This is a genomic window from Bradyrhizobium embrapense, from assembly GCF_001189235.2.
Lineage (GTDB): Bacteria > Pseudomonadota > Alphaproteobacteria > Rhizobiales > Xanthobacteraceae > Bradyrhizobium > Bradyrhizobium embrapense.
In genome coordinates this window covers 115,344-230,686 of the sequence record NZ_LFIP02000007.1, presented here as the reverse complement: position 1 = coordinate 230,686, position 115,343 = coordinate 115,344, and the positions used below count along the sequence as shown (strand labels likewise).

The window sequence follows — 115,343 nt, the reverse complement described above, 5'->3', positions numbered from 1 at the left end:
CTGAACGGACATCCTACCAGAGTAAGCTTTCGAAAAGCTGACGAAGCCCCCTCGGCATGGTGTCGAGCCGAGCGCGCCTAAGCGACTTTGGATCATCGATATTCTGAAGGTGAGCCGCGTGACGCCTCCAGATGGTCAGCAGTGCCTGCCTTCCGGCCAGCAGTAGGTGGGCAATCACCGTAGTTTCCCGGAATCCAACAATGTTGTTGTAAACTCTAATGTCGCCTTGCCGGGGCTAGATTTCAGCACGGACCGATATTCAAACCGGCAAGGGGCCGCTCGCGTGAGGCGGCCCCTTTCGATTCCGCTGGCCTGTTTTGTTCCCGCAAGTGGCCTATTTCGGCCAGTACCGGATAGGGGGCTGCCGGTGCTGCCGAGCAGCAGCATCAGCACGCCGATCGGGACAAGAGGGCACCGCAGGGGGCGAGCGGGCCTCGTCGACATGTCGACGAAGCCGCTATCACGGCTTAGGTTTGACGCACGCAAGAAGACCATTGTCTGCCAGGTCGCCGTTGAGTTGGCCGCTTCAACCGACGGCATTCCCGTCAGGCGGCAGCGAACCATTTAGTCCGGAGCGTTCGCCGATCATCGGTAGCAGCAGCACTGAGAAGACCGCTGTGATCATGATCAGCATCGTGCCGCCGAAGTAGAGCAGCACCCGCTCAGGGTAATGCCGATGGTGCATCACGGTCCCGGTTCCGTCTTCCGGCTGCGGCTCATCGGACGGCGGACTGCAGTCGGGCTCGACCATCCGCCCAATAGGTTTTCATTTGTTGCTTCTTTTAGGGTATTAAATACCCCAATTTATGCACTGAAGTGATGTCGAACTACAGAATGCCGAATTTGGGGTACTATGTACCCCAAGGAGCACGCCGGGATGATAGGGTAAAAAGGTAAAGTTGAGAGGTTCCTATCCTCGCACCCGGTCTTCACTCGGACCGAGTTCCGCGAAACCGTGTCTCCGGGCCAGCCGCTTTCGTCCTCGGACTCGCTGCTCAGATACCATGCCGCCTCTGGACGGATACGCCATGTCGCGCCGGGTGTGTACGCCTCCGTGCCGCCGCACCTTGACCCGGCGAGCTTCCATCCCGACCGGATACTGGTCGCATCGCGCATACGCGCCGATGGCGTCGTTGCCTACCACACCGCTCTTGAACTGCACGGACTCGCCTATTCGGAAACCTCTCAGACCCAACTCCTCAGCGGAGGTCGCCCGGGCGAGGTGAATACGCTCATCGGGCCCGTTCGGTTCGTCCGCAACCCGCCTCGTTGCGCCGTCGCTCCGAGGAAATGTCCGGCACGGTCACGACGGACCGCCGTGGCCTCGACGTTCTCGCGACCGGCGTCGAGCGGACGCTCGTCGACTGCATCGAGCGACCGGACCTGACCGGTGGCGTCGAGGAACTCGCAAACGCACTCCACAGCGTCAAAGCGTTCGACGTCGGCAAATTCGCTGAGTTCGCGCTCGGTCGCGACAACCGGACGCTCGTCGGCGTGTGCGGCGCCTGGCTCGAGAGCCGGAAAGACGATCTCTTCGTCGACAAGCAAGTACTAAGCGAACTGAAGCGCGCAGCCCCGCCGGTGCCGCGACCCGCTCTGGGAAGCGACGGCAAAGGCCAAGCGAAGGAAGGCTGGAACGTCGTCTTGCCTTCGGATTTCCTGAATCCGTCCTTTGAAGGGATGTCGCCGGAGATGATGCCATGATCTCGGTCGAACGCCTCGAAAAGATCGCGACCGACGTCAAATTCCAACCGGCCTCGGTCGAGCGCGTCATCCGGTTGATCGACGTGCTCCACCAGATCGCGAACGACAGTGGCGCGCGGGCAATTGGTTACCGGTCAGGTCGGCGGCGAGGGAATTTCCTGATGGATCGGCATCAAACGCGGGATTGGACGATGAAACGAACGATCATTTATTGCCGCTTAGGAGATGCTGGGCGTTTTCCGGATTCTCGAGGTTTATTCGCCAAAACGTGTTGCGAGAAATGACCGACGTCTGATGTCCTGATCAAGAGCGAACCTGGTTCCTCGACGGGAGCCGACGGGGATTTGGCGCGTGCGATCGCCTCAATCCTCGACCTGTTCTTGAGGAAAGCTTCGAGCCGGCCCTCTTGCCCAGGCCCGTCGCTGCCGAAATGATCATCCAGGGCCTCGCGGCTGATCGCGCAATTGACTGAACTCCCAAGGGCCTTGCCGACGAAGGTCACGATGTCGCGGCTAAAATCGTAGCGAGCGGGAGGATTGTCGAAGGACAAGTCGATGCCGGGAAGGATCGAACGGGGCGCGCCGATGTTATCGAACACGACATATCGAGCCAAAGGCTCAAGCAAGCCCAGTCCTTCGATCATCGGCTGGCGCCATTTGGGGCCGCGCTCGTAGGCTTCCTCCCAGGCGGACTTCAGATCATGGGGGCGCTTCTCGGCGAGTGCTGCAAGAAGCACCTCGGCCTGATGCAGGTCCTTGTCGCGCTTTGCAAACCCCTCGGGGCGTCGACGTGAGATGATCAGCTTGTGGACGGCGTAGCGGGCGGGCGCGGGCACATGCACGTAGATGCCAGCGCCATGCAGGACGACTGCAGGCTCGGGATCTCGGATCAGGAAATCGAGAAAATGCAAAGGCTGGGCGTCCGTTTGAAGCGCCAGCAGCTTTCGTGGGCGCCCCGTTTCCGTGTGGTCATCGGGTGTTAGGAAATCGACCCGTAAACCGCCCGTCGCCGAATAGCTTGTTGCGCGACGACCGTCGACGACATTGGAGACCGGGCGAAAGCTCTTGTTGACCTTCTTGAGGACCTCGAGCACCGGAGCAGTGCGGTCACCAATGGTAATCGAAACGTTGGTGAACTGGGCGATGTCGATGTCCATGGTGATCGTGCTGGCGGACGGCAGGCGGAGGCCAAGCATCGCGGCGTAAGTCTGATAGGCGATAGTTCCGACGAGGACGCCGCGAAGACGGAAGACGCCGGCGCGAGCCAGAGCTGCAATGATCTCGCCGATCTCGGCGGCGGGACGAGGCAGGCCGACGAGCGGACAAGAGTAGAGACAAGCGTCCGACGCTCGCGTTCGTCTTCGCGAATTCCTTGTGTCGCTCGATCTTTTCCAGAAGTTCGGGCGTCTCGGGCCCAACATAACGTTGGGACCGCTCGGAGCCAGTGCCGGTCTGAAAGTACCAGTACTTGCGCTGATTGACAGTCTTGGAGGTGAAGGCGCCGTCTTCCGCGAATGTTTCCTGGTAGGCCGCGTTGGCGGTGCGCTCGAGAAGCTCGGCATAGGTCGTCTGGGAAACCAGGGAAGGGGCCGGCATGGTCGTCTGCCAGAATTATACTCAGTCTGCGGAGTGAGTATAAGAGGCATGGAACTCACTTCCAGCGATTTATACTCACGTTGCAGAATGAGTATAAACCGTGGTTCCGCGTGCAGTTCGGGCCAGCCTGACTCGCCGGCGGCAAGTGCTCGCCCCGAAGCGCACGGCGCACTTCGCGATGACAAGGGAGAGTCTTGGTGCCCTCGGCGCGCGACCGACCGTGCTCGTCGGCATGATGGGAGCAGGGAAATCCAGTCTTGGCCGTGCGCTCGCCAGGCGATTGGAGTCGAGGTTTATCGATTCCGATAAGCAGATCGAGGCAAAGACCGGCAAGTCTACAATCCGAATCTTCGCTGAGGTCCGCGAGGCGCATTTCAGGAATCTTGAGGCGAATGAGATCAAGCGCGCGCTCGAGCGAGGCCCGCCGTACTCGGGTGGCGGAGCATTCATGATCGATGACGTCCGGCATCATAGCGGCCGGAAAGCGATTTCGATCTGGCTCAATACCAACGAGGACGTGATCAGGCCGAACCTGAAGCACAACATCAAGTGTCCCAAGCTGCGAACCTCCGATCAAGACCGGACCATCTCGGACCTGATGCAGGCGCACAATTCTATCTATCGGCTTACCTATCTCACGATCGCCCCGCAGCACCGGCGGGATCTCAAGAGTGCGGATGCTTGCATGACGGCGCTACACGCCTATCTGTGCGACACAGGGCAGGGGACTGGGCAGGCCGGCTTATTCCAGGAGCTTCCTGATGCGCCGGGCTCTCAAAATGCGGAGCCCCGAGGCTCCGGTTGATCTGCCCTCCACATCGCACCTATTGCATGATGCGACTTTATCGCCGCCCTCGACCAAAGTTCCGGATGCTCGCAGGCAGGCCTTGGAGTCCACGGCCTCGCTGCGGGGACGTAGGCTCGTGCTCGGCACCGAGGAATGGCTGGGCGGCGACGAGCATATACCGCGGATTATGCGTTGCTGGAGCAAGAACTGCAGAGGGCGAACCTTGGTCCGGCAACGCAGATCCGGCTCGTGCCGCCGACGCCAGCTCAACTGTTGCGGTTGGCGGGGAACAGGAACGACGTCGAAGAAACGCTCGGGGGGAATCGTCCGGGACCACAATGGTAACGAGGCGAATTTTTTGTAGCTGCCGGTGAACGATGGCGAAGCTGGTCAGGAAGGCTCCCATTGGTCCCGATCTGCGTCGCTGCGGTCAGTCAGTCGCCTTGTCGTTCTTCAGGCCGTCAAGGTCGAAATCCTTGGGTAAGCGATGCGATTTCGAGCGTCGGGCTCGATTCACCGGTGGAGCTATGGCGAGGGCATTGAGACGTTGCGCTGGGCGAACTCCCTGGGAGCGCGGCCCCAGTTCACGTGCTGCCCATGATATTCGTCAATATACGTGCGCCAGCGAGCCGCCTCTCGGAAGGGGAGGCCGTGCAATCTTATGAAGGCGCCATGCATGGCTGCTCTGACCGACCTGTCAGGCTCTGCGAAGAAACACCTCCTGCTCCAGGCCTGGCGGTCCAATGCTGGCTATGTAGTCCAATTCGCGGATGGTCAATGTTGTCTCCGGCCGAATTTCGTTCGGGAGCACACCATGCAGCCGCATTCCTTCCTTAAAATCTTCGCTCGCCCACTGCTCACCATGCTCCCATCCTTGCGGAAGATACAACTCGAGTGTTGGCACCATAGGTTGCGATTGCGCCGGCTGGAACGCCGCGTCGGCCGTTGAATTCGCAAGATCCCATGACGACATCGAACTTAGCTGATTAACGCTGTCCGCCGGCGAATGGCCAGCGAACGCGAACATCTGCAGAAGCTCGGCAGTATCCAGGCTTTGGGTCGGCAGCCGCCCGGCTTGCTCGGCCTCGAGCCAAATGCTGTCGGGATCGACGTTCTGGTGCAGCGAGGGAACGGTCGCGTCGGGCTGATCGACGCTGTCCGTCGGCGAATGGCCGCCTGAAGCGATCATCTCCAGGAGCTTCGCCGTATCCAGACTCTCAGTGGGCAACAAGCCAGCCTGCTCCGCGCCCGACCAGATGTCCCCAGGATCGACAGCGTCCGACAGCCGGGGACCAACCGGATCCGGCTGAGTGACTTCGTCTTCTGGCGAATGGCCAGGAGAGGCGAGCATCCCCATAAGCTCTGCGGTATCGAGACTTTCGGTTGGCAGCTGATCAACCGGAGCCATACCGTCCTGACGCTCCGCCAAATTGTCGATCGTCTGCGAGAATGTCGGTTCGTCATCCAGGAGCCGCCGAAGCTCCTCCGGGTCGACACTTAAGATCGGCGAGCAGGCCAGAACATCATCTGCCAGCGCAGCTCCGTCCGTACCGGAAGTGCGCTCGGCATTGCGATATTCACGGATCATGCCGAGCCCGCGGATGAGGCTTTTATTGCTGGGAAACAGCTTATTTGCAAGCTCGAGAAGTGCGATGTGGTCTAGCTGATCAATCTCGAGGCTGCGGGCGGCGAGGGCCCCTGCAAACTTGACGAGATTCTTGACGGAGGCTTCGACGGCTTTCCTGGGGCGTTTACTGACGGCAGCCGCGTCCTCGATGAGACTCTTGTCTTTCGCGGAGGGAGGATAATCGAGTGGGGTGCGCCTTTCCAGGATAGCTGGGTCACGATACTCGAGAAGCACCTCAAGCGCGGAGCTTATCTGCTTGTCGCCCTCGTGTGCTGCCTTGGCATGCGCAAGAAGCGCATGATGATCCAGCGCTGCAATTGTCAGTCCGCGGGCTTTTAGAGATTTCGCCAGCCTGTGAAAAGCCTTGTAATATATCTCGATTCTGTTGGGTATCCACGTCCGACGCGCGGCAGCTGCCTGGACGGCGCCGTCGATCAGGCTTTCATCCTCTTCGGAGAGAAAGTCTTGCCGCACGTGATCAGGATCACGATACTTTCGCAGCGCGCTCAATGCCGAAAGCAAACTCGGGGGCTCACCAAGAGACACTCTCGCGTGCGAGACCAAGGCCTCGTGATCGAGCCCGCCAATTGTCTTGCCCTGAGTGCCGAGATCATTTCCCAGGATACGAAGCGATCGGCCGTATTCGTAGATGGTACTTTTCTGCAGACCACCGCCGACAAAGCGGGTGAAGTTGTCGATGAGAGTACGGTCGGTCTCGGACAGGTGCGGATAGATATCCGCCGAAGGCACGGCGGCGTTGACGGGAGAAGGCTCTTTTACGGAGGGAACAACATAGCGCCGGCGCGGGCCGTCAGGTGCATTGGTATTTAGGTGCCTATGGAGCGCTGTTAACGCAGGTCCCATTGCTTTGTCACGCGCCATGAACTTGGCAGCGTGCGCTACCAGAGCGTCGTGGTCCAGTGCAGCAATCGTTTTGCCACGAGACCTCAGATCTTTTTGCAGTTTGAAAAGTGCCTCAGTATATCCCCGCGCAGTGCGTTGGCTTAGATTCCGGCGCGTCCGCTCTGCCTGGACCGCGCGCTCTATGACGCTTTGGATATTCTCAGGCGGCTCGGGAGGCGGGGTCTGGCGTACAGCCTCGGTCGCCTCGTGAGGCTCGCCGGCATTTGCCAATTGCCGCTCGAAGGCCTCCTGCGACGCCTCGCCTTCCTCACGATGTTCCGCGGCGGCCTGTTGTACCTGCATCAAAGCTGCCGGACTGGATGGGAAAGGATTATCCACGCTCACCTCACTCCGCAGATGGTGGCAGAACAGCTACGCCGGCAAGCTTGCGAGAAGCTGACGGCGCCTTCTGCCCGGCCACAAAAAGTGGCGTACCGATCCTTGTACTTGGTTTTCGTGGACGGGGTGCTGCAATCACCAGCGCCAGCACATTAGATCGCGCGATCTGCGGCCCGGGTGTCCTCAATGCCGCGGAGGCAGCGGCGCATCGTATTCGCCGCGGATGGATTTTCGTCGACCGCAAGCGCCTGCCGAGAAACCCACTATCTGCTTTGCTGCACGTGAACCGTTGTAGAGTTGTCACAACTAAACTTAGGTTGGCATGGTAAAAGTGTCGTGGGAGGTTATCTTGATCAAAGATCCGCAGAGCGACGACGCTTGAAACGATGAGCGCCTCAGTGAAGAAAAAGCGAAATCATGTGAGGCAAACAATATCGCTGCAGGACCGCCTGGCTGCGTTTGCAAGGAATCTTGTGGAGATGGCGGCGAGCATGCCAGAAGGCGCGGAGCGGGATAGTCTGCTGAGGCGAGCCCGCACCGCGGAAATTGCAGCTGACATTGACGATTGGGTCTCCTCGGCTGGGCTTCAGCCGCCGACGCAATAGGGTCCGGAGCCTCTCCTCCCTCGAGGTCCTCGAGGGCCCTGTGTCCAGCTCGGGCTCCTCCACGTCAGGCGCAACGTTTGCTGGGCTCTGATCCCTGAAGCCAACTTGACCGAAGGGCAGGGTGAGAGCCAGCTGCCCGTATCCGACGAGAATGAGGAACCGCCCCATGGCGCTCCCCAGATTGCAGAGCCTGTTCTTCACGCGCATCTTCCGGTCGCGCTGGAACTTCGGCTCATGGTTGGCCCACCGCTCGAGCTGAAGCCTGGCTCATGGCTGCTACGGGAGGTCTGTTCGCCAAAAGACGCAAGCGTATCACGAGGAGGGCTGCGTAAACGGCTTTGCCGATGGACAAGCCGATCCAGATACCGACGGCACCGAGGCCAGTTTTCAAGCCGAGCACGTAGCTGACGGAAAGACCGATCAGCCAGTAAGCGATGCCTGCGAAAAACAGCGGCACGCGCGTGTCCCCTAAGCCGCGCAGGCCACCGGCTGCAATGCTCTGAAGTGCATCAGTAATGAGGAAGCTCGCTCCGACGAGGATGAGAGCTGCAGTCAGCTTGATCGTGGCGTCCGCATTGCTGGCCGACTGGTCGACGAACAGCTCGGCGACTTCAAAGCGCGTGCCGACCACCGCAATCGTAGCGATCGCCGCGATCAGGACTCCAAGCACCATGGCGGCGAAACCAGCCTCTCTGATACCTGATACATCGTTGCGGCCGAGTGCGTGTCCGATGCGCACGCTCACCGCCATTCCGATGCAAAACGGGATCATGAACAGGGCGGCTACAACTTGGAATGCGATCTGATGGGCGGCAACCGCTGTGGTGCTGATCGCACCCATCAGGAGCGCCGTCGCAGAGAAAAGGCCCGATTCCATGAAAATCGTGACCGAAATCGGCGTGCCGACCACAAGGAACTCGCGCATCAATTGCCAATCGAACCGCCAAAGATATCGGAGCACCTGGTAGTCGCGAAAAGGACGACAGCATGCAACGAACCAAATACCGGCCAGAAAGGTCCCACTGTTCACCAGGCTCGTCGCAAGGCCGGCTCCGAACAAGTCAAGCTGCGGCAAGCCGAATTTGCCGGTGATCAACAGATAGGCCAGCAGTGCGTTGGTCGGAATGGCCGCGAGCGTGATCCACAAGGCCGGTGCCGGGCGATCGACCGCTGCCATGAAACTGCGGATCGCCAAAAACCACAGCGCCGGCAAGATACCCCAGGTGAGCCCAAGCAGATATTGCTGAGCTAAGCGCGCGATAGCTGGCTCGTGGCCAAGCGCAAGCACGATTTGTTCGCCTCGCACCGGCAAAATCACGATCGGCGCCCATAGAACGAGTGCAATCCATAGCCCCATGCGCAGCGATCTCCGTACTAGGGCTGGGTTTGCCGCGCCACGTGCTTGCGCCGCGAGCGGCCCTACTGCCGAGATCACGCCGGCTGCGAACGTCAGGCCAACCGATAAGATCATACCGGCGAGCGCGGCAGCCGCGAGCGCCTCGGTGCCGATGTGGCCGATCCAGGCCAGATCCGTCGCCATCATCGCGATCTGTGCAAGCTGCGTGAGTGCGATCGGGGTCGCGAGTGTCGCTGTTGCGGCGAGTTCGCCACTGAGGTGGTGGCAAGCCTCCCATTTGGCCAATCTGTGAGCCCAGGACGATCGGTGCGTGGCGTCCCCAGTCTTTCTCATCGAATGCCGCCGCTCCGGATTGCGCGCTTCAGCCAATCGACCCGCTGATGCGAAATTCGCGCGATCACGGCCGCGTCATCGGCACTCTCATTGTTGATAGCATATTCTCAATCGATGACGCCCCGCTCAAAAATGGTGAGAGCATTTTGGCCAGGAAGGCAGTCGCTGTTCTGAGCGCTGTGCTTGCGGCGTCGACTGTCTCGCTTCAGACGCCGCTTGTTTCAACCGCAACGACAGAACGTTTGCAGCGAGTGAATGCCGCGAGATGCGCGTCATTCCCCAATAGAAAACTGTCAAGCGGATTTGGCATGTGGGTTGCTTGGAAGATGCGAGAAGATCATGCGGCCATGATGTTTCTCGAGCAACACATTCGGGTTTTCAGATGAATCGGTTAGTGTCAGAAGTCTCTGCAGGTGCGCTCTACAGCGCGCGCTCCTGCATGGCGACGTTTGTTACCTTCAGGTCGCGTTCCGAACGGTCACCATCCACCCCCTCCAATGAGCCCGGCTTGAGCTCTTCTATCGGTCATCTCGGGCGAGCAGCCGTTCACTTGAAGCTGAGCGACAACGACACATCGCGGCTTGCGCTGGCAGATGATTGAGCTGATGCAGGATAATTGGGATCCTGAGCAATTATTCAGGCAACGGGACGAGCTCAGGGTCAAGTTGCTTCGTGCCCAATCGGTCATAGCCGAATGTAAGGCAGAATTGGCGGAGCTTGAGCGGAGGCTTGACTGTCTATCAGTGTCGGCGCCAACCGATGAACGCCAGCAGAGATCTGCGGCAGACACTGCGGCGCGTAAGGCGCGGCCGCGCAAATCTTGGAGCGTCAATGATCCTGTCGACCCGCTGGCTGCCACGTTCACGAGTCGATCCTGGGACCGTTAAATGCAACGGACGTTCGTGAACCCGGAGGCTCAAAGCCTCCAATATCTATCGTGTTGCGAACCGACTGCCGAATGGATGTCAAGATGCGGATCTTCTGTCGGCTTCGCTTTTTGTTGTTCGCGGTGCTTTGGCCGGCGGACGCGCTTTTGATTGGTCACGCTGACAGAGGACGTATCGTCCGCGGTTCCGATGGGACACCATATTTCCGGATAGGGCGCTCACGCGGAGGTGTTCAATCTCTTTGTTAGAGAGCTAAAGCCAGAGTGCTTAATCGGCCGTGATCGCTCGCCAAGATCAAGGCACGTCACGCCCCCGTGATCGGGGAAGCGACCAGCCTCATTTGGCTCCGCCTGGATGTTGATGAGAGTTGTTTGGACAATGTTCCTCAGGGTTCTTGAGCGGGGGCTGATAATGGCAATTACCTGAACTCGCGGATGCTAAAAAGAGGGGTCGAGGAACGTCGGAAGCCATATGCGGACAGCTATTTCGTCAGCTTCTCGAAAGCTTGTACGAATACGAACTAACGTGGATAGGCTGCGAGGTGAGGTTTGTGCATGGACTCGCATGATTTCGACGCTCTGGTTCTGCAGTTTCAGCACCGATACAGAACGCCGATCTGGAAGAGCAGCAAGCTCGGGCCGAACAAGACGCGTTTGAGCAACAGCTGGATGCAGCGCGGATGGCCGATAGCGGCCGCCTTCACCGGCATCCCGGCCGCAAACCGTCGGCCAATGTGTCTGGTACGGATCGCGATTACATTTGGGCCATGATGGAGGGCGTCAGCAAGCGCCGAAAGCTGTCACACGCGTCGACTGAGAAGCATACTCAGATGCTCTACAAGGTGGCAGCTTACCCGGGCGAGAGAGGCCAATCGCTCGAAAGAAGTGATAACAAGACGTTGAGTGAGCTTTCTGAGAGGGTGTTCAAGAAGAACAAGCATGTAGGTGTTGCAGTGCGGGCTCTCCAGGAGCCGCGCGGCGGGGTTGGAAAGCGTAAACGTGGCCCGCCTGCTGGGCGCATACGTTGCGCGTCTTCGGCAACCGCCGGGCGTAGACCTGTTGCCCCTACCGAGGCTGATGCTCCGCTTATCGAAAGAATTATAGAAGAAGTTGTCAATACAAAGCATTGGGCGTCGCCTACCGTCCTGCACCATCGCACGATGCTTCGCAAACTGTCGAACAGTCTGAGGGTCCGCGGCAGACCATTGCTGGAACGAGCGATGCCGCCTTGTCCAAATTTATCGAACAAGTCCTTCCGAAGAACTGGAGGAGCTTTAGATGAGGATGCATTTGTAGCGCAGAGTATGTTCCCTCTCGGCACATGAACAGCTCTCAGTTCATGACCGAAAACGTCGATGGCGGATTGCAGGCTGATTTTTTTGTAAGTCTTCCTACCTAGGTCGCAGGTGTGACCCGCGCGCAAGCCTCTGTCAGCTATGAGCTGATCGGCGAAATCGCGTGCCCTTGCAGGGCCGTTCATCGCTCCTTGCAGCAATGCTGCTGCGAGCAGCTCTGCAGCCTCTGCGTCTTACAAATGTCATCTTACGCGGCGAGTGAGGCGAGCCGCGGCGGATCGGTTCGCGTGCGCAAGTGTTAGGCCGCATCGTTCCACGCGGCAAAGAGACGAGGTCGATGAAACAGCCTTTTCGAGCATGCAGTCTGTTATCCATCATTGCCTGCATCATTCTCTGTCCGGCCGCCAACGCGCAAGATCGTCGCGCCGTTACCGAACCTATTGCACCACAGACGGTGTGCGACCGGCCCGTGCCGTCCGGCAAGCAAGATACGGTCACCTTGCAAGATGCCATCGACCAATGTCCGTCGGGGGCCGCCGTATATTTAGGGCGGGGCGAGTTCCGGTCGGGTCCGCTCGAAATGAAATCGGGCGTGACGTTATGGATCGGACGAGGCGCCAAGCTCATCGCCATCCCCCAACCAGCTGCTTACGATAAGGGCCGCGGACAGTGTGGTCGCATCTCCGGCAAGGGCGATGGTTGCCGGCCGTTCATTAGCTTTTCCAAAACCCGTGGCGGCGGTATCTACGGGGATGGCATCATCGATGGTCAAGGCGGTGCAACGATGGTCGGGAGCGGCGAAACCTGGTGGCAACTGGCCCGCCGCGCCCAAGTCGAGGGCGGCAACCAAAATGCCCCGCGCTTGATCCAGATCGATCATGCGCAAGACATCACGTTCACGGGTGTCACCTTGCGCAATGCACCCAATTTTCATATCGCGATGAACCGGGTCGAAGGTGCCACTTTTTGGGGCCTCACGATCGATGCCCCAGCGGACGCCCGCAATACCGACGGTATCGACCCTGGCGCGAGCCAGGATGTGACCATCACCCGCAGCTTCATCCGAACGGGAGACGACAACGTCGCTATCAAGGCTGGCGATAATGGCTCAAGCAGCCATATCTCCATCATTGATAACTATTTCGGCTGGGGGCACGGCATGTCGATCGGCAGCGAGGTGAATTCCGGGGCCAGCGACATACTGGTGCGTAATCTGACGCTGGATGGAACGACGTCTGGTCTGCGCATCAAGAGCGATGTCAGTCGAGGTGGCTTGGTCGAGCGCGTGACTTATGAAAACGTGTGCCTGAGGGGCAACCGGTGGCCGCTGGCGTTCGATGCGAAATACGATCCGCGCGCGCAGGGCTCGAGGATTCCGGTCTATCGGCAGATTGTTCTGCGCCATGTGCGTGGCGACGATGGCGCACTGGTGATGCGCGGCGTAGACGAGCGGCATGTCCTTGACGTGAAACTCGAGGATGTCCGATTTGCCAGTTCCGCGATCTGGCAGCTCGAACATGCAAAGGTGACCGCCGATCACTCTGACGTGTCGCCGCCGCTGCCGGGGCAAGCTGCAGAGACGTTGTCGCGCGGATCGGACACTTGTTCTAGGGCATTCCGAGACGCTAACCGCTAGGCGCTACGAGTCCGGCGCCGGCAGGGGAGAGCCCGCATCGATAGGCTCGAACTGGCGAGATTGCGGAAGGTGAGCCTGATGGCCCGCGCCCGTTGCGCGATTGGTTTGCAAGGGCTGACATCGCCAGAGTTACGCACAGGTTCTGGTTCGGCGAGGAAAGTATCGACCATCCGCGAGGCTATAGCGCGGCGGTGCGTTACATCGACTGCATCGGACGCGCCGCAAACGCCACCAAGGGGAAGATCAAATGCGAATGTTCCTGACGTCTGCCGCGCTTCTGGCTGGATGTTTCTGCATCCCGGCAGCATACGCCGAGGCAATATCGGTGTCGCATGCCGCAAACGCGGACTATCGCTCCGTGCAGGAAGCCGTCGACGCGTTGCCGGCGCAAGGCGGGGAAATTCGGATCGCGCCGGGGACCTATCGCGAAAAGGTCAAAACCTCCAAATCCGGTATTCATATCGTAGGGACTGGCGGCAAACCGGAGGATACGGTCATTGTGTATGGCGACGGCGCAATCAATGCGGGAGGAACCGCGCGTTCGGCTACACTGAATGCCGCTGGCGATGACGTCCGGATCGAAAATCTGACCATCCAGAACGACTACGCGCTCAATCCAACCAATCCTCCATCGCAAGGAGTAGCGCTGTCCGTTACGGGAGACAGGGACGTCATTACGCGCGTCCGCCTGCTCGGCGCTCAGGACACGCTGTTTGCCGGCAAGGGGCCGAACGGCCGAATGTCACGACAATACTTCTCGGAGTGCTACATCGAGGGGCATGTCGATTTCATATTCGGCAACGCCAAGGCCTACTTCCGGAACTGTGAGTTGCATGGCATCGCCAATCAGGCCGTCGTGTATACTGCCCAGAGCAAAGAGGCGCCGGAGGAGGACAGTGCTTACGTCTTCGATCATTGCAGGCTGACTGCCGAGCCCACTGCGCGCTACGTTGCGCTTGGCCGGCCTTGGCGTCCGTATGCCACTGTGGTCTTCCTGTCGACGAAGATAGATGTACCCATCATCGCGGAAGGCTGGCGTGAATGGGATCCGGGCAAGACCAACGCGTTGAGGACGAGCTATTATGCTGAATACAAATCCTCAGGAATCGGGGCCAATCCCTCTGGCCGCGAGCCTCACTCCCATCAACTGACGGATCGCGAAGCTGTGAGATGGTCATTGAAGGTGTTCTTCGGGGGTGCCACAGATTGGCTGCCGAGCGAGCCGTCGGAATGAAACAGAAGTCGAGCAACGCCGATATCTGGATCGGCGCTCCGCCATCTGGTTCTACGCTTGCCGCGCAAGGCTCTCGGCCGATGACCGACGCCATCAGGCAGGAATTAAGCCTACTGCAGCCAAAGCCCGCTTCACAGCTTCAGGCCGTGGTCGTTGAGCACCTTGTCTCTCAGGGCGCCCTTGATCTCGCGGGCAATTTCCTTGCGAACCGCGGCACCCAACTCTACCTTCGCGTCCTCGACAAGGTCCGATCCGACCCCGATCAAACCTTTGGCGGTGAGCTGTTGCTGCAGCCGGCTGGCGAACTCCGTCCCCATTGCAGCAATGAGCTCGTCGTGCGCCGTGGCATGGTCTTTGGGTGCGATGTGACGCACAACGTCGTCCCAAGGTTGCCAGTCCACCGCCAAATAGTCGGCGAATTCCGCCGCCTCCTTGTCCCGCACGGATGTCTCTGCGCTATCAACGTCAGCGTCGGTGACGCCGGAGACTTCAAAGAAGCGCATGTCCGGCGCGACGTGTTGCAATCCCAGCCGCTCGCGGAGTTTATTTTGGTAAGCAAGAAAAACCTCAATGGCGTCGATGCCTTCGGCGTTGTTGCCCGAGCTTAGCGAGCGAACCTTCTCGCGCGCAATTTTCTCCAGCGCGTCCAGGCGGAACATGACCCGCCCCAGATCGATGAGATCGGGAAGCCGGGCCTTGTTGTTATAGGCGCCGTTCTCGACGTCAGCGATGAGGCGTGCGGTCTGCATGCCGTTCCAGGTCAAAGTTCTGCGATCCTCGCAGCTCTGGTTGGCGTCCAGGGCCAGTTGAAAATAGCGCTTGCACAATTGCGGGTTTAACGCCGCCTGCCGCAGATCATTGGCGACCGACTGGCGGAATTCGTCATTGTCAGAGTTGACGGATCCTCGCAGCTTGTCGAGGAAAAGCGCATATTCCCGGGCGCCCGGCTCTTCTTCAAAAGTCTGCCAGGCCGCCAGCACCTCATTGTCGCCCTCCTTCGGATTGCCCCTGAGCCAGCCCGCGACTGTTTCAGTGAGAGCTTCGACCTGCTCGTCGTCTGTTCCGGACAGTTCACTTACGTCCTCGCGCGAAAGCTGGACGGTCGGACCGCCGTAATCATCAGCGCCCAAAATTGTATCTAAATTCGTCAGCACTTGCTCAGGAAGGGGATTGTCAATCAGAACGATACTGGCATCAGCGCCCAATCGCGTCAGCAGATCCTCGGGCAGACTCGTCAACTGGTTGTCGCTGGCGTCGAGAAATCGGAGCGTAGCAGGGAGGGCCTCCGGCAGACCCGTCAATCGGTTGTCGCTGACATCGAGAAAATGGAGCAAAGCTGGAAGGACCTCCGGTAGGCTCGTCAGCTGATTGTGGCCGATGTCGAGAAATCCCAGCGGCGCAGGGAGGAGTTCGGGCAGGTTTGTCAATTGATTGTAGCTGCCGTCGAGAAACTGCAGCGCAGCAGGTAGCACCTCAGGCAGGCTTGTCAGCCGGTTAGAGCTCGCGTCGAGCCCTGTGAGCTCGGTTGGAAGCGCAGGGAGGCTGGTCAGTTGATTGGCACTGACGTTGAGACGCCGGAGCGAAGCAGGGAGGTCATCGGGCAGACCCGTAAGCCGGTTGAAGGGAATATCGAGCACGACGATATCATCCGGAAGCCTGGGCAAACCAGTCAGGAAAAGCGATTCGAGATCCAGTGTGGGGGCCTCACCCCGAGCATTCACTCGCCTGACCGCTTCTTCGCGATCCTCAAGCGGTCCCACCTCAGGTTCAGCAGCCCAATTCTCAAGCGCCTGATCCTCGTTAGCCTCCGCATGATCTGAATCTGCAGCTGCGTAGCCCGCCGCTATTCCCCGCCACTGCGCCGCGGTCTCGTTTTGCTGGCCCTCTTGTTCGGAAGATGCGGAAGGCATGCCGCCGTGGCGTTGAACCTGTCCTGCCTCAAAAGGATCCATCCTACTCCCCCTAAAGACTGAGCAGACTCAGTCCACGACTACGCATTTGAGAGCCTAGGGCATTTAGCTTTCGATAAGCTGACATAGCCTGTCGACGCTGACAACGATGGCAACGCAGCTGCCGCACCATCGTCGCTACAACGATTGGAACGTTGGCGGATAGGCAAGGCGGTAGCGGCTTCGCTATAGAGCGCAACGACGACCAGCAGAGCCGTTTCGGTCGAGTAGCGAGAAATGAAGGACGGCAGGCGGTCCGAAGCGCCGAGTTCACGCCCGACATTCTCAGATGCCTAGGCAGTGCTGCCGAACTGGTCATTGCGAAGCTCGAGCGGTTCACCCGTAAGCTGGATTGCTTTGCTCACCCCGTGGCAAACGAGCGACCCTGAGGGTTGCAGCGATACTCGTCAGCTAATCGACAGGTAAGCCTGCTCACGGGAAAACGTTGCCCGCAAAAAAGTCCTGCCGGACTTATCTGGTCAACCAAATGACCGCAAAACTCGCAGCCGTATCGATCGATTTGCCGCGCTAGGGCTTGTACGAACCCGTGCCTACTTAAGTCGGACGGGGACGCAGCGCACGTATAGCGGTGATCGAGTGACATTCGCGCTGTGCAACCGCCTGTTTCGCAATCTTGAGAGTATTCTTGATTCTGGAATGGAGAAATTGAGGGACGCGGGGCAGGCACAGTGGAGTGCAGGTCCTTCCTCGGGGCTTTCCGAAGGGGCGGACCAGGAAAGCTACCTCGGCGGCTTCAACCGCGCCGTGGCGAATTTGGTCGAAACCGTGACGGGCTATCGGACCGCGGCTTCCGCGCGCGCGCAGATGCTGGACAATTGGGTTGTTGACGAGGGGCAGGGCGAAGCCGAGAATCGGCGGCAGGGGCGCACACGAATCAGGAATACGGAGAACACAGGCTCACGCTTGCTCGACTTATCGTGGCTCTCGCTGACCACTCTGCCCAGCGCCCTTCCGCCAAGGTTGCTGGAACTGCGCGCCCGGCACAACGAGCTAAGCAGCCTGCCCGCTATGTTGACGCCCGGTCTCCAGCGTCTTCTCATCAGCCATAATCGCTTGACCAGTTTGCCGGATGGTCTTCCGGCGACCCTCTCTGAGCTGGAAGTCGCTGACAATAGATTGTCCAGCCTGCCGGTAAATCTTCCGGTTGGGCTCGAGATCCTGAATGCGAACGACAACCAGCTAACCAGCCTGCCGGACACTCTCCCGAGCGGGCTCACCTCGCTCGCGCTCGGTCGCAATCAGTTGACCGATCTGCCCGAGTCCCTCCCGTCGCGGCTCATTGAACTCAATGTGAGCAGCAATCAATTGGCCAACCTGCCTGATCCACTTCCGAGCACACTCCAAAGTGCTCGCAGAGCGCGGCCTCGAACTGTAAGTCCCAAGCGGCCGACAGATTTGTCATTGCTCCGTGGCATTACAACGCTCGTCCATGGCTTTTCAAGGTGCTTTGCCAACGAAAGCTGAGAATCCCGGAAAAGAGAACCGTTCAATGCGGTGGAGGGCAGCTTGAGCCGCGCGAAGGTGACAGCAGAACGACGCTTGCCATAATCAGAAGAATACCAGCGTAGACAGCAGCAGATTGAGGGCGTGCTCCGTCTGAAGCGTATGCGTGACGCTTGTCGGGTTGTGGATGTATGACAGTCCTGCGCTCGCATAGATACCCGGAGCGAGATGAGCAGTATATGTGCCCGTGATCGCTAGGGTATCGCGATGCGCAAGCTGACCTTTAGCCAAGGCCGCATCCACGGCGAATTTGCTCCAGGTCGTGTTGCTGGCGACAAGAGCAATCAGATCCTGGGGGCGACAATCAAACGGCCCTTTCGTATAAAGACGAAGCTCGTAATACTGGCTGATTCTGTTGAGGTCAGGCGGAGCTCCCATGATAGAGAATCCGCCATAGAGTCCGCGAGACGGCGACCTGACGGCATCAGCTTGCCAGAATTGCCGGTCCGCAGCGATGTAATGGAAATTGTTGCCGCTCACTCGCTGTTGATTCGGGTCCGCCAAATTCTTGTAGCGGCTGGTGTTGAAACCAGCGCCGGCCCGCAGCCATGTGTCGGGCGATCCAGGAGCGGCCTTGCTCCTGTAGCCGATTTCATCGATGAGAAGCGTGCCCGCATTGGCCGTGCTCCAGTCCACGCCTGCGGGATTCTGTCTTATCTCGGCATAGGGACCGTCCGGGCTGATCGAACGCTGCACTGAAATCTTGTTGTAGAAACGATCGTCAAAATTGTACTTCAGGTTGACCGCCGGCGTGGGCGTAGCATTGGTACTCACCCCTGCCTGGATCAAGGCGAACATGTTCGATCCGGTCATCCCTCCGAACAATGTGCCGGTAAACTCATTCTGGTTTCTCAGGTAACCAAATTTGAGTTCGAGCTTCCTGCCGAGAAAAGTCTGGTAATAGGCGAGCGTGTTGAGCCCCACTCTGTCAGGCCCCGGGCGATCCCACGTCCAGTATTGCTGCTCGGCTCCGACGACAATCTGGCCATCGGGAATGCCAAACCGGGTGAGATCGTACGTGACGATCAAGAAGTTCGCCGAAGCGAAGGTCGGGTTCTGCCCCATGTAAAGCTGGTTTGCGATTGGGCTTCTCGCTGCATTTGGCAGCTGATTGTCTACAAACGTGTTATGTGTCCAGCCGATATAACCAATGCCGACATCAGCCAGCGCGGATCTAACGCCGCCATTCTCCTGATCAATCGTATCTGCAGGACCAGGTATCGCGAGCCACAGTCCTTTTTCACGTAGATTGTCGTACCTGGCGAAGGGGCCGATTGGTTTTTGCGTTCGCGTATGAGCAGATCTATCCACATTGTTGCGCCTTTCGGCAGGCATGTCGGCACGTACAGCTGACCGTGGATGCCGAGGCTGGACGACTTGACGTATCACACCGGTCCGCGACTTTGTCGCCGGACTGGAAGCTCGTTTTATTTTGCTGGCCTGATCCACAGTGTCGTTTCCGGAATCGAACTCGTCACCGGTTTGCGCCAACGCGGAGTTGCCGAACAGGCAAGCCGCCAGCGAAACTGCGATATATCGTTTGCCGGTTGGCCGAAACGGGAAAGCAGATGCCAAGGCGGCCGAAGACGTTAGAAACGATGTCGCCGCAAGAAACCAATCACGCATGCGCTCTTCAGATCCGTGTCAGCCAGTCATGATTGGAAAGAACGCCGGCCTGATTGGCCGAGAGTGGCATCTCAACATTCTCGTTCCCGAGGAGGGAGCAGATGAGCTGCTCCGCGATTGACTTGCGCATCAGGCCGGGGCACCGCAAAAGAGCAGCGCGTTTTGGTGTGGCGAAAGGCTGAGACCCTCGGTCTCACCTTCTGACAACAGCCTCGCTGCTCGCCATGCGACAGATTGGGCTGGCGTTGGGGGGACCTTGCTGGAAGAACCCTTTGACTGACGATGTGGCAGGCGCCAGCAAGCAAATCTCGTGAGCCTCGAGGCATGGCTCATGGCGTTTTGTGATGTCGTTGGGCCAGACAATCGACAGGATATGGAACTCGCCGTCCCTGGAATGTATGCGCTCGCAGATCGCACGACGACGCCCGTCATGGACGTCCCAAGTGAATGGACGAAACAACCTTCGAACCACTTTGGTGGCGGCGGGCGCGCAACAGCTCCATTGAAATAGTTGGGGCGTCCAAATCTGTCTTGCATTGCGGGTCCTTCACTTGCGCGACCTTCGTTGGTCCCGCTTGGCATGTGCCCGTGATCTCGATCAACCTGCTGAGATTGGTAGTTGATCATGCGCAATAACTGCCCTCCGAATGAGGGATTGCGGCTCAGCCGTCGCTCTTAAGCGGCCCGTCTTGAGTAAAGCTGCGCGTCAGGCGGCTCTAGTCAAACACGCTTTCGGAAACGAGTTGCTGTTTGCATTCGGCAGGCACCAAGAAAGGGAAATCAGAAGGGTTGTTATGGATGAGGGCAAAATACTGCACGATCGGCGGCGAAGACGAGGACCGATGTTCGCCGCCAGCGCTATGATACAGGAGCCCGGCACAAGGCCACTCGGTGGGCACACGGGCGCCTCGCAGGGAGCAGACGGGCGAGCGGACGAGGAGGTCCGCGAAGTATGACATTATCGGCAGTCGAGATCGCTGGAGCGCGCGGACACCGCAAGCGCTCGGATCGACGAAGCGAGCCGGCCGAAAGAAGGATGCTGGACGAGGGGCGATGTTGATGATTGACGATGCGGTCGCTTCGGATTTGCAACCGCTGTTGCGAGGGCGGTCTCGACGCATTGTCCGGGTTTTGGTGCTTCTCCTTGTCCTCGTCGGTTCCAGTGCTGCTGTCGCCTGGTTTTGGGCTGACCTCGGGGAGTTTGTCGTGACGCCGGAAGCTCACCAAGTCACTTCAATCATGAGGTCGTCACTGGATGACAAAGCTTCCTTGTCCGAGGTAAAGTGGGCACAGCTGAAGGCTAGCGATGAGATCGCAGAACTGAACCGCAGGGTCGATGCCGCGCGGAATGACCTCAAAGGGATCCTGGACCAGATCAGCGTGCTGACTGCGCAGATCGAGTCGCTGCGGAATTCAATGCCTGGCGCCTCTACGCCCTCCATTTCTGCCCAACCATCGGCCCAAGCTGCTTCGAGCCGAGCCAAGAAACGCCTTGGGCAATCCACACCACAAGGACCTGTTTCCGTTGGGGGCGCGCCAGTGATCGCAGCACCTACGGCAAGCGCACCTTGATGTCTCGATCGGCTACAGGCTTGGCCATAACCCCAACCGTGCCCACGGTTTGCACCCGCATTTGCGATGCAGCTTGCAGACCTAAGGGCCGCGACGGCGCCGGGCTTTCCGGAGGCCAGGGTTCGCTTCCTTGAGGTATTATTGCCAGGTGGGCAGAGTGCGTCTCGCATAGCGGTCCTGAACGGCAAATCCGCGGGACAAGTGTTTGTAGTCAGATCATTGCCGTTGACGCACTGTCTGAAGTGATGGTGATCGCGCTCCGATGCCCCTTCGAGAGCCGCACAAGATGAGGCCGATGTACTACTGAAGCGCTCCGCAGAACCGCGCAATCTGCGTCTCTCGTCAACTCGGGTGCCGCTTCCAGTAGGCCTAAACAGAAGCCGTCAAGCTCCACAACAGGACTATTTCTCTAGGAAGAATATCATACTCGTCGCTTGAGGTCGTCCCGACAAGGGGGCGACTCGAGTTTGCGGCCTCAGTTTGGAATTGATTGCTACGCCTCATAATGACTATCTCGCCTGGCTGCCACAGGCGCTCCGCCGATTGCTCCTTGGCCATTCGCGTTGATATTGTGGATCTGCTCACATACGTAGCTTGTTAATAGGGTATGCGGTCGAGGTGAGCGTCGAACGCGGCAGCAACGGCGCGAATGACAAAACGGTGCTTCTGCTTGACCCGGATAAAACCCTGTTGGATGTCCAGTATCCCGTCTTCGGCAAGCGCTTCCAGGCGGTCGGCTGAATCAAGAAAAGGAATTGGATCAAATCCGTGGGCGACGCAGATTGCCGCCACATCGGCCTGCAAGTCGCACATCAGCCGCTCGATGATTTCGGCCCGAAGGCGATCTTCGGCGGTGAGGCAGTGGCCCTTTAAGGTTGCCAGATGGCCAGTACTAATCTGCCGGCAATAGGAACTTGTTGCCGTCTCGTTCTGGACGTAACCGTCACGCAGACGGCCGATGGCTGACGGACCAAGGCCGATCACCGTTTTACACGTATCGGCCGAATAGCCCAGCGAGTTGCGGCGCAGCCGGCCGGTTTTCTGCGCGTGCGCGAGTTCGTCGTCCGGGAGGGCGAAATGGTCGAGCCCGATTTGGCGATATCCGGCGGAGACCAGCGTATCTGCCATGGCTGCAGCTTGCTCGGCGCGCGCAACATTGTCGGGCAGCGCCGCCTCGTCGATCTGGCGCTGACGTTTCATGTAAGAGGGAACATGGGCATAGCCGAACACCGCAAGGCGGTCGGGCCGCATAGTCAAAGCCGTCTGCGCTGAGTTCACGCAGGATTGCACGGTCTGATGCGGCAATCCGAAGAGCAGGTCGAAATTAATACGGCTTATTTCATGCTGGCGAAGGCGTTCGACGACAAAAGCGACCTGCGCTTCGCTTTGGAGACGGTTGACCGCCCTTTGAACTACGGGATCGAAGCTTTGTACGCCGATGCTCGCGCGGCTGACGCCCGCTACTCCCAAGGTTTCCGCCATCTCGGCCGTGAACGTGCGTGGGTCGATCTCGACGGCGAGCGCGGTCGATTTGCTGAACGCGAAGCAGCGGCGCAAAAGCTCCATCAGAGCCAAGAAATCGGCCGGTGGGATGGTAGTCGGCGTGCCGCCGCCAAAATGCAGGTCGCTCATTGGAAGACCGTGAGGCGTTTGCTCTGTGACCAGACGAATTTCCTCACGTACCGTCAGCAGGTAATTGCGAATCGACCGCTCGCTGTGAGTGAGGCTTGTTGGGAAGCCGCAATACCAGCAGATCGACCGGCAGAACGGAACGTGAAGGTAGACCGATACGGATTCGTCTGGCGGCAGCCGCCGCAACCACGCCTCACAGGTCGTGGCGCCGACCGCAGCAGAGAAATCCGCTACCGTTGGGTAGATGGTGTACCAGGGCAGGCGAGCATCGCAATACTTGTTCAAGAGTGAGGTCTGCAACGCTTACCTTTCCGCGCTGATACGCTATCAGGCTGACGGATATCCTCTGCTCTGTCTTTGCTTTAAGTCAAAAAACACTGCCCTGATTCCTGAAGCTCGAGACCCTTCTTTGATGTAGCTGCCAGGACAGCCTGCGAACTGGGAGCGGTGAGAAAGTCAGGCGCCAGCCATCATTTGCACCCGGTAAGAGAACAAATGGCTCACATGAGCTCGGCCGCCCGAGCTCGATCCGCCCAATCATTGTGCGCAGGAACAATCATTCATCGGAGCGCACATTGTCTGCATTCTCCAACGCAGGGGCTTTTGTACGTTGCCGGCGGCGAACCAGTCGACCTCAACCTTTCAAGGTGTTTTCGGTGGAAAAGCTGATGTGGATGCCCCAGGCGTTCGATCGAGTCAGGAAATCACGCTAAATCCGGTTGGTAGTCCGCGCCACGCTGGGCCGGCAGCACAGGGCCAATTGGCCAGGAGGGCTCATGAACCTGAAAGCACCCGCGGCGGGCGCCGCGCATCAGCCTATTCTCAATTGCCCGAACTGCAATCATGAGATTCACCTCACCGAATCTCTTGCTGCTCCCCTGATCGAGGAAACTCGCCAACATTTTCAGCGACAATTGGCGGACAAGGATGCCGAGGTCGCCCGCAAGGCCGAGGCCTTGCGCCATGAGCAGGAGCAACTGGCGAGACAACGCGAACAGATCGAGGATCAGGTGGCCGCGCGCCTGGCGGCCGAGCGCACCGAACTCGTCGCCATGGAAGCGAAGAAGGCTCGGCAGGCCGCGGCGGCCGAGCTGCTGGCAAAAGCTGCCGAAGCGGCCGAGCTTCGTCAAAGCCTGGAGGCCAACAATGCCAAACTTGCTGAGGCGCAGCAGGCGCAGGCCGAACTGATCCGCAGGCAACGTGCCCTTGACGAAGAGAAACGTGAACTCGATCTGACCATCGAAAAGCGCGTGCAGGCCTCAATCGCGGATATCCGGGCCAAAGCCAGGCATGAAGCGGACGAAGCCGCCCGCTTTCGAGTGCTCGAGAAGGATCAAACGATCGAATCCATGGCGCGGACGATCGAAGAGTTGAAGCGCAAGGCTGAGCAGGGCTCGCAGCAATCTCAGGGCGAAGTGCTTGAGCTCGAGCTCGAAGAGCTGCTTCGCAGCCGTTTTCCCACTGATACAATCGAGCCGATCGGCAAGGGAGAGCTGGGTGCGGACGTGGTCCAGCAGGTCAACGGTTCAATCGGTCATCCTGCGGGCCTCATCCTTTGGGAAACCAAGCGTACGAAGGCATGGAGCGACGGCTGGCTCGGGAAACTGCGCGACGACCAAAGGCGGTGTGGCGCAGATGTGGCTCTCATCATTTCACAGGCGCTGCCGAAGCACGTCGAATTTTTCGATCTGATCGACGGAATATGGGTTGCTCATCCCCGCTGTGCTGTTGCGGTCGCGATCGCGCTCCGTCAGGGGCTGATTGATTTGAGCAGTTCGCGCCTGGTGCAGCAAGGCCAGCAAACCAAAATGGAGCAGGTGTACCGGTATCTGACCGGCACCAGGTTCCGCCAGCGGGTAGAAGCTGTCGTTGAAAAATTCAACGACATGCGAGAAGATCTCGACAAGGAGCGCAAGTTCATGGGCCGCCAATGGGCCAAGCGCGAGACGCAAATCCTCTCTGTCATCGAATCTACCGTTGGCATGGTTGGTGACCTTCAGGCGATCGCCGGCAAGGCGATGCCGGAAATCCCGAGCCTCGATGCACCGCTGCTGGAATGCTCGGCCCAATCGGAACGCAAAGCTTCATAATCAAAAGCGACGCGGAGTTGGCTCCTTTCAGCTTGATTTCCCGCATCCCGTTCGAACTGACAGGTGGGCGTGCTACCGCCGCTGGGCTCGCGCAATAGCTTCTTCCACACGCTTGCACGTATTGGTGGAGAAAGCGCCAGCGGGTCTCGGCGTCGATGTTGTTTTCTTGCGGCAGAAAGGCTCGTCGAGGAGCGATAGTCGTCGCTTCTCGCCGCGGTTATGCCTGCCATTGAAGCTAGACAATCTGCCGCATCTTTGTCGGTCAGGCCTGTTCAACTTGCGCAGACGGGATCTGAACCCATTTGCAATGGTTTCCGCGACTTGGGCGGGAATTACTTTCGGAAGCGATACAGTGTTCCGAGTTGCCTAGTCGTGCAGGATAAAATGGTACACGCGAACGAGGACCGGGAAAGAATTTGGCGCGGCGCCTCCGCGAAGATGCATCGAGCAGAAAGCTCTTCTGGCTGGGATTTCAGACAAGGAGTCCCGGTTGATGAAACTCAGGGTGCGAGATCGTACAACGTGACGCAGCGTGAGGTTCAAGAGCCGTCGAACCGGCGTGAAAAATATTTTGCACTCCACGTCATAAGTATGGATGAGCCTCAATTACGCCACGCCGCTTGTCTCATTGCGCCAAGCATCGTCACGGATGTACTGATGATGTTGGGGCTGCCCCGGCGCACTTCCAACCCCGGCAGGTGCGTCGGGGCGCTTTAATTCGGTCCCGCCGTTGTGAGCGCTGCGAGTTCACCAATTCCCAACCAGGCTGCAGGCTGTGCCGGAATCGCAAAGAGCGGGCATTGTCACCCTCCGCGCTCGCTGGCGCGTCCAGGTCCGACGATACGCATCTGTTCTGCTTCAGGGCATTAGGTCGACGTTTTGGAACCGTTCCGGCTGTCGTCATGAGCCCTGATGATCGCAACGAAAGCCCCCAGCAAAGGCAGATCGAACAGCTTTTAGGTGCGAACCAACTGCACGCCGGCAATGAGAAGAACCGCCACGAGCATCAACCTGATAGCTGTTTCGCTCAGCCATTTCAGGCCGACAACCGTTCCTGCGACGGCTCCTCCTAGTGCAGCGATTGCGTAAGTAGCCGAATCCGAACACGGAAGCTGGCCTGTGAGAAGAACTCCGACGAAGCCCACTGTGGAGTTCGCTAGGATGAACGGAGGCGACAGCAGGGTGACTTGCCTGGCTGACGCCCACTTCAATGTCATGAGCGCGGGCGCCAGGAATACTCCGCCGCCCACGCCGGTCAGACCAGAAACCAACCCGATGATCGCCCCAATGCTTACGCTTCCCCAGAGCGGAGTTTCGCAAACACGATGGGCAACGCTCCCACGCCGAACAATCATCACAGCGCTCGCCAAAATGAGCACAAGACCGGTCAACGTCCTGTAAACGTGCTCCCCGAGCACCAGCAAGCTGCCGGCAAGTGCTGCCGGCATTGATGACAATAGAAGCGGCCGGAGCGTTATCCAGTCGATGACTTTGTTGCGGTTTAAGAACCACGTGGAATAACTCGCGACAACAATGTTGAGGCCAAGCGCCGTCGGGCGCATCTCTGTAGAAGGCAAGCCGGAAAACGCCATGAGCGCTAGGAACGCGGTTCCACCCGCCTGACCAACCATTGCATAGAGGAGCGAGATAATTGCGAAGAACAGAGAAAGCATACTTCATCTACCCTGCGAAAAGTTCTTCGCCTGCCTTGCACCTAGCTCCATGGAGTTCGAATTTGTCTTTCCACGAGGGAAGAAGTCCAAGCGAGCGCTTAATCGGAGGCCGCGCCGCACCTGGCACCGGCTAAGGTTGCCAGACGATTGCCATTTGTGGGTCGGCTTCTTCAATTGCCAGCCTTGGTACTTGACCAGGATGTGAAAGTGGTACGCCAGCGCCTGGCTGTTTGAAAGGCGCTTGGGGGGGGGCGCCGCGCCGAGCGGCACTCTTTCCAGGCCGCGGGAGGGTTGCGCAAGTGGCGCTGTCGCGTTTCCTCCAGATGTCGCTATTGCTCCAAGCGCGCGTGCGCCGAACGGCTCTTGTCTTGAATTTCTTGTTTTGATTCGGAGAGGTCTCCAGTTGGTACAACACTTGCTGATGCGCTGCTAGGTCCTCTCCCTTATGGAGATGCGTATGCAAGGCGTCCTCTGCAGCCGGCAGGTCTCGTTTCGGCGCGTATCTCCAGTTGCTCGCCTGGCGCGCGGATCATCTGTGCCTTCAATTCAGGTGCGCTGGACCTCTCTAACGCCCCTGATCAGGCGAGGGGCCGTTATATCACGCGGTCACCTGCTGGCTCGGCTCTTCCGTGTTGGTCGCCGATTGCGCTTCCGACGCCGTCGAAGGACGAAGGATCCGCGAAGAATCCGCGACAGAAATTCGCAGGATGGGGAAGAAAATATGACCTTTCCGTCGGGAGGAAGCAGAAAGCCGATGTCGGAACTGCGAAGGTCGATCCCGGCGCCGTCAAGTTGGCCAACGTGCTCCATTTCGCCCAAATCGCGAAGCTCAACGTTCCGGATATCATCGTGCTCGATCTTGAGGCAAAGCCACGCGTCTTTCGGGCAGCACAGTCGCTCCTTGGATAGAGACAATCTTGTTATTCATAGCTTGTTGGTGTCGCCAGCTGGATATCAAGGGTCATCGGGGTTGCCATGGCCGTCGTATCAAAAGCGATTCAGCATTGGGGCAGCGTCCAGGGCACAGACCATCGACACGAACAACAATGCGGTAATCGCCTGCTTAGCCTTCTGGTCATCGGCGAGCGAAATCAATCGGATGGAATTCGACGACGCTTCGGTCGTGGCGTGCCGTCCGATGTCCGACGAGGATAGCGGCCGGACCCCGGCGCATGACAGGATAATTATCGCGCCCCAGTTGGCGGAAGGCGACAAATTCGGGAATGGCGTCTGACGCAGCGCGCGCTCCAGCCTCACGAGTTCAGCTCATGGAACGGAATTTGGATCCGCCGGAAACAAACGCAAGCGAACGCAGCGATGGCGAGCCGGACCGGCGTGCCGAAGCGCCCATCGTGGATCTTTTTAGCTTCACCGAGTGCGCAAACAAGACGCATTCGCTGAGAGCGTTGTTCGATCTTCTTGTAAACCGTGCCACCGAGGAAGGATTCAGTGAAGTTGCATACGGCGCCATCAACTTCGTCGAGCCGCTTCGGTTGGCTGAGTATCCGCCGCCGACTGTCGCTGTGAATTGGCCGCCAGCCTGGTGCGATCGATACTTCAAACGCAAGTACCACACCATCGATCCGGTGGTCCGGCGGACGCCGATGCATTCGCGTCCGTTTCTGTGGGACCAACTGGCTGATCATTATCAGCTTCAACCGGACGAGAGACGTGTACTGGATGAGGCCAGGGAGGCTGGCCTGAAGCATGGCATGAGCGTGCCCCTATTTGGCCCGTTGGGCCAAGTATCTGTGGTGTCGTTTGCGTCTCCGTCCGACGATGCTGATCCTCAGGATCGCATCGGTCATCTCAACGCCCTGGCTTCGCTCTTTCACAGCGCCTGTGGCGAGATAGCTCGATCCACCAATGGCGGCTGTGGGAAAAAAATTGCATTATCGCAACGGGAGATCAGTTGCATGCGGTGGGTTGCAGAAGGGAAATCTTCCTGGGAAATCGGCATGATCCTAGGAATCAGCGTTAATACGGTCAATTTCCATATCAAGAATGCGATGCGAAAACTGGGTGCGACCACCCGGATCCAGGCGACAGCTATCGCCATTCGCCTCAATATTCTTTGAGATCCCATCCTCACTGCCAGGAAGTGCGATTGACGCCAAGCCCTGGCAAGGCTCATGTCATTCGAACATTGCTTCGTTGAGACAGGCGACGTGAAACTCACGTTGCGTGAGGTTCTGGAGTTCGACGACGCATGTAAAGCCGACTGGTTTGGTGCCCTCGGGTGTGCCTGCGGTTTGCTCTGCCAGCCAGTGATCTAAGCCTAGGCGAGCTCGAGCCGGTTGCGCTGGCTGGTTGCGAGGCGGTAGAGCATCTCGAGAAAGAACCCCGACCGTTAGTCGGGGTTCTCGATTTAACGCTTGCGCGCGTGGGGTTCGCTATTTTGCCAACGTCGGACCGAACCTGTAGTTGAGCCGCGCCGTGACAAGATCGATGTCCTGGTGAACGCGATCGAAGCCAATAGCCGTGGGGAAGCTTACGTTGCTGCCCTGCATGAACAAGTGATCATACTCAAGGCCAACCGACCAGTTCGGCGTCAGGCTGACTTCCGCACCAGCGCCGAGCGCGCCACCCCAGCGCACATCGTTATTCCTGCCAAGCTCGGTGCCATTGGCCACTGAGTTGACGTGATAGGTGTTGCTGGTCACCGCCGCACCGCCCTTGGCGTAAAGCAGCACGGCATTGAACGCGTAGCCGACGTGGCCCGTGAGCAATCCAAATGCATCTGTCTTGGTGCTAATGGTGTCCGCTGGGAAGGCACTGCTGACATTGGAGCCGCTGAAGTTGGCCCAGTTTCCCTGACCTTCGATGCCGTACACCGTTCTGAAGATCTGCCAGCGATAGCCGATCTGTCCGCCGACGGTGCCGCCGGTCGAATTATGGCAGCCCTCGGAAGTACCGCCGTTGAAATCCCAGCAATTGTGACTCGATCCCCAGCCGCCGTTGAGACCGATATAGTAGCCGCTCCAGTCGTTGATCGGGGCTACCACCGGAAATGGGGGGGCCTTGATGTTGACAGGCTGCCCGGCGAGGTCTGCGCCGAATGCGGGAGCTGCAGCGCCGAGTGCGATGCTTGCGATCAGAATCAGCAATCTCTTCATTCCAGTGTCATTCCTTTTGATGGCCCCCGGCGCCGTGCGTCTTAACAACATGATTGCGAATTGCTGTAACTGAGGCACAACATTCCTCCGCAAGAAATGGGTCGAAACGCACGGTGCGTCAGGTTTTGAGGCGCCTAACTTGCGACGCTCGACGAAAATGCAGCAACATTCGTGGCGCCTTTACCTGAAGGCGATGCGATCGTGATGGCACTGCGCGGCGCAATGCTGCGAGCGCATTTGCTGAAGCACCGCCACAACCAGGTTCCTGGCGATACATCCGGCTGAGCGTCGTTCAGCGGGTTTCGTCATGAGCCGCACAGATGAAGGCGTCCCTATCGGGATGAGAGTTGAATTTATCCTGAGTCAGGAGTCGTGTGGCGACTTAAGATTGTGGTAACGTCGGAAATGATCCATCAGAGGCATTGATCGATCCAAATTCGGCCATCCTCAAGATCCGGAGCGGCATCGGGCGCGCTGTAACTGCTCTTGCTGCGCCAGGAAAGCCAATCGAGCTGGTGCGCCGCCAAGATCATTTGCCGCAGAATGTTCGTCACCGCGCTGGGTGAAGCCCGCATCGAAATTGCCGAGACGCGCGCCAAGCTACAAGATACGGTGCGCATTGTGTCAAGCCGGGACAGCGCGTGCTTGTCGCGCCTTCGTTGTCGGTGTGCTCCCGCTTCTATCCTACTGATGTGGGGACCACGAGAGCTGCACAAGCAGGGCTCCTTGATGCTGTCATCGACGTAGAAGATGAGCAGGGAAAACTCAGATCGACCACGACCTGCCCCTTCGGAGTTGACGATACGGTCTCGTTCCTGCCGATAACAAGGGTACCGGCCAGCTGGAGCGACGAACCTCTACTGTTTACTCGGCGACGCCAGCTCCGCTCGTAAATTGCGTATCGCTTCGTTTGCCAGATGCAGGGTATTCCGTTCGCCGGTCCTGATCGAGCACTCCAGTAATGCTCGCAAGCGGCGGTGAAGGAACGTCTTGAGATGATGCGCAAGAACTGGGTCCTTCTCGACAAAGCGCCACGCTTTTTCAAATGCGATGCTTTCGATAATCTCCGGCGTTTGCACCTGGCCGGATATGACCTGATCCATCTCAAAACTCCTCGACTCCTGGTACAAGGTAAAAGTTTCGTCCGGAGCGTGCCGACGAGCTGCGGCCTGTCTTGAGCGGCAAGAAGTCGGAGCCACAGCCAAAATGTGTGTCGATCCTACAGCGACCTTTATAGTGCCGCTTGTTGAAGTCCGGATGACCCAATGTCGAAGTGCCAGGGAAAGTCGGACGCTTCTGAATTGGCAACAAGATGCGAGGCACAAAGAGGCAAATGTCAACGCAGGGTCTCTTAGGCCCGGCACGAGCTATCGCGACAATTGCGTTGATCTGCCAGGAATCGTTCTGGCGACGAAATATCAGGTGGCCCGCAAATTTAGAACAATGCGGCCGCGATCAGGGAGCTAGCTTATGCTGCCAAGATCCGAATATCGGAAGGCGCGGTCAACTGTGCGGCGCCTCGCGCGAATATCGCGGATCGCGCGTCCCCCTATCTGCCCTGGAGCAAACTGCGAGCGTGTAACATGCCATGATCAAGCGTTTGAAGTGTAGTGCAGCGAAAATCGGATGAATGTCTCGCTCCTCGAGGCGAAATGATCAGCACGTGGAAGCAGCTCACTCACCTAGCGGTGAGCCACGGTCTCGAAGTGGCCTTATCCGTGGGCAGGAGAGCACCGCCACGGTCAGCCCAGCAATGAAGCTTTCACTGAGCGGCCGTCGATCGCCGAGGAGCGAAGCGGCCTCAGCCCGCCGCACGTGCCAGAATCAATCTGGCAATCCGCGTCTGGTTGGCCGGAGTGCGCAGTGCAGGCGGTAAGGCGGCCACTGCCTGATCTAGAAGGCGCCCCAAGATTTGAAGCTCTTCTGGATCGTAAACGCCATGGTCCCGTCTCATTCGCGCTGCTCGCCCGTCGCCAGGAAGGCCACCGGTGCTCGTATCGCCGAGCTGGCCGAGCGCCAGTTCCGCTGATATCATTTCGTTCGTGAGTGCGTTGAGCAGCTGGATTGCCTCGAGCTCGTTGCTTCCTTCGCGTACGAGAGTGGCCACGATATCGAGTTGCAGGTCGATGCGATCCTCAAGGTCCTGCATACGTGAATTCGAAGGGTCAAGTTCCACAGTGTTGCTCCAGATTAATTAGACGAAATTGGCATGTAGTTTTGTGTGCGTTCCGATTTGCGAGGCAGCCGATGCGGTGAGCGACAAAAGTTCCGCTGCACAAGACAACTCGCGCATGTGCAACCAAAGAAAGGGACGGGCTGGCCTCGCAGAAAGACCTGAAGAAGGTATGGTCGCTATAGAGCGCTGTGCGCTGCCTGATAGAACGCCCGTCTTTGATTGAGCTATCGAGCCGGCGTACTCCACGCTGGCCGACCTCGCAGGAGCGCCGTTGGCATAGGCGGAACACACCAAACAGCGTGGAGTGGATGGGCGGCATGAGAGCCCCGCGAGCAAAGGGCGTAAGTGGGCGGCTAGTGTTGTCGCATGGCCTTTCGCGTCGCCGAAATCGAAGTCAGTATGCGCCGCTGATACCAGCGCGTCCTTTTTGTGTTTGAGAAGGTCAGATGGCTGACGTTGCATTGCTTGAGAATCGCAACATCGCGAAAGTAACGGGGCTGTCCGCCTGGTCAGGCCGACAAGCCTTGCCGAGGCTGACGCAAGAGCCGGTGCGACTGCCTGGCTTCTATGCGACGCACGCATGCAACCCGACCAATGCGCGTGAGAAGCACCTAATTTTCGGCGACGCCTTCAGGATGACGAAATTGCTGTCGGCTACTTCGAATGAGGGCAATACGGTTCGGCGAGCCATCCGGCTGAAGCTGGACCGCTGGTGGCGCGGTTTCAAAGGTCGAGGGATATCGTTGGTGATGTGGGCGCGAAAGGCTTGAGCCGGCCTGCGACTTGGCAGAAAGCAAAGGGGGTCCATGGTCACACGAGCTTCGTCAAAGATGCTTTCCGGAAATCGGTGAGCGACTATGGTGCATTTGGCTGAAATCCGTAAAATCGAAAGTTTTGATGGGATGCATCCAGTCCGCGGATAGCGCGCGCCACTATCCTTGACCTGCTCTGGACGACGCATAAGACAAGCTCGCATACGGGTTGAGCCACTTTGTGATGCCAACGCTATTCAACGTCTCATGTCGCTGCCGACGACATCGGCTGCGCGGCCGGCAACGTGATGCTTGAGGTCGCGCCTATATCCTTATGAGTTTGGGATCTCCCGTCGAGCAAGAAAGAACGCCTTGATCGTACGTCAATGGGCACGTACGGCATGCCAAGAAGGGGCCGGGCGTCCCACAGTAGCGAAGTTGAATAGACATTGTCAGCCAAAGCTATCGATGACTTCGGCTCTGATCGCGCTCGCGGTGTATAGTGAAGTGTCGAGCGGAAGGCTCCCGAATGCAAGCTGGCAGAGTAGGTAGTTGGTACCTGCCTCTTCCATCTGGTTAAGAAGCTGCTGTCGGGCGGAAGCTGGCGTCCCGACGACGCACAATTGGCTCTCCAGCGCTGCATCGAACGACAGCGGCAGAGCCGGCGGCGTCGGAGTGGCGTTTAGCTCGTAAAGGAACTTAAAGCTATCCAGCCATTGTCCATAAGCGGCTTCGGCAGCCGCATGAGCTTCTCCGTCAGATGTCGCAATCACGATCATACGAGCCAACCCCAGGAACAGCTCTCGATCGTCCGCGGCTGTGCAGCGCGCCCGACGGCAACGAAAAGCATCCGTAATGCTTCGGACAGCAGAGGCGGGGCCGACACACGCCAGATTTGCACCATTTGCCGCGGCCCATTCCGCTGATTCGGGCCGATTGCTGGCGATCCAGGTCGGTGGAGAAGGTCGCTGATGAGGCCTCAAAGTTAAGGGTACACTGTTCAGCTCAAAATGGCTTCCTTGGTAGGATAACGTATCGCCCTTCAGCGCAACATTTAAGATTTCGCTGGCTTCCATATAGCGGCTTGGCGCCGCGCCTGCGCTGATGCCGAAATAGCCCCATTCGATCGGCTGGGAGCCGCGACCGATACCGAGTTCGAGCCTGCCGCCGCTCAATTGATCAAGCATGCAGATCTCTTCGAACACGCGCAACGGATGATAGAGGTTGAGCAGCAGAACAAGCGGACCAAAGCGGAGCCTGCGGGTGCGCTGCGCAAGACTTGCTAGAAACAGGTTCGGCGAGGGCCCTCTGCCATGAGGGGTGCAGTGGTGCTCCGCTAGGTGATAAGCGTAAAAGCCCAGAGAATCACACGCCTCCGCCAGCTTGAGACGATCTTCATACTGTCGCGCAATATCGCGACCGTCGTCGTCCAAGTGGTCAAAGATTGCGCATTTCAGTCTTGAGGGAAGGCCGCTTTTCACTCGATCATCTCCGATTTTGGAATGGGAGTCCTGGTTGCTTTGTGCCTTCGGCCTCAAGGACGTGGAACGCATCACTTGGCCGATCTGGCTATTCTGCGGGAGCTAACGCTCTGGGCTTGCGCCATGCAGCGTGGGCGTGAGAACCTGCATATTCGTCGCGACTACTTTGATAGGAGTTCGCGAAGTGCATCCACGCCAAGCATGTGCTCGACCAGAAGCTTCTTTAGGTTCGCGTTTTCCTCTTCCAGCGCGTTCAACAGCTTGGCGGCCGAAACGTCCATGCCGCCGAACTTGGCCTTCCAATCGTAGATTGTCGCTTCAGAGATCTCGTGTCTGTGAGCTAGATCAGCCGGTTTCGCACCAGCCCCATGCTCGTTCAGTATCGCGATAATTTGCTCTTCTGTGAATCTCGGTCGTTCCATTTGTCCGTTCCGTCTTGCACAGCACTTGCACTCGAAGTGCAGACAATATGCAATGTGACATCATCTGGCGCCTTTACGAGCTTGGCTCAAAACACGCACTAAATATTCCGAATATCCGCGATGTCAGATGGCGCGTTCCATCCTTCATGCCAAATGGATCGGCGGCTGTGCCCGAAAGTAGGACAACGTCCAGGGATGCGCATTCCGATAGGAGAGCTGATCGAAGTCATGTCGATAATATTCTCAATGTTGTAACTCTGCCCGATTGTCGTGGCGTCACGCCTGTTGCCGCCTGCTGGAAGCAATGTGAGCTTGTTATCGACAATTCGCTTCACAACGAGCGGTGTCGCATCAAGCTGGCCAGTGGTGGGATCGAGTTCGCACAGACTTTAAGTCTGACATAAGTCGCTTGGGAGCGGTCGAGGCGCTGGCAGAATTGACGAGGAACGCGCTGGCGAAACAGCGATTGGATAGCAATCGCGTTTCGCGCAATGTGGGGTAGCCGGAAGTTGCGAAGTACAGTTGCATTTGTCAGCATGCGCGGTCGACGGAGAGATTGCCGTGGCGGTTTGGTTGTCATGGCTGTTGTCGCATGAGCGGAACGGCCGGAACTGCGCAGCATTCCCGATCAGACTGTTGCGGATGTCTGCAGTGAAGCGTCGCAAGAACTGGCCTTAATCGGAATGCTATTTGTCTACCATCGGACGTAGCTCCTCCTGTACGTCGACGTCTGGTAATTCCGCGAGCGCTGCAGCGAAGGCGATAAGCGCTCCGAAAGCCGCGAGCACAAGAGAGCTCGCGAGTATAACGGCAGCAAGGTCCTGATGTCGTTTCATCATCTGTGTCGTGGCTGTGTTGGCGGAGAACGGCTGTGGATCGCGTCGATCAGTTCTGGTCGAGCACTTCAACACGCCCGTCGAGCCAGCGGTAAACCACAAAGCCTGGGCCTGCATTGTCTCCCTTGGTATTGAACCTGACCGGACCAACGGCTGTTTCGATCGGCCGTGAACGGAGTTCGGTTGCGACCCGCGCAGCATTGAGGGAACCGGCCCGCTTCACCGCCTCCGCCCACGCCTGAACTGCGGCATAGGCGTAAAGTGTGTAGCCTTCGGACGACAGCCCGGAAGCCTTGAGTGAGGCCACGGCGTCAGCCGCATTGGCATTTGTTGCTATGTCGGGCATGAAGGTAAATAGCGTACCGTTTCCCGCGCTGCTGGTGATGCCCCAGAATTCGGAGGTCATCAACGGGTCGTTGGCCATGACGGTAAGACCGGCCTCTGCTTCTGATGCCTGACGGATGATCAGCCCAATCTCGGTGTGATAACCGCCGATATAGGCGAGGCGTACCCCGTCCCTCTTCAATCTAGAGATCAGCGCCGTATAATCCTTTTCCCCGGCTATATAGCTCTGCCGAATGACGGGTTCGCCGAATCCCTGAAGCTGTGCCTCAACCGCGTCGGCGATACCTTTGCCGGCGGTGCTCTTGTCGTCGAGCACTGCGATCTTGACGCTGTGGTAATGTCGGTGAATGTATTCAGCCGCAACGGTGCTCTGCTGGTCGTCGCGGCCGCAGATCCGAAACACGGTCTGGATGTTGCGTTCCGTTAGCTGAGGATTTGTCGAACCAGGTGATAATTGGATGATACCTGCTTCGGCATAGACGTCGGAGGCTGGGATGGACGAAGACGAGCAAAAATGGCCGACGACCAGACGCACCTGAGCCATTGCGAGCTTATTTGCAACGGCGACCGCTTGCTTCGGGTCGCAGGCGTCATCAGCGACACTCAGTATCACCTTGGTGTTGGGAAGCTGGCCCGAAGCGTTCAACGCCTCGACAGCCGCGGCGGCGCCGTTGCGCATCTGCGCGCCGAACGCCGCGCTGCTTCCGCTCATTGGGCCGGCCACGGCAATATGAACGTCCGAAGCCCGCGCAGTCGAGGCGAGGGCACAGAAAAGGAAGGCTGCACCTGCAGCTGGAGTGTAAAACCTATTCAACACTGCAGATCTCCTAGTGCTCAGCTCGATCTAAAGTCCAACTGTCTGCGGCCAGCACGGGCCCGCGCTTAAGGATCGCCAAGCGAAGCATGTGTCAGCTCGGGCAACGACCATGGCGGAGCCTACAATTTGACGTTACGTACGATTCAAGTCTTTCTTGAACGGGAGCTTCGCTCAATGCATCAGAGAAAGCGGCGGATCGCCGAGACCCTCGCAGAAAATCTGACCGGTGATTGGTAAAGCTGCCGCCGGGCATCAAAGCCGGCGGTTCACGCTGAACCGCCATGACGATCGAGCTGGCCAAGCGGGCTGGTCAAGCCGTCCGAAGCCGCCTTAGTGATCTCAGTATGGCTGATCCTCTAGGCCGGAGAGGGCAAGATCGAGATATTGCATGAGGCAGGGATCCCAACCAGCCAAACTGCGTGGGGCGCTTAGGCGTGCGAGGACCTTCAGGATCGTCGAAACCCGGGAATCCGCTCCAGCGATTTCGCCGATCAGCAGGCGCGCGGCAATCGCGACGGCTTTCGCGCGCTCGCCGCAAGGGTGTTCGCCGCGATCCATACAATCGCGGAGGTCGTCCCGGATGCGTCGCCATCGCTCCTCGCGTTCTGCAGCCAATTTGCATGTGCATCGGGATGTTTGACTACGCGTCTCAATCCGCGACATGGCGTCCAAGGTGGCAGGCAGCTCATCTACGCTGACCTGAACGTCACTGTCGGTCGTCATGTTGCGCAATCGATCTCGCAACAGCGTTGCTCGAGCAACTTGAAGCTCTATTCGCTCCAAATGCTTGCGCAATAGGTCGGTCAGCGAAGTCGTGCGCTCCATAGCTTTACGGATCTCGTAAAGGGAGAAGCCAAGCTCACGTAGCGCCCGGATCTGATGGACCCGCTGGATGCTCTCGCGGTCGTACATCCGATGGCCGCCGTCCGTGCGCTCTGAAGCGGCTAACAGGCCGGTGTGTTCATAATGATGCAGCGTGCGTACCGTCACTCCGGTCGCTTCCGCAAGTTCGCCAATGCGCCATCGACGCCGTCTTGGTGTAGCTTTGCTCATGTTGTTCAATTTCAAAGCCTACAACCTGACGTCACGTTGGATTCAAGTCATTTCAAAGCTCTAGCTGGATCGTCTTCCATTCCAGCGCAGGAGTGGTGACTATCCTTAGAACGGCGCGCGATCAACCCTGAGGGGAAATGGTGATCAACAGGTTCGTTAAGCATGCCAGCTGAGCGTCGCTGGCCGCTGTACGCTCCAGGATGAGTTTGGCGATCGCCGTCCGATTTTCCGAAGTTCGCATTGATGGCGGCAGCGCGGAGACTGCCCTGTCAAAAAGACTTCCTAAGACAGAAAGCTCTTCGGGATCGAATACTCCACTGTATTGCTCCAACGTACGGCTCCTTGTTCGTCATTGCGTCGGCATAGCGCACCTCGTCAAGACGTTTGGCCGCGGTACGGCCAAAAGAAGTCAGACCGGGGGCGCAGAGAGACGAAGAAGCGATGCGCACTCGGGTGATGCGACAGAGCAACACGCGCGTGCGATGCCTTGCTTGGACGGAGCGAGTCCAACATTCATATGCACAATCAATCAGCACCGCGTTCGTTGTGGTGCTGGATCTCCGACAAGTCCGGATCGTCCGCTCATCGCGAGCGCCACGACCGATTCGCCGCCTTGATGTGATTAGCCGCCGAGCCGATTCGGCCCTCTCGAGATCGACGCGGCCGCAAGCCGGGCTTGCAATGCCAGCGTAGCTTTGGCGCGAGCACGTAGCGACCTCTCTGCCTCTCAAAGCTGGGCCAATGCTCGAGCGACCGCTTTACGTCGAGCCCTCGCCGGTGCGAGAAGGACGGCCTTGGGCTTGTGACGGTCGCCAACTATGAGGGGCTTTGACGAGAGACAATCAGTTCGAGCGAGACGAGCCGAAATTGCACGTTGGGACACGGTCCGGGCGGCGGGTTCGCTGACCTCTGCTAAAGTCCTTACGCTAACGGCGAGACCGATCGTGCGAAGGGGCCGGCATCATCCGCTTGTTCCGAAGCGCTAATGCTGAATGCCTCTTCACGCGCAGTTGCTATGCGAGCTGCCTCCTGCAGCAATATCTCTCTCAGCCAGATGCTCTCTGGATTGCTGTTATTAAGGACTGGCCATTGGACTGCCTCAGTGAAGGTGGGGAATGGCTGGGGAAGCGTGGCAATCTGAAGCGGCGCGGTTTTTTGAAAATGCTTTGCGAGCCTAAAGGGTATGGTCCCTATGCGGCCTGTGCCCACTAGCAGGGGTGGAATCATGCTGAAGCTCTGCACAAGAATATCGATGCGCCGATTGAGGCCGAGATCGAGTAACAAGGAATCCTCGACGAAGGTCTTGCGTGCGCCTCCGAGCTTGACCGCAACGTGGCCCATCGACATATACCGATCAAATGTCAACCGCCTCAGTAAGTGACTATTCGTGTGGCAGCCTACACAAGCGAAACTCTCCTCGAACAAGGCCGCTCTGGGGTGTGTACCGGACATGAATAGTTCCGGCAGGATGACAAAATCGACCTCGCCGCGCCGAAGTAGCTCATCGTGTTCATCGTTGAGCGTCACCAGCTCGAACCTGACATTGGGTGCTTCTCGCGCGACGCGCTCCACGACATGGCGGAAGAATACGACGGTTATGAAATCTGACAGGCAGATCCTGAACCGCCGGTCCGATCGGGCAGGATCGAAGGCCTCACGTGCGATAATCGAGTGCTGAATGTGCATCAACGCCTCACGAACCGGAGCGGCGAGTCCCTCCGCGCGTGCGGTCAGGACAAGTTCTCGTCCTCTCATTACAAACAACTCGTCACCAAAATAGGAGCGCAGTCGGGCGACAGCTGCACTCATGGCGGGCTGGCTAAGGCTGATCTTACGTGCCGCTGCAGTCAGGCTGCGCTCAGTCATTAGAGCATCGAGCGCGACGAGAAGATTAAGATCCAGTCCTTTGAAGCGCATATCTTCTTGTCCGGCGCAAACGTGCTTGCGGTGTTAAACGACCGGCCGCGGCCACGTCTGAGGCGGTCTCACCGGCTGGTCCGAATCGGTTTCGTCCGACCTTGCTCTCGCGAGAGGAAGGTCGCGGAATCACCGCAACAGTGGACGGTTCGGCCGTTGGCGGACATCAGAGGCTGGAAGCCGTTACCAGCCCGTAATAGGCTCGCCGCTCCCGCGCGCCTCGTAACAAGACCCGGTCTTAACTATTGGCACCAGTCCAAGTTGTTCCGCCAAAGCCGTGAGTTCGGCTGTGCGCCCGGTCGACCGCCGCTTAAGGCAGCGCGAGCCAAGGCGCGCAGCCTACAACCTCACGCAGCGTGGGATTCAAGCGAATAATTGAACGTGCCTGACATTTGCACACCAATGCGGATTATGTCCCGCAACAACGTTGGGTGTCCGTCGACCTCGGCGGAGAATTATGGCGTGCCGCAATACTCGAGACACGGCCGGAATGGCCTTATGCTGAACTTAGCATCGCCTACGAGTAGATGTCTCGAGATGGCCCGATGCGATGTTGGACGCCTCTTCCAACAATATTCGCCTCATCCAAACACTCGCCGGGTCGGTATTGTGGAACGCAGGCCATTGCAATGCTTCAGTGAATGTGGGCAGAGGCAAGGGTGGTGCGACAATCCGCACGGGCATCCGCTTTTCGAAGTGCCTAGCGAGTCGCAAAGGCATCGTGCCGATACGGCGGGTGTCCAATATTATGGGTGGGATAAGGCTAAAGCCTTGCACCACCACCTCGATCCGTCTCTTTAGGCCGTGTTCAAGCAAAAACCATTCTTCCAGATTGGGCCTCAGCGCCCGTCCGAATTTGGCCGTAACGTGACCCATCGAAAGGTATTTTTCGAATGTCAGTTGTCGTGACAGCTGCTTGTTCGTGCGGCATCCCACGCATACGAGAGTCTCGTCGAACAGCGTCGCCTTGGGATGAGAGCTCGACATAAACAACTCCGGCAGAATGAGAAAGTCGACCTCACCCCGGCGGAGCAACTCGTCGGGCTCATCCGAAAAGGGCAGCAATTCAAAGCGCACAGCCGGGGCTTCCTGTGCGATACGGTCCATAATTCGTCGAAAAAAAACGATTGTCATGAAATCGGAGAGAATGACCCTGAAGCGACGGCTGGACTGAGCAGGGTCGAACGAATCTCGCGAAATAATCGAAATTTGAATGTGCAAGAGGGCCTCGCGAACGGGACCCGCGAGCTCTTCCGCGCCCGGTGTCGGGACGAGCTCTCGACCGCGCATCGTGAAAAGTTCATCGCTGAAGTAGGTGCGCAGCCGCGCGATTGCCGCGCTCATAGCGGGTTGGCTCAGGTTAATTTTACGCGCCGCGGCGGTGAGGTTGCGCTCGGTCATCAGAGCATCGAGCGCAACGAGCAGGTTTAGATCGAGTCCTTTGAATCGCATCTTTTGAGTCTATCCATCGTGTGGATGCTTTCTATCGAAACAATCGATTTTACCAAACTGCGGGATGTTGGATAGCAAACATCAGTTTGGAAAATGGTCGGAACACCAGAATGGCTGTCGGTCGTGCGTGGACTCTGGACAAACCTTGAACGCAAGCGGCTGCTGTCGGATCCTTGGGTGGTCATTCAAGGCGAAGGCGTACGAGTGGCGTCGGTCTTGGCCGGCACAATTCGCGTATCCGTTGCAACGCGAAGCGTTCGGTAAACCTTCGTATGTGTATTCCAACCCTTTCCATATCGGCGGTTTACCCGCGTACACTTGAGGGCCGGATCAGCATCGCCCTAGTGTCGCGATACAGCGGCAGGCGCAAATCGCGGATGCCAAATAGATCTGGCGACAGTCTATCGGCTCGACTGTCAATCGCATTCGGGGCGTGTCGAAGATGCATGAGAATCAAGTTGATCTGGTGTCACTGCGACGCTCCGTCAACGAGGTGGTCCACATCGATGATCAGCTCACTAGCGGCAAAGCGCCGATAGCCGCAATAGATGAGGCAGAAGGGCTTCATACTGCAGATAACACCTGCACGATTAAATGGCCCCGTCCGTACGCCTTCGGCACAGCATTCGGTCGGAATGACAAGCCTCAATGGAGCGATCATCTGATCGCACACAAAGGTGACACCCCAAGCAATCTGCTCCGGCACCGGGCGCGCAAAGAAGAACCGGCATCCAACAAAACGCGACGGCGCATTTCTCGATCGATCTGCGTCCGGTGAGTGAGTTTGTGTGACAGACCCCCCTCTAGAGATTACTCGCGTAGGTAAGCCTGCCATGAACATTGTCGCATCTCGGGCCACGCAATCTCCTTCCGCGCGTACTCAAGTTCATTGGAGCATTCGCTGGGAAAACGAGCTGCGGCTAACCGAGCATGCCGAGCTCGCCGAATTTTTTCGCAAAAGTTACGGGCCGACCGGTGCTTTCAATGCGCAGCCATTTGAAGGCAACAGAAGTTGGGCCGGCGCTAGGCCTGAGGTCCGCGTGATTGGTCGCGACGCCCATGGCGTAGCTGCTCACGTCGGACTACTGCGCCGCTTCATCAAGATCGGTGAGGTCGATCTACTCGTGGGAGAACTTGGGCTGTATGCCGTGCGGCCGGATCTCGAGGGACTGGGAATCAGCCACGCGATGCGGGTGATGTATCCCAAACTGCACGAACTTGGAGTCCCGTTTGGCTTCGGGACGGTCCGGCCCGCGCTTGAGAAGCATCTTACTCGACTGGTGCAGAGACAGGGCCTCGCGACCCTCATGTCGGGCCTTCGCGTCCGCTCCACGCATCCGGATGTCTATCCCAATTTGTCGCCGATCCGCATCGAAGAGGTGATCGTGGTGGTGTTCCCGGTTCAAAGCGCGATCAGCGAGTGGCCCGCTGGCGCAATGATCGATCGGAACGGGCCCGAGCTGTGAAGGAGCTTATCCCCGTGTCTACCGTTCCTTGCGACTACGCTGATGTGAGCGGAAGCTTCCCCGTCTATTTGACCTTCGACGACGGGCCAAATCCATTCTGCACGCCAGAGGTTCTCGATGTGTTGACGCAACATCGGGTGCCAGCGACGTTCTTTGTGATCGGTACCTACGCAGCCGAGCAGCCCGAACTCATTCGGCGGATGATCGCGCAAGGCCACGAGGTGGCGAACCACACGATGACGCATCCGGATCTGTCCAGATGCGGGCCGGTTCAGGTGCGCGGTGAGGTGCTAATGGCCAGCGAGGCGATTCGTTCGGCGTGTCGGCAGGCCGCGCCCAGGCACATGCGGGCCCCCTACGGTAAATGGACCGAAGAGGTGCTCGCTACATCGGCGCAGGCTGGCCTTACGGCTGTGCACTGGTCGGTCGATCCGAGAGATTGGTCCCAGCCCGGGGTGGACAGAATTGTGACTTCGGTACTCGGAGCCGTTCGACCGGGTTCGATTGTTCTCCTGCACGACGGATATCCTCCTGATGAGGACGCGACGTGCGCTGACGCAACTCGGCGAGATCAGACGGTTAGAGCGCTCTCTTACCTGGTTCCAGCACTACAACGCCGCGGCTTCGTGATCCGCCCGCTCCCTCAGCTTCACTGAACAACAACTGGCACCCTATGGACCTGCTCGCTACAACCAGCGCCGTCGCGGTTTCGTCTTACGCGCTGCTCTCGACCATCTACAAAAGCGCGCAAGCGCTGTACGCGCAGCGGGAGAATACCCCATCGTTCCGGAACGATTTAGGACAATCTGCGCTGGCTCTGCCAAGTGTGGATATTATCGTGCCTTGCTTCAACGAGAAGCCGGGCACGCTCGCCCAGTGTTTGGATTCGCTCGCCAGGCAAGACTACGAAGGAGAGCTGCGGGTCTATGTGGTCGACGATGGCTCGGCAAATCGCGACGTTGTGGGGCCTGTACATAAGATCTATGCCAACGATGCGCGCTTCAGCATCATCTTGCTTGCCAGGAATGTTGGCAAGCGCAAAGCGCAGATCGCCGCAATACGCGGCTCGTCCGGTGACTTGGTGCTTAACGTGGATTCGGACACGATACTGGCCGCTGACGTGGTCACCAAGCTTGCGGCGAAGATGCGGGACCCCGACATTGGTGCCGCAATGGGCCAGTTGGTAGCGAGCAATCGCAACGATACATGGCTGACCAGTCTGATCGACATGGAATACTGGTTGGCGTGCAACGAAGAGCGCGCGGCGCAAGCTCGCTTCGGTGCGGTCATGTGCTGCTGCGGTCCATGTGCGATGTATCGTCGCTCTGCGCTTGCCCTGCTGCTTGATCAGTACGAAACGCAATTCTTTCGCGGAAAGCCGAGTGATTTTGGCGAAGATCGCCATCTGACGATTCTCATGCTCAAGGCGGGATTTCGAACCGAGTATGTTCCGGACGCGATTGCGGCAACAGTTGTCCCTGACACTCTCGGGCCATACCTTCGTCAGCAGCTGCGCTGGGCGCGCAGCACCTTTCGCGATACGTTTCTCGCATTGCGTCTGCTGCCGGAACTCGATGGCTACCTCACATTGGACGTTGTCGGGCAGAATCTTGGCCCACTGCTACTCGCTCTTTCAGCACTGGCTGCGCTTGCCGAGCTCGCAGTCGGCGGGTCTGTACCTTGGTGGACGGGCCTGACCATCGCGGTGATGACGATGGTTCGGTGCAGTGTAGCTGCACTGCGGGCGGGGGAATTGCGGTTTCTCGGCTTCTCGCTCCACACACCGATAAACATCTTTCTTTTACTGCCGCTCAAAGCGTATGCCCTTTGTACATTGAGCAACAGCGATTGGCTGTCGCGCACGATCGTCAGCGAGCCGACTGAAGGAGATGAGCGGGCGGTTCTGCAGGCGCCGAACAGTGCAGCTGGTCCTGTGGCTACAGGGCTGGCTTCTGGCACAATTCCGAAGCCGGTGGTTCCTCACCGTCCATCGCGCTTGGCGGCGCCGGAGAGTATTTGCGGTCGGAAACAATCGAGCGGGTATAAGTAGGTCGATCGGGCATGACTGTGTACAAGAACCATCAATTACTGGAACGCGAGCTCGCTGGGGATGATCCATGGCATCTCGACAGCAGTGCGTTCGAGCAGGAACGGTACGCGCAAATACTCCGGATGTCGTCTTGCAATGGGGGTGTCGAGCATGCCCTCGAGGTCGGATGCGCAGCCGGGGCATTCACGGAAATGCTTGCACCGCGTTGCCAACGCCTAACGGTGGTCGATGTCATGCCGCAGGCGATCGAACGGGCGCGCCTGCGGACCGGGCATCGGTCACATATAAATTGGATAACGTGCAATATTCAGCAGTTTTCGACCACAGAGAAGTTCGATCTGATCGTCGTCGCCGAGGTTCTCTACTATCTCAATGACGTTTCCGAGATGCACGCGGCGGTCCGCAACCTGGTGAGCATGCTTGCCCCAGACGGCGCTCTGGTGTTCGGGTCCGCGCGTGATGCCACTTGTCGACACTGGGGTCATGCCGCTGGTGCCGAGACGGTGATCTCTCTCTTCAAGGAGAGCTTGTTGGAGGTGGAGCGTCTGCACTGCCAAACCACGTCGGTCAACGAAGACTGCTTGCTCGTCCTGTTCCGGAAGTCGGGGCAGTCGTTAAAACACTCGATTGTCGGTCATTAGATCAGGGGGTCCTATGCGCATCTGCGGCATCAAATTAACACATGACGGCGCAATTGCTCTCGTCGAGGACGGGCGGCTCGTCTTTTGCACCGAGCAGGAAAAGCGCGGTAACAACGCACGCTATCAATCCATCGACAACCTCGATGATGTCGTGCGTGTGTTGGCGGAGCATGGTCTTGATCCGCGAGACATTGATCAGTTCGTCATCGATGGCTGGGACGGAGAGATCGAGTCGCGGTTCCAGGTCCTTAGTGGGGCGGTGCCGATCACGCTGAAAGGGGGGCCATATGTCGAGCGTCATGCTGAGGGCCTTCTTGATTCCGTCGAAGGCTTTGGCCTGATCCTCGGCGACAAGGTTTTTCCTTATAAAAGTTACTCGCACGTCACGGGCCACGTTGCGTCAGCCTATAGCACCAGCCCCTTTGCCAGTACCGGAAAACCGGCGTTCTGTCTGGTATGGGACGGCTCCATTTTTCCCCGCCTTTACTATGTCGAACCTCGCGGCGCGCGGCTCGTGGGATCCCTGTTTCCCATGATTGGTCAGGCCTATGCTGCCGCCGGCCTTCACTTCGGGCCTTACAGGCAGCCGAGCCGCACCAGTTGGGATTTGGGCATCGCCGGCAAGCTGATGGCGTACATCGCTCTTGGCTCTGTCGACGAAGGCATTGTCGCAGTGTTTCAAGAACTCTACGAGAAGCGCTTTGCCGCGGACACGGAGCAGACTCGTCGCTACCGCGCAGACATCCACAATCCGGAGGCCTTACTTTCGGCCACGCACGGGTTTTTCGAGGCAAGCGCATTGCGCCTTACGGGCAAACGAGCGGAGGACATCCTTGCCTCGTTCCATATGTTCCTGGAACGTCTTCTGGTTCGGGAAATCGCGATGGTTATGTTGCAGCACTCCTCTCTTCCGGGCGCGCGAAATCTATGTGTGGCAGGAGGGTGCGGTCTCAACATCAAGTGGAATAGTGCGCTTCGCGCGACGGGCCTGTTCGATGAGGTGTGGGTACCGCCTTTCCCGAATGACAGCGGCTCGGCAATAGGTGCTGCTTGCGCGGCGATGGCGGCGCGAAATGGGTTTGGACCGTTGGAATGGTCTGTTTACAGCGGTCCGGCTCTGCAGGCCACCGAGGGGGTGTCGGAATGGGAGGCCGAGCCGTGCAGTCTGCGTGAGCTTGCCGCCATTCTCGCCGACAACAAGCCGGTAGTGTTCCTGTCCGGGCGCGCCGAGCTGGGACCGCGAGCGTTGGGCGGCAGAAGTATTCTGGCGGCTCCGACGTCACTGGCTATGAAGGATCATCTCAACGACATCAAGTGTCGTGAGCACTTCCGACCGGTGGCGCCGATCTGCTTGGAGGATCGCGCGCCAGACATATTCGACCCAGGTATGCCGGACCCCTACATGCTGTTCGATCATCAGACCAGGGCGGAATGGTGCGACAAGATTCCCGCTGTCATCCATCTGGACGGTTCGGCACGACTGCAGACAATCTCCCGCAGCTCTCCACACAAAGTCGCTGAGCTTCTCGTCGAATTCGAGCGCCTTACGGGGCTCCCGTTGCTCTGCAACACGAGCGCGAACTTGAACGGGCGTGGATTCTTTCCGGATGCCGCGGCGGCCTGTCAATGGGGGCGCGTTGAGCATGTGTGGTGTGACGGCCAGCTTTGGACTAAGCCGGTCATGAGGAAGCAACCGCCGGCCAAACATCTCCAATCGGCCTAAGATGAGCATGTCCACGGTAGCAATCGACCTTGCCGGCGTCAGAAAGTCATTTGGCGGCAGAACTATCGTCGATGAACTGTCGTTCTCGGTTGCCCGGGGAGAGTGTTTTGGTCTGCTCGGGCCAAATGGAGCCGGCAAGAGCACGATCGCCCGTATGCTCCTTGGCATGATCTCGCCGGACGCAGGCAAGATCATGGTACTCAATGAACCTGTACCGGCGCGCGCTCGTGTCGCACGCATGCGGATCGGTGTCGTACCGCAGTTCGACAACCTTGAGCTTGAGTTTACCGTACGCGAGAATCTGCTGGTGTTTGGTCGCTATTTTGGCATGAGCGCCCGCAAGATCGAGGCCGTCCTACCGTCGCTGCTCGAGTTCGCGCGGCTCGAAACCAAGGCGGACGCACGGGTCTCAGAACTGTCGGGTGGCATGAAGCGGCGACTGACCTTGGCACGCGCGCTAATAAATGACCCGCATCTGCTCGTGATGGACGAGCCGACGACCGGTTTGGATCCGCACGCCCGCCACCTGATCTGGGAGCGTCTGCGAGTTCTACTGGCGCGGGGCAAGACGATTCTCTTGACCACTCACTTTATGGAAGAGGCCGAACGCCTGTGCGATCGGCTGTGTGTCCTCGAGGGTGGACGCAAGATCGCCGAAGGCAAGCCAGATGTGCTAATCGACGAGCATATTGGCTGCAACGTGGTCGAAATCTATGGAGGTGATCCACATCAGCTCCGCGAGCTGATCAGGCCCCATGCGCGGCACATCGAAGTGAGTGGAGAGACGCTCTTCTGTTATGCGCCATATCCGGAGCAGGTCCGCGTGCAACTGCGGGGGCAAGCGGGACTTCGTGTTCTGCAGCGACCTCCAAATCTCGAAGACGTGTTTTTGCGGTTGACCGGGCGCGAGATGGAGAAGTGAGTGATGGGTGAAAGTTATGCGGCGGTGATGCCCACTAACGCGTACAACTGGATCGCGGTATGGCGTCGTAACTTCCTAGCATGGAAGAAAGTGGCGCTTGCATCGATTCTCGGCAACCTCGCGGATCCCTTGACCAATCTGTTTGGCCTCGGCTTTGGCCTTGGGCTGATCGTGGGGCGCGTTGAGGGGACGTCGTACATCGCGTTCCTGGCGGCAGGCATGGTCGCGACCAGTGCCATGACGTCCGCGACCTTTGAAACCATGTATGCAGCCTTTGCACGCATGGACGCCAAGCGTACCTGGGAAGCAATCCTCTCCACTGAGCTCACGCTTGGCGATATCGTTTTGGGTGAACTGGTGTGGGCGGCCAGTAAGTCCGTTCTGGCCGGAACAGCGATCGGGATCGTCGCGGTCACGCTAGGTTATGCATCATGGCTATCCATTCTATATGCGATGCCAACAATCGCCCTTACTGGCCTTGTCTTCGCCAGCCTGGCCATGGTCGTCATATCTCTTGCGCCAAGTTACGATTACTTCGTGTTTTACCAAACACTTGTTCTTAGTCCTATGGTGTTCTTGTGTGGCGTGGTCTTTCCGACGAGCCAACTGCCCGGCTCATTTCAGCATTTCGTCGGCTTGTTACCTCTCGCACATTCGGTCGACCTTATTCGCCCAGCGATGCTTGAACGCGGTGTCGACGGTGCTGTCCTGCATGTCGCTGCGCTTTGCGTTTACACGGTCTTTTCCTTTTTTGCGTCGATAGCAGTATTTCGGCGCCGTCTGCTGCGTTGACGTGAGTTCAGCGAGAATGGAGAAAGTCACAGTCAGATGCGTCGTGCGGTAGCTCGGAATGACTTGGTCTATCGCAGCGGTCGCTACAATGGATTTGAGAGGCCGCGATCGAGCAAGGTCTCTGGCCGTTTGTTTAGTCGATCGGTGCCGACGGCTGCACCGCTACATTCTGACCGCCTGTCGCGAAGCGCCAAGACGGATTTGCAAATTTGTATGGTGTTGTCTGGCTCGCGAGCCCGACGGAGCGTGACCGCACAGATTGGATAGGTGGAACGCAGTTGTCGTTCCGCCATGATCAAATGGAGAGCTGGATGTTGTGCCTAGGAATAAGTGGTGGTCTTGACAGAATCTATGAAAGCTCGCCGGAGCTGCCGGGTACATTTCTTCACGATGGTGCTGCGGTTCTTGTGCAGGATGGCCGCGTGATTGCTGCCGTCGAAGAGGAGCGGCTCAACCGCGTCAAGCACTCCAACAAGTTGCCGAGTAACTCCATCCGATACTGCCTTTCTACCGCAGGAGTTGAGCTCGGCGAGATTGACCGTATCGCGTTCTACGCGACTGAAGCCTACTGCAATACAATGCTCGAGCGTCTTTCTGTTTCCAAGCCCGTGCCGCTGGACGCCAAACTGTTGATGCGCCAGCTGCTGGCACGGGAGTTCGACGCCGATATCGATCCGACGCGGCTTTCCTTCGTAAATCACCACGAAGCCCATGCCGTGAGCGCGTTTGCCATGTCGGGGTTCGAACAAAGTCTCATTTTCGCGGTCGACGGTAGTGGCGATTTCCTCTCCGGCTTATTGGCGGTGGGGTCTGGCATCGAAATTGCGCAGCTTGCAAGCTTCCCGGAACGTAACTCCCTGGGGCTGTTCTATCTCGAGACAATCCGATATCTCGGCTACGGGTTGTTCGACGAGTACAAAGTGATGGGGCTTGCCCCGTATGGCGATCCCGCTCCCTATCGCGAACTCTTCGCGCAGTTCTACGAGTTGTTGGACAAGGGTGGCTATCGCGTTCACCTGGATCGTATCGCGCCGGCCCTGGTCCGCCACATCGAGGTTCGGCGAAAAGGAATGCCATTCACCCAACAACATCGAGATGTCAGCGCTTCGCTGCAGGAGGCGCTGGAGCGGATCGTGTTTCACATCCTGCGGCACCATCGTGAAGCGACAGGCATAGCACGCTTGTGCCTGGCTGGAGGGGTAGCCCATAATTGCACGCTGAACGGTAAACTGCTTTATTCCGGGCTGTTTGACGACATCTTTGTTCAACCTGCGGCGCACGACGCCGGTTGCGCGCTCGGCGCTGCATTGATCGTGTCAAATGAGCTGGGCAGGCCGGCGCCGCGCGAGCGACTGCCGGACGTCTATTGGGGGCCCGATCTCGGCAATGAGCAAGCCGTGGAGCGTGAGCTCAACGCATGGTCAGGCCACCTCGACATTCAACGAAGTGATGACATAGCATCCAGTGCGGCAGACTGGATGGCAAATGGCGCTGTAATCGGCTGGGTTCAGGGCCGCTCTGAGTTCGGCCCACGTGCGCTTGGTAACCGCAGCATTCTTGCGGACCCGCGCCCAGCCGATAACAAGAGCCGAATTAACGAGATGGTCAAAAAGCGCGAGAGTTATCGTCCATTTGCGCCGTCTGTACTGGTTGAGCATGCGAGCGAGTTCTTCGAGCTTCCAAGCGGCACGAGGGAGCTGCCGTTCATGAACTTTGTGGTTCGCGTGCGTGAAGCCCAGCGCAGCGTGCTCGGTGCGATCACGCACGTTGACGGGACCGCTCGTCTGCAAACGGTGTCGCGCGAGACGAACCCTGCTTATTGGGATTTGATCAACGAGTTCAAAAAGCGAACTGGAATACCGATTCTTCTAAACACGTCGTTTAACAACAATGCCGAGCCCATCGTTGATTCGGTGTCAGACGCGATTGTTGCGTTCTTGACGACCGATTTGGACGGACTTGTGGTCGGGCCGTTCTTGGTCAAGAAGCGGACGGCAACATTGCAGGATTGGAGCGCATTAGGCGTTTCATTGCCACCCTACGCATCGCTTCATCGTGTCCGCTCGCACGTAGCGGTAGATCGTCAGGAGACGGTCTGCGAGATCCGCACGGGACATTCCGCCCACGATAGTATGCGCATCTCGCATGAGCTGTTCGAGATGTTGATGCGGATCGAGGGCGAGGCGTCGCTCGGCTGGCTGCTCGACGCAACCATGCTGGGCCAGGCCAAGCGTGAAGATTTCGTGAAGGAATTGCGGCTCGTGTGGGAGCGGCGAGGCATTCGTCTGCTTCCGCCGCGCGCGGCCCGGGACCGCAATAAAGTGTAAAGCAAAACATAGCCGTAACTCATGAGCATGGCCATGCCTATGCCTGCATGTGAGAAGGCCAGGCCGTCCGACGCACGGAGCGGGCATCGGGCATTTGGCTGAAATCGGCACGTCGCTGCAACACCGCTCAAGAAAAGACGGAACGTGTTGCGAGATATCGGCGCATCACGGATAGCACTGATATGAAGTTCTACCGACGCAGCTCGCCGCCACCGCAATTTCAGACCGCGACATCGGACGAGATGATACATGAGATGTCTGCAATGGCGTCTTTCGTCCAACCAGGAGCCCGGGAGGAGGCCATGCAGAGCGGTTCGAAGAATGATAGGTTCGTAGTGTCCCGACGACGTACGGGATTCGGCGACTGCCTGTGGTCGCTGGCGGCTGCTTGGCGTTTTGCACAGCGGACCGGGCGTAACCTGGTCATCGATTGGCGGGGGTCTTGTTATCTCGACCAACCCTTCGTCAATGCCTTTCCAGTGTTCTTTGAACCAGTTCAGGACATTGCCGGCGTACGGGTGATTTGCGACGACCAGATCAATCAGCGCTCGTTGCCAGGACCATTCTTCCCGAGTTGGTGGAATAAGCCATCGATCGACTGCGTCTATCGGCCGGACGAGCAAATTTTCCGAGAGCGCGACGAACTCGATCAACTATTTCAAGGCCAGCAAGACAGCGATGCGAACACTGTCGTTTGTGACGCCTGCCTGATGTGGCGCTGCGATCAAGAAGCAGAACGGGAAATCTTTCGGAGCATCAAACCACGCCCTGAGAGTCAGGCCCGGATTGATGCCATTTATCGCGAGCACTTTGAGCCATACAGTATGATCGGCATTCATGTTCGACACGGCAACGGCGAGGACATTATGGGGCATGCTCCCTATTGGACCGATCCGGAGCGCGCCCTGCGACAGGTCTGTAATGCCATCGAAAGGGCCAAGGCGTTGCCGCACACAAAACCAGTGAGGGCGTTCCTGTGCACGGACAGCGCGCGCGTCCTTGAGCAGGTTTCGGCAATATTTCCCGATGTTTTCACGATTCCCAAGCGCTTCAAGCCCCCTCAGGCCGGACCGTTGCACAGCGGGGCGCTCGGAGTCGAGGGCGGGTTTGCCGCCCTTACCGAAATGTATCTCCTTGCGCGGTGCGACACTGCAATTCGTTTTCCTCCGACAAGCGCTTTCACACGCTATGCACGCCTGTGTGCGCCACGCGTCATAGAGTTCGACCTAAACGATCCGAGCCGACTAATCTTGATTGAAGAAGCTTCCCAAGAGGTCGTGAGGACATGAACGTCGAGCTTACCATCACTGATTTGATGGCCGCTCTTTGCATCAAAAAGTGCTATCACGTGTCTTCCCGGCGTAGAATCGTTGGCGAAGTGGCCGCTGGCAGCGAGGTTATCCTGGAGGACGTTAACCCTCGGAAGTGCGAAGCCCGACGTCGATCAACAATTGCCTCGCCGCGCTAAAAAGGTGCGCGCCTATCTCCGTCTTCGCCTCGCGCGAACCTTGGGAATTTGGTTGGTCCTGACGTCGGGCAAGGACAAGGCTGCACTCTCATATCACCGCGGCCGACGTTAGACGGGATGGTATGCATTGATGTCCTTGGGAGGTCGAGCAGCGCCTTGCACTGAAAAATGAGCCAACAGTGCCTCCTTTGCAGAACCTCGAAGGCGCGGGTGCGACAGTCTGATGCCAGGAGCTTTCCGCCGTTAGCAGCTGAAGTGTAGGACGTACAAGGTGCTGGACCCGCTGAGCGCGCATCTTCGTCTTCCGCTGTCGCCGCAGCGATCTTGTGAAGGTGTCTGGCACGCCTGGCAGGGAGTATACTTATTCACCAAAAGGCTAGGGAGAAGAAAGAATCATCGGGACATCGGTCGCGGGTGATCCGGAAACGATCTCTCCGGCGTAGCTGGACTATCTGTTGGCCAGGATCGATTGGCGCAACAGTCCTCAAGGCCGTCTGCCGCTCGCTCGCCCAACTGACGCAGGCGCGACCGGGGACCCGTTCAAACAATCAGCGAACCGGTTCACGATACGCGAAAGGAATTCGCGGCGATATGCGACCGTCAAACGGGCCTGTGCGTGACAGGTCGGGCAGCTGTAGGGAAATCGGACGTGCCAGGATGATAACGTCAGTTTCGGATCGCTGAACGGCGCGGCTTAACAGGCCTGATCCTACCGACCGATCGTTGCTCCGCGACAAATGCTGCCCAGCTGTCGCTTTCGCGGATTGCGCAAACAGAAAAGGGCGCGCCGCTTCCAGGCCCGTATTCATTTAGGCGAGCGCGCGGTTCCGACGTTTTTGTTGCTAACATGCCATTGTTGTCGCAAAGCGAATGCGCCGTTGCGAACCTGCCAAGCGTTCTGCGACACCAGGCCGCAAAGCCGGAGCGGCGTTGCCTCGGTTATGGTGGCTCAATTCCTGCTTGGAGTGCGCGAGCACGCAACAGGAGAGGAGGTGGGCGTGGCTCTCGATTTGCCAAATGACGATCCGATCCCGAGCCCGCTGCTGGCGATGCACTCGACTTGTCCGTTTCATGCCGATAAAGCCGGCGCGCATCGAGGAGAAGGGAAGACGATGCTTCTAACTGGCGCATCGCGCGGAATTGGTCACGCTACTGCCAAGCTGTTTTCAGAAGCCGGCTGGCGTATCATTTCTTGCGCGCGCCAGCCGTTTGACGGCGAGCGCTGCCCGTGGGAATCAGGGAACGAGGATCATGTCCAGATCGACCTCAGCGACCATCGAATGCTGCCGAGCGCGGTGAGCGAGGTGAAAAAACGTTTGAGCGGCGGAGTGTTGCACGCCCTGGTGAATAATGCCGGGATTTCGCCGAAAACACCTAATGGTGACCGGCTAACGTCCTTGACGACGTCCACCGAGACTTGGATGAGGGTCTTCCATCTCAATCTCGTGGCTCCGATCCTGCTGGCGCAGGGTTTGTTTGACGACCTGAAAGCTGGGTCAGGATCGATCGTCAATGTGACTTCGATCGCCGGATCGAAGGTGCATCCGTTTGCTGGAAGTGCCTATGCGACGTCGAAGGCGGCGCTTGCAAGTCTCACACGCGAAATGGCACATGATTACGCGCCGCACGGCATTCGTGTGAATGCGATCGCTCCCGGCGAAATCGGGACGGACATGTTGTCGCCCGAAACCGAGGCGCGTCTTGTGCCTACTATCCCGCTGCGCAGAGTGGGAACGCCCGATGAGGTGGCCAAGGTCATCTTCTTCCTGTGCTCAGATGCTGCGAGCTACGTCACGGGAGCCGAGCTGCCGATCAACGGTGGGCAACATCTGTGATCGGCCTCGCCTTGCAAGGCAGCTGACTTGAGCTGCAGCAGTGGAACCTACGTTCTACGCTGACGTCGGGCATCCATTCCGCAAAAGAAACGCACTGAAAGTTTATCGTCGTGCCACGAAAAGCTGTTACGCTTCTACGGCGTCTCGTCAACACTTGGCCCTAGATCGAGAATGTCATGCCTAACGAAGCTCGCAAACCAGAACAAGTCGCCAGGGCGGATGACCAAAACAACGGAGACCGCCTCATGCTGCATATCGCTTCCGCACGCGAAAGACCTGCCTCAGAAGTGGAGCCGCAACGCGAGCTCTCCGTCGAGCCATTGCGCGAGAGCGCACTGACCGGCATCTTCGAAATATCGAAGATACTGACCGCTCCTTGCCGGCTTGAAGTCACCTTGGCCAACGTTCTCGAGCTTCTGCAATCGTTTGTGCAGATGCGACACGGCATCGTCTCACTGTTCGACGATGACGGGATGCCAGACATCACCGTGGGCGACGGCTGGAGCGAAGGCAGCGACGAACGGTACCGGATGCGCTTGCCCCGAAAGGCGATCAATCAAATCGTCGTGGAGGACCGGCCTCTTGTCGCCGAGGATGTGGCAGCCGAGCCGGCATTCAGCGCTGCCGACCTCGAGGTGCTGGGTGCCTCGGATAATACACCCGTCTCGTTCATCGGAGTGCCAATTCGCATCGACCCCAAGGTCGTGGGTACGCTGACAGTCGACCGTATCCGCGACGAAAGGTCGAGTCTGCGGCTCGATCACGACGCACGGCTGCTTGCCATGATCGCCAATCTGGTGGGACAGACAGTGAAGCTGCACCGCTTGTTCGCCTGCGACCGCGAACGGCTGATGGTGGAGAAGGACCGGCTACAAAAGCAATTGTTTGAGCTTAGGCAACCTGCACGGGATCGCAAGAAGGTCCAAGTTCATGGCATTATTGGCGACAGCCCGGCGCTCCGTGGGCTTCTCGATAAGATCGCGATCGTAGCCAAATCGAACAGCACGGTTCTACTGCGCGGTGAATCCGGGACCGGAAAGGAACTGGTAGCCAAAGCCATTCACGAGTCGTCATCTCGAGCCAAGCGGCCCTTCGTCAAACTGAATTGCGCGGCGCTGCCTGAGACGGTCCTGGAGTCCGAATTGTTTGGCCATGAAAAAGGTGCCTTCACCGGCGCATTCAGCTCGCGCAAGGGGCGCTTCGAGCTTGCTGACAAAGGGACACTATTTCTAGACGAGATCGGCGAGATTTCGGCGCCGTTCCAGGCGAAATTGCTGCGAGTTCTGCAAGAGCAGGAGTTCGAGCGCGTCGGCAGCAACCAGACCATCAAGGTCGATGTTCGTGTCATAGCAGCGACCAACAGGAACCTGGAAGAGGCCGTAGCAAAGAGCGAGTTTCGCGCAGACCTTTACTATCGGATCAGCGTCGTTCCTTTGCTCCTGCCGCCGCTGCGTGAGCGGCGCAGTGATATTCCGCTGCTGGCCAACGAGTTTCTCAGGAACTTCAATAACGAGAACGGGCGTACGCTCACCTTGGATGCGAGCGCGATCGATGTGCTGATGAATTGCGGCTTTCCCGGAAATGTCCGAGAGCTCGAAAACTGCATTCAGCGTACGGCGACGCTGTCCGCCGGGCCAGCGATCGTGAGAAATGATTTCGCTTGTTGCCACGGCCAATGTCTTTCCGCCATGCTGTGGAAAAGTACATCGGAGGAGATGATCATGCCGGCGGTCCCGAGCACGCCGGTACTGGCTAAGTCGATCACTCCGCTACCTGAAGCGACCGCGCCGGCTCCGCCAGGCGGCAGCGAGTTGGCCTCGCTGGCTGCTCCTCCCGGCACGGTCCTCGTAAGTGGCGCGAAGATCGCCGATCGCGAGCGAGTCATTGCAGCCATGGAAAAATCTGGATGGGTGCAGGCAAAAGCAGCGCGCTTGCTGGGGCTAACGCCGCGTCAGATTGGTTACGCGTTGAGGAAATACGGGATCGAGATCAAGCGGTTTTGAGCGCAAGGACCTTGGCGTCACTTACCTGACGTGCCCGGCGGCGGCACGGCGCTGTCGCGGGCTTCGACGCATGTCGGTATTCGTCCCTCACAAAACCGGGTCAGGTCGCTCGATCGGCTCCGTCCAGGCCTTTGTGATGGCGAGCACAGTCCAAGGAGAGTCGTTGTGGTACGAGACTTGCTGTTCTCTTCGTAGTGCCGTAACTTCTGGAGCAACTCCGTGCACAATGTCGTCTGCATCAAACAGGTTCCCGACTCTGCACAGATTCGCGTGCACCCCGTTACCAATACGATCATGCGTCAGGGTGTGCCGACCATCATCAACCCATATGACCTCTTTGCGTTTGAGGCCGCGCTGGAACTGCGCGATCGGTTTGGCGGCGAAATAACCGTGCTTACAATGGGCCCGCCGTCGGCGGAAGACTCTTTGAGGAAGGCGCTGACCTATGGTGCCGATCGCGCCGTACTGCTCACTGATCGATGCTTTGCGGGCTCCGACACCCTTGCCACGACGTATGCACTGGCAACAGCCATCCGAAAGATCGGTAAGGAATATGGCCCGGTAAACCTCATCTTCACAGGCAAGCAGACCATCGACGGCGATACCGCGCAGGTTGGGCCCGGCATCGCAAAGCGCCTGGGCGTGCTGCAGCTTACCTACGTCGCCAAGGTCAGATCCCTGGATCTCGCCGCACACACAATCGAAGCCGAACGACGTTCCGAAGGTGGTGTCCAGGTCCTGCACACGAGGCTGCCCTGTCTCATCACCATGCTGGAGGCGACAAACCAGATTCGGCGCGGCGCGATGGCGGATGCCTTACGTGCCGCACGGGCGCCGATCGTGAAATGGAGCGCGCACGACGCAGGCGTTGAGGACATCTCCAAATGCGGTCTCAAGGGCTCACCGACCGTCGTCAAGCGAGTGTTCGCCCCCTCTGCACGCGCTGAGAAGGCGGCCTTGGTTGAGGCCACCGAGCAACCCGCGCAGGCACTGATAGACGCTATTTTCAAGCATCAACCCAAGCTCGAAGCCGAACTTGCGGTATCAGCCCGTGATGGTTGATCTGGATAGAAGGTCGGTCAGACCAAAACACAAGTCCAGCTTCGAGACCGCGGTGACGACGAGGCGAAACCTGTCTGTATCCGGGAGCACCATGCTAGGGCGATGCCGTTTGCACGCCCAAGGTGCTGTCATTTGGTTCAAGGTGTGAACGGTCCGCGGTTCTCGACGGTTTGGCGGTGCCCCGATAGATGGTCAGTGCCGCGATGATGCCGAGCGTGGCTGAAAACATCAGCCAATACGCCGGTGAAGCCTTGTCGTTGGTCCGCTCAATGAGCCAGGTCGAGGCCAACGGCGTAAAGGTCCCAAACAAGGCGGCAGCGAGTGCGAAGGCCAGGGAAAAGCAAGTTGTGCGAACATGCGCGGGCACGATCTCAACGAGCGCGCCCAACATAGTTCCGCTGTAGGTGCCAAAATAGAACGAGAACATCATCGCGACCACCAACATCTTGCCGAAGGTGGGAGCGCTTACCAGCCAGTTCAAGGCCGGATACGCGCTCATCAATGCAAGGCCGGCAATGGCGAGCAGAACTGGCTTTCGGCCGATACGGTCGGAGACGGCGCCGCCAATTGGATTCCAGATGAAATTGGTCATGGCGACCAGGAGCGTCACCAGGAGAGCATCCTGAGCGGACAGCTTCAAGACCGTCTTGCCGAAAGTGGGCGTGTAAACGGTGACGAAATAGAAGGTCGTCGTGCTCAGGATCGCCATCATCATTCCGAGAACGACTATGCGCCAGCCGACCAGCGCCGAGGCAAAGATCTCGCGGGCTTTCGGATGCTTCTTCATCGCCAGAAATTCCGGCGTTTCCTCCAGTGTTCGACGAAGAACGAAGATAAGCGGGATGATAAGGCAGCCGAGAAAGAACGGAATGCGCCATCCCCAGGAGGCTACGGTTTCGGCCGGCATCGACTCGTTCAGCAGGTAGCCCACGCTCGCCGCGACGAAGATCGCGACCTGCTGGCTAGACGATTGAAAGGATGTATAGAAGCCGCGATTGCCTGGGGTTGCGATCTCCGCCAGGTAGACTGAAACGCCGCCGACCTCGACGCCGGCGGAAAAACCCTGCAGCAGCCGTCCAGCCAGAACGATAATCGGGGCTGCAATGCCAATGGTCGCGTAACTGGGACAGAAAGCGATAATGACAGTGCCGATCGCCATGATCGATAGTGTGATGATCAGGCCTTTTCGACGGCCGATCTGATCGATATAGGCGCCGAGGACGATTGCGCCTACTGGACGCATTAAGGCACCCAACCAGAACACGCCGAAAGTGTTGACCAACGAGGCTGTTTCACTTTCGGATGGGAAGAAGGCTCGTCCGATAGCGCTGGCGTAAAAGCCAAACAGGAAAAAGTCGAATTGCTCGAGGAAATTGCCGCTGGTTGCACGCAGGATCGCATTGACGCGCGATTTAACTGCCCCGTGCTGACTAAGTGTCTGTGACAAGCGAGTTTCCTTCCCGTCAAAAATGGCCGGTTCGGAAAACCTCACGCCAGCCCAATTGCATCAGGCCGTGACTTTGTCATTGGTGACATTACCGACCGAGCGGAAGGCGCCTGATCTTTTCGGCGTATTTTCGGCGATAATTAGATTAGTGCACATATTTCAACGCCAGTTCGCGGAGCACCAGCAGATCTCAACGCCAATTGCCGCAAGCTCACTTCACTTCAAACAAGAATTGACGAATACCTGAGGCGACTCGTTTGCCGGCTCACGGCAGCTATGAGGCTTATTCGGGGGAAACTGGCGGTCAAGGACGTATGCCCCTCGTGGGCAGAGGTTGGCACTTATTCGCTGCTCGATTTCCGACAGCCAATGCAACCCGTGTCAGACTCAAGACACCTGTCCTGACGAGCCGGCATGAACGATTTACCAAACTATTTCGAAACTTATGGCCCGAAACCAGGGTTGGCACGGCGATTGCTGGAAACGTGCAAGACCACAGGAGCGGACGAGTGCAGGCGGAACGGGGAAGAGCAGCGGCGGTGTTTTCTCAGACGCTCGTGGGGGCGAGCTGCCGACATCTCGCGCAGATCGCGGCGGAAGCTCCTAAGCGCGCGGTAGACACGCCTCCATCTAGCAGCGCTGTCCCAAGCGCGTAGACAGTCAAAAATGAGCAATGAGCAGAAACCGCAGGGATTCGATGCATCTTGCGACCGACGTCAAGCGAGGCTCGATCGCGCAAACAGAGCCCCCTCCTGTGACGCAAAATCCCGATGCTTTTGGGCGGGCCGATAACTCACCATGAATCTGCGCGTGATGCCTGGAGGCGCCAGCCATGCGCGGAATTGGGCTGATCTGGATCGTAATCCGACAGAATTATAGCCGCTTCAATCAATGGGCGTGCTCCAAGTGTGAACAGGATTGGGCTCAAGACGCCCGGCTAAGGGGGCCGCGAGGATGCAAAGAGTAGAGTTCGCCTCGGAGGCGACGGCGATCATGAGCGCCATCGCGCCAACCAGCTCGTCTGTCTCGACTGGCCAATAGCTGGTCCCGACGAGAATTCGCTTCTTCAGGGCTCGTTCTCCCCTCATGGCTATCGTCCAAATGACGTCTTCTCAAGCTTCTCGATTTTCACCGGATCAGCCTCCGCAGAGTTTTTGCGCGCATTTGACTGAGCGTGCGCGAGCTCTGTTTGGCGCGCACCCCTTTGCTGAGGAGCTGTCCAAAGAGCAGGTTGTTAGCCTGCTGCCTGAATACCTGGCGATGTCACAGGCGTTTCCCCACCTGCAGGCAGGGTCGCAAAAAGATCTCATATTCGATGCAATGCATCATAATCGGGATCTTCCCAGGGATATTGAACTGACCAGCGTCGTCGCTAATTTCATTTGTTGGGATGAGACGGGCGGCCATGGCCGAGTTCTCCAGGGTGGCAAGGCGGCGCTACCCGATATTCTGCTGACCGAAAATTTTCACTCAAATCTGTTTAGAAGGGATGCATCGCGACTGCTCGGCAGAGCAATACGTCCCAACTATAGCGCCACGACGAACCGGTACCTGCATTCTCTCTATGATGGGTTGTCAGCGAAAGACCCCGTGGTGCGTTGCGCCTACATGGTCGCCTTTGAGTTGCATGCTGCGGACATGATCCAGGCGCTGTGGACCACTACGGTCAAAACCTTTGACGCGAGCCCCGACGATCTTGAGTACTTCCGGAGCCACGTCGGTGGAAAAGATCCAGCCGAGCGGTATCATGGAGAAATGACAAGCCGCCTCATTGGCGAACTTGTTCCGGCTGATCGCAACGGTTTCTTTTTGGACGAGTTCGATCGAGCCTATCGACTGAACTTGCAGTGGTGCCACGATCTGCTCCGGATTGTCTCACTTGAACAAAACGACCGATCTGAAATCGAACACCGTGGCCATTGTCATTGTGGCTCTGTCAAATTCCGTGTCCGGGCGCCGCGGCAGCTCTCTGCAGTTCGATGCAATTGCTCGATCTGCCAGATGTCTGGATTTATGCACTTGTTGGTGCCTGGCGATAGGCTCACGATTGAATGTGGCGAAGAGTTCCTCATCACTTACCAGTTCAACAAGAACATCGCCCGGCACACGTTTTGTCGGGTTTGCGGGGTCAAGCCATTCTATCGGCCGCGGTCGAACCCAGCCGGATTCAGCATCAATGTTCGATGCCTGGATAAAACAACGATCGAAAGCATCAGAATAGACGAGTTCGATGGCGAGCATTGGGAACAAGCATTCGGCTCGATGCAACCAGGACCCAAACTCTGCACCGAAGAACAAACCCCGGAGTGAAGCCAATGGCGCGTTCAGCAAATGACAAAAAGGGCCTACTTTCAGAAGAGGCTCTCACGAAATTCCGCGTAGAGCTCTTGGTGAAGGGTACGATCGTGATCGGCTCCCAGACGTTATTTACACAGGATGAACTGGCGAGGATCAATCAGCTGCAGGCTGAGATTCCCGAAGAAGAGGTGCGGTTGGGAGATGCTGGCGACTCGCACAACGTCTTTGTCAAGCGCGTGAGGGTGGATCCGCCAGGCCGTAGTCCCAGCAATGTGGATGGCGCAGCGCCGAGGCAAATCATCGATCTGCTTGAAAGGAAAGAGCGCGGATTCGCGTTAAAAACGATCCTGGGAGCATCGTCAGATTATGTGATTCGCAGATGCCAGTTGCATCGTATGCCTCCCGGTTCGTTTGTCGGCATCCATTTGGATGCCGAGAGCGATCCAGACTTTGAGTACTCCGTAATTGTGCAGCTCGCGCAAGAGTTTGAGGGTGGCGAATTCGTCGTATATCCGAGCGCGTACGAGCAGCAGGTATTTCGACCACCATTTGGAGCGGTGCTTGTCACAACATGTAGGCTGCGGCATGAGGTGAAGCCTGTATCCGCCGGGGAGCGACGGTCGCTGGTCTACTTCTGTTCGAAGCGCAGCGGCACAAACCGGCGCGTCATCGAAAGCTCTACCAGCGGCCATGAAGCAAGTTAGCTCGAGTACCTGCGAGTAAGTTGAGTGGCGCGGAGGTCTCACGCTGAGTTCGGCAGATCGCACCCATCTTGCAGAAGATCTGTCCTGCGAAGCGGTTTGTCGCTGCGGAACGCGCTGTTAAATCGGGATCCGCCGAAGACCGTCGGCGAGAGCCATTCGGAGGAATGACGTGGTGACCCGTCACGGTCCCGCAGCGAGCTCGCGCGCACAAAGGGGACGTCGGCCGTTTTAGGTTCCACCGGAACGAGGTGACGAAGACATTGGTCAAAGTGGGAACCGGGCGCTTCGAGCAGTGAACACGTTTTTGCTGGGTCCATCTGTTTTGGAGGGCCAGTGCGGAGATGCGTTCGATGGGCGCCGATCGTCAGCTGATCCGCCCGCCGCAATGAGCGTGGCCGTAGATGGTGGAATTCAGCGACCGAAATCGCTCTGGCTTAAGGGAGTCGGCGCAAACACCCACGCGGACAGGCTGCTCCTCGCCCAGGCTGCCGAAATGCTGAACGGAGCCCTGGAAGAAACCATGATCGCACAACTTGTCTCATAAGAATACCGGGGCAACATCGCGGCACGACCTCGTCACTGCTTTCGAACTACGGGTGTTCTGGCGCGTGCTCGACCGTGTTGTCGCGCCGCTCGTAGAAAGCTGCGGGCTCGTCAGGTTCTCGACAGCTGTCCGGCCTAGCAAGACAGGCAGATGCTAGGACCATTTGGGACGGTGGGTGCGAAGCCGGGGTTTAGTGCAAGAGGCAGCGAAGAAAAGCGGTTAGCTGATGCTCTAATCGCCCTCGATTGATTGCCCGATTGTCCATGCGGGAGCCGAGACCAGATATTTCACCGTCGAAAGTGACAGCGAATGAACGATCCCTCTCCTGGTCGCGCGCTTCAGCAGTCGAGCAGCGTGGGCGCGCAAGACAACTCGTCGGTCTCCCCCTCGGCGGACGCGGCGGCGTTCGAACAACAGCCGGGAGAGATCGCCGATGCGGGTAGTGGCGTGCCGGAGCAGACCTCTCAGGTGGCGGGCGGAGTGGCGCCGGTCGCAGGCCAGCCTGACCTAAAGGCCTACCCGGACGACGCGGCATGCATCAAGCAGTACAAGGAAGACGCGGCGACCGCTGGCACATCAAAAATTGCCAGAACCTATGCAAGTGTTATGACCGATTTCAGTCGCTACCTGCGCGAAAACAACAGGCAGGGCATTGCCGCTCGCCTCAACGAGGATGGGCTAGATAAGGATCAGTCGCTCATCGAAGATATGGATCTCTATCGGCGATCCGGTGGCTCCAGGGCAATCCGTGCCGCGCTAAAGCATTTGCGGACCGGTGCGAGAAAGCCTGCATCTCTGCATGCTGAGGATGCGCCGCTCATTTCCGCGCTTGAGGACGCACTCATCAAGGCGAGCTTCGAGAAGATCACCGCCCAAACCAATGGGCGGATTCTCCGAAGATTCAGCCGATGGCTTTTTGCAAATGAAAAGCTGGCCATTGTTGCCAGGCTTTACGATAAGTCGCTGGATAAGGACGCAGCAGCTTTTGACAAGAGTGGCAAACGGCGCGCTCTCACGGCACTGGCACATCTGCGGGCCTCACAGTCGGCAGACGGAATTGCACCCAATGCAAGTCGCGCCAAAACGGTCGCGAACCTCTTCCATCCCGAAGACGCGCAGCTTGTTTCGGCGCTCGAGAAGGCACTCGTCGCAGCCAGATACGAAGAAGCAAGCGCCCAAGCGATCGCCCGTCATATTCGCAAATTGAGCCAGTGGCTATTAGCAAATAACAAACCGGCGATTGCCGCCCGGACCGGAGAGGAGTCGCTTGATAAAGATGCCGCGTCATTTAAGGCGAATGGGGGCGAGCAGCAGATCACGGCGGCACTGGCTCATCTGCGGGCCTCTCAGTCGGCTGCCGGGATTGCGCCAAGGAAGCCCCGTGCTGAGCTCAGCCCTTATCCCGAAGATGCGGACCTGATCAAAGACTACAAAGCCGCAGAATCCCGGCCGACTGCCAGAAACTATGCACCTTTCCTTGTCGGTTTCAGCAATTACTTGCGCCAAAACCACAAGCAGAGCATTGCCGCCCGACTATCCGACGAGTCGCTGGATGAGGATGTCGAGACCTACAAGAGGTCCGGCGGTCATGCAAAGACCAGTGCCGCACTGGCACATCTGGCCAAATCGGCCGCAGGTGTTCGCGCCGTGGAACTCAGGCGCACGGCTGATAAGCTGCGCCTGATAATGCACCACTAGGAGCCGCCAATTCGCATGCGGATGTTGCCACGGAAGAGTACGACTACTCTCGGCGTTACCGCCTGCAGCCAGCACCCTCTCGCCGCTCGCGCGGATTCCGTACCCTCACGAGGCTCCAGATCCCGGTGAGCACGTAGACCCCTTGAGCGAGAACTACGAGAATGCGATTTTCCGCGGACGGGCTGATCAATGCACCTGATTGGGGCGATTTCCTCTCCACCGAGCACGTTTTTGGCGATGATGAGCACGAGGCGGCGGGCGCCAGACCGGCGAAGAGGCAAAGGATCGACAATGCTCCGCAAAACGGCGCGTTCGAGCGGTAGTCGAGCCAGATCAGCGTTTCAGTAGCCGAAGCATTGGCGCAGCCTCCAGCCAATCAGCCGGATGCTTCTGTTTCACAGGAACAGAGTGGACAAGGCTGCCGGACGGCGCCGCAAGCTGCCTCGGGGGACGTTGTGGACGCCGCTTCGCAACAAGGAACGCCGCAGGGACCTGTCATTTGGCCATTGCTTCTGCCGGCGGTTTACGATCAGGATCAGCTCTGGGGGCGTTGGAAGACCTTCCGGCGTGGTCCGGGTTAGCCAGCCCCGAGCACGCGCCGGAGGCAGAGCAAGTAGCACGGCCGGCAACAGCTGGATCCCCCTCGAGCTGGTGGCTGCCGACGTCGCCCGACTTTGATTGGAGCATGCTGCCGGCAACGCCATCCGCTGTCGAGACGCGTTCGTCTGATGTCTAGCGGGGTGTCGAGGCCCTGATTGATTTGCTGTCTCAAGAATTGCGTGATGAAGGCCAGCTTGCGCCATCACGCACGCCAACTGATGCCGGGACCGATGGCGTGACTCCCACAACCTCGGTGGATGGGCACAGCGGACAGCGGCTTGGCCTGACCGAATGCTTGCAGGACGAACATATCGCCCCCGATTACGCCCTGGTTGAAAAGGAGTTGTATTGGAACAATCCAGATCTTGCTCGCCAGACCGGATTCGTACAGCCGGCGCAAGCCCAGCTATTGCGCCTGGTTCCGAGTGAGAGCGACCGCCTGCCGATCGTGCTGCAGATCTTCAGTGAGGAAGATACAGATGTCGCCAACTTCTTGTTCGTTCCGGTGAATGATGCTGGAGTTGAGGGCGGCGGATCGCATTGGTCGCTGCTGCTGGTTGATTGGCGCGTGCCGACAGCAGCGGTTGCCTATCACTATGACTCTGCCGGGCTTTGCAACGGCGCCGTGCAGAATAGCTCGCAGCACGTCTCGGCTCCCGCTTTCAAGCGGGACGGATGGCCCAGCAGCAGAACGGCTATGAATGCCGAGCCTTCGTGGTGGACGCGACGCGAGCGCCGGTCACACGCTTGGCGCAAGGAGAGCGGCCGGACCGTGAGCCGCTGCACCTCGAGCGCCTCATCGCCGATCGACCGGCACTTCGGGATCGCCCCAGGACTGATCGCGGCCTGCGTTGACGGACTCCATCGGACCACCGGTTTTCGCCCGGATCAGTCTCCGGCTGAACAGCGCAGCCGGCAAGGGATATCCGCATCATGCGAGACGAACGCGGATTTCGGGTCATCTCCCAGATACCGTTCTCCAGCACACTACCGGAAGCAGGGGCAAGTTCGAATGAATGGAGTGGCAGGATAGATGTGGTTACTGTGATTCCAATCAAACCAGTGTGAGGAGCCGTTGTTTCAGATCGACGGCGGCGGCCCGGTCGTACGCAATCACGAGGCACTCCACCGTGCCAGCCTCTTCGTCAACGGCAAGCGGTATCACGCCCTGCTTGCGTGTGCCATCGAATAGAAAACCCTCCTTGGCGAAACGTTCATGTGCAGTCCGGAGCGAACTCGATCGAACGTTCCTCACGGATGAAATAACGTAGGAGCCCGAGTAGTCGAAGCCCAGGAGCCGGACGGCAATGCTATGCAACACCGAGCCGCCACCCCAGCGGCCGTTCACTTCATTGAATAGCAGCCGTCCGTCGTTCGCGAAAATTGCGTCAATATTAATTGGTCCGCGATATCCTAGATTGCGTACAAGAGATACGAATCGGTAGGCATGCGCCTGCGCAGTCAACCATTGCTCATTCCCCAGATCGCTTGGAAGCTCAAGTCCTGTCCAGATCAGAGCCCGTTCAGATCGATCGGTGCTCTGGCGTAGTCGAATATTTCCACTGTTGATGAAAGTGATTGAGCCATCACGCTCGATTTCATACTCGAGATAGAACGGAGTTCGCGCCAAGTGGTACGATTCGACCACTAGCGTCTTGCATGACGCAGTTGTGATCTCAGACCAAAGTACATCCGAATCAAACGACGGCCAGGCAATCTGTCGGGTCTCTCTCGCCCCGGGTAGCGGACCGTCTTCATTGCTGCTCAGAATGACATTTCCGACCCCGCCGGCCCCATTGTCTAGCTTCACAATGACCCTGCCGGTTTCGTGCCGGAGCGAGTTGACCGCTCGGAACAGTTCGTTCGAATTCGTCGTTATGGAACCATTGGGCAACGGAAGCGCGACACTTGTCGCCAGTTGACGGAAGTGGCTCTTGCGATTCAATAGATCAGGCCCACGCTGTAGAGCGAATTCGTCGCCAGTCTGCTGTATACCCAGCACGGACGCCAGCCGCGCCACGCCTTCGCTGGAGTAGCAGGGATAGATGCTCCAGGATGATTTCTGACGAATATGCCTGTTGATTTGCTCAACCATGCTGTCAGACAGCAGTGCGTAATCGTTGAGAATCGGCGCTTCGCGGCCGTCTCCAGGTACAAGCAATGAAAGACTGGAGGCGTCGAAATTCAGCGTCGCGCCAACGTAGGAGAGCAGATCCGTCGGGATAGATAGGGGGGACACTATCAGATCGCCTTCCTGAGCAAACCACGCCGAACGGTAAACCGAGTTGCCGGCGAGCAAAACTTGAGCTGCTACCAGATCGGAGCCCGACATTTGCGCCGTGCCGGCATTCATGATTATGATCCGCGGCATCAGTGACCTTTGCGCATTGGGATGTGATCAGAGCGAGAGACGGTCAACAGTGGCGAAGTCGCTGCAGCACAGCCTGTTGATGCCCAGGCGGAAAAGCTCATTTTGCGCCGTCACGATGTCACCTGCGGGTCGCTGAGAAGTACAGCTAGCGTGCAATCCGCCGAACTCAATTGCCATTTGCTTTGTAGCTTGATCTCGCGTCAGCCTTCTTCAGCATGAAATGCTGGGCCTTGCCCAACGCAGTTTTCGGTAGCTCTGGCGTGAAAATGATCTCGTGCGGTACCTTGAAACGGGCGAGCTGCGACCGGACATGCGCGATCAGCGCTTCTGCTTCGATCCGGGCGCCCGGTCGCCTGATTACATAAGCGACCGGCACTTCTTCCCAACGCGGATGCGGTCGACCGATGACGGCGCAATCTGCAACATCCGGATGACCAACAAGCACACGTTCAACTTCGGCCGGATAGACGTTCTCTCCACCGGAAATGATCAGGTTCTTCTTGCGGTCATGCACCCAAAAGTACCCGTCGGCGTCGCGACTACCAATGTCGCCGGTGCGATACCAGCCACCGTCCAGAGCCTTGCGGGTTGTCTCTTGATCTTCCCAGTATCCGCAGAAGACGTTGGGCCCGCGTACGGCGATCTCGCCTGCGCCACCGGCCGGCAGCGTGTGCCCAGCATCATCTATGATCGCAGCTTCGCAACACAGACCTGCGAGGCCGCTCGATCCCTCGGGCACGAGACCCCCGCCGAGCTTAGTATACACAGCAATCGGGCAGGTCTCCGTCGAACCGTAAACCTGCAGGACCGGCACGCCGCGCGCGACAAAGAGCTCGACAAGATCGTGGGGCACCATAGTAGATCCGGTACAGATTGCCCTGAGCGCGGAGAGATCGGTGCTATCCCATCGGGCATTCTCGGTCAGGGCTCGCATCATGGCTGGCACCAAAACTGCCAGAGTGGGTCGATCGCGCTCGAACGCGTCGAGAGTGGTCTCCGCTGTAAAGCGGCTGTGAATAGTAACCGTCGCGCCGTGATGCAAACTGGGCGTCGTCTGGATGTTTAGTCCACCGACGTGGAACAGTGGCAGGACAGTCAAGGCGTGATCGGCCGAGGTGAGGTCATGCATGTGCTGACTCATGACGCCGTTCCAGAGCAGCGCTTCCTGACGCAGTACGGCACCTTTCGGTCGTCCTGTTGTGCCCGAAGTGTAGACTATCAAAAGCGGGCAAGACAGGTCCGCACCCGGATTGCGTCCGTCACCACAGTCTGCGTCCAAAAGATCGTCCAGTTTGTTTCCGCCGATAGGTGCGAAGTCTAGCCCGACAACAGAAACAGAAGGCAGCCGCGTCGCGACAATAGGCAGGACTGCGTCGAAGGACCGCTCGACTAGCAACACGTTTGCTCCTGAGTCGGACAGAATGAACAGCTGCTCGGCGGGCGCGAGGCGCCAATTTAGAGGTACGAGAATTGCGCCGAGCCGCGCGCACGCATACAGCAGCACGAGATAGTCTGGTCGGTTCAGGCTAAGGATCGCGATCCGGTCTCCTCGCTCTACCCCGAACTGGATCTTGAGGGCGCAGGCCGCCCGCCCTATCCGGTGACTGAGGCTCGCGTAGCTTAGAGTCTGCCCCTCGAAACGGATGGCGGTTTTATCAGGAGCATACGCTGCGTTGCGTTCAACTAGGGTGCAGAGGTCCAACTAAATCTCCATATAATCAGCTCCGCGCAACGGTTCGAACAGGTATCGCAACGCGCTCGCGAGGCCCACCAGATGGTTCGCTGCCCGTTGCACGATAATCACACCCTTCGGCAGGACAACGTGGCTATTGATTGTTGCGATGGTTGCGATCAACGGATATTGCCTGGCGAATCGCTGACGACTGATTACTCGTTCTGTTCGGCTCGGCGGCGGTCGTGTGCATCTGACCGTAGTGGTAGGCGCACCATGACGACTGTTTCTTGCCCGGTCTTTGACAGACAGGCTCGCCGCACATATAGGCAGCTCTGGTATCTCCATCCTTGACGCCGATGATGGCCCGGCATTGGCCTTCAATATGGTCGATCAACAAGACTTTGTTGACGCCGTCAGGCTCTTTCAACTTGTTGCTCCAGGATACCAGGCAATCTCTCCGGTGCTGTTCCGGTCACGCCGAGTGACACCCGCAGCTAAGGCCCTATGAAAACCTCAGGAGGCTCACGGCCTGTCGAGGAGGCTCACGGCCTGTCGCACATCTGCGCACGAGAATGCGCCGGTAGGCCGGCATGAGCGGAGCGAAGAGCCCATTCGGCGGACTGCTTCTGGGGCTGTCTCCCGCCAGAAGAGCGGGGCGGGTTCAATATCGGGAAAAGGCCGCGCCCTGCAGTGGCGCTGCACCGAACCCTGCATTGATCTTGTCCGACGTCGCCTGCTCGCTGCAGGCCCGGCTTGCGGTAGCCACAGTGTTGCGGTTCTGCAATGCTCAACCATTTGCAACTAGCCGCGAGCCGTAAGGCTGCGGTCAAGACGCGCTGCGTCACTGTTTCGACCGGAAGGCCGTCGGGGATGAAGATCATGACCAACCAGTGCGGGGTTGTTCTGACCAACTCAGACATTCGTCAATCCTTCCAGTCGCGGCGGGGGATGAAGATGCGTGCCAACCGTAAGATCGTACAACTTAACGTTACGTCCGATTCAAGCCCTTTCTGACAACTTCGCATGAACATGCCAAAGGTATGTCGGGACGGACCTCCGCGACGGGTAGAGAGCTCCCAGCGCGCGATCTGCGTTAAAAAGTGGCGCTCCCATCAGAATGGTTCTGCGGCTGGCAGGGTCCTTGTCGAAAAGGCTTGCCACGTCCAGCGATCGAGTGCTCGCTACCAAGAGCGGATTGCGCGACGCCCTCCGCTTAAGTTCGCTCGCCTACCGATGCGTGGATTATCGCAGTGTCTGATAGAGGCGATACAGCAGCCGCGCGCGAGGTTCGATCGATGAAATATAGAGTTGCTCATGATGCGTGTGCGCGCCCTTGCCGTCTACGCCGAGGCCATCGAGGGTTGCGGTATGCGGCGCGGTGAAATTGGCATCGGAGCCGCCGCCGCTGAACGCATCGAGCAGCTCGAAACCAATCTCAGCGGCAAGTTGCCTGGCGTGTTCGTATAGCGTGGCGCCGGCCTTGCTCTTCTCATAGGGAGGACGGTTCAAGCCGCCCGATACTTTCAGGCGAACGCCATCGGTGCGCGAGGTGATTCGGAGAATTCTCGACACCAACTCGTCTGCATGTGCCATAGCCGGCACGCGCAGGTCGACTTCCGCATGGGCCTGTTCGGCAATTACGTTTGGCTTGGTGCCGCCGCGGACGACGCCAACGTTGACGGTGATGCCGCGCGAAAGATCGTTCATCGCCTCGAGCGTCTGGATCACATTGGCTAGCTCCCGGATCGCGCTACGGCAGTGTTCGGGGCGTTCGCCGGCGTGCGCCGGCGCGCCCTTGATGAAGACATCGAAGCGGCCAACACCCTTCCGCCCGGTGACGACCTTGCCGCCGTTGCGCGCCGGTTCGGTAACCAGCACATATTTTGCCTTGCGACCCTCGGCCTCGATCAGGGCCCGCGAGGTGGGACTGCCGATCTCCTCATCCGACACGTAGAGGTGGGTGATGCCGAGCGGCGGGCGCGCGTCGTCGGCGCAGATCTGCCGAAATGCGTGATAGGCTAAATAGGCGCCGCCCTTCATGTCGTAGGCACCCGGGCCGAACGCGCTGTCACCGTTGGTCTTGAACGGTAGTCGTTTTATGAATCCCATCGGATGAACGGTGTCGAGATGGCTCAACACCAGGATGCCCGGCACGCCCTGTCCCCATGACGAGCGCGCGATCAGGTGATCGCCGCAACGTTCACGTCCCGCAATGCGCTCGATGGCAGCCGGCAGGTCGCGATAGCCGCCCGCGACGACGTCAGCCAGCTTGTTGAGCTGATCCGGCCGTTCCGTCGGGGACTCGATCTCGACCCAGCGACGGATGCCATCGAGGATCGCGGAAGTTTCAAACGGGTAACTGGACATATTTGTCGGATGCCCCTCGAGTCTCAACTTTCATCACTCGCGCAAGCCCATGGTACGACCCGCTTGCTCGCTTCCGGATTGAGCACGAAGGTCTTAGGTTGGCTGGCTATTGTGACGCAGTGTGCCTTTAAACGATGATCCTGCCGCGACACTACGCGCCTGCCGAGGAGAACTGAGCTACCAAAGCTGGTAGTTTATGTCGGGGCTATGCCGGTCCAGTGTGCGGTCGGATGGTCTAATCAGTCGTGAGCTACGCGCGCTTTTCAACGCGAGGTGAGCCCGTAAGAACCAAAGTCGTCCACGAGCTGCCCGGATGATTTTTCGATAAGGATCGCTCCAGTACCAGTCGTCCGGTCAACGCGTATTCCATTCTAACGGCATTCTGCGCAGAACTTGGCAACGGGCAAGGTTCGAAGCGCGCCCTGGAAGTTGATCAATGGATTGCCATGGCCAGCCCGAGCTGCGACAATTCGTCCGATAAAGATCCTATGTGTGCCAATGATCTTGTGGTCATAGAGAACGCATTCGATCGCGCAAAGTGCGTTGGACAATAGCGGCACGTTGACCACGCCCTGAGTCCAGGAAGCCGTGCCGAAGCGATGAACACCTTTTACTCCCTCCTGACCGCCAAAACGCAGGGCCAGGTCCTCCTGGTCACTGTGGAGAAGATTGATTGCAAAACTGCCGCTAGCGAGGATCGCGTCATGCGCTTCAGATTGGGCGTTGATGCCAACGAGCAAGCACGGCGGTTCCATGCAGATGGACGTCACAGAACTCACCGTCAGTCCACGTCGTCCGCCGGCCGTTCCGGTCGTCACGATGGCGACACCGCTTGCCAGATATCGCATAGCCTGACGGAAATCGGCCGGCTGGATAGACGGCATATTCCCAACCACGGGGGATGACCAGTGTGTCATGATTTGCCTTTGCGGTTATACCCCACTCTGATGCTTCGTTAGCTTGGGCAGGCTCGGATTCATCTCGCGGCCGCAATTGGGCGCGCAGTCTCGGAAAACCGCGTGTCTAGAGGGCAATGATGAGACCGAACACGACATTGATGTCCTCCGCGCGACGACCAGAGTGCTGCCCAAGGTTATCGCTCAATGTACGCGTAAGAGAACACGCTTTTTTGCATCCAGAAGATGCACATCGAGCGTCGCGTGCAGCGAACCCCGCAATTCGGGCGGGATCGAGCAATCCGTGTCGATCAATTCACGAAACTTTCGGATGATGTGTTCTATCATTGCGATGGATCCGAGTGCCTCCAACTTCTGTGATGACATCATCTGACTATCTCCTTTGGAACGCAGCGCATGCCGCGGGTCTGTATCTCGGCAGTAGGGGCTGGAGCAGACTCTCGCCGATGAACAGGGATGGCTCTCGTACCGCGTTCTTAACGAGGACTGCTTTGAACGGCGCGCGCACGCGGCACATGCTCATCGAAATTTCGAAGGAATAGGCGCACAGTCGCAGCTGCTATTGCATAGCCGCTTGTCAGAATCGGCTTCCTCGGGACCGTGTTCCGGCCCCTGTTACGTGTTGGACACTGCAATCAAGCGTTTCAGTCGAACGGCTGCGCTGCCACTGTCAAGCGCATGTTGTGCAAGTGCGACGCCCTCCTGCAGCGTCTCGACGCGGCCGGCCACGATCAATGTCGCCGCCGCATTCAAAATTGCAGCGTCGCGAAATCGACCCGGAACGCCGTCGAGCACGTTTTGCAAGGCGACGGCATTGTCCTTCGCTTCGCCGCTCTCCAGCGTCTCCTTGTCGCAGCGGGCAAGCCCGGCTTGTTCCGGTGTCACTTCGAAGGTGCGCACTGTGCCGGCCTCAAGCGCAGCAACAAAGGTCGGCCCGGTGAGGGTAACCTCGCCCAGCCCGTTAGAGCCATGAACCACCCATGCCGATTCGGCGCCAAGGTTCTTCAGCACGTAAGCCAGAGGCTGAACCCATTCGCGAGCGAATATCCCAACGATCTGCCGCTTGACCCTGGTCGGATTGGACAGGGGCCCGATGAGGTTAAGGATGGTGTGGGTCCCAAGTGCGGTGCGGATCTGGCCGACGCGCTGCATCGCCGGATAATGGGCTGACGCAAATGAGAAGCCGATTCCGGCTTCATGCACACAGCGCGCAACGGCCTCAGGCTTGAGGTCGACGTTGACACCGAGATGCGCCAATAGTTGCGCGGTGCTAGGACCCGAAGATGTATCGCTGTTGGCATGTCTGGCAACAGGAACGTCGGCTCCGGCGACGATAAATGAGGCGCACGTCATCACGTTGGCCGAATACGCAACGGTATCGCTCGTACTTGCGATATTGATCGGATTGCATGCGACCTCGACCCGCGGCATTCTCTCGCGTACCGCGGAGACCGCTCCGGTGACTTCTTCGATCGTCTCGCCCCTGACTCGCAAACCCATCAACAAGCCGCCGATCTGCGACGGAGTCGCATGACCCGACATCAGGCCGTCGAATGCTGACGCAGTTTCCTCGCGCGTCAGAGTGGCGCCGGTGGCAACTTTACCAATAATTGATTTCAGCGTTTCCATCGACTTTACACGTTCATTTGACCGAATCTGACGAGTGTCCCGCTTCATCGGAGGCTTTTGTTGAAGAGACGCGGCACCGGCTATCTTGATGAAGCTATCAAGCCCATCGGCGGCACGGCCGAGGGTCGACGTTTGAGTGATCGGTTGAGTAGGGCACCGCCATTTCGGCAAGGCTACAACCTGACGCTACGTGAGGGTCAAGCTCTTCATGTCGTAATGCCGTCAAGAGATCGCCGACCGATGAGAGCAGTGCAGTTGCTGCGCCAGCAAAGATGGCGAGGTCTACTGCCGCGCATGTGCCTTAGCGGCGACTTCTTGATCACGAGGATTCAGCCGAAGTGCCCGGAAACGTGGAAAAATCTTGCGGCTTGTCGGCACCGCTGTCCTGTCGTTTGTAGTCGCTTCTCACATGCTTTGGGCGGAGCAGTGCTGATCTGCCCCCTACAAGCCACCCGCCAGACTGCAAATCAAGGTGCATACGGCGAAACCGGAAGGATACTACCGCAACGGAGAGCTCCCGGTCCGGCTTGGGTCAGCGCCTAAGTGCTCGGTCCTGCCTTACATTCGGAACACGCCGTACTGCGGCGCGTCGATCGGTGCGTTGAGTGAAGCACTCAACGCGATTGCAAGGGCGGTCCTGGTATCGACAGGATCAAGAATGCCGTCGTCCCAGAGCTCGGACGTTGCATAATAGGCGCTTGATCGCTCGCGATATTCTTCAAGAACCGGTTCGCGAATGCCTGCCAGTTCCTGCTCAGAGAGCCGCCCTCCGTTGCGGGCCAATTGTCTCGCCTTGACGTGGGTGAGAACGCCGGCGGCCTGCTCGGCGCCCATCGCGGAAATCTGAGAGTTCGGCCAGCTGAACACAAACCGAGGATCAAACGCGCGTCCCGACATGGCGTAAGTGCCTGCGCCATGAGAGCTGTTGCAAATGATCGTAAACTTCGGGACTGACGCGCTGGACACAGTCATGATCAGCTTTGCGCCGTCCTTGGTGATCCCACGGCGCTCATATTCGCGGCCAACCATAAAGCCTGTGACGTTCTGCAGGAAGAGCAGGGGCGTTCGGTTTTTGTCGCATATTTGAATGAAATGAGCACCCTTTAGCGCACTGTCGCCGAACAAAACGCCGTTATTGGCAACAATCCCGACTTGATATCCATAGAGCCGGGCAAAGCCGCACACGAGTGATGTCGCATAACGCGGCTGGTACTCATCAAATCGACTGCCATCGACCAGACGAGCGATGATCTCCCGCATGTCGAACTGCGCTCGCGCGTCCTCTGGAATGATGCCGTAGAGTTCGGATGCATCATAGGCGGGCGGCTCGGGCGCTACGCGATCGATGCAGGTTTTCGCCGGTTGATGGAAGCGCGCGACAACGTTGCGCGCAATCGCGATTGCGTGGAGCTCGGAAGTTGCGAAATAGTCACTGGTGCCCGACACGCTCGTATGCATGAGGGCACCGCCGAGCTCTTGGGCGGAGACTTGTTCGCCAGTGGCAGCCTTCACGACCGGAGGGCCGCCAAGAAAAATGGCTCCCGTGCCTTCGACCACAATGTTGTATTCGCTAAGCGCGGGGACATAGGCCCCTGCCGCAGTGCACTGGCCCATGACGATGGCGACCTGCGGTACTCCCATCCTCGAGAGTATCGACTGATTGCGCAGAATTCGACCCGCATGGTATCGATCAGCAAAGAACTCCGCCTGCAAAGGCAGAAAACCGCCGGCGCAGTCGCATAGATGAACCACCGGCAGACGGTTTTCGATGGCTATGTCCAAGGCCCGCACGATCTTCTTGACCGAGAGTGGATACCATGCGCCGCTCTTCACGCTGGAATCGTCAGCGTGAACAATCACTTCTCGACCCGCAACGATGCCGATGCCGACCACCTGCGCGGCACCCGGAACCTCTCCGTTGTAAGCCTTGTTGGCAGCCAGCGTGGAAAGCTCCAGGAAAGGAGTTTCCGGATCCAGCAAGGCTGCGATGCGGTTGCGAACAAACAGCTTGTTCTGCCGACGCAGCCGCTCGATGTCTTTCTCAGGTCTGTCGAACCGGGCCAAGCGTTGGCGCTCCTTCAATTCGGCAGCCAGTTGTCTGTTGTGGAGGTCGTTGCGACGAAACTCCTGCGAATCGACATCCGCCGCAGAACCGATCCGCTGCATTTCAGAACCCTTCTTTAGACAGCGTTACGAGTACGGCGTCGTGCTCGAAGCTCTCGTTCTCCTTGACGTGAATCCGCTCGACGATGCCGTCCTGGGGTGATCGTATGATCGTTTCCAGCTTCATGCTTTCAATCATCATTAGCGCCGTCCCCGCCGAGACTGAGTCACCAGGCGAAACTGTAATCGCGACAACCCTCCCAGGCATTGGCGCTCGGGCTACGAGGGGACAAGTCCCGTCATTCCCAGCAGCGTAGGCCCCTAGCGGATCGATGTAGCGCAAAGTACGCGTTCTGCCGCGGATATGGAGGTGAATGAGCTCCCCGTCGATCACGAACCTGACGGGTTCGCTCTGCCCGGCAATGGTCAGGATACCGCTGCTGTCGCTGCGCTCGGTGAATGCGACGGGCGCAATCACCTCGTCTCGCAAATGAAGGCGGTAGCCATGCCGGCTGGCCGAAAGCCACAATGTATGATCTACGCCGTCAACCTCGAACGAGTGATACACTTCAGTTTCTCCAATTGCCGAGCGCTGAATGAAGCTCTGGCACGGCATCTGCCGAGTCGCGGACCGGCCTCGTCAGGAGAGCGGCGGATGCGAGGAACGCAGACATTCCGGCAGAAAAATTGCCCGCTGCGAGATGCGGGTTTTGTTCAAGGTATCCGACGTGGAAGTGACCGCCGAGAAATGCCTCGTCGGAAACGATCCGGGCGAGCAAGTTCGCATTGGTCTCGCACCCCAGCAAAACCAATTCGCGGACTGCACGATGGGCTTTCAGAACAGATTCCATGCGGCTTGGTGAATGCACGATGATCTTGGCGAGCATCGGATCGAACGCCGGCGTGATGTGCTGGCCTTGCATGATGCCGCTGTCGATCCGTACGTCATTGGGATACTCGAGAAGAAGTACTTTTCCGGTGGTTGGAGCGTATCCGCGTTCAGGAGCCTCAGCGTACAGCCGGAGCTCGATTGCATGGCCGTTCGAAACGATATCGGACTGGGAGAATGCAAGTTCGCGGCCCGCTGCCGCATAGATCTGTTCCGCCACCAGATCGACGCCAGTAATCATCTCGGTGACCGGATGCTCGACCTGAAGTCGTGTATTCATTTCAAGGAAGTAGAAATCGTCTCCGCTCAAGAGAAATTCGACCGTTCCTGCATTCCGGTAGTTCGCTGCACGAGCGATGCGAACCGCCGTATCGCAAATTCGAGCCCGCAATTCTTGGGATAGCGCAGGCGAGGGCGTTTCCTCGATAATCTTTTGGAAGCGGCGCTGCACGGAACACTCGCGCTCGTACAGATGCACGACGTTTCCTAAGCGATCACCGAGCACCTGTACTTCGATGTGTCGTGGGTATTCGAGATGTCGTTCGGCGTAGAGTCGGGCATCTCCAAAGTAACGGCCCGCTTCACTGCGCGCCTGCTCGATGGCTGCCTCCAAGGTATTAAGGTCGCGTACAATCCGCATGCCCTTACCGCCGCCGCCAGCCGATGGCTTCACGAGCAGAGGAGCTCCCATGGCCTGCGCTCTGGAGGCAAATGTCGCCGGATCATCTTCTTCGATGACGCAGGGGGTGACCGGAAAACCGTTGGACTGAACGAAATTGCGCGCGCGGATCTTGTCCCCCATCAGTTCGATAGTATCCGGAAGAGGACCGATAAACGCAATGCCGGTGTCTGTCACGGCTCTGGCGAACTCCGCATTTTCGGAAAGCAGCCCATAACCGGGATGCAGCGCGCCGGCGCGCGCCTGGTCGGCGGCCGCGATGATCTGCCTAGTATCGAGATAACTTGCGATCGGCGTGTTGCCGCTGATCTGAATGGCCAGGTCGGCCATGGAGACGGCGGGTGTTCTCGCGTCTATTTCGTGATAGGCAACTGCAGAACGGAGGCCAAGTTTACGTAACGTTTTGACGATGCGGGCGGCTATCTCGCCCCTGTTGGCGATCAGTACGGTATCGAAGGGCAATTGTGGCATTTGCCTATCCAAATAAGCATGAAGGGGACCAAACCGTCGTGAGTGACCGTGCTTGTTGCCTCCAGCCGACGTCGTGTGAACGTCCTGCGTGCTAGGTGGGCTATCTCGGAACGTGAGGCGGGCGAACAGGCCACCCGACCCTCTACTTCGAGATGCCGCCGTTCTTGCCCGTATCTCGCGAGGAGATCACGTAACGGCATTGCTGGCTGAGGCTGGCGTACTTGGATCTGAGGCAAGCAAGGATAGCGACGTGGCTCGGTATGTGATTGCTGCAAAGGCGGAACACGTCCTCCATACACGCCTGTCTCTCCTCGGGAGTCGGAGCTTGATCTCGCGCGTTGACCTGCCGCGGGATTACAGCGATCACTGCGGCAGCTAGAGCGATGGCGCGGCAGGATTTGAGGAGCGAAGCCAAACCGGCCCCTTGGTCTTGAGTCATGTCATTCCTTAAGGTTGGTAGATCTGCGATGTTTTGAGCGAAGCGCAAGATGGTCTGTCCGTCGGCCAATAGACGTGTAGCGCCAGGTGCAATGCCTGCGAGTTCCGTGTCGCCGACTCTGGTATGCCTGGATGTCTTGAAGTACTCGGCGTGGCGCGTTGAGGTGCTTGAGCACAGCCCACCTCACGGCCAATAGTTGCTGCCACGGTCGGCGCGATACGGGATCGAACACGTCCTGCGGCCTGGTGCCGGCCTTATCGAGGCATGAGATGAGCAAAAGCCAGGTGCGCTCAAACCATAGTTAATGACGCAATTGATCCTGCGTAGCGAATCCAGATGAGACGCCTCCAGGTCATCTTTAGTGTAGTCGGCCTGCGCTTTACATTAATCCGGAGACGGCCATCGGGATGAGAGCGCCTTCTGTAGAAATATCGAAGGGCTCGATCTCTTCCGCTACCGGCCGAGGTAGCCTTGGATAACGCGTGCGCAGGTACGTATCTGCCGAAGCGTGTGATCCCGAGCGACTCTCGCCAGATGAGTTTAGATGTTTGACACATTCGCTATTCTCATTGTCCGCAGGAAGCGTCTGGATTGTCGGATGCGGTCCCGACTTGTCCAGGATCGTACAATCTGACGCTGCGTGCGATTCAAGTCCCTTCTTGAATCAAATCGACCGACACCTCTTACGGTGGCAAATGGCGCTTTGGTGGCCGCCAGCCCTTAGGTGATTATACGGAGCGCCGGTGTCGCATTTCTTTGATGTCCAAATTGCATGCTCACGGCATGAATCCGAAAAGTAAACTCTACCAGCCCGACCACTGGCGAAGCCGCGCGGAAGCAACGCGAAGAAAGGCGGAAGGACTCGCTTATGGTAAACCCAGAGACAGGCTTCTTAACGTTGCGATCGAGTACGATAAGCTGGCTCGGCGTGCCCAAGAGTGGCAGACGCACAGAAGTGAGGATGAAACATGGTCAGAGCGAGAGCTGTAGGGCTTTGCCGGGCCTCGATAAGCCGTGCCTCAGCTGGACGGCCGCAGCGCCGATCGCGGAGCAAATGTCACTCGGCAATCGGCGCATCCAAGCAATTAGCGCTGGATTTGGCGTTTTGGTCCACGATAGGCTTTGCGGCTTTGAGGCACATTGAGTGACCTCGAAGCTGGTTCGGCATGGTATGCTGGAGGCGTGTTGCTGCCTCAGTTACGAATTCATGTTCTGCTAGCCGCGCCGACGCACAAAGCGGACCTGTGAAAGAAGTGTCCGCTTCCAACTGACGGTGGGGATATTCCTGGCTTACCATCGGATCGCCGAGGTCGGGAGGTGCGCGCGTGCCATCCGACGTAGCTTTACTTGTGATTTGTCAGTTCCGCGGGCTTCTTTGGCTCATAAGAAGACCGCTGCGACGATCCAGTAAATGCTGGCCCAGAGCAGCGTACCCAGGAGGAGCGCGGCCAGCGGCCATAGATTCCATCGCCGTTGCGCCTGCAAACAACGGCAATCGGCGTCGTAAGGCCTGACAATCGGGTCCTTTGGTGTGCGCCAATGAGTCATGGACCACGTGCCGCACTGGTCCGCGGGGAGCGGGTGTTCTCCGGATGCATCGTATCGTTCATAAGCTCGAAGTCTTCCTTCATGGCTCGGGTTATCGGATTCTTGTTTGCCGTGCGACCTGTATCCAGGTGATGGTATTTCTCATGCAGTGGGCGGTTAGACGAGGTGCTACCAAAGCTGAGGGACGCCGGGCAGTGAATCGCTCAGAAATAAAGGATAGCCAGATGAGTGACGTCTGGACTCACTAGAGCAATCAGCATGCCACGATCGGACTGGTGCCGGCGCAGCCTCGATGCGAAGCAAGCCGCCCGCTTGGTTTGGCGACACGAGCTCGCTGCACATGGTCGGAGTTGCGACCTTGTCGTCCGGAAGGCGCCATCGGCATCGAAAGAAGGCAAGAGCTCGCTAGCGACTTTTAGCGAACAGGGGTTCGGAGTTGCATGTAGGGACGTGGCAAAGGCGCCGCCAACCGCAGCGCGATTGCAGTCCCTCGAGATAGACTAATCAGCTTCCCTGACCATAAGCTTACGAAACCTCATCAACCCGTGGATGTTATCGGTTAGCGACACGTTATGCCTGGCCATCGCGACGTGAGGCTAGCCCGCTCCGATGTTGCTCCCGGACGAATCGATCACGGCCACATAGATGACGCATTGGCCCTGTTTCAGACTCGGCGAGCAGAAAGCGGCGAATGACCGCAGGACAGTTGGTGAGGCAGCAATCGCCCTTGCCAAGCATTGAGCGAGAATATGCGAATTACGCTGTGGTATTGCGGGCGATGAGGGAATGTAGATGTCAGCCAATTCGGAGCGCATGCCAAGAATGGCGATCGATCCGGCGGCGATGAGGTGGTGGCTCTCGACGCCTCCGTAGGATCAAGCACATCTCCGCGAGACCTCAACGCGGCGCACACAACGAAACATTGTGCTTCAACCGTGAAAGCTCGAGGCCACATCATGTGCTGAAGCGTGCGTTGTTCGGCGGTGTACCTGCAGTCAATGAGCAAGGCGCTCCGCATGGGCCTCGTGCTGTGATCGAGATGTCGGGTCCTCATGCCCGCGGAGCCTCCCAGATAGGAAATTCGCAACCTATGCGCCGGGTCATCATCGAGCGGATCTTGCACGGTTTGCATTCGGGCAATCAAGACCTCGCAAGAATTCGCAAGCGTCCTGGGCAGGGCGCCAGCGGCCAAAAAAAGAGGAGAACTAGTGATGGACATCTGCGGCTTTCTCAGCAGGTGGTTCGCTGAAGAATGGTATTGGAGCGCCGTCCCAAATAGGACGGAACACGCGCTAAGTCGCGAGTTGAAAAACAACAATGTCATCTACATCGACTTCAAGGCGGTCCACGAGGCAAAGGAGGAAACGTGCGGGCGAAAATAATTGAGAAGCTGGAGGCCGGTCGCGTACAATACGGCCAATTTGCCAGCCATCCAGGATCAGGTCCTTGTGGCATGTTCGTTGTACAGGGGCCTTGCGGCTGTGAACTGAGGATCAGCGGATTAATCCGTCCTGGCTGGGAGCATGTCGCTGTCTCAACGTCGCGACGTTGTCCGAATTGGGAAGAGATGTGCTTCGTCAAAGACCTGTTCTGGGATGAAGAGGAATGCGTGATGCAACTGCATCCCCCACATTCGCAATATGTAAATAACAGTCGGTACTGCCTGCATCTGTGGAGGCCAACTCATCGGGACATCCCAATGCCGCCACCGGGCTTTGTAGGCGTGGTTGGGCTCGGCCCATCAGAGGCGGCAATGTGGTTTGCGCGCATGAGTGCGACCGCATCATAAGGTAGGCTAAGGATTGTCCGCGTGGCAGATGAAAAGCAGTGGTTCGGCACTATTGTCAGCCCGCACCGCAACGGAAAGTGTCGGCTCTTCCGTTTGCCTAACGTCGCGGGCTTGCCAGCCCAGCGAAGCACGAAGTGATGATGACGCACGGGCTCGGCGAGCCCGGTGCTGGCGAATTGACGGAACACAGCGTCAGAATCGAACCATCGCCGCGTCAAATCTGTCTGGAGAGCCGCGCCAAACTCGAGCTCGGGATAAAATTGCATCCTCCGGCGATTGTGTCCGACCACTCCGTATCCTTGGAGTCGTCGACCAGGGCGCCGGCATTCCGGCCGGGACCGGCTGAGCAGAAAAGGTGGCCATCCAAGAGACGCCCTGCGGCCGCTTCTCCAACCCGTTCTTGCTCGTCAGCTCGTCGTCAGCTTGTCGCGATATGATTCGCAGGTAGGGCTCGCCAGCTCCACTCCGTCCAGGCAAGCATACGCTAGAGGCACGCGAACGCCATGTTCAATCCGGTAAGTGGCCAAGCCACGCGCGCGCCGATCAAGATGATGAACTGGGTTCAGTCGGCGGACAACAGCAACTTCGAGCAAGCGCTTACGGATCCCGCGCAGGAAGAGAGCCAGCCTCCCGAAGCGCTGTCGGATAAAATGGGGCTCTGCTGCAGCAGACCAGAGCCGAGCCAGCCTTTATTCCAATACAGAACTGCCGAATTGCCTGGCGCCAATGTCGATGGCATCTGCGTCGGCTTGGCGGCGGAGTGGCTCCTCAATCTCGCCAGCAGCCCTTCGTCCCGAATGAGCGCGCTGATACCGGGCGCTCAAAGCCATGCCTCGGCAGCAGTGCGGCAGCAACGGTATGAAGAGCTCAAGGCGTTGTTGCGAAGTGACAGGCCGGGCGATTCTACCAACCTTCAGGCAAAAACCGCAATGTTGCGTGAGGCGGGATTAGAGCCTGCGAACAATCAGACTCGATATGAGTTTGGAACGTCCTCCGGAATTGCCCAGATAGTGAATGAAGTCACCCACGATCCATCGGTCTATCTGATCGGCCTGCGTTTTAAACCGCGTGGCGCGCATACAATTGCGACCTCGACGTCGAATGGAATGACGACCCTGTTTGATCCAAATTATGGAGAATTTTCCGTTCGGTCAAACCAGATGGGCGAGTTGTTCAAAAGCCTTGGCGACCGTTACAGTAACGTGAACGGGCTTGATATATTTATGGTGGTCACGCAAGGCATGACGTGAGCAAATCGAGGCTTCGGAGGTCGGTCCGATGTGCTGGCGCGAAGCCTTTGCCTGACAATGGGGATCGAGATCGGAAGCTGCAATGGTTTGACGCGCGCCACCGAAGCCATCGAAGGTCGAATTTGCTGCTCTCGACCGCGCAAATTCGTCCCGGTGGTGCCCCGAAGGTGTCGCAGCTTGGCGGAGACCGGACAGTTCTGCGGAGAAAGCGCTGTACGTTAGCGAGATGGCCTTGCTTACTTGGAAATGGTCTTGCTTCCTTGGAAGAGGCCGACAGCTCACGCACGACGGAGGACGCCTGCCTCGCTCTTCGAAGGTTGAATCGCCCTGCGCCCGGATTGTGCGGCTCGGTAAGGCACAATAACGTTATCTGTCGTACGGTCTCGGTTGATTGGAGCGCCCACGAGGCGCCGGGCTGAACCCGTCTAAACTTTTCAAAAACAGGGGCTAAGCTCCTGCGGTTGACTTCAATGGGTTCGTCGACCCTCCGAGTGTCGGCATGTTCGCCGGCCGGCCGGTTCTCCGCGACGCTCGGAACTACCTACTCCCAGGCGCAATCGGCTGGTCGGCACGCTGCAGTTTTCGCAGCAAGCCATCGGATTCTTGGCAGTGAGAGCTCGTGCATCCGTTTCGCGCGGGCCTATTTGATCGCTGCGCGCTCGTCCACAGGTCGGGGATCATCAGCAACCTTGCAAGGGCAGGAATGGTCGCCTGGCATAGATCGTGAACTCGCAGTCGCCTGGCCGGGGCCGGCTACCCCTCCCACGGATCGCCGTTGCTCTTAAGGGAGTGAAGGGAAAAGAACCTATGGCGGACTCCTGCCGGCCCGGCCGAGCCGCCTGTCGAGTTCGTGACCAGATGTCGGTAGTCGACCTAAATGCAGGCCGCGGCAAGGGCAAAATCAACGATTTTAAATTGGCGCGTCACTTGCTTCTTCACGGCGACATCTCGATCGTTCCAGGAGCGATCAGTTCGATTGACTAAGCAAAGGTGAAGAGGTTGGCCAGGTTGCGAGCTGAGGTGAACCGATACGTGAACCGTCCAGCTAGGAGAGCGTCAAGTACTCAAAGAGTATGTGACACGCTTTGAACATTCTGACTCGAAATCCGCACCCGATGGGATCCATAACCTATCGAGCCGCGCGCGTATTCCCGTTGCCGTGGTGGGCTATCTGGATGTCTATTCGGGTGTTTTCAGGATCTGTTACTGGATGTCATGTGCAGATATGAGAAGAAGCCCAATCATCGCGCCGCTAAGCGTAGCGAATGCGAACCCCGCTGACGTATATATCTCGCCCGTCAACTTGACGGCTAACGGCAGGGCACATCTTGGCCACGCTGCCGGGCCATTTCTCAGAATGGACGTCGTACAAAGGCACCTGAAGAGGGCAGGGCATCATGTTCGCTCCGGTCTGACGACCGACGGTTTCGAAAACCATGTTCTAGTCCGAGCAGCGCGCGAGAACATCGACCCGTCGGACTTGGCTCATGGCTTCCATGTCGAGATTGCTCGTGATCTCGCCTCACTAGGGATCGTTTTCGATCATTTCGATGATCCAGCCCATGGCAAAAATCTTCAGCGGTTCTCCAATGTCAGCAACGCGCTCATGGAGGCGCTATCTGCAGCAGGATCGCTGGAGTTTCGCGCAGCGCGGCTACCCGTCGACGATGCCGGCTCTGCTCTGACGCCAACGGAAGAGCGTTTTTGCATTGGAGGCTGGTTTGGCGGAACCTGCCCCGTATGCGGAGCATCCGCAGGGAGCTTCTTCTGCGAACAGTGTGGAGATCATTTCGAGCCAGACGAAGCACGAAATCCGGTGTCGAGGCGAGGACGGATCGTAGAATGGACAGATAACATCTCTGCCTTTCTCACAATTACACGAAACGACCAACTCGTCCGGGCGTGGGACGATGCGGCTATCGAACCTGGCTTTGTGGAGATAGGGAGGCGATATATCGCACGTAAAGGGCAGCGAATGCGGTTGACCGTTCCTGGCCTGCATGGAATGGCTTGGAATTCGCAGCAGTTCAACACACGTCAGATCCTGTTTAGCTACTCCTCGTTGCTCTACGCTCATTCCCTCTATTGTGGGCATAAAGATGCGGAGGCATCCGGCACGCCAAGTGCCTTTGCGCGCAATTCCGATACTTTCCTGATCGGCGCGACCGGTATCGACAATACAATCCCGATGCTCGTGGGAGTTACCGGATGTGCATTGGGTCAGGAGTCCTTTCGTCAATTTGACCGAATTTTCTTCAATCATTTCCTTTTGTTGAACGGATCGAAGTTCTCTACCAGTCGCGGCCACGTGATATGGGCGGGTGAAATCGCTCAGGTGCCGGATATATCTATCGATATTCTCAGAGTGTGTCTGTCGGAAATCTGCCCCGAAGAAGCGGAGACGGATCTGAACCCGAAGCAATTGATTGATCGCTACAATGCGATTCTCGACAAGAGCGCTGTGGTCTTCAATCGTTGTACGGACATCATCAACGCGATGCCGTCTTCTGCCGCGTGTCACGTAGATGATGCGATGATGCTCACGCTGAACCGGCTGTACAACCAACAGTGCTCAGCCCTCTCGCTAGATCGTCTGCGCGTGTCGCACGTGTCCAGATCGGTAACCGAATGGCTCGATTGTCTTGATTCCAATCCGCACTATCAGATCGCTTACACATGGCTGATGGGCTTCAGCATACTGGGCTGGCCGCTGATGCCGAGGATAACGGAAGCTCTGTGGCACTGGCTCGGCCATGAAGGACATCCCATCGCAGCCTGCGCTGCGCGACCCTCATCCGTACGAAGCGGAAGGGTACCAAGAATCGATGGGCGCAGCTTGACGGCCGCAGACATTGATGGATGCCTCCCGGGAATAGTTGCACCATGAGAGCCGCAGCGAACATTGTCACCGCCGAGAAGTTGCCCGATGAGGTGCCGCTCGATGTCTCGATTCCATTCATGCTTGGTAGCATCAATGTGGCCGCGTCCTATGGGGCGAGCTTTTTTTTCGTGGATGCTCTCCGCTCGGCTCCACAGAGCGCATCCATAGCAGGAACAATTATTTCGACCGGTACGGTCGCGACAATACTATGTTCGTTTGTGGCTGGCCGGATCGCCGATTCATGCGGGTTGATGCGAACGATCATCCTTGCCGCCGTGGTGATGGCAATTGCAATGATCTGCTTTGCAGCGGCTCCAATTTCTCTGTTCCTCGCTTATTTCGGCGGGCTCTCGCTCGGCATTGGATGGTCAATCTTCTATATGCTGGCGCCGCTTCAAATCCTAGAACGCGTGCGCCCTGCGGCTCGTGTCAAATATCTCACCTTGCTTTCCGGATCCCAGATGCTGGGGATCGGACTTGCTGTTCCCCTGGGGCGCACGGTCGTGGAGATTTTCGGAACCTATATCGCAGCGTACGCTCTATTCGCGGCTGCATGTCTCGTTGGCGCCATGCTGCTGGAGTTTGCTAGCAGGGCACTGGCGCAGGCTCCTCAGATCAAAATGGCGGCTGTTCGACTCACGTTTGAGGGCGTGCGGGAGGCCTTCAAGTCGAATACGCGTTATCCGATCGTCATGATCGGAATCGGCGCATGCGTGTTTTCTGGTCTGTCCACGTTCCAGACGCTTTACGCTTCATCGCGGGGGCAATCCGCCGATACATTCTTTCTCGTCTTCACGTTGACAGCCGTTTTCATGCGCTTCGCGGTGGCGCCGGTCATCGGAAAAGTCCGGCTTGAGTGGATCGCTGCGTTTCTCATCTTGTGCACCATGGCGGGACTATTCTTGCTTTTGATGAATGCAGGGAGTGCGGAGATCTACATCCTCGGTACAGCGATGTTCGCCCTTGGATACGGACTTAGCTATTCGACTCTGAATGGTATGGTTGTCCTCATTGCAGGTACAGACGGGACATCATTGGCGGTTGCTTCTCAGGTTTTCACGCTTTCCTACTTCGTTGGCCTATTCGGATTTCCATATATCGCCGGGCAGATCGTGAGCGCCCACAGCTTCGATGACCTGCTGAAGAGCATGATGACGCTTATCGGTGGCAATGGAATCGTTCTAGCAATTCAAGCGTTTTCGACCCGCCGGGAATGTTAAGTGGCTGATCTTACGGATAGCGTGATGTCAAAGAAGGGCAGCGGTCATCAGGTAACGGCAATCGGCGCAGGCCCGGCGAATCTGAGCCTGGCAGCGCTCGCGGCCCCGATTCCGGAAATTTCCGTACATATCCTAGAACGATCGGAGACGCTAAGTTGGCATCCGGGTTTGCTTCTAGATGGGGCTTTCATGCAAACCAGCCCCTTAAAGGACCTGGTAACACCGGCAGATCCGACAAGTGCATATAGTTTTCTCGCCTACCTGCACGAGAAAAAACGGCTTTATCAAGCCATGGTTCGAGGTATCGCTTCGGTTGGCCGGAGCGAATTTGAAGATTATTTGAAATGGGCGGGCGAAAAGCTTGCGAACGTTCAATTCGGCGAAGAGGTCATTGCAGTCGAACTACGCGGCGAGGCGTTCAGTATCGCTACCAATCGCCGCAATTATCAGACCCGTACGACAGTGGTCGGCGTAGGCCGGATGCCCTTTGTTCCCGACTGGAGCAGAAATGCACCGGAGAATCAGCTGTTTCACGCGAGTACCTTCCTCCTGCGGCGCCGTGAGTTCTCCAGCAAGCGTGTTGTTGTGGTAGGTGGTGGCCAAAGCGGAGCAGAACTATTTCTTCATCTGCTAACCGGAGCATGCGGTGCGCTGGGAGCCTTGGCCTGGGTCACGCGCCGCGCAAGCATATTTGCTCTCGAAGATAGTCCCTTCGTCAATGAGTGGTTCTTTCCACAGTATGACGGATGGTTCCTTGAACAAAGCGAAGCCGTCAGAGAGCAAACCCTTCAACGGCAGGCTTTGGCGAGCGATGGCGTCAACCCATCGACACTGCGCGCGATCTACAACGCACTTTACGACCGCGAAGTTCGTCGAGGTTCGTATCCCGCTCAGGTGGAAATACGCGTCGACACCATGGCCGAAGAGCTCCGTGCCATATCTCCATTTCGCCTGGGGGTGCGCCAGCAGGCCACCGGCGTTCGCACAGAACATGTCGCCGACATTATCGTGCTGGCCACGGGCTATCGGACCGAAATCCCTTCCTTTCTGGAGCCGGTCGCAAACCGGCTTTCGATTGTGAGTGCGCCTGGCGGCTCTCGGGAGATCGTGGTCGGCAAGGAGTTCCGGGCCCGGTTTGATGGCCCCGAAAGCTGCCGCTTATACGTCCAGAATGGTGCACGATTTCAACATGGCATCGCCGACACAAATCTGAGTTTGGTTCCTTGGCGCGCCGCAACGGTGCTCAATTCGATCATTGGTCGGGTAGCTTACGATTGCGGGCCTGCAACAGGAGCTCTCAAGTGGCATGGTGCGGTGCCTGAGAGCGCCCGCTGAGGATCGGCAATGGGCTGCATGTCTGATCGAGTTGCATGATTGGAGATACCCCGTGAAGAATGCTCAGCTGATGACTTTAGGGGACGTAACGGTCTACAGCCCCGGCGTACTGGTACAGGACGTCGAAGGGATAAATGATCCGGAGATCACCGTTCCGGTTGAATTCATCGAATTCCGCCTCGATCCACTCGCGGTGTCGACGCCTCATTCTCATCCATCCACCGAGATCTGGCGGATCACGAGCGGGCGCGGTCAGGTCGTGACCGACGATGGTGAGTTGGCCGTGAAGGCCGGCGATCTGGTGTTTCTGCGACCAAATCAAACCCATCATTTGCGGAATAGTGGCAGCGAAGTGCTGAGCGCCTTGTCCATCTCCTGGAAACAAACTCAATGACTGACAAGATCTATGACCTCGCAGTCATCGGGGCTGGCATTATGGGCCTCAGTTCTGCCTTCATCGCAGCGAGCGATGGCCCGGAAAAAAGAATAGTCATCGCCGAACGAGATATCGTTGGATCTGGTACGAGCGGGTTTGCGCCTGGGATCCAGATCAACATCTGTCGTAACCAGAAGGAAAGAAGCCTCATCGACTGTGGTTCGAAATTCTGGCGCGGGATCTATCCCGACGGACAATGGCCCAAGGGGCGAGACTGTGATGTGTTTTGGTTGACGCGCAATCCCGGCGAACTGGCGAAACAGGGCAGCGCGGGCCAGCTGAGCCTATCAACATCTTTCGCTCTGGTCGAGAGGCTATTATCGCTGGAGCAGTTCGTGGTTCCCGACGATGTGTCCGTCGTGTTGGATCGTGGTTCGTACTGTCAAGTCGATTCCATCGTTCAGGATCTGACTCAAAGGCTCAAGATCAAGGGAGTGTCGATAAGAGAGAGTACATCGATTACAAAAATACGGAAGGGGCCACGCAATATTCTTCTCCAGACCTCTGATAACAGCGAACTCTCGGCGAAGCGGGTGATTCTCGCAATCGGGCCATGGTTACCGGAGTCGCCGTTGCGTCAGCACCTAACAGACGAACCGGGGTTGCGAGTCAAGAAGGTCGTCGCGCTCCATTTGGCCGTACGGCCCACGCCGAACTGTCCAATGATTGGGCTCTTCGATGACTACGCGTTCCTCATTCCCATGATCGAGCAAGGATACTGGCTGTTCAGCTTTACCTCGCAGGAATGGGATGTGAAGCCGGTTTCCGACGAGCTGCGGCTCAGTTCGGATGATCTCGCGCGTGCCAACGCAATTCTGGCCAAGTGGTGTTCCTCCAAGGTGCCGGCGGTGGAGTCAGCACGTGTGTTCTGCGACTGCTATTCGGCGGATGGTGTCCCGTTTTCCCGTCCTGCGAAAGATATCGCAGGTTTGCATGTGATTGGCGGTGGCTCGGGTAATGGGTTTCGCTTTGGACCAGCATGTGCGGAAGAGGCAGTACGATCCTTATATGCTGCGGATCGACACGCCATTACGGCGACATGAGGGTCGGCTTATGCCGGATGTGATTGGTCTCAATTCCAATCTCTCTGATAATCCGTCAGATGCCGGCTATGCCAACACATCGAGATCGACCATGGTTGTTGATCTCGGCGCGATAGAATCTAACTACCGGAAGTTTCGGATGCTGGCGCCCCAAAGCGCTTGCGGCGCAGTTCTCAAGGCAGACGCCTACGGCCTTGGCGCGCTGCGCATAGCGCCGTTTCTTGCGCGGCTTGGCTGCGGGCATTTCTTCGTGGCCGATGTGGAAGAAGGCGCGGCCTTACGCAAGGTGCTGCCACTATCTGCGAAGATCTACGTGCTTCACGGAGCTATGCCCGGTTTGGAGGCGGCTATTGAGCGCCATGATTTGCTGCCGATCCTGAACAGCAGGGAACAGCTGGATGCTTGGCTTCGGCATTGCCGCCTTCGCAACCGGCTGTTACCCGCAGGTGTCCATGTCGACACGGGTTTGTCTCGACTGGGGTTTCCCATCGACGAACTGCAAAAAGCCGCTGAGAGCGAAAGGGTGCTGTCGGATCTGCCTGTCGTTCTGTTCATGAGCCAACTCGCCTGCGCGGAGTGGCGCGACGAAATCAGTCGGCAACAATTGGATCAGTTCCGTAAACTTACCTATCTGTTTCCCAAAGCCATCCTTTCGCTGTCGAACTCCGCGGGACTATTTTCCGGATGTGAATTTCATTTCGACCTCATACGGTCGGGGGGAGGGATTCTCGGCCTTGCCATATCCGGTGATCCCGACTTCAGGCCATCGCAAGTCGTCCGCCTGCGAACGCGAATCATTCAATGTCGCAGCGTAAAGGTCGGAGAAGCGATCGGATACCACAGGTCATACCCGGTGAAGAGACGGATGCGTGTCGCGACCGCCTCTATTGGTTATGCAGATGGGTTCCCGCGTAGCCTCGGCAATCGAGGTCATGTCTTCATATATGGTGCTCGCGCGCCAATCGTTGGCTTCGTTTCGATGGATCTCATGAGCATCGATGTGACGGATCTGCCCGAGAGTTCGACTGCGCCGGGTACAATGGTCGACCTGATCTGCCCCGAGCAGACCGTCGCAGATGTGGCGTTGGCCGCGAACATGCTGAGCGATGAATTGACCACGGCGATCGGACTCCGATGTCGCAGACTTTATGTTTCGGCCAAGCGGGATGAGATGAGGCGCCAGTGAACTCCTCTGCGTTCGGATCTCGTCAAGTGAATCGAGCGATCTATCTGGACGGCGAAGGTATGCGTCTCATGCGTCCGGGCTACTTCACCGCTCGGGTGCGTCAGTTCCATGAATGTGAGAGAGCCTTCTGTCATGAGCTCCTGCGTTCGACCACATACCGGCTAATTATTGAGGTCGGTTGCAGTTGCTACCGCCTTATCGGTGTCAAGAACGATGACTGTGATTACCTTGGTATCGACATCAATCCACCTCGTGCACGCAGATTGAAGGAGGACAAGGGGGCTGTTGTCCGCTGCGAGGCCAACAAATTCTTTAAAAGAAGGCGTCTGGTCGGTGAGATCATGCGGCGATATGACGGAAGAGTGCTGTGCATTCTGCCGTTCAATTTTCTTGGCACCATGGATCATCCAATGGAATTTCTCACGGTAATGTGCCAGACGCCCTTTGATCTCGCGTTGTCGCTCTTTTCAACCAGCGAGACAGCGACCGCGGCGCGACTAGAATATTATGATCGTTGCGGGATAAACGTTCAGGCCGTGGAGCGGACAGATGACTGCGTCCGATTAGATTGCTCGAACGGCTTCCAGGCGTTTGCTTTCGATCCATGTGTTCTGACGAGCCGAATATCAGCATTTGGATTCCGCTTGAATGAGGCAATGTACTTTGACATCTGTAACTTCCTTCATTTCAGTAACCAGCGGGTGTGAAGGTTATTCGCGTTCGTCTTACGCGACATGCAGAAGGGGCAGCAGAGGAGCGACGCTTGCTTCGTCGTAGGCATCAACAGAAAAGAAGAAATGCAAGTCGATTTTAAGCATCGATTCAGTGAAGTAGGGATTGTTGCGCGGGCACGAGCCTAGTCTAGGAAGCGTATGCCGTTCAACGTCGCCTCAAATGCGGACGCTGAGACGGTCCAGAGCGAAAATGCTGCAGGAGCCACCCGATCGTTTTCAACGGAAAGTCCCCCGCCGGGCGATCGTGGATCCTTCGTCCGGCGGGGCGGTGATGGAGCATCTTAAGGCTGACGCGATGCGCCATCATGAACCGGCAGCTTTGCGCGGTCAGCGGCTTGTTGTAACTGACAAGGTCAGGTCATGGTCGAGGTGAGACTCGGCGCATCCGCAATGCCTGCGTGTCAGATCGCCTTCGCTACACCTCGTCGCTGGACGTTAGACATATTGTACCAATTTAAGGTAATCGTCTCTGAGAACAGGGGAACGGATGGAGCAGGCCGGGTCTTGAAGAAAAAGTGGCCCGCGTCTGGCTGGCACGAGTGCGGCGTTCGACACTTAGGCGTGTCGGCGCGCTAGAACGCACAGCAGCTAGTTCGGTGCTGACCAGATCAGTCGCCGCTGTAGCACAGTCCGAGGCAGTGAAAGTGCCATCAGTCATGACAGCTTGCGCTAATCCCAATGTGGTGAGCCAACCTGCATAGATTAGCACGGCACCGTCTGTCTCATCGAGGCCGCGGAGCTCCTCAATGGCGTCCGCATGGACTGACGCCGCACCCAGAGAGACAAAGAGATCGGCTATTTCGTCGCGCGTGGCTCTGTAAAGAAGACAGCGGCCAAGATGGGATAAAAGCGTCTCCGTCGGACCTTCGAAGAAGCGGAGAATACGGGCGTCACGATAGATTTTAGCTAAGGGCGTCCCCTCGTCGTACCCTCGGCCACCCAACAGTTGGACGCATTGATCGGCGACAAGGCCGCACCATTCGGACGACAGTACCTTCGTTGCCGACGCAAGGTGGACATTGGGAGAGCCCTGCCCAGAGACGTCTACAAGATGCCGTAAGCATCGCCTTCACGACTTCGCGGCGAAGCACCATCTGCCCAAACAGCTGCTCTATATGGCTGTTCTCAATCATGCGCAGCTTACCTAGGCGACGATGATTTGCATATGAAGCCGCGACCTGGATCGCGCGCTCAAGGGCGCCAAGGCCCATCGCAGCCACACCTATTCGGCCGCGGTTCATACTGGATGCCGCTGCACCCCAACCGTCTTGGTCGCGAAAAAGCACGTAAGCACGTGGCACCTCGACATCCTGGAACTCGAGAGTATTCTGTATAATTCCACGGGTGCGATGCTCGTGCGTGACTTTAAGGCCGGGAGCCTGCCTATCAACCAGTACACCAACGAGGCGACCTTTGGCATCATGACTGTAAGCTCGCGCAAAACAAAACGATCCACCGGGCCCAGTCAGCGAGGCCAATCCAAAGTTTACGGCCGCAGATGCGAACCTTCTCTTCATGCAGGAAAGCCGAAGCTTCTATGTGCCTCGGGGAAGAACCTGCTCCAGGCTCCGTCAAAGCGAAAGCGCAAAGATCGCCGCGTGTTGCACCCCGTATGACCTGCTCTTGGTTGGGGAGATGCGGTGCCGCTTCGATACAGGGCAAGGCTAGGAAGTTATGGATGACGAGGGTAGATGCAGCGGAGACATCGAAAGACGCGGTGGCAGAATGAGCTCGATGGCTTTTTGCAAGGAAAGAGCCAATCCGCCGCGATCTGCCAGTATTGGTGAGCCCGAACAGTCCATGCCTTGCCAGCATGCTATGTAGGTTCGGAGGGAATGCTCGACGGTCATCCGCGTCTGGCGGTTCCGAGGACCCCTTTACTCCGCATTAGAATCTGGCGCCTGGCGTTGTTCGCTTCCCCAATGAGCGAACGACGTGCAGCAGGCTCGTGGCACCGGTCTCTCAGTAGAGTTCTGCTAAGCGGAAGAATCTTGATCAGACTGACGGTCTGCCCCACGGCGCCCCGGACCGTCCCGCCGACTGGCACCGGTGATTCCCACATCGAGCTTTACGAAGTCAGGCCCGATCGATGTCTGAGCGATTTCGAACCGAGACGCTGCGCCGACCTCGCGACAGAGGGGGCCCCAACTTTCAGAAGCGAGTCAACCGCCGCTTTGGTGGAAAGAATATTGGCGCGCATCCAGTTCAGGCGGGGGTGCGAGGTCTGCTACGATCGCTTCTCGTTGGAAAATGTGGCCGAGATTCACATATGCTAAATGCCCTGCTTGGCCCGCTCTTTATCTTCAAGCCGCCCGTCGCTTATCCCTGAGTCAGGCAAGATGCGGCCCCAGCACCGGCCCTTGGCCCCCAGAGGTGCTAGGGCCGTTTTCCAGCGGACGTCAAAAGGTTGATTGGCAAGCTGCTTGTAGACCCCGAGGCCTTCCTCTCGCTCACTACGTTGCAGGTTATTGCCACAGCATGCTGAGCAATTTGAAGACCGGCGTAAAAATTGAACTTGAGGAAGACGCCGAGGCGTCTTTCGATGTCCGCGTGCGGGATTCTCCCGGCGACTTGATTAGTTCACGCTCGCCGCCGCGTTGCCGTGGAAGCGGTGGCTCGAGCGTGACCCTCTCGAGGAGCAAAGCGGCTCATGAGGCTTTCTCGCGACTGTGTCGTCAAAGTCACCAAACCGCTTAAGCATCGGCCTATGTTCGTCGAGAGCGAGGATCCATGTACGATATATACGTGAACGAACGGAACGACCTTCTCGTCGTTCCTCGGGGCGATTCCATTCCGCTCCATTTTAACAGGAACTGGCGGAAGAAACGTGTCGTACGGTCGGTGAGCGAGCAAATCCGCGAAGACATCCGGACGCACGGCTACCATCGGCGAAATGTTACAGCCAGGCCGCGTATTCGGGGAGCATGCGCGTCCTCTCAGCCGCGCGCTGAAAACGCTCGCTGACAAGGTGGCTTGATCTACAAAAGGAGAGTTCATCCGCATCTTGGTGCAGGCGGTCATAGGCTTCATTTGCGAACCTCGGCCTCAGCGGGGATTCCCCGCTGGGGTCTCTTCATTTGTGAGACTGACGCATCGGATTGGCGGTCTTGCGGCTGCGCTCAGTGCTGGGTTGACTCTGTGGGCTTTGGCCGTTGCTTGTAAAGCCCGGACAACCTCGCCGCGCCGCTTGATCTTTGATCAAGCGAACGGCTAGCAGCAGTGGAGTATCTTTGCAGTCTCTTGAGCAAGTTGTTCCTTCGTCAGAGTCCCGCGATCTGCCTGATCGAACACTCAACAGCATCAGTTGCACGTCTTGCTGTTGCGTCGCTCCAGGAGCGATACGTCGATACCAGGAAGATGTGCTGCGAAATTGAAGGATCCGTCCTCTTGAGCGCACTTCACGGCCCGATGGCGACGAGATGTCAGACCGGAGCCAGGAACGGTATCTGGCGCTTCGGACGGCGCGTCAGAATTTGTAAATGTAGGCGGAATGTGAAAGCCGGAGCTTGGCACCGGATCTGCGTCTGCTCAGATGAGGTCTCGAATGAACAGTGGCAGCTTCGTCAGGCGGAATGGCGCGCAGGCCAGGCTTCCGTCACAAGTTGGGCTCCTTTCTTTGCCCTGCCGAGGTGCAGAGCGTCTGACCAGACGGCTTGGTCGGGCCAACCGCTCCTGACATGGATGACCGATGGGGCTTTCGACGCCACCTGCCGACCCGGCTGAAATGGTATCTAGATGGTTCGCCCGAAGCTGAAAACCCTGGCATTCCTGCCAGGGCTCCGCATGTGTCGCCCCTCTGATGGACGGCGTCAGAAATCCATACCGCCCATGCCGGCGCCGGGAGGGATTGCGGGACCCGCCGCGACCTTCTTCGGCAGTTCGGCGACCATCGCTTCGGTGGTGATCAGCAGAGCTGCCACGGAGGACGCGTTCTGGACCGCGATGCGCACGACTTTGGTCGGGTCGATGATGCCCTTGAAGACGAGATTGCTGTACTCGCCTGTCTGGGCATCGAATCCGAAAGAATATTGCTCGTTCTCGAGGACTTTGCCGACCACGATCGAGCCGTCTTCGCCAGCGTTGATCGCGATCTGGCGGGCCGGCCAGGACAGCGCCTTGCGCACGATCTCGACGCCGGTCTTCTGGTCGTCGTTCTTGGTGCGCAGGCCCTTGAGCTGCTCCGAGGCACGGAGCAGGGCGACGCCGCCGCCCGGCAGGATACCTTCCTCAACAGCCGCACGGGTCGCGTGCATCGCGTCATCAACGCGATCCTTGCGCTCCTTCACCTCGACCTCGGTCGCGCCGCCGACGCGGATCACCGCGACGCCGCCTGCGAGCTTGGCGAGACGCTCCTGCAGCTTCTCACGGTCGTAGTCCGAGGTGGTCTCCTCGATCTGCGCCTTGATCTGGCCAACGCGGGCGTCGATGTCGGCCTTCTTGCCGGCGCCGTTGACGATCGTGGTGTTCTCCTTGTCGATCATCACCTTCTTGGCGCGGCCGAGCATCTGCAGCGTGACGTTCTCGAGCTTGATGCCGAGGTCTTCCGAGATGGCCTGGCCGCCGGTCAGGACCGCGATGTCCTGCAGCATGGCCTTGCGGCGGTCGCCGAAGCCCGGAGCCTTGACGGCCGCGACCTTCAGGCCGCCACGCAGGCGGTTGACGACGAGGGTGGCCAGCGCTTCGCCTTCGACGTCTTCAGCGACGATGACCAGCGGCTTGCCGGTCTGCACCACGGCCTCGAGCAGCGGCAGCAGCTCGTTCAGCGAGGAGAGCTTCTTCTCGTTGATCAGGATGTAGGCGTCGTCCATCTCAACGCGCATCTTGTCGGCGTTGGTGACGAAGTAGGGCGAGATGTAGCCGCGATCGAACTGCATGCCCTCGACGACATCGAGCTCGGTCTCGAGCGACTTGGCTTCCTCGACCGTGATCACGCCCTCGTTGCCGACCTTCTTCATGGCGTCGGCGAGGAACTTGCCGATCTCGGCATCGCCATTGGCCGAAATGGTGCCGACCTGGGCGATTTCCTCGTTCGAGGTGACCTTCTTCGAGTTCTTCTGGAGGTCGGCCACGACGGCTTCGACCGCGAGGTCGATACCGCGCTTCAGATCCATCGGGTTCATGCCGGCGGCGACCGACTTGGCGCCTTCGCGCACGATTGCGGCCGCAAGCACGGTCGCCGTGGTGGTGCCGTCGCCGGCCGCGTCGGCAGCCTTGGAGGCGACTTCGCGCACCATCTGGGCGCCCATGTTCTCGAACTTTTCCTCGAGCTCGACCTCCTTGGCGACGGCGACGCCGTCCTTGGTGATGCGGGGAGCGCCGAACGACTTGTCAAGCACCACGTTGCGGCCCTTCGGACCGAGTGTGACCTGCACCGCGTTAGCGAGGATGTCGACACCACGCAGCATGCGGTCGCGCGCGTCTACTCCGAATTTGACTTCTTTGGCTGACATAAACAATTCCTTCGGTTTATTCTCTCATCCTTCGGTGCGCCGAGCAGACGCCCGTCGGGGTGAGGTGTGCGAGTAGCCGGGTCAGGCGGCCTTCTTCTTGGAAAACACGTCGGTGAGAACGCCCATGATGTCGCTTTCCTTCATGATCAACAGCTCCTGACTGTCGAGCTTGACCTCGGTGCCCGACCACTTGCCGAACAGGACGCGATCGCCGACCTGGACGTCGATCGGAATTAGCTTGCCGGTCTCGTCGCGGCCGCCCGGGCCGACGGCGATGACTTCGCCTTGCGAGGGCTTCTCCTTGGCTGTGTCGGGAATGATAATACCGCCAGCGGTCTTCTCTTCAGCGTCGATGCGCCTGACCACGACGCGGTCGTGAAGCGGACGGAAATTCATGCGGACCTCCTGAGCATTTGAACGAGTTGGCGTTTCGCCACATTGCAACAGTATCGGTGATAGCAAGAGCCAGGCCAACGATGAGGAGCGCCCCTTGCCTGCAGTTCGGCTGAATCGCGCGCCTGGACTGCGCGTGTCCTAGGTCGGAAGCAGACGTCATCATGTCTAAAGGCAGCCAAGCTGTTGCGAAAATGACATTGCATTTCGTCAACACAACCACATTCCCTCTATACCCTTATCTTGCAGTCTCTGGATGCGCGCCGCGGGTCCCGCGAAGTGAAGGGTAGCGGAACGCAGCGTGACTCGCGGTCGACGGCCCGAATTGGCGTAGCCTTCCGGAACCGAACCGATTCGTCGGGAGCGACCAATGGACTTCGGGGCCCGACCAACTGGGAGGCCGCGTGCCCCGTCGGAGTGGCCGTGATCGATGCCCCCTAGGTGTTTAGTCCCGGCATTTGCTGGAGTGGGTTGAGTTTGAATCGTTCTGGCTGGGAAGTCCAGCATTTGCAGATGTATTCGTAGGGTGTGAGGCCCTTCAGGGTCTTCAGCCGCCGAGCGTAATTGTAGGCGGTGATGAAGTCGGCAAGGTGAGCTTCGAGCTGATCTTGTCGGTCGTAATGGCAGCGATGGACAGTCGCTTCCTTGATCGTGCGGTTCATGCGCTCGACCTGGCCATTGGTCCAGGGATGCTTGATCTTGGTCAGTCGATGCTCGATCCCGTTTTCTTGGCATCGCATGTCGAACATATGCGTCACGTATCTTGCCGTCGGGCCGTCTGCATAGCGCGGCGGGAAGGTGAACTGGATCCCATTATCGGTGAGCACCGTGTGGATCTTGTGGGGGACGGCCGCGATCAGAGCTGCGAGGAAGGCCGAGGCTGAGGTCCTTCCCGTCTTCCTGGCCAGTTGCACGAAGGCGAACTTGCTGGTGCGATCGATTGCGACGTAGAGGTAGAGCTTGCCTTCAGCGGTCTGGAGCTCAGCGATGTCGATGTGGAAATAGCCGATCGGATAAACCTTGAACTTCTTCTTCGAGGGCTTGCCGCCTTGGACCTCCGGCAATCGGCTGATGCCGTGGCGCTGGAGGCAGCGATGCAGGGAGGACCGCGTCAGATGCGGGATGGTCGGCTGCAGCGCATAGAGGCAATCGTCGAGCGGCAGCAGCGTGTGTCGCCGGAAAGCGACGATGATCGCCTCCTCCTCGATGGAAAGGACTGTCGACTTGGCTTCCTTGGGGCCGGTGGAACGATCGGCGACGGTCTCGCGCTGCTTCCACTTCGCGACAGTCTTCTGGTTGATCCCGTAGCGCTTGGCGAGTGATCTCAGGCTCTCTTGACTATTTTGTATTGCTCGACGGACTGCCTCCGTCGTGGTGGCGCAGCCGTGTAGAACTTGTCCCATAGCGCATCCTTCGAATCGTGCGATAAGAATGCACCATCAAAGCTTGGGACTAAACACCTAGGAGTTCGCGCCGCGCCAATGCTGTTTTCTCCGAGCGCCAGTACATGGCTCGGCGAACGTTGCAGTGAGTTCTGCGACCATCATTCAGCGGCGGTCAGCGTGGCCTGAGCGCGCTCTCAGGATTGCCCGGCGTGATCGCGCTCCTTCAGGCCAAACAGCCTAAAAGTCGTCAGCCGAAGATCGTGAGTGCGCGGATCTGGAACGCCGACTATCAGATGGCAGGGCGACATTGGCTGGGCTGCAACTGCGATCGATGGGGATTGGTCGTCGTTGCGCAGGAGCGGTCACTCTGTCCTCGACCACTCCATCGAGATCCGCCGACGGGTAATGCGCCGGCACGACGATGTTTTGAGGAAGACGATCTTTAGTCTGGAAGCGAGGGACCGCACGCTCGTGCACGATTTTCCGATTTACGTTCTTCCGGATAGCTCTGTCGCCCCAGGGCAATTGCTGCGGCTTTCGCCGCGACAGACCCCCCTTTGGTATCGCCGTCCAGATGGCCATGGATAAATGGGGAACGCACATATGAATTATATACGTTGATATGCATTGTGCGGCGGCGTCTGGCATGTGATTGCGGCTTCGAGCACAAATCTCAACTATTGGGGCAAGACCGGTGTCTTCTGTGGAAATACATCAGCACATTGTTTCGCTTCTTGAGAAGTCGGATCCGGTCATCCTCGATATCGGATGCAACGACGGAACTGACACGCAACACTTTCTCAACCTGTGCCCGCAAGCGCAGCTCTACTGCTTCGAGCCTGACCCCAGAGCGATCGCGCGCTTCAGGAAGAAGCTGGGCCCATCTCTCGACAAGGTGAAGTTGCTTGAAATCGCGATCAGCGATCGGAACGGGGTGATCGAATTCCATCCAAGCAATGCAGATGGCGATGCGAAGGAATGGGACCTTTCCGGCTCGATACGCCGCCCGAAAAATCATTTGACTGAGTATGATTGGGTTCGTTTCGATCGTCCTGTCCCGGTTCAAACGCGGCGGCTTGACGATTGGTGCAACGAAGCCGGGCTGAACAGGGTCGATTTCATCTGGATGGATGTCCAGGGAGCCGAAGCCGACGTCATCGCCGGCGGCATGCAGACCGTCAGCAACACGCGCTTCATCTACACGGAATACAGCGACCGCGAGCTTTACGAAGGGCAGCTGTCTTTGCGGGCCATTCTTGACCTGTTACCGTCGTTCGAAGTGGCGGCGCATTATCCGCGCGACGTGGAAGGCGACGTATTGCTTAAAAATACGCGCTTCTAACGGCTACTTGAATACGGCGCTCATTCGTAGCTGCAAGACTGATTTGCGCAGTTTGTGCCGCCCAAAGCTGCACAATCAATGATCAATAGGGCGAACAAACGCAGCGGTCGGACAGGCTTGCAAGCGTCCTTTTGTTCTCGGCTGTTATTGCAGATCCCGCCGATGGCGGCCAGGTCGAGGCTTTGGTGAGAGTGTGACAATCACCGGCTTAGCGAGCCGAACCACCGGCGAGTTTGCGGTCAGTCGCCCGAGCCGTTTCAGATGCTTGAACCAGGACTACCAGCCGGCGCTCCAAGCGTTTAAGCGTCTGAACGGCTGCTGTATGTTCTGGGCCTCTTGGAAGCTCGTGCACTCGTTCGAACAAATGCCAAAGCAATTGCATGAGTTCGCGTAGCTCCTTGAGTTGGTCGGACTTCGTCACGCGCTTGGCGCCGCTATTGTTATTTCATGCCGTGAGTTGATGCTCACGCCATCCCTGGCCTCTTCCTTGTTCAAACGGGTCTGCATCTGCGGACAACTTGGTCGTAGCAGGCTCATTTGAAGCTCCCTTTATCCATGCGAGCATAACTGCAGCAGCCGATCGTCCCGTAGGCCTCCTCGGCCGTTCTGGGACGAATTGATCTCACGGCCGAGACTTGGCAAGGACTGTGCCATCGCCAGGCTCAGTGCAACAAACGCAGGTGAGGATGCTGTGCGCCTTTTGGTCAGTTCGAAACTTGCGGCAGCGGACGAGCGCGACTGATGAAATGAGCGTGCGCCGCCACTTCAGCGAGATAATGATCCATCGCGGTTCGCGCGAGGGCGGTGCCGGGGTGACGGAAGTGCACATAAATTCCGTCCTGCCAGCGACTGATCCACAGGTATGTCTCGCAAGCATCAGAACTACGACTGATCATAAATCGTGTCCGCCACTGCGGCCACAGGTCTGACCCGGGCACGGTGCGATTGTCCATATAAGAGACCATGAAACGGTCGCGCAGCGCGGTGCCGAGCAGCTCCATCGCCTTCGGAAATGGCACCTGAGCGGTTTTCTTGGCTCGCTTGAGCTCGAGCCGCGCGGCGCGCAGGAGCTCCGGTAACGTGCCAGCCAGGCGGAAACGCACCGGGCCCATCCCGACATACCATCCTACCGAGCGCATCGAGGGCAGGTCGTACCGCGTGTGAAAGGGGGCAACGGCGAGGAATTCTTGTTGGTCTGCCAGTGTCTTTCCGGCGAGCGCCAGACAGGCGAATAATCCCGTCGTCGCGTTTCCGCCCTGGGACCTGCAGCCGTGATCGAACTCAGCTGCTTGTGCCGCGTCGAGCAGCCACATTCGCCCTGTGCGTTGTAAGGTGCCCTCCGGCGCACCGAGTGGTAGTGGAAAATCCGGCAATTGACCGCCGTTTGCGGCGATCAGTTCGCGCCAGTGAGCGATAGCAGGATGATCATCGGTCAAATCGCCCAGTCGCTCTCGTTCGGATTCAGCGTGGTCCAGATAGCTGCTCACCGGTGCCAGCTCGGGCGCCACTCCGAGGATTGCGGCTGTGTACAGCTCGCGAATTTCGTATGGCACCAAAGCGATGGAATAGGCATCGCTGACGGAGTGGTCGCAGGCCAAGAGGAGGCTTGTCGATGTCGGCCGTGTGATCGTCACGAAGACATATGCTGGCCAGGACACCGGCCTAGTCTCTGCGTCGAACAGCTCTTCCAGCAATTGAACTATTTCATCGCCATCGGCGTAGTCACCGACCACGGTTTTTTCAAGCCTTGCCGCGCCTGGTCCGATCGTGGCACGATGGATTGTCGATCCATCCTTGACCAACCGGCTGCGTAGCGCCTCGTGCCGGTCGACCCAGCCAAGGATCGATTTGGTCAGCGCAGCGCTGTTGAACTCGCCCGGCAAGTCGAAGGCGGTGCCGAGCCAGCCGGGCCGGCCATCGTGCGCAAAGCGAAGGTGGTCTTCCTGAACATGGGACGGACGGCGCGGGTCGGGCCGCCAGCTGACCGGGTCCGGAACGCCGACCCGCCACAGCATCAGCCGACCCGCCTGCCGATCAGTATCGCAAAATTGCTTGATGTCCATGACTGGCCGTCGCGATGGTTACAGGTGCAAGCTGTGCATGCGGCGCAGCGGCGAGCGCCAGATCCAGAGTATCGAGGCAGTGCCAAGCACACTGCTCGCCAGCAACATGGTGCGCAGGCTCGTTGCAGCGGCGGCTGCGCCGCCGACCAGTGCGCCCAACGAGCCCAGTCCCCACACGACGCAGCGGATGCTCGCATTGACCCGGCCTTGCAGGTGCTGCGGGACCAGCCCATATCGAATTGGAACCTGCTGCACGTGGTAGAGTCCCTGGCCAATCCACAGAATGAATTGGGAGAGCGCCACGCATGCCACTGCTGCCCACCAGGGCGCGGTGAGCAGGCCTCCAAGACTCATGCCTGCCGCGCTCACCGCCAAGCCGGTCATTAATACGGGACCAAGCCCAAATGTCCGGCCCGCCCACGGTGAGCCCGCCGCGCCCACCACACCACCGAGAGCGCCGATACCGAGCACCATGCCGACGATTCGGCTGTCGAACTCGAGATTCCTGGTCAGATGCAGGAGAAACGCCGCAGAATACGCGTTGAGCCAAAAGATGAATGTGCCGGTGGCTAGGGTAACGGCCCTTAAAACCGGATTGCCGAAAACGCTCGCCAACCCTTCTGCCATTTGGACCAGCACAGTGCTCGAGGGGGCCGCTGAGCATGAGGCGGCACGCATCGGCACCAGCGAGAGCAACGCGGCGGCAAGCAGAAATGAGACGGAGTCGGCCAGGATTGCGGTTGGAGCGGAGAAGGCGTTGATGAGCCAGCCGGCCAGAAGCGGACCTGCGGCCATCGCAGTCGCCTGGCTGAACTCCAATGAGCTCTGCGCCCGAACCAGCTGAGACCGGTCGAGGACTGTAGGTATGCACGCCAGATAAGCCACGTCGGCGATCACCGCGGCTATCCCAACCAGCACGGTTGTCACGTACAGCTGAACCATTCCCAGATGTCCAAGGCTGGCGCACAACGGAATGGTGGCGAGCGTTACCGCCATCACCAGATTAGCGGTCAGAAGGATACGTCGGAGCGGGAGACGGTCGACAATGACCCCGGCGAACAGGCTCACGAAAAGGCACGGTGCCCGACCGCAGGCCAGCAAGAGCCCCGCCTGCGCCGGTCCGGCATCCAGTAGCGTAATTGCAGTGAGCGGCAGCGCCAGCATGGTTACGTTGGAGCCCAGCAAGGAAATGGTCTGGCCGACGAGCAGCGCAAGGTAGCTGCTTGGCAGCCGGTGAGGCGCATCAGATCGGCGCCGGCAGCTCACGCGTCGCCAGACGGCGTTGAGGCGGACAGATAACCTAGTCGGGCCAGTTCACTTCCGGCGATCTCCTCGAACTCCGAAATCTCAGCTGGCGTCAAATCTTGGACGTGGCGACCGATCCGCCCCTGATGCAGCGGCTTTCCCGCAGCCTCGGCTGCCGGATGGTCGTGCGGTTGTTCGAACAACGCGTGTTCGTATTCAGCGTGACGCAGCACGGCCTCGTCCCACGGCAAGCCGAGGTGATCCAAAATCGCCGCCAGTGTAGTGTGGGGACTGCTTACAAGGTCCTCGTAACGCACCTCGAGATAACGGCCAGGCGGCGCGATTCTGTGCGGCCGGGACACCACTTCAAACCAACCCTGCGCAGCATCAGCAATTGTTCGGTACCCCCAGTCAGGAACTGTCCTCAGATGAGAGGCGGCAACGTCACGGCCGTCCCGCACGATATGCACGAAATGTGCACGCGGCCACAGGCGGGCGAAGTCATCGACCCGGGTGATTTTCCGCTGCAGTTTCAATCCCCAGCGTTGCGCTCCGCTGCGCGCACGGCGCAACTCACCGATCTCGTTAATGAGATGGCATCGGTCGGCGAACGAGACAATGTCATTGCCCGTGACGACCATGACCTTGCCGACAAGTTCGCGCACGTCATCGAAGTCGAGACCGAAGCGGCGGCACTGCACCACAAAATGCATCCCGTCATACCAGAACGGATCGATTGTGTTCTTGCTTGTGCCCATGCCCCACGAATCGGCGGCCGCAAGCTGATCGATGGCACCAACAATGTGCGGCCCGAGGTTGGGCGGTTCGAGGAAGTCGATCTCTGGCCCGGCTACCAGATCCAGATGCGAGTCGAGCACGATACTCAGCAGGGTGGTGCCCGACCGGTTGTCACCGCCGAGCAGCACCGGCGATGTGGAAAATGTATCCGGCTGCGACATGGCCCTGCTCTCTGTTCGACATGTGTGCTGGTCAGTGGACGGGCGCATTGAACCAGCGCCGAACCGCTCCCGGGGTGGCAACGAAATGATCTCTGGCAAACCGTACTGCAGCTGCGACCGGATCCGGGTCGCGAGCCGGGTTCTCCATGCGGGACAGCGCTGCCGGAAGGGCCTCTCCAGCTGCTTCGACGGCGGCCTGCACATCGGTGTCGGACACTGCTGCCGATGGCATGAAACGCCCGCCATACTGCATCAGGAAGCCCCGAGCCCACATTTCCTGGAAGAAGGCATGGCCAAGCTCGGGGTCAGCAAATACGACGTCGAACATGGTGGGCCAGGCAAACGCCCATGCCGCGGCTTGCTGTCTTGTGAAGACGCCGTTGAGCCCCTTGATCAATTGCTCGCCGACCTCGCGCATCCGGGCCAGCGCGGTCCCGTCGCGCAGGGCGTGCAGGGTGCTCAATGCAGCGGCGAACGGGGTTACTTCGCGCTGGTAGGTGTTTCCCATGTATGTCTTTTCGGCCGCGGCCAGTACGTCCGCCCGGCCCGCGACTGCCGACAGCGCCATTCCGTTCGCCAGTCCTTTACTCAGTGTAATCAAATCGGGCGTGAGGCCGACCGCCATGTGGTACCCGCCAGGCGCGTAGCGGAATCCGGTCATCACCTCGTCAAGGACAAGCAGGGCGCCGTGCCGATGCACCAGTCTCTGCAGTTCCTGATGGTATTCTGGCGGGAAGAAGTTGACCTCCGGGGTGACGATCACCGCGGCGACGCGCTGGACACTTGCCAGCTGATCGAGCAAGTCGAGGTTGTAGCGGAAGTCCACGCTGTCGCGGTCCCGATTGGGCAGCCCCATCTCGGGGCGGTCCTGCAACTGCCAGTCATGCCAGCCGTGATATCCGCTGGTCAGTACATGGTTGATGCCCGTGAACGCGCGGGCAAGGCGCACGGCTGCGGTGGTAGCGCAAGATCCGGTGCGGAAAAACATTGAGCGTTCCGCGACGGGGAAGATCTCCGCCAGCCGTTCGGCCAGTTCGACCCGGTGCACGGACAGCGGTCCGGGCAGAATCCCGCCGGTGCGGCGCATCTCAGCGGCTGCGTGCGCCACGACCGGCTCGTATCCGGCCCCAAGCGGTGCGGCACCGCTACAGGAAGTGAAATCGACGTATTGCTTTCCATTGATGTCCCATGCATGCGCGCCTGACGCGCGCGTCATCACGACCGGAAAACGCTTGTTGAGGTCCCACTTCTGCGAAGCGGTGACGCGCAGGGCGCGTCGCAGTGCCGATCCATGCCCGTCGGTCGCGGTCACGGCGGCAGTAGGCGTGCTGATCGACAAAACCCTCTCCGTTGCGCTCGTTACGTCAGCTGCGTGACTATTCTTCGAGCGATCCGCAGCGCGTTCGCCTGAATGGTGAAGGTCGGGTTGACGCCCCCGGCATAGGGGAAGAAGCCGCCATCCGCGACATAGAGATTGTCGATGTCGTGCACGCGGCCCCAAGGGTCAACCACCGATTGTGTCGGATCTCTTCCTGCCCGACAGCCGCCATGCAGATGTCCGCTGCCGAACTGATAATTGGAATCTTGATAATCGACTTGTTTTACCCCTGCCTCGGCCAGCAAGTTCGACGCATGTCGCGACAAGTAGCCTAGTCGGCGCTTGTCGAGGGGGTGGGTCCGGTAATCGAGAATGATCTTGGGCAAACCCAGCCCGTCCCGGCTGGTGGCCAGCCGGACCGTGTTGTTGCGCATGGGCTGATCGGCCGCCAAAAAATGCAGCCGTAGCCTTATCTCGCCGGAATCCGTGCGTTCGGGCTGACTTGCTTCGTAGATCATTCCGCCGAGCCCCGAAGGCGCCTCGTCGTCCAGGTAGTGATCGGACACCGCGACAGTGGAGAAGGGGTGGCCGGACTGGGGCGTGGTCGGCGGATTCAACGTGGTCCTACCGGTCACGTAGCCGCTGATCTTAAACGAGATGCCACTGCCTACCATGCCAGATGCGTTGCCGATGCCGTTGGGCGCTGCCTGTTGCGCCGAGCGTAGGAGCAGGGCGGCAGACTGTACCGCGTTGCCCGCGAGTACAACGCAGCGGGCGCGGACCCGAGCGCGTTGTCGGTTGAGAGTGTCTATCCATTCCACCGCATCGGCGCGACTGACGTTGCCGAGATCGATGCGGACGGCCTTGCTGCCAAGCGCAATCGTCAGCGCGTCCGGCGGCAGGGCGATACCCCTGAACGGCGAGCGTGCGTCGGCCCTCGCGCCGCTCGGGCACAGATGTTCGTTGCATGGTCCCTCGCAGTGACAAGCTGGCCGGCCGCGATATGGGATCGAGTTGATTGCCAATGGAGTGGGGAACGGCAGCCGGCCCAGGCGTGCCCCGGCATCGGCGATCAACTGGCCCTGCACACTGTATTTGTGCGGTGGCAGAACGGGGGGATCGCTCGGCGGCTCGAGCGGATCCGCTCCGGCCAGGCGGGCTACTCCCACGCGCTGTTCCACCTCATCATAGAATGGGCGTAGGTCCGTGTAGTCGATTGGCCAGCTCGGGTCGAGCGCGTCCCTGGCCACATGCGCTCGTGCGTCAAAATCGATGGCGCGACAGCGGAAGGCTATCCCGGCATACAAAGTCATTCCGCCGCCGAGCGCGCAGACGGTCCACGGACGCCCGAACGGCGTCAACGTTCCTGCCGCAGACTGCACCAGGGCGCTATCCATGCCATTTTGGACGTTCGCCAGCGAAGCGCCGGGAGGAAGTGTTCGTCCCTGCTCGAGAAGAAGTACTCGCAATCCGCGTTGTGCGATCTCGTGAGCGACCGTCGAGCCGCTGGCGCCACTCCCGATTACACATACATCAACAATATCGGCCGTCATTATCCCATCTTCTGGCAACAATATCGCCGATGCGCTATCGCGCCGTGTTCATTAGAGAGGAAATGCCATCGAACTAAGTCTCATCGCGGGCGTTGGACGCGCGGCTGATTCATGCGATCGCTCCGGATTTCCGGTTTGGCTTCGCTCGTCCGCTAGGGATCATCGCCGTGAGATCGTACAATATGACGCTGCGTGCGATTCAAGCCCTTCGAGGCAGCAATCGCATAAATATGAGCAAGCGGCTTCCGCGAAATGCGATTTTTGAGAGATCTAAGAGCTCTCAAAGCAAATCGACCCACCCGTGCTCCCGATGCGGGTACTAAACACATATTGTCGTGATCGAGAAGGTGCTCGCAAGCGCAGCTTCGCGACGCCATGTGGAAGTTTTAAGGCCGCAGTCGCTCGAATGCGTCGATCGGTCACCACTGTCGCATATCATCGTACGAATTGTAAGCGGTTTGATCGCGACAGACCCAGCCGGTCTGATGGACCCACGAGCAATTCAAATTCGTTCTCAACTCTGCGCAATCATTATACGCCGGCTAGAACGCCTCAAACTACGCTTTTCATGGGCAGCAAAAAAAAGCCCGGCCTGATCGATGGCCGGGCGAAGTCCGTCTGGGGGAGCGAGGCTGCTAAGCATCGCGCCAGCTTCCGTCGACAGAGGGAGGCTGCCGACGGTTATTTGCGGCAAGGATTTTACCGCAAATTCAAATTGCGAAGGATCATGTCGGGCAGATCTGGTGTCGAGCGTTCCTCCTTCGCGTCATCTCATAGATGATGGTGGCAACAGTGGAGTTGGTCTCTGCTGCACACATACCGACCGCATCAGCGTCTCATCACGGCAGCAACAGGAAGTCCTTTCGGACTCCCTTGTTAGCTACTCTGAGATAATACAACGTGCCGCCGCGTGCGATTCAAGCTCTTTGAGCTGACCCGCATGCAATTCAAGCCGAGGGCCTTTACAATCAGCTAAGTACCTTCGAGAGGAGCAGACGTACGTGTTGCTCTCGTTCTTTGATAGTCGCGTACTACACCGTGATCGAGACGCGTTGTGCGTCATGTTTTCCACGTGATCTCATGCCTTTTGGCCTTTCCAGAAGCTGACGTGCTTGCTGATTGGCGGCAGAGAATCTTCAGAGCAGCGCACTTTTTGAGCGTCTTGTTAGCCGGCCTAATCACACGGTCGGTGTCGACGATCTCAAATGTGCTATGATCATCTTACCAAGATTGGACGGGGGTGGTCCGAGCATGATGGGCTCGGTGCCCGATCCGAGCATCTTTACCGGGGAGTTGCGCGGCGCGGCTCATTCGGCGGGCATATCACAGCCAAGCGCCAAAGCTGTGCTGGCAACACGGAAATCGCTCTCCCGTGGCCGCGAGCTCCCAACGATTGACGATGCAGATTTTGTGGATCTTGCCGGCGTTCCTCGAAATCCGTCGGCGACACACGTTCGCTGCGCGAGATCGCGACGGGGCGCTGGCCGGGCAAAAAAATGCCCTGGGGATTCCGCCCACGAGCAATGCATTCGCCTCAAAGCCAATACATACCAGCGCTCGGTCTTACCTGTCGAAAGGTGAACGCCGCCTGTGATGTCTAGGCAAAGCTGCGCAGGCAGCAACGGCCCAAGAAATTCAGCGCATCAGATAGGAGGGACGGAAATCTGCAAGCAACTCGAGTCGATCTCGCTGAATAAGATCAACAGCATGTCCGTTCCATTCAATGAGCTTCCTGCGCCGAAGCTCCTGGATCGTCCGATTCGCGTGTACCGTCGAAAGGCCGCATGCATCGGCGATGTCTTGCTGTGTGAATGGAACATGGAAGCGACCATTGTTCAGAAGCCCGACGAGCTCAAGCCGCGCGGCGATCTCGCAAAGAAGATGAGCAAGCCGGAGCAACGCTTCCCGGGAGCCGAGATTTTCGATCCATTCGCGATAGATCGCCGTGTGAATCAACGTCTCCCGCCAAAACGCATGGGCGAGCGCGGCAGACTTCGCGAGGATTTCCCTGAGGTAGGAGTGGGGTACAAGGGCAATGATGCTGGTGCCGATGCTGCGGAGATCGCGATCCATTTCCGGAAAGTGAAGGGTGTGCAGGTCGGGGATGTCCCCAGGTATATAGAAGGACGTTATCTGGATTCGATCCGATGCCACTCTTTGGCGAGACAGAAAGCCGCCCATCACGACTGCACAGCTCACAGGCCGATCCCCCTGGCGCGCCAGGCACTCGCCAGGAGCGAACCGTTTGATGGTGTGAGGCATGCTTTCGAGCTTAGCTTGGTCTTGCTCGGACAAGCCCGTGACGCTCCGCAGACGCGCAATGAGCATTTGGTGCGGCAAGCAAACCCCGTTCTATCGCCGGGGCACGCCGATATCGACACCTATCCCCACCAGCCATAGCCGCGGCCATTCTGCACGGTTCCCCTTGATGTTCAACGTTTCTCCTACTCCCCTATTCGAGCTTTGCGCGATCTCTAGGGGAGACGCCGGATAGCCCATAAACGCACTGGACGATGACGCTCTGGCTATCCCTGAAAGCTCGACGATAAACCACTTACTTCTGTAGAACGACGAAACATGGTGCGCGATCGCCTGGACCGCCGAGCTGCGGTACCCTCCAACCGGCGTCAAGGCTCACGAGCGTGCAGCCAACGTCGGCTCGACACTGACGCCTTCCGCATCGTGCCTTGGCGGCAGCCGAGCAAAGCAATTGCGGAGCCGGGGCAGCTCATCTGGCTACGCAAGAGTGCATCTGGTTTGCGGTCGATCGTGAGTGAGGGGGGATGCCGTCGAACGGCGGCCGGATCTGAAGCCCCTGAAACACGATCGGCAGACCTTGTCAGCAGGAACGGCGATCGCCTCGTCAGCCTGCGATAGGTTTCGGGGGCGGTGCGCCCTGTCGTCGCCGTGACGTGCAAATCAGGCTGGCAATAGAAATCCGAAGTGATTATTCGCTCCGGCTCCAAGAGGACAAAGCGCGGCCTCCTGGCGCGTCATGCCAGCGAGTTTATGTAAGTACGAAACGGACCGATCTGTAGCGCGGATAACACATTGATCGGCTCGGCGAGACAGTTGGATCGCTGCGTACAGTGTTTCGTGGCGTCGAAAGGCCGATGTTTCCGTACAATTACGGGGCGATAGGGTGTGCTTGAATTGTCGTTCGCGGTTATTTGGTCGGATAGAGGGTCAAATGAATCATGCGGTTGTAAGCCGCTATGAACTGTCGACAACGACAGATGAAGAGCGTGAGCTGGTGCGCTGCAGACGGGAGATAGCGCGTCTCAAACAGCTGGTCGTGCAGCTTTCTGAACTCGTCTTGCGCAATGTCACGCAAAATGCAGAGGGCCGAAAGTCGCAATCCGGCTGACGCGCTCGGCCGTATACCGAATGGTCAATGCGCAGATGATGGACGTTTGACAATAGCCATTATGATCCGCAGCGCGGCGTCCCCCGGGGGAGGGGAGCGGCCCCGCCCTTGTTCTTCTTGGGGCGGGGCCGCGTAATTTCCGGTCGAACCGCTTCATGGATCGATGGACAAGAGTGCGTACCGCACGGAAAATGTGGGTCTGCAGGCTCTCGATCAGCCGTTTCATCTTGTCGATCGCTTGCTCATAGACCTGCGCTATGCAGGTCTAACAAGCTCGATTACCTCCAACCCGGTGGAGGCGTTGAATCTGGAGAGCGCGCCGTGCGTCGATCGGGTAAAGGTCGACGATCAGCGTTTGCAGGCGGTGCCGGCTTTATTTACGGATACCAAGCTGCTCCATCGGCATTGATCATCGCTCCGGGAGACACGCCAGCTTTGATGCGTCGGCCTAAGATGCGTCAAAACGCGCTCGGGTTGGTCTCGCTATAGCCGCCCTTGTCGTCCCACCTGTAAACGACATAGTCGATCTGCTTGATGTCACCCTTGGCATCGTATTCCAGCTTGCCGATCACCGTGTCCCAGGAGCCCGCCTTGATCACGTCCATCACCTTCCTCGGATCCGTGGTGCCGGCTTTGATTGCGGCTTGAACCCAGACCTGCACTGCAGCGTAGGTGTAGAGGGTGTACCCTTCGGGATCGACATTCCTGGCTTTGAACTTACTGACGATGGCAGTCGCCGCTGGCTTGTTGCGTGGGTCTGGCCCGAAAGTGAAAAGCGTGCCCGCTCCAGCTGCGCCGGTGACCGAGGCAAATTCCTTGTCAGCCAGGGCATCACCCGACATCAGTACGGTCTTCAGGCCCTGATCACGCATCTGGCGCAGGATGAGACCTGCTTCCTGATGATAGCCGCCGACATAGACGAGATCGATATTGTCTCGCTTCAGGCGCGAGACAATCGCATTGAAATCCTTGTCGCCCTTGTTATAGGACTCGTAAATCTTCTCGATGACGCCTGCCTTGTTGAGGGCCCTCTTCGTCTCGTCGGCAAGCCCCCTGCCATAGGTGGTCTTGTCGTTGAGAATGCCGATGTTCTTGCCCTTGAAATGCTTGGCGATATAATCGGCCGCAACCTGCCCCTGCTGGTCGTCGCGGCCGCAGACGCGCGCCACGTTCCATAGCTTGCGCTCGGTGAACAGGGGATTGGTCGAGGCGGGCGTGATCTGCAGTACGTTGCCGTCCGCGTAGGCTTCCGAAGCCGGGATCGACGACGAAGAGCAAAAGTGCCCGGCAACGAATGGAATCTTGGCGGCAGCGATCTTCTCCGCGACCGATCGCGCCTGCTTGGGATCGCAGGCATCGTCCTCGATGTCGAGGACGAGCATCTTGCCGAGTACGCCGCCGGACGCGTTGATCTGCTCCACCGCCATCTCCGCGCCGTTCTTCATTTGCCGGCCGAAGGCGGACTCGCCCCCAGTTATCGGTCCGGCGACGGCGATGGTGATGTCCTCTGCCAATGCCTCGGTGGACAGCGCAATAAGTGCTCCAAGCGCAAAGCCAATCAGCTTGAGTGATGTCATGGATGGTCCTCACAAGGTAAATGCGGCGGCGAGTAAGTCGAGCAAAGCAAAGCGAGCCCGGCGACGGCCAGCGCCTAAAAAGAAGCCGGAGATAAAGTCATGGTCGCGCATCGAACCCCTTCGAGTGCACCGCCATGATGGAGCGAAAGCCCACCTTGAGCCGGTGGAGAAACAGTTCCGTCTCGCCGAACCATATAAAGGTTCGAGGAACTATCGGCAGGGAGCTCATCACCCGAAAGCAGTACGAGGACATTTTCCGATGCCGTTCCAGCAGAGTGATAGGCCGGGGCGCGTGCGCAAGGGTGGAGCTAGATCAAGGAGCAACGTTAACGTACAAAGCGTCCCGTCTCATTCTCGCAACGCGTTGTCCATTTCATATTGCCCGCCGCTCGTTGAACGCACGGGCTGCCTTGGACGAACACTAGCGGAATCATGCAGTCAGGAAAGTGATAGCTCGGTCACAACGTACAGAGCCCGCCGCGTCAGGAATGCGTATGCGAGAGGCGGGCTGTCCGGACGGGGAGGGATGAGGCGATCCTTCACACTGTCCCCCATATGAATCAACATGTGTCACCGATATCGATGGAGGCGGACATAAGCGAGCACAGAGCCGTTTTCGCTATACTAGCTGCTGGCGCGATCAGTGCTCGGGTGACGCGGCCGGCCTTGGTCATAAGATCGGATGCGCTGGCGGGCCGCTCGCACTTTGGACTAGCCGTAGAGCCTGCCTGAAACTCGGCATTCTGCATATTCAAGCACATCCGTTCGCGAAGGTTCCGGGCTTTGGCAAACCGGGTTACTTGGTCGGCCGAAGCGGCCGGCTACGTGCGTTTGCCGCGCTTGCCATCTCGGGCCGCATTTCCGCCCTCGCGTGCTCGGGTGTGTCGTCTTTCCAGCGTACCGAGCCGAATGGCCTTTCCAGCATGCGGCGAACACGTACCGGTGCAGGACCGATGTGGAAGTGAATGGCCCGCCGCTCCAGCGCTCGTTCCGATTGGGTCGGGCGGTTGCGCCAGCGCAAATAATCGAGCCAGGTAGGAAAGTGATAACGTTCGGTCCACAATTCGGGATCAGCGATGTCGCGCGCGATCGACCAGCCATAGGCGCCGTTGCGCTGGCGGGACAATTGCACGTCTTGCATGACGTTGTGAAACGCGCGGGCATTCTCTTGTGCAATCCGGTACTCGACCTCGACGACGAGCGGCCCGCTGCGTCCAGTCAAGGCGAGCCGTACTTCGGGATCGGCGAGCAGCTCGGGCTCTTCGCCGCGCGCGCCGACCCGGGGCATGGGTAGCCAACGGCCGATGAGTGGTGAGGCGAGCATCAGCGCGGCCGACACCAGCAGAGCGGTTTCAACGCCGGCCGCGTCCGTCAGGTGGCCCCACCCCCAGCTGCCGACGGCAATCCCGCCTGAACTCGCCGCCTGATAGGCCGCTAGCGAGCGACCGGTCACCCAGCGTGGCGCCGACAGCTGAACTGCGATGTTGAACACCGCCCATGTCAGCATCCACACGGCGCCTGCCAGGACCAGCGCGGCCGCGGTCAATACCGGCTGACGGCTCAGCGCCACGGCAGCCATCGCCGCGCCCATGGACAATGCACAGGCACGAATCGCAGCTTCGCCGCTCATCTGCCTGCGGATCTCGGCAATGTTCAACGCGCCGACCACGGCCCCCACGCCAAAAGCACCAAGCATGATGCCGTAGGTCTGGGCGTCGCCATGCAACACATCCCGCACCACCAGAGGCATCAGCGCTGTAATCGCGCCGGCTCCAACGCCGGTTACAAGGGTACGAAGCAATACGACCTTGATCGATGGCGAATTGCTGATGTAGCGCACGCCAGACACCATTGCGCGGCTCAATCTTTCAGGCGGCAGGCGTGAGGGGGCGCGGACGCGCTTCCAAAGGAACAACGCGGCCATCAGTGGCAGATAGAGCACCGCGTTGAGCGCGAATGCGGCCACTGCACCGGCGCTAGCGACCACGACGCCGCCGATCGCGGGGCCGACGCTCCGTGCGATATTGTAGCTGATGCCATTCAGCGCAATGGCCGCAGGTATCTGCGCTTCCAGCGGCACTTGTTCGCTTACGGATGATTGCCAGGCCGGTCCCATAAGCGCCATGCCGCTGCCGACCACGAAGCAGAGTACGAGCAAGACGTTCGGTGTCGCCAGGCCAAGCCAGGCGGCCACCGTAAGGCCAGTTGCACCGGCGAGCGCGATGCCAAGCGAAACCAGTGCCACGATGCGGCGATCGTACATATCGGCGATTGCGCCCGCTGGTATTGAAATCAGCATCACTGGCAGCAACAGCGCGGTCTGCACCAACGCCACCTTGTCAGCTGATGACGTCATCTGCGTCATCGCCCAGGCTGCACCTACGCCTTGTATCAAGCTGCCGACATTGGACAGGAGACTCGCAATCCAGATGCGACGGAAGGTCGCGTGCCGCAGAGGCGCCGTGATACTTTCGGCGCTGTGCGACGGGACTTTGGTTGAATCGCTCATGTCGGATCGTGATGATCTATCATGATTTGATTCTGGTGCGGATCACAAGGATGTTCCCGACGTGATATCGCCGGGGAATAAGACCCGTCAATCAGATGACGACGTTTCGCTGGCTGGCTGTCTTCCATTCCACTCAGCGCTGTTCATTGGTGACTCTATGCTGCATCCAGCGCATAACTTAATGGACACGTAGAACAGATGCTGTATCGCTCGCGCGCAAAACTTTGTACGCAGCGTACAAATGGCGAGTTGACGAGTGCGGAATCGCTTGTCGGTGGGTAGAGTGAACTGTGACCCTCTTTGCTAACAAGCCGAAAGACCCTGTCACAGCACTATCCATAGTTCACGGGCTTCGCAGCGTTTGATGGACCTTGTTGTCTTTCGGGGCGAGTGGTTGCAACCCAAAATAGGGTAGGCGGCCTCTCCCTATCCCGCACGACCGAGACTGCGGCGAAGGATCTCCATCTTGAACGAAATGCGATGCAACAGATCGAGCAATCCCGGCTCGGCCCGCGAGTTTTTACCTCAATGGCTAAAAGTTTGTCGCAGTCCGGATGAATTGTCAGCTGCGACATTGCCTCCGTGAACACGCGGATTGTTCCCGTAGCCTGGTTCAAGGCTTCCCGCTTGGCTATCTAGTCGCTCGCATAGGCGTCTCACACTTCCGGACGAGTTCTCGGGCGAGCGAGCATGATGCGGAATTCGGCAATCCGTTGTTGCGGGTCGTGCGGAGGTACTCGTGGATGGCCGGCCCTCATGGAAACCCTGCCGGTGCTAAATTCCCGAGCAGGAGACGACCTACGCTCTGAAGTGTTCCTTCGTTCAAGGCTGCGTGCTGTGCAACCACGAAACTGTCGCACATTGCGCGCGCGAGATTGCTTGTGGTATAAAGTGATTGCGTTCCTG

79 protein-coding genes and 3 pseudogenes (1 of these 82 only partly in view) are annotated in these 115,343 nt (G+C 58.3%); 38 read left to right on the top strand and 44 right to left on the bottom strand.

The window, feature by feature from the left end; translation table 11 throughout:
• Positions 1–526 precede the first annotated feature (526 nt).
• Positions 527–751 carry a hypothetical protein gene (locus AKN83_RS28255; protein WP_050399866.1) on the bottom strand — a complete coding sequence of 75 codons (225 nt, stop codon included), beginning with the start codon at positions 749–751 and terminating at the stop codon, positions 527–529.
• Between the two features lie 539 nt (positions 752–1,290).
• Here AKN83_RS28255 and AKN83_RS28250 point away from each other — a divergent pair.
• Positions 1,291–1,704, top strand: a complete 414-nt coding sequence (locus AKN83_RS28250) for a hypothetical protein (protein ID WP_050399865.1) — start codon at positions 1,291–1,293, stop codon at positions 1,702–1,704.
• 208 nt (positions 1,705–1,912) lie between these two features.
• Here the strand turns inward: AKN83_RS28250 and AKN83_RS28245 are convergent, their stop codons facing one another.
• Both AKN83_RS28245 and AKN83_RS42265 read right to left on the bottom strand, forming a co-directional pair.
• A complete protein-coding gene (locus AKN83_RS28245; protein WP_172803631.1) occupies positions 1,913–3,124 on the bottom strand; it encodes a GSU2403 family nucleotidyltransferase fold protein in 1,212 nt (403 codons plus the stop codon).
• Positions 3,111–3,299, bottom strand: a pseudogene (locus AKN83_RS42265) (DUF6788 family protein); the annotation flags it as partial. The gene AKN83_RS28245 and the pseudogene AKN83_RS42265, both read right to left, overlap by 14 nt.
• 100 nt (positions 3,300–3,399) lie before the next feature.
• On the opposite strand from AKN83_RS42265, the gene AKN83_RS28240 reads away from it, so the two are divergent.
• Positions 3,400–4,104 (top strand): shikimate kinase, encoded by a 705-nt coding sequence (locus AKN83_RS28240; RefSeq protein WP_063695562.1) that lies wholly within the window; start codon positions 3,400–3,402, stop codon positions 4,102–4,104.
• A 679-nt stretch (positions 4,105–4,783) separates the two neighbouring features.
• Here the strand turns inward: AKN83_RS28240 and AKN83_RS28235 are convergent.
• A complete protein-coding gene (locus AKN83_RS28235; RefSeq protein WP_157113605.1) occupies positions 4,784–6,955 on the bottom strand; it encodes a hypothetical protein in 2,172 nt (723 codons plus the stop codon).
• A gap of 837 nt (positions 6,956–7,792) precedes the next feature.
• Positions 7,793–9,202, bottom strand: a complete 1,410-nt coding sequence (locus AKN83_RS28225) for an MATE family efflux transporter (RefSeq protein ID WP_050399923.1) — start codon at positions 9,200–9,202, stop codon at positions 7,793–7,795.
• A gap of 2,566 nt (positions 9,203–11,768) precedes the next feature.
• On the opposite strand from AKN83_RS28225, the gene AKN83_RS28210 reads away from it, so the two are divergent.
• Together AKN83_RS28210 and AKN83_RS28205 are read left to right on the top strand one after the other, a co-directional pair.
• Positions 11,769–13,067 (top strand): glycoside hydrolase family 28 protein, encoded by a 1,299-nt coding sequence (locus tag AKN83_RS28210; protein WP_050399859.1) that lies wholly within the window; start codon positions 11,769–11,771, stop codon positions 13,065–13,067.
• 247 nt (positions 13,068–13,314) lie between these two features.
• On the top strand, positions 13,315–14,301 hold the full coding sequence (locus tag AKN83_RS28205; RefSeq protein WP_050399858.1) for a pectinesterase family protein: 987 nt from the start codon (positions 13,315–13,317) through the stop codon (positions 14,299–14,301).
• 131 nt (positions 14,302–14,432) lie between these two features.
• Here AKN83_RS28205 and AKN83_RS28200 read toward each other — a convergent pair whose 3' ends face one another.
• Positions 14,433–16,253 carry an NEL-type E3 ubiquitin ligase domain-containing protein gene (locus AKN83_RS28200; RefSeq protein WP_050399857.1) on the bottom strand — a complete coding sequence of 607 codons (1,821 nt, stop codon included), beginning with the start codon at positions 16,251–16,253 and terminating at the stop codon, positions 14,433–14,435.
• Between the two features lie 594 nt (positions 16,254–16,847).
• Here AKN83_RS28200 and AKN83_RS28195 point away from each other — a divergent pair.
• A complete protein-coding gene (locus AKN83_RS28195) occupies positions 16,848–17,735 on the top strand; it encodes a leucine-rich repeat domain-containing protein (RefSeq protein WP_244522133.1) in 888 nt (295 codons plus the stop codon).
• Between the two features lie 84 nt (positions 17,736–17,819).
• On the opposite strand, the gene AKN83_RS38760 is transcribed toward AKN83_RS28195, so the two are convergent.
• Complete coding sequence (locus AKN83_RS38760; RefSeq protein ID WP_083992278.1) at positions 17,820–19,400, bottom strand: carbohydrate porin; 1,581 nt, start codon at positions 19,398–19,400, stop codon at positions 17,820–17,822.
• A gap of 1,053 nt (positions 19,401–20,453) precedes the next feature.
• Between AKN83_RS38760 and AKN83_RS28180 the strand changes: the two genes are divergently transcribed.
• Positions 20,454–20,972: a hypothetical protein gene (locus tag AKN83_RS28180; RefSeq protein WP_050399855.1), complete on the top strand. Its 519-nt coding sequence runs from the start codon at positions 20,454–20,456 to the stop codon at positions 20,970–20,972.
• A 597-nt stretch (positions 20,973–21,569) separates the two neighbouring features.
• Here the strand turns inward: AKN83_RS28180 and hemN are convergent.
• A complete protein-coding gene (hemN, locus tag AKN83_RS28175) occupies positions 21,570–22,904 on the bottom strand; it encodes an oxygen-independent coproporphyrinogen III oxidase (protein ID WP_050399853.1) in 1,335 nt (444 codons plus the stop codon).
• A 476-nt stretch (positions 22,905–23,380) separates the two neighbouring features.
• Between hemN and AKN83_RS28170 the strand changes: the two genes are divergently transcribed.
• Positions 23,381–24,694 (top strand): DUF2130 domain-containing protein, encoded by a 1,314-nt coding sequence (locus AKN83_RS28170; protein WP_050399852.1) that lies wholly within the window; start codon positions 23,381–23,383, stop codon positions 24,692–24,694.
• Between the two features lie 956 nt (positions 24,695–25,650).
• On the opposite strand, the gene AKN83_RS28165 is transcribed toward AKN83_RS28170, so the two are convergent.
• Entirely contained in the window at positions 25,651–26,367 is a 717-nt protein-coding gene (locus AKN83_RS28165) for a sulfite exporter TauE/SafE family protein (RefSeq protein WP_050399851.1), read from the bottom strand.
• Between the two features lie 987 nt (positions 26,368–27,354).
• Complete coding sequence (locus AKN83_RS40000; RefSeq protein WP_157113604.1) at positions 27,355–27,624, bottom strand: hypothetical protein; 270 nt, start codon at positions 27,622–27,624, stop codon at positions 27,355–27,357.
• 95 nt (positions 27,625–27,719) lie between these two features.
• Here AKN83_RS40000 and AKN83_RS28160 point away from each other — a divergent pair, with 95 nt between their 5' ends.
• On the top strand, positions 27,720–28,445 hold the full coding sequence (locus AKN83_RS28160) for a LuxR family transcriptional regulator (protein WP_050399921.1): 726 nt from the start codon (positions 27,720–27,722) through the stop codon (positions 28,443–28,445).
• A gap of 315 nt (positions 28,446–28,760) precedes the next feature.
• Here AKN83_RS28160 and AKN83_RS28155 read toward each other — a convergent pair whose 3' ends face one another.
• From AKN83_RS28155 to AKN83_RS28145, 3 genes are all read right to left on the bottom strand, one after another.
• Positions 28,761–29,483, bottom strand: a complete 723-nt coding sequence (locus AKN83_RS28155; RefSeq protein WP_050399850.1) for an outer membrane protein — start codon at positions 29,481–29,483, stop codon at positions 28,761–28,763.
• 857 nt (positions 29,484–30,340) lie between these two features.
• Positions 30,341–30,586: a hypothetical protein gene (locus tag AKN83_RS28150; RefSeq protein ID WP_050399920.1), complete on the bottom strand. Its 246-nt coding sequence runs from the start codon at positions 30,584–30,586 to the stop codon at positions 30,341–30,343.
• Between the two features lie 698 nt (positions 30,587–31,284).
• Positions 31,285–31,659 carry a hypothetical protein gene (locus tag AKN83_RS28145; RefSeq protein WP_050399849.1) on the bottom strand — a complete coding sequence of 125 codons (375 nt, stop codon included), beginning with the start codon at positions 31,657–31,659 and terminating at the stop codon, positions 31,285–31,287.
• Positions 31,660–32,105: 446 nt separating this feature from the next.
• Here AKN83_RS28145 and AKN83_RS28140 point away from each other — a divergent pair, with 446 nt between their 5' ends.
• Positions 32,106–32,429, top strand: coding sequence for a hypothetical protein (locus tag AKN83_RS28140; protein ID WP_050399848.1), 324 nt, complete (start codon positions 32,106–32,108; stop codon positions 32,427–32,429).
• 434 nt (positions 32,430–32,863) lie between these two features.
• Here the strand turns inward: AKN83_RS28140 and AKN83_RS28135 are convergent, their stop codons facing one another.
• From AKN83_RS28135 to nodD1, 6 genes and pseudogenes are all read right to left on the bottom strand, one after another.
• Positions 32,864–33,892 carry an LLM class flavin-dependent oxidoreductase gene (locus AKN83_RS28135; RefSeq protein ID WP_050404937.1) on the bottom strand — a complete coding sequence of 343 codons (1,029 nt, stop codon included), beginning with the start codon at positions 33,890–33,892 and terminating at the stop codon, positions 32,864–32,866.
• 164 nt (positions 33,893–34,056) lie between these two features.
• Positions 34,057–34,314 (bottom strand): annotated as a pseudogene (locus AKN83_RS28130) (transposase); the annotation flags it as partial.
• 885 nt (positions 34,315–35,199) lie between these two features.
• Positions 35,200–36,207 (bottom strand): branched-chain amino acid ABC transporter substrate-binding protein, encoded by a 1,008-nt coding sequence (locus AKN83_RS28125; RefSeq protein ID WP_244485963.1) that lies wholly within the window; start codon positions 36,205–36,207, stop codon positions 35,200–35,202.
• A 444-nt stretch (positions 36,208–36,651) separates the two neighbouring features.
• Positions 36,652–37,365, bottom strand: a complete 714-nt coding sequence (locus tag AKN83_RS28120) for a MerR family transcriptional regulator (protein WP_157347991.1) — start codon at positions 37,363–37,365, stop codon at positions 36,652–36,654.
• A 921-nt stretch (positions 37,366–38,286) separates the two neighbouring features.
• Positions 38,287–39,282 carry a LysR family transcriptional regulator gene (locus tag AKN83_RS28115; protein ID WP_050404918.1) on the bottom strand — a complete coding sequence of 332 codons (996 nt, stop codon included), beginning with the start codon at positions 39,280–39,282 and terminating at the stop codon, positions 38,287–38,289.
• A gap of 507 nt (positions 39,283–39,789) precedes the next feature.
• Positions 39,790–40,734, bottom strand: a complete 945-nt coding sequence (nodD1, locus tag AKN83_RS28110; RefSeq protein ID WP_050404917.1) for a transcriptional regulator NodD1 — start codon at positions 40,732–40,734, stop codon at positions 39,790–39,792.
• A gap of 833 nt (positions 40,735–41,567) precedes the next feature.
• Between nodD1 and AKN83_RS28105 the strand changes: the two genes are divergently transcribed.
• From AKN83_RS28105 to AKN83_RS28050, 12 genes are all read left to right on the top strand, one after another.
• A complete protein-coding gene (locus tag AKN83_RS28105; RefSeq protein ID WP_050404916.1) occupies positions 41,568–42,200 on the top strand; it encodes a NodA family N-acyltransferase in 633 nt (210 codons plus the stop codon).
• A complete protein-coding gene (nodB, locus tag AKN83_RS28100; protein WP_050404915.1) occupies positions 42,197–42,856 on the top strand; it encodes a chitooligosaccharide deacetylase NodB in 660 nt (219 codons plus the stop codon). Before AKN83_RS28105 ends, nodB begins: the two co-directional genes overlap by 4 nt.
• 17 nt (positions 42,857–42,873) lie before the next feature.
• Positions 42,874–44,250, top strand: a complete 1,377-nt coding sequence (nodC, locus tag AKN83_RS28095) for a chitooligosaccharide synthase NodC (RefSeq protein WP_083992276.1) — start codon at positions 42,874–42,876, stop codon at positions 44,248–44,250.
• 11 nt (positions 44,251–44,261) lie between these two features.
• Positions 44,262–44,891 carry a nodulation methyltransferase NodS gene (gene nodS, locus AKN83_RS28090; protein ID WP_050404914.1) on the top strand — a complete coding sequence of 210 codons (630 nt, stop codon included), beginning with the start codon at positions 44,262–44,264 and terminating at the stop codon, positions 44,889–44,891.
• 13 nt (positions 44,892–44,904) lie between these two features.
• Complete coding sequence (nodU, locus tag AKN83_RS28085; protein WP_050404913.1) at positions 44,905–46,614, top strand: nodulation protein NodU; 1,710 nt, start codon at positions 44,905–44,907, stop codon at positions 46,612–46,614.
• A 1-nt stretch (position 46,615) separates the two neighbouring features.
• On the top strand, positions 46,616–47,536 hold the full coding sequence (gene nodI / locus AKN83_RS28080) for a nodulation factor ABC transporter ATP-binding protein NodI (protein ID WP_083992275.1): 921 nt from the start codon (positions 46,616–46,618) through the stop codon (positions 47,534–47,536).
• A gap of 3 nt (positions 47,537–47,539) precedes the next feature.
• On the top strand, positions 47,540–48,328 hold the full coding sequence (locus tag AKN83_RS28075) for an ABC transporter permease (RefSeq protein ID WP_050404912.1): 789 nt from the start codon (positions 47,540–47,542) through the stop codon (positions 48,326–48,328).
• Positions 48,329–48,639: 311 nt separating this feature from the next.
• A complete protein-coding gene (locus tag AKN83_RS28070; RefSeq protein ID WP_050404935.1) occupies positions 48,640–50,655 on the top strand; it encodes a carbamoyltransferase family protein in 2,016 nt (671 codons plus the stop codon).
• Between the two features lie 182 nt (positions 50,656–50,837).
• Positions 50,838–51,944: a nodulation protein NodZ gene (locus AKN83_RS28065; protein ID WP_083992274.1), complete on the top strand. Its 1,107-nt coding sequence runs from the start codon at positions 50,838–50,840 to the stop codon at positions 51,942–51,944.
• Positions 51,945–53,121: 1,177 nt separating this feature from the next.
• Complete coding sequence (locus AKN83_RS28060) at positions 53,122–53,958, top strand: SDR family NAD(P)-dependent oxidoreductase (protein ID WP_050404933.1); 837 nt, start codon at positions 53,122–53,124, stop codon at positions 53,956–53,958.
• Between the two features lie 245 nt (positions 53,959–54,203).
• Positions 54,204–55,961 carry a nif-specific transcriptional activator NifA gene (gene nifA, locus AKN83_RS28055; protein WP_244522132.1) on the top strand — a complete coding sequence of 586 codons (1,758 nt, stop codon included), beginning with the start codon at positions 54,204–54,206 and terminating at the stop codon, positions 55,959–55,961.
• Positions 55,962–56,180: 219 nt separating this feature from the next.
• Entirely contained in the window at positions 56,181–57,023 is an 843-nt protein-coding gene (locus tag AKN83_RS28050) for an electron transfer flavoprotein subunit beta/FixA family protein (RefSeq protein WP_050404911.1), read from the top strand.
• 94 nt (positions 57,024–57,117) lie between these two features.
• Here the strand turns inward: AKN83_RS28050 and tcuC are convergent, their stop codons facing one another.
• The gene (gene tcuC, locus AKN83_RS28045; RefSeq protein ID WP_050404910.1) at positions 57,118–58,470 is read right to left on the bottom strand and encodes an MFS transporter; all 1,353 of its coding nucleotides are present in this window, start codon (positions 58,468–58,470) and stop codon (positions 57,118–57,120) included.
• 1,086 nt (positions 58,471–59,556) lie between these two features.
• Here tcuC and AKN83_RS28035 point away from each other — a divergent pair.
• The 5 genes from AKN83_RS28035 (at position 59,557) to AKN83_RS39990 (ending at position 65,347) form a co-directional block, all read left to right on the top strand.
• A complete protein-coding gene (locus AKN83_RS28035) occupies positions 59,557–60,780 on the top strand; it encodes a GFA family protein (protein WP_244522131.1) in 1,224 nt (407 codons plus the stop codon).
• A gap of 5 nt (positions 60,781–60,785) precedes the next feature.
• Positions 60,786–61,472, top strand: coding sequence for a 2OG-Fe(II) oxygenase (locus AKN83_RS28030; RefSeq protein ID WP_050404908.1), 687 nt, complete (start codon positions 60,786–60,788; stop codon positions 61,470–61,472).
• Positions 61,473–62,325: 853 nt separating this feature from the next.
• On the top strand, positions 62,326–63,714 hold the full coding sequence (locus AKN83_RS28025; protein WP_050404907.1) for a hypothetical protein: 1,389 nt from the start codon (positions 62,326–62,328) through the stop codon (positions 63,712–63,714).
• A 161-nt stretch (positions 63,715–63,875) separates the two neighbouring features.
• Positions 63,876–64,037 carry a hypothetical protein gene (locus tag AKN83_RS39995; protein ID WP_157113602.1) on the top strand — a complete coding sequence of 54 codons (162 nt, stop codon included), beginning with the start codon at positions 63,876–63,878 and terminating at the stop codon, positions 64,035–64,037.
• A gap of 512 nt (positions 64,038–64,549) precedes the next feature.
• The gene (locus AKN83_RS39990) at positions 64,550–65,347 is read left to right on the top strand and encodes a hypothetical protein (protein WP_157113601.1); all 798 of its coding nucleotides are present in this window, start codon (positions 64,550–64,552) and stop codon (positions 65,345–65,347) included.
• Positions 65,348–65,368: 21 nt separating this feature from the next.
• On the opposite strand, the gene AKN83_RS40740 is transcribed toward AKN83_RS39990, so the two are convergent.
• From AKN83_RS40740 to AKN83_RS27980, 9 genes are all read right to left on the bottom strand, one after another.
• Positions 65,369–66,667, bottom strand: a complete 1,299-nt coding sequence (locus AKN83_RS40740) for a preATP grasp domain-containing protein (RefSeq protein WP_244522130.1) — start codon at positions 66,665–66,667, stop codon at positions 65,369–65,371.
• A gap of 184 nt (positions 66,668–66,851) precedes the next feature.
• The gene (locus AKN83_RS28015) at positions 66,852–68,387 is read right to left on the bottom strand and encodes a class I adenylate-forming enzyme family protein (protein WP_050404904.1); all 1,536 of its coding nucleotides are present in this window, start codon (positions 68,385–68,387) and stop codon (positions 66,852–66,854) included.
• Between the two features lie 124 nt (positions 68,388–68,511).
• The gene (locus AKN83_RS39985) at positions 68,512–68,787 is read right to left on the bottom strand and encodes a hypothetical protein (RefSeq protein WP_128089451.1); all 276 of its coding nucleotides are present in this window, start codon (positions 68,785–68,787) and stop codon (positions 68,512–68,514) included.
• 815 nt (positions 68,788–69,602) lie between these two features.
• The gene (locus AKN83_RS28005) at positions 69,603–70,727 is read right to left on the bottom strand and encodes a M20 family metallopeptidase (protein ID WP_050404903.1); all 1,125 of its coding nucleotides are present in this window, start codon (positions 70,725–70,727) and stop codon (positions 69,603–69,605) included.
• A gap of 371 nt (positions 70,728–71,098) precedes the next feature.
• Positions 71,099–71,611, bottom strand: coding sequence for a flavin reductase family protein (locus AKN83_RS28000; RefSeq protein WP_050404902.1), 513 nt, complete (start codon positions 71,609–71,611; stop codon positions 71,099–71,101).
• 648 nt (positions 71,612–72,259) lie between these two features.
• A complete protein-coding gene (gene trpD / locus AKN83_RS27995) occupies positions 72,260–73,273 on the bottom strand; it encodes an anthranilate phosphoribosyltransferase (protein WP_050404931.1) in 1,014 nt (337 codons plus the stop codon).
• A 558-nt stretch (positions 73,274–73,831) separates the two neighbouring features.
• A complete protein-coding gene (locus AKN83_RS27990) occupies positions 73,832–75,439 on the bottom strand; it encodes an acyl-CoA carboxylase subunit beta (protein WP_050404900.1) in 1,608 nt (535 codons plus the stop codon).
• 1 nt (position 75,440) lies between these two features.
• Positions 75,441–75,944, bottom strand: coding sequence for an acyl-CoA carboxylase biotin carboxyl carrier protein subunit (locus AKN83_RS39980; protein ID WP_095732582.1), 504 nt, complete (start codon positions 75,942–75,944; stop codon positions 75,441–75,443).
• 1 nt (position 75,945) lies between these two features.
• Positions 75,946–77,415: an acetyl-CoA carboxylase biotin carboxylase subunit gene (locus AKN83_RS27980; protein WP_050404899.1), complete on the bottom strand. Its 1,470-nt coding sequence runs from the start codon at positions 77,413–77,415 to the stop codon at positions 75,946–75,948.
• Between the two features lie 3,440 nt (positions 77,416–80,855).
• On the opposite strand from AKN83_RS27980, the gene AKN83_RS42130 reads away from it, so the two are divergent.
• The 9 genes from AKN83_RS42130 (at position 80,856) to AKN83_RS27935 (ending at position 91,249) form a co-directional block, all read left to right on the top strand.
• Entirely contained in the window at positions 80,856–81,191 is a 336-nt protein-coding gene (locus tag AKN83_RS42130) for a DUF7694 domain-containing protein (RefSeq protein WP_430641581.1), read from the top strand.
• Between the two features lie 503 nt (positions 81,192–81,694).
• Entirely contained in the window at positions 81,695–82,441 is a 747-nt protein-coding gene (locus tag AKN83_RS27970) for a YopT-type cysteine protease domain-containing protein (RefSeq protein WP_050404898.1), read from the top strand.
• Positions 82,442–83,651: 1,210 nt separating this feature from the next.
• Positions 83,652–85,328 carry a class I tRNA ligase family protein gene (locus tag AKN83_RS38730; protein ID WP_347336840.1) on the top strand — a complete coding sequence of 559 codons (1,677 nt, stop codon included), beginning with the start codon at positions 83,652–83,654 and terminating at the stop codon, positions 85,326–85,328.
• Positions 85,325–86,542: an MFS transporter gene (locus AKN83_RS27960; RefSeq protein ID WP_063695557.1), complete on the top strand. Its 1,218-nt coding sequence runs from the start codon at positions 85,325–85,327 to the stop codon at positions 86,540–86,542. Before AKN83_RS38730 ends, AKN83_RS27960 begins: the two co-directional genes overlap by 4 nt.
• Before the next feature lie 24 nt (positions 86,543–86,566).
• Entirely contained in the window at positions 86,567–87,877 is a 1,311-nt protein-coding gene (locus tag AKN83_RS27955; RefSeq protein WP_050404928.1) for a lysine N(6)-hydroxylase/L-ornithine N(5)-oxygenase family protein, read from the top strand.
• Positions 87,878–87,929: 52 nt separating this feature from the next.
• On the top strand, positions 87,930–88,271 hold the full coding sequence (locus AKN83_RS38725; protein WP_083992298.1) for a cupin domain-containing protein: 342 nt from the start codon (positions 87,930–87,932) through the stop codon (positions 88,269–88,271).
• The gene (locus AKN83_RS27945) at positions 88,268–89,356 is read left to right on the top strand and encodes an NAD(P)/FAD-dependent oxidoreductase (protein WP_050404894.1); all 1,089 of its coding nucleotides are present in this window, start codon (positions 88,268–88,270) and stop codon (positions 89,354–89,356) included. The genes AKN83_RS38725 and AKN83_RS27945 overlap by 4 nt, the downstream gene beginning before the upstream one ends.
• On the top strand, positions 89,322–90,542 hold the full coding sequence (gene alr / locus AKN83_RS27940) for an alanine racemase (protein WP_157113599.1): 1,221 nt from the start codon (positions 89,322–89,324) through the stop codon (positions 90,540–90,542). Before AKN83_RS27945 ends, alr begins: the two co-directional genes overlap by 35 nt.
• 26 nt (positions 90,543–90,568) lie before the next feature.
• Positions 90,569–91,249, top strand: coding sequence for a hypothetical protein (locus AKN83_RS27935; protein ID WP_244485956.1), 681 nt, complete (start codon positions 90,569–90,571; stop codon positions 91,247–91,249).
• Positions 91,250–91,730: 481 nt separating this feature from the next.
• Here the strand turns inward: AKN83_RS27935 and AKN83_RS42125 are convergent.
• From AKN83_RS42125 to AKN83_RS27920, 6 genes and pseudogenes are all read right to left on the bottom strand, one after another.
• A pseudogene (locus tag AKN83_RS42125) lies at positions 91,731–92,297 on the bottom strand (acyl-CoA dehydrogenase family protein); the annotation flags it as partial.
• Positions 92,179–92,793, bottom strand: coding sequence for an acyl-CoA dehydrogenase family protein (locus AKN83_RS42120; protein ID WP_128089449.1), 615 nt, complete (start codon positions 92,791–92,793; stop codon positions 92,179–92,181). The gene AKN83_RS42120 and the pseudogene AKN83_RS42125, both read right to left, overlap by 119 nt.
• Positions 92,696–93,091 carry an acyl-CoA dehydrogenase family protein gene (locus tag AKN83_RS42115; protein ID WP_128089448.1) on the bottom strand — a complete coding sequence of 132 codons (396 nt, stop codon included), beginning with the start codon at positions 93,089–93,091 and terminating at the stop codon, positions 92,696–92,698. The genes AKN83_RS42120 and AKN83_RS42115 overlap by 98 nt, the downstream gene beginning before the upstream one ends.
• Before the next feature lie 1,994 nt (positions 93,092–95,085).
• The gene (groL, locus tag AKN83_RS27930) at positions 95,086–96,726 is read right to left on the bottom strand and encodes a chaperonin GroEL (RefSeq protein ID WP_063695556.1); all 1,641 of its coding nucleotides are present in this window, start codon (positions 96,724–96,726) and stop codon (positions 95,086–95,088) included.
• Positions 96,727–96,807: 81 nt separating this feature from the next.
• Positions 96,808–97,122, bottom strand: a complete 315-nt coding sequence (locus AKN83_RS27925; RefSeq protein WP_050404891.1) for a co-chaperone GroES — start codon at positions 97,120–97,122, stop codon at positions 96,808–96,810.
• Positions 97,123–97,556: 434 nt separating this feature from the next.
• Positions 97,557–98,522: an IS481 family transposase gene (locus AKN83_RS27920; protein WP_050404890.1), complete on the bottom strand. Its 966-nt coding sequence runs from the start codon at positions 98,520–98,522 to the stop codon at positions 97,557–97,559.
• Between the two features lie 676 nt (positions 98,523–99,198).
• Between AKN83_RS27920 and AKN83_RS27915 the strand changes: the two genes are divergently transcribed.
• Positions 99,199–99,846: an FkbM family methyltransferase gene (locus tag AKN83_RS27915; protein WP_050404889.1), complete on the top strand. Its 648-nt coding sequence runs from the start codon at positions 99,199–99,201 to the stop codon at positions 99,844–99,846.
• 704 nt (positions 99,847–100,550) lie between these two features.
• Here AKN83_RS27915 and AKN83_RS27910 read toward each other — a convergent pair.
• From AKN83_RS27910 to AKN83_RS27885, 6 genes are all read right to left on the bottom strand, one after another.
• Entirely contained in the window at positions 100,551–101,909 is a 1,359-nt protein-coding gene (locus AKN83_RS27910; protein WP_050404888.1) for a condensation domain-containing protein, read from the bottom strand.
• Positions 101,910–101,927: 18 nt separating this feature from the next.
• On the bottom strand, positions 101,928–103,175 hold the full coding sequence (locus tag AKN83_RS27905) for an MFS transporter (protein WP_283807411.1): 1,248 nt from the start codon (positions 103,173–103,175) through the stop codon (positions 101,928–101,930).
• Positions 103,172–104,113, bottom strand: coding sequence for a sulfotransferase family protein (locus tag AKN83_RS27900; protein WP_050404887.1), 942 nt, complete (start codon positions 104,111–104,113; stop codon positions 103,172–103,174). Before AKN83_RS27900 ends, AKN83_RS27905 begins: the two co-directional genes overlap by 4 nt.
• Before the next feature lie 31 nt (positions 104,114–104,144).
• Positions 104,145–105,452, bottom strand: coding sequence for an aminotransferase class III-fold pyridoxal phosphate-dependent enzyme (locus AKN83_RS27895; RefSeq protein WP_050404886.1), 1,308 nt, complete (start codon positions 105,450–105,452; stop codon positions 104,145–104,147).
• Positions 105,453–105,472: 20 nt separating this feature from the next.
• On the bottom strand, positions 105,473–106,984 hold the full coding sequence (locus tag AKN83_RS27890; RefSeq protein WP_063695554.1) for an FAD-dependent oxidoreductase: 1,512 nt from the start codon (positions 106,982–106,984) through the stop codon (positions 105,473–105,475).
• 1,635 nt (positions 106,985–108,619) lie between these two features.
• The gene (locus AKN83_RS27885) at positions 108,620–109,279 is read right to left on the bottom strand and encodes a Crp/Fnr family transcriptional regulator (protein ID WP_244522126.1); all 660 of its coding nucleotides are present in this window, start codon (positions 109,277–109,279) and stop codon (positions 108,620–108,622) included.
• An 895-nt stretch (positions 109,280–110,174) separates the two neighbouring features.
• Here AKN83_RS27885 and AKN83_RS39965 point away from each other — a divergent pair.
• The gene (locus AKN83_RS39965; RefSeq protein WP_244522125.1) at positions 110,175–110,351 is read left to right on the top strand and encodes a hypothetical protein; all 177 of its coding nucleotides are present in this window, start codon (positions 110,175–110,177) and stop codon (positions 110,349–110,351) included.
• Positions 110,352–110,514: 163 nt separating this feature from the next.
• The gene (locus tag AKN83_RS27875; protein WP_050404883.1) at positions 110,515–110,760 is read left to right on the top strand and encodes a hypothetical protein; all 246 of its coding nucleotides are present in this window, start codon (positions 110,515–110,517) and stop codon (positions 110,758–110,760) included.
• A 49-nt stretch (positions 110,761–110,809) separates the two neighbouring features.
• Here AKN83_RS27875 and AKN83_RS27870 read toward each other — a convergent pair whose 3' ends face one another.
• The 3 genes from AKN83_RS27870 to AKN83_RS27860 all read right to left on the bottom strand — a co-directional run.
• Positions 110,810–111,928 carry a branched-chain amino acid ABC transporter substrate-binding protein gene (locus AKN83_RS27870; protein WP_050404882.1) on the bottom strand — a complete coding sequence of 373 codons (1,119 nt, stop codon included), beginning with the start codon at positions 111,926–111,928 and terminating at the stop codon, positions 110,810–110,812.
• A gap of 796 nt (positions 111,929–112,724) precedes the next feature.
• Positions 112,725–114,437 (bottom strand): MFS transporter, encoded by a 1,713-nt coding sequence (locus AKN83_RS27865; protein WP_050404881.1) that lies wholly within the window; start codon positions 114,435–114,437, stop codon positions 112,725–112,727.
• Positions 114,438–115,191: 754 nt separating this feature from the next.
• On the bottom strand, positions 115,192–115,343 hold the 3' portion of the coding sequence (locus AKN83_RS27860; protein ID WP_050404880.1) for an acyl-CoA dehydrogenase family protein. The gene runs 1,015 nt beyond the window's last position; only the last 152 of its 1,167 coding nucleotides appear in the window; its start codon lies beyond the right edge, outside the window; its stop codon occupies positions 115,192–115,194.

What these genes read in the sequence shown, in the direction of transcription:
- AKN83_RS28000 (WP_050404902.1), bottom strand. Translation starts at nt 71,611, where the DNA reads ATGCCGTCTATCCAGCCGGCCGATTTCCGTCAGGCTATGCGATATCTG.
- AKN83_RS28250 (WP_050399865.1), top strand. Translation starts at nt 1,291, where the DNA reads ATGTCCGGCACGGTCACGACGGACCGCCGTGGCCTCGACGTTCTCGCG.
- AKN83_RS42115 (WP_128089448.1), bottom strand. Translation starts at nt 93,091, where the DNA reads ATGCTGGCAAGGCATGGACTGTTCGGGCTCACCAATACTGGCAGATCG.
- nodI (WP_083992275.1), top strand. Translation starts at nt 46,616, where the DNA reads ATGAGCATGTCCACGGTAGCAATCGACCTTGCCGGCGTCAGAAAGTCA.
- trpD (WP_050404931.1), bottom strand. Translation starts at nt 73,273, where the DNA reads ATGGAAACGCTGAAATCAATTATTGGTAAAGTTGCCACCGGCGCCACT.
- AKN83_RS28105 (WP_050404916.1), top strand. Translation starts at nt 41,568, where the DNA reads ATGAACATTGTCGCATCTCGGGCCACGCAATCTCCTTCCGCGCGTACT.
- AKN83_RS39995 (WP_157113602.1), top strand. Translation starts at nt 63,876, where the DNA reads ATGCGATTTTCCGCGGACGGGCTGATCAATGCACCTGATTGGGGCGAT.
- AKN83_RS28180 (WP_050399855.1), top strand. Translation starts at nt 20,454, where the DNA reads ATGTTGATGATTGACGATGCGGTCGCTTCGGATTTGCAACCGCTGTTG.
- AKN83_RS27865 (WP_050404881.1), bottom strand. Translation starts at nt 114,437, where the DNA reads ATGAGCGATTCAACCAAAGTCCCGTCGCACAGCGCCGAAAGTATCACG.
- AKN83_RS27980 (WP_050404899.1), bottom strand. Translation starts at nt 77,415, where the DNA reads ATGCCACAATTGCCCTTCGATACCGTACTGATCGCCAACAGGGGCGAG.
- AKN83_RS27875 (WP_050404883.1), top strand. Translation starts at nt 110,515, where the DNA reads ATGGACAAGAGTGCGTACCGCACGGAAAATGTGGGTCTGCAGGCTCTC.
- AKN83_RS28155 (WP_050399850.1), bottom strand. Translation starts at nt 29,483, where the DNA reads ATGAAGAGATTGCTGATTCTGATCGCAAGCATCGCACTCGGCGCTGCA.
- AKN83_RS28030 (WP_050404908.1), top strand. Translation starts at nt 60,786, where the DNA reads ATGGCGCGTTCAGCAAATGACAAAAAGGGCCTACTTTCAGAAGAGGCT.
- AKN83_RS39965 (WP_244522125.1), top strand. Translation starts at nt 110,175, where the DNA reads ATGAATCATGCGGTTGTAAGCCGCTATGAACTGTCGACAACGACAGAT.
- AKN83_RS27945 (WP_050404894.1), top strand. Translation starts at nt 88,268, where the DNA reads ATGACTGACAAGATCTATGACCTCGCAGTCATCGGGGCTGGCATTATG.
- AKN83_RS28025 (WP_050404907.1), top strand. Translation starts at nt 62,326, where the DNA reads ATGAACGATCCCTCTCCTGGTCGCGCGCTTCAGCAGTCGAGCAGCGTG.
- AKN83_RS27910 (WP_050404888.1), bottom strand. Translation starts at nt 101,909, where the DNA reads ATGGACATCAAGCAATTTTGCGATACTGATCGGCAGGCGGGTCGGCTG.
- AKN83_RS27955 (WP_050404928.1), top strand. Translation starts at nt 86,567, where the DNA reads ATGTCAAAGAAGGGCAGCGGTCATCAGGTAACGGCAATCGGCGCAGGC.
- AKN83_RS28005 (WP_050404903.1), bottom strand. Translation starts at nt 70,727, where the DNA reads ATGTCCAGTTACCCGTTTGAAACTTCCGCGATCCTCGATGGCATCCGT.
- AKN83_RS28165 (WP_050399851.1), bottom strand. Translation starts at nt 26,367, where the DNA reads ATGCTTTCTCTGTTCTTCGCAATTATCTCGCTCCTCTATGCAATGGTT.
- AKN83_RS28245 (WP_172803631.1), bottom strand. Translation starts at nt 3,124, where the DNA reads ATGTTGGGCCCGAGACGCCCGAACTTCTGGAAAAGATCGAGCGACACA.
- AKN83_RS42130 (WP_430641581.1), top strand. Translation starts at nt 80,856, where the DNA reads ATGTTCGTTGTACAGGGGCCTTGCGGCTGTGAACTGAGGATCAGCGGA.
- alr (WP_157113599.1), top strand. Translation starts at nt 89,322, where the DNA reads ATGCTGCGGATCGACACGCCATTACGGCGACATGAGGGTCGGCTTATG.
- AKN83_RS28210 (WP_050399859.1), top strand. Translation starts at nt 11,769, where the DNA reads ATGAAACAGCCTTTTCGAGCATGCAGTCTGTTATCCATCATTGCCTGC.
- AKN83_RS27920 (WP_050404890.1), bottom strand. Translation starts at nt 98,522, where the DNA reads ATGGGACAAGTTCTACACGGCTGCGCCACCACGACGGAGGCAGTCCGT.
- groL (WP_063695556.1), bottom strand. Translation starts at nt 96,726, where the DNA reads ATGTCAGCCAAAGAAGTCAAATTCGGAGTAGACGCGCGCGACCGCATG.
- AKN83_RS27890 (WP_063695554.1), bottom strand. Translation starts at nt 106,984, where the DNA reads ATGACGGCCGATATTGTTGATGTATGTGTAATCGGGAGTGGCGCCAGC.
- nodD1 (WP_050404917.1), bottom strand. Translation starts at nt 40,734, where the DNA reads ATGCGATTCAAAGGACTCGATCTAAACCTGCTCGTTGCGCTCGATGCT.
- AKN83_RS28150 (WP_050399920.1), bottom strand. Translation starts at nt 30,586, where the DNA reads ATGGATCAGGTCATATCCGGCCAGGTGCAAACGCCGGAGATTATCGAA.
- AKN83_RS42120 (WP_128089449.1), bottom strand. Translation starts at nt 92,793, where the DNA reads ATGAAGAGAAGGTTCGCATCTGCGGCCGTAAACTTTGGATTGGCCTCG.
- AKN83_RS28205 (WP_050399858.1), top strand. Translation starts at nt 13,315, where the DNA reads ATGCGAATGTTCCTGACGTCTGCCGCGCTTCTGGCTGGATGTTTCTGC.
- AKN83_RS28115 (WP_050404918.1), bottom strand. Translation starts at nt 39,282, where the DNA reads ATGCGCTTCAAAGGACTGGATCTTAATCTTCTCGTCGCGCTCGATGCT.
- AKN83_RS27925 (WP_050404891.1), bottom strand. Translation starts at nt 97,122, where the DNA reads ATGAATTTCCGTCCGCTTCACGACCGCGTCGTGGTCAGGCGCATCGAC.
- AKN83_RS28170 (WP_050399852.1), top strand. Translation starts at nt 23,381, where the DNA reads ATGAACCTGAAAGCACCCGCGGCGGGCGCCGCGCATCAGCCTATTCTC.
- AKN83_RS28120 (WP_157347991.1), bottom strand. Translation starts at nt 37,365, where the DNA reads ATGAGCAAAGCTACACCAAGACGGCGTCGATGGCGCATTGGCGAACTT.
- AKN83_RS38730 (WP_347336840.1), top strand. Translation starts at nt 83,652, where the DNA reads ATGTCATGTGCAGATATGAGAAGAAGCCCAATCATCGCGCCGCTAAGC.
- AKN83_RS27970 (WP_050404898.1), top strand. Translation starts at nt 81,695, where the DNA reads ATGTTCAATCCGGTAAGTGGCCAAGCCACGCGCGCGCCGATCAAGATG.
- AKN83_RS28255 (WP_050399866.1), bottom strand. Translation starts at nt 751, where the DNA reads ATGGTCGAGCCCGACTGCAGTCCGCCGTCCGATGAGCCGCAGCCGGAA.
- nodC (WP_083992276.1), top strand. Translation starts at nt 42,874, where the DNA reads ATGGACCTGCTCGCTACAACCAGCGCCGTCGCGGTTTCGTCTTACGCG.
- AKN83_RS27870 (WP_050404882.1), bottom strand. Translation starts at nt 111,928, where the DNA reads ATGACATCACTCAAGCTGATTGGCTTTGCGCTTGGAGCACTTATTGCG.
- AKN83_RS28065 (WP_083992274.1), top strand. Translation starts at nt 50,838, where the DNA reads ATGAAGTTCTACCGACGCAGCTCGCCGCCACCGCAATTTCAGACCGCG.
- AKN83_RS28075 (WP_050404912.1), top strand. Translation starts at nt 47,540, where the DNA reads ATGGGTGAAAGTTATGCGGCGGTGATGCCCACTAACGCGTACAACTGG.
- nodS (WP_050404914.1), top strand. Translation starts at nt 44,262, where the DNA reads ATGACTGTGTACAAGAACCATCAATTACTGGAACGCGAGCTCGCTGGG.
- AKN83_RS40740 (WP_244522130.1), bottom strand. Translation starts at nt 66,667, where the DNA reads ATGAATGCCGGCACGGCGCAAATGTCGGGCTCCGATCTGGTAGCAGCT.
- AKN83_RS27960 (WP_063695557.1), top strand. Translation starts at nt 85,325, where the DNA reads ATGAGAGCCGCAGCGAACATTGTCACCGCCGAGAAGTTGCCCGATGAG.
- AKN83_RS28070 (WP_050404935.1), top strand. Translation starts at nt 48,640, where the DNA reads ATGTTGTGCCTAGGAATAAGTGGTGGTCTTGACAGAATCTATGAAAGC.
- AKN83_RS28125 (WP_244485963.1), bottom strand. Translation starts at nt 36,207, where the DNA reads ATGAGCGGAAGCAGCGCGGCGTTCGGCGCGCAGATGCGCAACGGCGCC.
- nodU (WP_050404913.1), top strand. Translation starts at nt 44,905, where the DNA reads ATGCGCATCTGCGGCATCAAATTAACACATGACGGCGCAATTGCTCTC.
- AKN83_RS28035 (WP_244522131.1), top strand. Translation starts at nt 59,557, where the DNA reads ATGGCTATCGTCCAAATGACGTCTTCTCAAGCTTCTCGATTTTCACCG.
- nifA (WP_244522132.1), top strand. Translation starts at nt 54,204, where the DNA reads ATGCTGCATATCGCTTCCGCACGCGAAAGACCTGCCTCAGAAGTGGAG.
- AKN83_RS28140 (WP_050399848.1), top strand. Translation starts at nt 32,106, where the DNA reads ATGGCTGACGTTGCATTGCTTGAGAATCGCAACATCGCGAAAGTAACG.
- AKN83_RS27990 (WP_050404900.1), bottom strand. Translation starts at nt 75,439, where the DNA reads ATGCAGCGGATCGGTTCTGCGGCGGATGTCGATTCGCAGGAGTTTCGT.
- AKN83_RS28200 (WP_050399857.1), bottom strand. Translation starts at nt 16,253, where the DNA reads ATGGATCCTTTTGAGGCAGGACAGGTTCAACGCCACGGCGGCATGCCT.
- AKN83_RS38760 (WP_083992278.1), bottom strand. Translation starts at nt 19,400, where the DNA reads ATGCGTGATTGGTTTCTTGCGGCGACATCGTTTCTAACGTCTTCGGCC.
- AKN83_RS27900 (WP_050404887.1), bottom strand. Translation starts at nt 104,113, where the DNA reads ATGTCGCAGCCGGATACATTTTCCACATCGCCGGTGCTGCTCGGCGGT.